Origin of the sequence: Acrocarpospora corrugata, assembly GCF_009687845.1 — a bacterium.
Taxonomy (GTDB): Bacteria; Actinomycetota; Actinomycetes; order Streptosporangiales; family Streptosporangiaceae; genus Acrocarpospora; species Acrocarpospora corrugata.
The window spans coordinates 1-83,792 of record NZ_BLAD01000073.1 but is presented as its reverse complement, the minus strand read 5'-3'; the positions used below and the strand labels follow the sequence as shown (position 1 = coordinate 83,792).

The window sequence follows — 83,792 nt, the reverse complement described above, 5'->3', positions numbered from 1 at the left end:
CACCCAGCCCACGCAAGATCCGGCCCGGAAACCAGCACCACATCCCGCCCCGCCCCCACCACCGGCCGCCCTGCCGCAGCCACGAACTGCCGACCCGACGCGGCATAGGAAACCATCGCCCGCTGACAGGCATAAACCCGCCCATCCCCACGCAACCCCGCACTGACCCGCGCAACGCGCCCCGGTGCTCCGGGAGCCCCTGGATCCAGCGACTCTTCTGCCGGAACCCGCGCCGCATGCCAGGGCACGATCCCAAGGGTTCCCCCCGGGACTAACACAATGGACGGCTCGTCAGCTTCGATCTCTTCGAGGATCGACGTCATCGCGACCTCCCCCGCCCAGTCGCAGACCTCGTCCAGCGCATGCCGCCACCTGAGCTTCGCCAACTCGGCCGCGCGGCCCAGCTCATTCCGCGCGAGGGCGCGACCCCGCTCATTCCGCGAGACAGCGCTGACCGGCCCACGCCGCTCCCGGTCGACCGTGCTGACCGGCTCATCCTGCGCCCGGCTGACCGTGCTGTCCGGCTCATCACGTTCCCTGCCGACCGCGCTGACCAGCTCATCTCGTTCCCGATCGACCGCGCTGACCAGCTCATTCTGGGCCCGCTGATACCGGTCGACCCGGCCGTTGCGAGCCGCGTCGAGCTGCGGCAGGACGGTCGTCGTCACCTTCCCGTCCGCGAGCACGCTCAGCGCCCGGCCTGGCCCGAACTCGCTGCGTGGGAGCAGGTAGACGAAAGCGTCCCGGCCGGCCTCACGGAGGGTCTGGGCGATCTCCGCGGGACCGGGTGGGGTGAGCAGTTCCGCCAGGGAGGTGTCCTCGATCGCGGCGAGTACCCGATGACGCAGGTCGCCGGGGATCATCAGGCCGGGCGTCCGGATCCGGCCTTCGGGTCCGACTTCGACCGCGGCCATCTCCCAGGGCGCGGCGACCTGCTCGGTGGCCAGGTGGTTCTGCCACTCGTCGGCCAGTTCGCCGTGCCCGTGGGCGCGAAGCACGCCGGGCAGCGCGTCGCCGGCGGTCGCGGCGCGCAGGATCATGGCCCGGCCGAGTTCGAGGGCTTCGACCGCCGCTTCCGGCCAGCCGTCGGCGAGGGCCCAGTGCACGGTTTCCAGTGCGTCGTCGCGGACGGCTTTGGCGGTGGCGAGGCCGCGTTCCGCGCCGGTCTGCAGGAGGACGTCGGCGAGGCGTTCGCGGAGCGCGCGCAGGCCGGTGTCGACGGCGCGGGGGTCGCCTTTGAGGCGATACGCCTGCGCGAGGTCGACCAGCAGGATCGGATAGACGCCTTCCAGCGGGCCGGTTCTGCGGTCTCGGATGACCGCTTCCAGGTGGGCGATGCCCTGATCCAGGTCCCCTCGCTGGCCTCCCACACGGGAGCGCTGGATGAGCGCGCTGCCCAGCACGTACCGATGCGTCCCGGTCTCGCCCAGGTAGGCGTCCGGAGCGGCGACGACTTCTGTGAGGGTTTGGATGCCCTGGTCGAGCAGGCCACGATCTCCTGCGGTCAGGCCTTTCAGGACGGCCGCGAGTCCGGCTTGGCCGCGCAGGGCTCTGCCGTGAAGCGGGTCGGATCCGGCTCCGGAGGCGGCGGCCATCAGCTGGTCGAGGGCGCCCGCCATGGCCCGGGGGTCGCCGCTGTTCAAGCTGAGGATGCCGTGGGCCCACGCGCGAAGTGTGCTGATCAGAGGCAGATCCGGATGGCCCGGCGGGGTGAGCGCGGCGACCCGCTCCAGGTCCGCGGTCATGCGGGCGGCGGTGGCGGGGTCCCGGCGGCCGAGGTACTGGTTGAAGGAGACCGTGACGCGCAGCAGCCAGGCCGCCCGCCGATCGAGCGTCCCGGGTGCGTATTCCGGCGTTCCGGACGCCTCCAGCGCGCGGTCCACCTCGTCGAGGTAGTGTCCGGCCGCGTCCAGGAGGGCGAGGTCGCGGGTGCCGCCGTATCTGTCCGCCATGGCCGTGGCGGCCATGAACAGAAGCGGGACCCGAAGGGGATCCTCAGGGCGATACGCGTCGATGGCCTTCCGCAGGTGAGTGATGCCCCGGTCATAATCTGCGGCGGAGCTGTCGCGAGCGGCCCGCGCCACATACGCACTGCCGAACACGACGTGCACGGAAGCGGCATCGATCCCAAGACCGAGATCGTCGACGTCGCTCGCAACCGGCATGCCGTGCACGGAAGCGGCGTCGACCCCGCGATCGTCAACGTCGCTCCCAACCGGCATGCCGTGCGTGGAGGCGGCGTCGATCGTGGCGAAACGGCCGTGCGCGGAGGTCGTGCCGATCCCGGAGCCGAGATCGTCGACGTCGATCACGGTGGAAAGACCGTGCGCGGAGGTCGTGTCGAGACCGAGACCGTCAGCTTCGATCGCGGTGAGCAGGCCGTCGAGGTCCGCGCCCATCGGATCTACCCGCAGGGCGGTCAGCACCGTCCCGGCCAGCAGAACGAAGGTGCGCGCCCGGAGCGGGTTTCCTGCGGGCATCTCGGCGATGGCCGTTGCCAGCAGGGCCATGGCCTCCTCGCAGTCGCGTTTCTCGGCGAAGGCCGCACCCCGCTGGCCGAGGGCCGCGCCGAGCCGGCTGAGCAGCCAGGGCCGCATCAGGTCCCCTTCGGGCAAGTCGGCGACGGCCTTCCTCAGGTCCTCGATCCTGGCGTCCAGTTCGGGGCCGGCTCCCAGGACGGGGTCGGCTTCCTCCTGGAGCGCGGCGGAGAGGCTGACCATCTGCGCCCGGCGCGGATCGCCGGCCGGCAGCCGGTCCGCCATGACTCGCACGGTCGCCGTGGCGTCGGCGGGGTCGCCGCCGAACCCGGCCTCGGCGATGGCGAGCATCGACAGCAGCGCCGCGACGTCCTGATCGCCGGGTTTCGCGGCGGCGGCCAGCGACAGATGCCGCCGCGCCTCCTGGATCCGGCCGAGGTTGGCGGGCAGATCCCGCGTCAGCCGTACGGCGGCGGCGAGATCGACCTCACCGGGCGGCGGCGCGAACGAGCGCACGAGCAGTTCGCCCAGATACCGATGCGCCCTGACCTCCAGCGGACTGCCCGCCACCGAAGGTTCCGTGAGCGTCCGCCGCACCCATTCGGCGGCGGCGTCCAGATCGCCACGGGTGTCGTGCATCCAGGCCAGGCTGCGGCTCAGATCAGCACGCAGCCCGCTGTCCCCCACCAGCTCATACGCCGGCTCCATCAACTCGACCGCCCGATCGACCTCCCCCGCGTGCGCGGGATCCGTCACCGACCGGAATCCGACCGCCAGCCCGAGCCTCCCCCTGACCTCGGGATCGTCCTGAAGCGCGAACAACTCCCCCAAGCACCCGATGATCCGCCCCAGCGGCCCCGGCGCGGGCTGATCCCCCTCCTGCGTCAGATATTCGATGGCCAGCTGATAAAGCAGCTCCGCCCGCCCCTCGTCCCCCACGGGAATTAGCGTCAGCGCCTCCTCCAGATACCCGGTCGCGTGCGCCCCATCCGCCGGATCCTGAGTCAGCGCGAACGACACCGACCGGGCCAGCCCCGCCAGCTGCAGCGCCCCCGCGTCCCGATCCCGGGCCAGCATCCAGTCGGCGTGCTCCAGCAGTTCCCGCACGTCCTCCGGTTCCAGGTCCTCGGTCTCGGCGAGCAGATCCACCAGCGCCCAGGCGAGCTCCCACCGCCACACGCTCTCGTCGGCCGCCCCACGACCCGCCCGCAGCCGCGCCACCCGCGCCGCGATTTCACTCACCGCTCCGCCCCTCCCAATATAGAGCGAACTATAGTCGTCCCTCCCACCAAAGGCATCGGTAACTAAAATTGACCTATCCGCTATATGCCACTAATCCGGATTTATATTGCGCCACGTTGGAAAATTGCTGACACTTGCGCCGTGGTGTCCCCAAGGATCAGGACCCGGCATGCTGCCTGAGCAGGACCAGGAAGTTGATCTAGAGAACGGCTTGAAACACCTCGCCGAGCAGGTCGCCCGCGAACACGAGCGGGCCGCGCACCGAGAGCAGATCATCGACCGTCTGCACGCCGAGAACCAGGACCTGCGCCGCGGCCTGCTCCAGGAGGCGCTCACCCCGGTCCGCTCCGGCCTCTACCGCCTGTACGACACGGTCACCCGCGAAGCCACCAGAAGAAGCGCCCACGACGGCGACCCCGTCGTCCCGCTGCTGGAGGCGATCGCCGAGGAGGTGGCCGAAGTGCTCGCCCGTACCGGCGCGGAACGCCTGGAGGTCGCCCCCGGCGACGAGTACGACCCGGCCCTGCACCGCCCGGTGGGCACCGGCCCCGGCGAGGACGGCCGGGTCGCCGCGGTGGTCTCGGACGGATTCCGGCTGGCCGACCAGGATCGGGTGCTCCGCAAGGCCGGTGTGGTCATCGGCAAGGCTCCAGACAGTGCTCAGGACGGCGCTCAGGACAGCGAGGGGAACATTTGATGGCTGTGCACGGGATCGACCTCGGCACCACCTACTCCTGCATCGCCAGCGTGGACGACGTGAGCCGCCCGACGGTGCACCGCAACCAGGAGGACACCGACACCACCCCCTCGGTCGTCTTCTTCGAGACCCCCGAGAACGTGGTGGTCGGCCAGACCGCCAAGGACAGCGCGGTCATCGAGCCCGATCTGGTGGTGAGCCGGATCAAGCGTGACATGGGCCACGAGGTCACCAGGACCATGCACGGCCGGCCGTACACGCCGGAGGAGATCTCCGCGTTCGTGCTGCGCAAGCTGGCCGCGGACGCGAAGACGGCGACCGGGGTCACGGTCGACGACGTGGTGATCACGGTCCCGGCGTACTTCGGGGCGGCGGAGCGGGACGCGACCCGCAAGGCGGGGCGGATCGCCGGTCTCAACGTGATCGACATCATCTCCGAGCCGATCGCCGCCGCGATCACCTACGGCGTGCTCAACCCGGGCCAGGACGCCCGCATCCTCGTGTACGACCTGGGCGGCGGCACCTTCGACACCACCGTGATCGCGCTCAGCGGCGGCGACATCGAGGTGGTCTGCACCGACGGCGACCACGAGCTGGGCGGCGCGGACTGGGACGACCGCCTGGTGGAGCACCTGGCCGAGCGGTTCCGCCAGGAGCATCCGGACGTGCCGGACCCGCTCGACGACAAGCAGACCGAGCAGCAGCTGCGCCGCGACGCCGAGGAGCTGAAGAAGACCCTCAGCACCCGGACCAGGCACGTGCTCCGGGTCATGCACGAGGGCCGGGTGGCCAAGGTGGAGATCGGCAGGGAGGAGTTCGAGGCGCTCACCCGGGACCTGCTGGACCGGACGATCGAGATCACCCGCAAGACGCTGAACACGGCCCGCGGCAAGGGCGTGGACGGTTTCGACCATCTGGTGCTGGTCGGCGGCTCGGCCAAGATGCCCGCGGTGACCGAGGCGCTCACCAAGGAGCTCGGCGTGACGCCGCGGCTGCAGGACCCCGACCTGGCGGTGGCGAAGGGCGCGGCCCTGTACGCGTTCGAGGAGACCTACCGGCGGCTGCTCAGCTCCGGCGACCGTACCGACCAGTCCAGGGCCGAGGAGATGGCGGCCCGCGCGGGCCTGTCCGACGGGCAGCGGCAGGAGATCGCCGGGCGGACCATCCGGACGGTCGCTTCCCGCGCGTTCGGCATCAAGGCGACCGCCAGCAACACCCGCCGCGAGTACGTGGCCCATCTGGTCAACGCCAACGACGCGCTGCCCGCCGACGTCACCGAGGGCTTCGCCACCCTGGACGACTTCCAGACCCGGGTCGCCATCGAGGTGATGGAGCAGGCGGGCGCGGTCGCCTCGGACGTCATCGAGGACAACAACAAGATCGCCGAAGGGGATCTGCGGATCCCGCCCGGCAAACCGGCCGGGTACCCGATCGAGGTCACCTTCTCGCTGGACGCCTCAGGTCTGCTGCATGTCACCGCCAAGGAGAACGAGACCGGGGAGCGGCTGGAGCTGAGCGTGCAGATCGGCGGCATGTCCGAGGAGGAAGTGGCGGAGTCGCGGGCGGCGCTGTCCCGCGTCCAGGTGAGCTGAGCGATGCCCTTCGACGAGCGGCGGTATCTGCGGGAGGTGCTCGACCCGGCGCGGCAGGCCGGCGCGCCTCCCGAGGACCTGCGATTGCGCTACCAGCTCCGGCAGGACATGACCCCGGCGGAGGTGGCCGAGACCGTCAGGCAGGTACGGCAGTGCTGGCGTCGCCAGCGGCAGTTGCTGAAGTTCCGCAAGCTCGTTGACCGGCTGGAGTCGGATCACGCCGGTTATGCCCCGATCTTCGAGGCGGCCGCGAACGGGGACACCGGGCCGCTGCTGGCGGCGTTGCGGCAGGCCGGGGAGCGGGATCGGCGGCGGGTCACCGAGTTGCGCCGGCGGCTGGACGACGCGGCGGGGCCGCTGCGGCTGCTGGCGCCGGGGCTGGCGGCGAGTATCGCCCGTTCTTCCGGGGTGGACCGGGCCGACGCGCTCGCGGCCGAACTCGGCATCGAACTCAGGAAACCGGATCAGCTTCCCGACATTGCGCCTTATCCGGGTTACGCCCGGGTCCGGGAGGCGTTGGACACGCTGCGGAAGCGGCATCTGGCGGAATTCGTCCTCGGCGAGGAACAGTTCCTGATATTTGCCCCGGCGGGGGATATCGTCGCGCGGATTCAGGAGGTGGAGGCCGACTGGCAGCGCCGTACCCGGGGGTCGTGGACGATCTCGGCGGACACGGTGCTGGCCGCGTTGCGCGGCGTGGCCGATCCGGGCGCGCTGCTCCGGTATGACCTGGTGGCGCGGGTGCGGGAGCGGGCGCGGGAGCATCCCGGTGACGAGACGCTGCTGCGGTACACGGTCGAGGAGCTCGGGCTCGACGCCGGGGACGCGCGGCGGCTGGTGTTCGCGGTCCGGCAGGAGAGCGGCGGGACGAGCGGGCCGCGGGCACGGCTGCGGGAGCTGGTGGACGCGGGCGAGATCCAGGCCGCCGCCGACCTGGCCGCGACCCTGCCGGAGAGCACCGAGCTGGGCGGCGAGATCGCGGCCCGGCTGGCGGCGGCCGTCCGCCTCCGCGACCAGGCGCTGACCTCCACCGATCCCGACGAGGCGTGGATCCTGCTGGCCGACGCGCTGCGCCGGGTGCCCGACCTGCCGGGGGCGGCCGACCTGCTGGCCCGCCTGGCCCCCCACCCCGCCCGCGACGTGCACGCCGAAGCCCGCGACGACACGGTCACGGTGACCTGGCAGCCGTCCCCGTCCCGGGCGGGCGAGATCGCCTACCGGATCCTGCGCGACGGCGTCCCGCTCAGGACCGATCCGGGCACCGGCCGGATCGTCGACGGCACGCCCCCCGTCAACGTGCCCCTCCGCTACGCGGTGGTCGCCCACCGCGGCGAGGCCACCACCGCCCCGGTCACGGCCCCGCCCGTCGTGGTACGGCCCGAGCCCCGCGACCTGGTCGTCACCGCCGGGGACGCCGTCGTGACCGGCCGCTGGCGCACCCCGCCCGAGGCGATCGGCGTCGTGGTGCTCCGCGACGGCCAGCCGGTGACGGTGGACGGCTCCGGCTTCCGCGACCGCGCGGTACGCAACGGCGTCGGCCACCACTACCTCGTCTACGCCGTCTACCCGACGCCCGACGGAGCCGGCGCGAGCACACCCGGCCTGCATCGCACGGCCACCCCGCACGCCCGCCCGGAACCGGTCGCCGAACTGACCATCGGCCCCGCGCCGCACGGCCGGCTCCTGGTCGCCTGCGCGGAACCCGCCGCGGGCATCGTGGAGCTGCGGCTGTTGAAGGGCGCTCCGCCGTGGCCGTACGGGACGACGCTCCCGCTGGCCGACCTGCACGGCACCGGCAGGGTGCTGGCCACGACCCCCGTCGCCGAAGGGCATCTGATCAGGCCGGAGACCGGCGTCGTGCTGGCGCTCACGATCGCCGGGGAGCTGGCCACCGTCGGCGCGTACCGGGAGCACGTCAACCTCACCGCCCCCACCTCGGTCACCGCCGAGCGGCGCGGCGGGACCGTGCTGGTCGGGCTGGACTGGCCGGTCGACGTGCCGGAGGTCGAGGTCGTGTGGGCGTCGGAGCGGCTGCTGGTGAGCGCCGCCGCCTATCGCGCGCAGGGCGGGATCCGGCTGGACGCGCCCGAGGACGAGCCGGTGTCCATCCAGGTCGTGCCCAGTGCGCTGCTGCGGGGCGAGCGGGCGCACGGCCCGGCCGTCCGCGTCGACCTGCCCGCCGCCGTACCGGTCCGGTATGACCTGGTCACCGAGGGGCCGCCGTGGAAGCGGGTCCTGGTCGTCGAGGTGACCGCCGACCGGCCGGTCACCGTGGCGCGGCTGGTGCTGGTGCTCAAACCGGGGCTCATCCAGCCGCTCACCGGCGTGGACGGGCGGGTGCTCGGGGAGTGGGCCGGGGTCAGCACGCCGGCCCGGCTGGTGTTGCCCGCGCCCCGGCAGGCGAAGCCGTACTGGCTGCGGTGTTTCGCCGAAGGGGACGTCGCGCTGCTCGATCCACCGGTCCGTCGCATGAAGATGGGGTGACCTTGATCACATGCCCGTACTGCTTCGCGCGCGTCGCGGAGAACCGCATCGCCTTCCGGTGTTCCGGTGGCAGGGGAGGGTGCGAGGCGCGGGCGGACGAGGTGCTGGGGCGGCATCGCGGCGGGACTCCCCCCTCGCTGCCGCCGGTGTTCGCGGTGCGGCGGCCGGGGCGGCGGGCCAGCTGCCCGGGGTGCGCGCGGGAGACCAGCCGCCGGGCCTGCCCGGAATGTCACAGCAGGCTGGCGGCCGAGTACTGCGCCAACCCCGGCAAGATCGTGGCGCTGGTGGGGGCGAAGGGGTCCGGCAAGAGCACCTACATCGCGGTCCTGCTGCACGAGCTGATGAACCGGGTCGGCGCCGAACTGGACGCCTCGCTGACCCCGTGCGACGACCGCACCATCGAACGCTACCGCCAGGAGTTCGCCCGCCCCCTGTACGGCGAGCACCGGCTGCTCCGCGCCACCCAGTCCGCGGTCACCGACCTCAACCGGGACCCGCTCGTCTACCTGCTCACCCGGACGATCCGGGGGCGGCTGCGGACCCGCGCCGAGTCGCTCACCCTGGTCCTGTTCGACACGGCCGGCGAGGACCTGCGCAGCCGCGACGTCAGCGAACTGCACCTGCGCTACCTGCGGGCGGCCGACGCGGTCATCTTCCTGGTGGATCCGCTGGAGCTGCCGGGCGCGCGGGCCGCGCTGAACGGGACCGCGCTGGCGCGCAGCGGCGGCCTGGACGACGACCCGGACAGCGACCCGCTGAACGTGATCACCCGGGTCACCGAGCTGATGCGGCAGTCCGGCGGGCCGCTGCCGGTGCCGGTGGCCGTCGCGCTGAGCAAGATCGACGCGTTGCAGCCGTCGCTGGCCAGGCAGTCCGCCCTGCACCGGGCCAGGACCCCGTCCGGGGCGCTCGATCTGGACGACAGGGAGGCCGTGCACGAGCAGGTGCTGGCCCTGCTGGAGCAGTGGCAGGCCGGGGTGGTCGGACGGTACCTGCGGCAGAACTACACCGACCACGCGCTGTTCGGCCTCTCCGCGCTGGGCGCGGTCCCGGAGGTCGAGTCGGTCGGCGCGGGCGGAATCCGGCCCTACCGGGTCGAGGATCCGCTGCTGTGGTTGCTCTACCGGTTCAAGATGCTCGACGGAGTCCGGGGGTAGTCGCATGGCCTGGCAGCTCCACTACACATCGGCCGAGGCCGGCCCGACCGGCAGGTCGGGATTCCAGTTCGTCGCGGAGACCCACGACCAGCCGGACCTTCACGACCGGCCGTCGCAGGATCGGTCGGATGACCCTGTCCTGCACGATCGCGCCCTGCCGCATGATCGTGCCGCCCCTGACCACGCCCTGCCCGACCGCGCCTGGCCGCATGATCGTGCCGCCCCTGACCATGCCCCGCCTGACCGCGCCTGGCTGCATGATCGTGCCGCTCCGCACATGACCTACCGCCCACCCCCCAGCGCCCCGCTGGCCCCCACCCCCACCCAGCTCGCGACATTTCCGGTTTCGCTGACGTATGACCCTGGGCTGCTGTCGCGGTGTGTCTACCTGGGGCGGGACTACTCCGGACGTTATGGGAACTTCCTCGGGCACGCGCTGGTCCTGCGGGACGGCGACCTGACCGGTTCCCGGCCGATCGAGTTCTGGAACGCGCCGTTCTGGTCCGACCGTCCCGCCACCGGGGAGCTCGACGAGCTGACCGAGCTCACGCCGGGCTCGGCCGTCGAACCGGAGGCGCTCAGCGGATGGCTGTCGGCCGGCGGTCCCGACTCCTACGAACGCCTCGCCGAACTGCTGGAGGCCGTACGGCGCGTTCTCACCCGGGGGCACGGGCGGCTGGTGCTGGTCGCCGAGGACGTCGAGGACGTGGTCCGGTGGATCGCGGTGATCTCGTTCTCGCTGCCGTGGGCGGCGGCGGCCAGGCTGTCGTTCGCGACCTACAGCGCCGACCCGGCCGCGGCCCGGCAGACGATCGTCGGGACCACGCCGGATGTGTGGATCCCCTCCGACATCGACGCCAGTGTGATCCGGCTGGACGAACCCCCTGCCCCGGTGCGTACTGGGCGGTTCGCCGCGACCGCCGTCGGGTTCTGGCGCCGTACCGACCTGGACGGGCTGGACGCGCTCGGCGAGCTGGGCGACGCGGAGCCGGAGACGGCGGCGGCGCTGATCGCGCTCTGCCGGGGGGACAGCACGGTGGGGTCGGAGGAGCAGGCCGCCATCATCACGCTGGTCGAGAACGGGCTGCCCGACTGGGCCTGGCGGCCGCTCGGGCGGCGGGCGGGCCTGCTCGACCGGCCGCTCGCCGCCGCCATCGCCGAACACGGCCCGCCCGAGGCCGCCGACCCGTGCGCGGCCCGCTGCGCGGCGCTGGCCATGCGCGACCCCGAATTGCCGATCCCCGCACGACTGATGCGGGCGCCGTACCTGACGGCACTGACGACGGCGGCCGACACCGCCCTCCGCGAGGCCCACACTCCGCTGCTGGTGGTCGCGGTGCTCCGGGTCGCCGACGTGTACGGCCTGCGCCTGGCCCCCGAAACCGTAGAACGCGCCGCCACCACCGTGATCCGCTCCGACGCCGCCGACCTGGCCCAGGCCATCGAACGAACCCCCTCCGACTGGCGCGAAACCCTCATAGCCGGATTTATCACCGGATTGGAGAACACCTCCCCCGAGTTACGCGACCGCCTCCTCACCCCCGAGGTCAGCGCCCAGCTCGCGGACCGCGACTGGACGCCCGCCCCCCAGACCGGCGCCCTCGTCCTGCGCCGCGAGGTCGCCGCCGGACGCCGCGACCGGGTGACCGCCACCATCGAACTCCTCGGCTTCACCGCCGACCGCGAGGACACCCTCAAAGCCCTCTGGCAGGCCCAGCCCACCGCGGCCGAATGCGCCACCCTGATCGAGGCGCTCGGCCCGGAGATGGACGCCTCCCCCCAGCTCAGCGAACTCCCGGCCCGCGCCTTCCTGACCGGCGGCCTGAAGGGCCCCGAGGTGATGAAACTCGCCGAGAAGGTCCGGGACGGCCTGTCCGGCTACCCCGCCGACGACGCCGAGGCCACCCTGATCGCCGCCCGCCTCGCCGAGGCGCCCACCCCGGTCGAGGCGGCCCGCGCGATCGACGCCCTGACCGAGCTCACCCGGGAGGGCCACCCCGACCTGATGCCGATGACCCGGACCACCGCCGCCAAAGCCCTCGCCGGAAAGGACCCCCGGTTCCGCACCACCGTGGTCAAATCCGTGACGGAACCGGCGCGCCGCTGGCTGGTCAACGCCTGGCTCACCGCCAACCGCAACCGCGACCAGCAGATCGCCCTGCTGGAGATCGCGATCCGGCTCCGGATGGCCGGGGTGATCGTCCCCCGGCTGGACGAGTGGGCCCGCTCCCAGGTCAGCAACTGGTCGATGTTCGGCTCGGTCGAAGCCCACTTCAAGCGGGACGCCGAACTCGCCGCCGGGCTGCGCGAGCTGACCGGCCAGAAACGCCGCCGCATCTTCGGCCGGGGCGACGGCTGATGCCCGCGGGCAGCCGCTGATGTGGTTCTTCGCGGTCGTGGTGTGGATCGTCGCGATGTGGCTCGGGTTCGTCTTCGCCTTCCCCGTCGTGTTCGCGCTCACCCTGGTCGCCACCATCCTGGCCGCGGTCGGCGTCTACTTCCGTCAGGCCGGCCGGGTGCTCCTGCCGGACCTGGCCGACGGCTGGTCCCCCGTCGAGCCGCCACGCCAGGACCGGGATCCCGCCTACCGCCACTACCTGGTCACCCAGGTCTGGCGGGACTGGTGGACGATCACCCGTACCGCGCTCCCCCAGATCGCCGCCACCGCCGCCGACGCGATCCGCGCCGCCACCCGCGCCCTCATCGGCGACGTGCAGGGCTTCTTCCTGTTCCCGATCTGGCTGGCCGTCTGCGCCGGCGTGCTGCTCGCCGCACCCCCGCTGGCCGCCCTCGGCCTGCTGATCATCGGCGTGTACGCGCTGACGGTCGTGGCCGGCATGCTGGCCTGGCTGGCCTGCGTCACCGTGCTGCGCGCCGTGGAGCAGGTGTTCACGCTGGTCCGGCGGATCCTGCAGGCGTGCCCGTACCCGGGCTGCTACGCGAAGATCACCCTGCCGGTGTACGCCTGCCCGGCCTGCGGCGAGCGGCATCGCGCGCTCACCCCGAACCTGAACGGCGCGGTCCGGCACGCCTGCCGGTGCGGCGCCAGGCTGCCTACGACGATCATGCTCGGCCGCCATCGCTTGCAGGCGCACTGCCCTGAATGCGACCGGCTGCTGCCGGGCCGGATCGGCCGGGTCCGGGTGGAGCCGGTGCCGTTCGTCGGCGGGCCCGACGCCGGGAAGACCACCTTCATGGCGCTGGCGGTGGACGCGCTGCTGACCAGCGGGCCCGGGGTCAGGACCGAGTTCGTCGACGAGGGCGACGAGCTCACCTTCCACCAGCTCAAACGGCAGCTCGCCACCGGGAACATGATCAAGACGGGGACGCAGCTGCCGAAGGCGGTCATGCTCGACGTGACGCTGCCGCGTGAGGGCAGCCGCATCCTGTATCTGTTCGATCCGTCCGGTGAGCATTACACGGGTGCGAGCGCGGTGGAGGCGATGAGTTACCTCGCACACGGCGAAGCGCTGCTCATCCTGGTTGATCCGTTCGCGTTGCCCGCCGTCCAGGACAGCCTGGTCAGCGCCGACCGGAACCTCCTGGCCGCCAACGGCCTGGCCCTGGCGCGGGAGGACCCGGCCGACACAGTCCACCGGGTCCGCAACGAACTGGCCGGACGCGCGGACGGCGGGCGGCAGCGCCGGATCGCGGTCGTGGTCAGCAAAGCCGACCTGCTCCGGCAGACCACCAACGGCGAGGGCGCGGCGGCCGACCCGGCGAGCTGGCTGGCCACCATGGGGATGGGCAACCTCACCCGCGCTCTGACCGCCTCCGGGGCGAAAGTCCGGTACTTCCTCTCCGGACTCCCGCCCGACCCCGCCGGCATCCTGGCCCTGCTCACCTGGCTGATCGGCCTGCGCCCGGCCACGGGCGCGCCCAAACCCATGCGCCCGCAGCACCCCTGGCGGCCCGGGACCCGCCCCTCTGACCGGCCCCCCATCAGCTACACGGTGGCCCGCCGCCTCATCTTCACCGTCACGATCATCCTGTCCTTGGGGGCAGGGACACTGCTCGGCTACCTCGGCTGGACCGCCTGGTCAGGGTGAGCCATCACTCGTCGGGCAGCAGGTATCGCCACGACACCACGAAAGTCGCCCCCGAGGCGGTCTTGAAGAGCGCCTGCCGGTTCTCGCCGCCGGCCGGGACCGCCTTCACGATCGCGGTCGTCGCGGCCTCGTCGAGGTCCTTCTTCCAGACCGGATCCACCGTCCCTGACGGCTCCGGCACCCCCGCCGGCCAGGCCGACACCGTGCCCTGCGGGTCCGGCGCGGTCTCGGCGACCATGCGCGCCCGGGTGGCGACGTAGTCCGTGCCCTCCGCGGTGGCCCGGGTGGCGAGCCCTTCCATCAGCTTCTTCGCCTCCGGCAGTTCCTTCGGGTAGTAGGCCGCGACCTGGTCCAGGGCCGGCACCCGGACCTCCAGCAGCCGCCCGTCCTTCGCCCGGACGGCCAGGACGGTCGTGGGCACGTCCGTCACCATCGGCGCGTCCGGCTTGGGCGTCGCGGTCGGCGGCTGCCCCGCCAGGAGTTTCTCCATCGCCGCGACCGTCTCGCCCACCTGCGCCTCGGTGAGCTTGAAGGTCTTGACCGCGTCCGCGATCACCTGCCCGTCGCCGTACACCACCACCCGCGGCGGCCGGAGCGTGTTCGTGGTCGGCGTCACGAACCCGCCCTCGGCCCCCCACAGCGCGACAACCTTCGCGGGCCCTTCCTCGGCCATGGCCGCAGTCGTATCCGAGTCCGCTCCCCCACAGGCCGTAGCCAGGGCAAACACCGCCAGAAGCAGCGTCAATCTGTATCTCATGCCCCAGAAACGTAAGCACCCCTCATGTGGTTCAGCTACGGTCCAGGTCGGCCTACAGACCCGCCTGCAGCTTCTTCCTGATGCCGGCCTGCTTGAAGTAGTCCTCGTAGAACGTGAACGATCCGGTGAGAGCCTGGCCGGTGAGGTTCATGACGACGCCGGACAGATTGAAATTGGGCTTGGCTCTGCCATTCGCGGCCCACGCCATGAGCGCGTCGAAGGACACCTTGTTCTTCTTTATGTAGGCGGCTCTGTAATTGGCCACCCAAATATTGATGTAATATTCGATGTGTTTTGCTTTCCACTGATCCTTGATCCGGTTCTGGAGGTCACCCGTCAACCCCGCTCCGCTGTATCCGGACCGGGGGGCTTTCAGTCTCTTCGGTCCGTCGGCCGTCAGGACGGTGCAACATTCTTCGTCGGCCATCACCTTTTGCCAGAGGCCGATGAACATGTCTTCAGAAGCGCACTCCACGATCTCGATGCTGAGGACGAAGTTGAGGCAGTCGAGGTCACCGGCGGTGGCCTGCTGGTAGATGTTCCGGAGCTTGCTGCCGGCTGTGGCGTTGCACAGTTCGAACAGGGCCCTCCTGAAGTACACGAAATAGTCGGCTGGTGGGGCCAGATATTCCGGATTTCCCTTTAGCACACCGGCGACGTTGATCGTGTGCAGAAACGCGTTGTAGTTCGTGGACACGGCGTCCATGCCCGTACAGTCGATCATCAAGATGTTCGAGCCGCCCTGGACCGCGGCCTTCATCTTCCCGTGCGCGCCCAGGGGTATGACGCAATCTTCCGCCTCCTGCCGCGCGTCCGCGTCGATGAGGGCCAGCCATTCGCCGGGCTGCGGAGAATTCTCGCTGACACTGCGGCGAAGGTCGTTGAATATGCTGCTCGTCCCCAGCTTGCGCAACGCCTGCGCGAGCGGAGCTCCGCTGTCGGCACTCACCCGCACCAGGTCCTTGATCAGGAAACAGCCCTGAACCTCGGTCCAGGCCGCCTCACTCAGTTCGACGTCGTCATCCGACTCCGAAGACGAAGACTGACCCGCGAGCGCCTGGCCGACCACGTTCGGCACACGCTTGACCTTCTTGAGCGGCGCCTCGACCGAACCTTCCGGCGGTCCGGTCGCCGGGCGCTTCGCACCCGTGTCCTGAGCCTGACCTGTCCCCGCGTCGTCGCCGTCCGATTCGCTGCTCGCGATTTGCCGCTTCTTTCGCCTAAGACTCATCAGACCGCCTTCTGTGCCAGGACCGTGCCCCGCGACGTTATGCGGGGGCACGTCGGACGGTCAACGACGTACACGGTTGCGGAAAGTATGGCCAGGTGACCTGGCAGGCTCATGTCGCAGCTTGAGAGGGTGATCTGGTCAGAGCGTTTCTCATACGTCCAAGGAGGGGTAACCCTCATGTCCGAGATGATCGCCGGCATCACCATCCCTGACACGGCGCTGGCCCGGGAGACCACCGAGTTCATCCGGGAAACCGCGCCTCCGCTGCTGTACCACCATTCGCGGCGGGTCTACCTCTTCGGCTCGTTGCAGGGCAGGCGGCTCGGCCTGAAGGCCGACGCCGAGTTGCTCTACGTGGGCGCGATGTTCCACGACCTGGGACTGATCGAGGGCCACCGAAGCACCGACCAGCGTTTCGAACTCGACGGAGCCGACGCGGCCCGCCGCTTCCTCACCTCCCACAACGTCCCCGAGACCGACGTACGCAAGGTCTGGGAGGCCATCGCCCTGCACACGACCCCGGAAGTCCCCTACCGGCTGGAGCCCGAGGTGGCACTCGTGACGGCCGGCGTGGAAACCGACGTACTGGGCCTGGACTACGCCGAACTGGCCGAGCACGACATCGCGGCCGTCGTCACCGCGCACCCGCGCCCCGACTTCAAACGCCAGATCCTCCGCGCCTTCACCGACGGCTTCAAGGACCGCCCCGACACCACGTTCGGCACCATGAACGCCGACGTCCTCGAACACTTCGTCCCCGGCTTCCGCCACACCGACTTCGTCGAAGTCATCCTGAACTCCGCCTGGCCCGAATAACGAACCGGGCCGGCGGTTCGCAACCGCCGGCCCAGCCTTTGACGTGCCGTTACAGGACCGGCAGGTAGCGGCCCAGTTCGAACTCGGTGACCTGGCGGCGGTACTCGCTCCACTCCGCCCGCTTGTTGCGGAGGAAGAAGTCGAAGACGTGTTCGCCCAGGGTCTCCGCGGCGAGTTCGCTGTGTTCCATCACGCTGATGGCCTCGTCGAGGGACTGCGGGAGTGGCTGGATACCGAGGGCTCGGCGTTCGCCGCTGGTGAGGGCCCAGACGTCGTCCTCGGCGCCGGGGGGCATCTCGTACCCCTGCTCGATGCCGCGCAGGCCGGCGGCGAGGATGAGGGCGTAGGCCAGGTACGGGTTGCAGGCCGAGTCGAGGGAGCGGAACTCGATCCGGGTCGAGCCGCCCTTGTGCGGTTTGTACATGGGAACCCGGACCAGCGCGGACCGGTTGTTGTGGCCCCAGCAGATGTAGGAGGGGGCTTCGCCGCCCGCGCCCGCGATCGCCTCCGCGCCGCCCCACAGTCGCTTGTAGGAGTTGACCCACTGGTTGCACACCGCGGTGATCTCGGCGGCGTGCTTGAGCAGGCCGCCGATGAAGGAGCGGCCGATCTTGGAGAGCTGGTAGTCGGAGCCGGGCTCGTAGAAGGCGTTGCGGTCGCCCTCGAACAGCGACATGTGGGTGTGCATGCCGGAGCCGGGGTACTCGGTGAACGGCTTGGGCATGAACGAGGCCCAGACGCCCTGCTCCAGCGCGACCTCCTTCATGACCAGCCGGAACGTCATGATGTTGTCGGCGGTGCTGAGCGCGTCGGCGTAGCGGAGGTCGATCTCCTGCTGGCCGGGGGCGCCCTCGTGGTGGCTGAACTCGACGGAGATGCCCATCGACTCCAGCATCATGATCGCGTTGCGGCGGAAGTCGTGGCCGGCGCTGTGCGGGGTGTGGTCGAAGTAGCCGCCCTCGTCGATCGGCTGGGGGCGGACGCCCTTCTCCGGCTTCTCCCTGAGCAGGAAGAACTCGATCTCCGGGTGGGTGTAGAAGGTGAACCCCATGTCCGCGCACTTGGCGAGGGCGCGTTTGAGCACCCAGCGCGGGTCGGCGTGGGACGGCGAGCCGTCCGGCATGAGGATGTCGCAGAACATCCGGGCCGCGCCGGGCGTCTCGCTGCGCCAGGGCAGGATCTGGAAGGTGGACGGGTCGGGCTTGGCGAGCATGTCCGACTCGTAGACACGGGAGAAGCCTTCGATGGCGGAGCCGTCGAAGCCGATCCCCTCGGCGAAGGCGCCTTCGAGCTCGGCGGGGGCGATCGCGACGGATTTGAGGAAGCCAAGGACGTCCGTAAACCACAGTCGGATGAACCGTATATCGCGCTCTTCTAGCGTGCGGAGGACGAATTCCTGCTGGCGGTCCAAGGCGCTACCTCACGGAATGGACATCTCTGGGCATCTACCAGTGTGCCCTTTCTGTGTTTCACATGCGTTACGGGGGCGTGGTGCGGACTCTCCGTCGCGCCTCGCGGACAACGCGTGAATATTGTCCTAGCGTGGGATCACATGAGCGCTGAGCTGCGCATACCGTCCACTGCGGCCATTCTTGTCCCGCTTGCCGAGCTGTTCCCGCCGTTGACGAGTTCGTCCCGGCCGGGTGACGGGAGCGCGCTCCGCGCCTGGGCCGCCCCGTACGGCCTGCCGACCGACGCCGGATTCCACCGCCTGGCGGCCCGCCTGCTGCCCGAGGGAAGTCTGCTGGCCCGCTGGCTGACCTGGGCTTTCGCGTTCGACGACTGGTGCGACGAGGGGACAGGGAGCCGGGACGGCCGGGTCCTGGACCGGATGCTGGCCCGGCTGCGGGAGACCATGCGCACGGGCCACGGCTCCGCCGAGCCGCTCATCGCCGCGTTCGCGGACCTGTGGCGGTCGACGGCCCCGGGGATGAGCCCGGCCTGGTCGCGCCGCTTCACCAACCGGCTGGAGCTCCAGGCGGACGCGTGCCGGGTGCAGGCCGTCAACCGGGCGTACGGGCGGGTGCCGACGGCGGGCGAGTATCCGGCGCTGCGCCGGCACGCCTTCTGCGGCTTCATCACCGACCTGCTGGAGGCGTGCCTGCGGATCGACGTGCCGGGCCGGCTGCACACCTCGCCGCCGTGGCGGACCCTGGTGGAGGCGTCGCTGGACATGATCGCCTGGTGCAACGACATCGCGTCGCTGGGCAAGGAGCAGGGCGACCCGCACAACTACGTACGGGTGGCGGCCGAGCGGATCGGCGTGCCCGACCCCGCCTGGTGGGTGGCCGACCGGATCGCGGAGCGCGCGGAGGACCTGCGGGACGCGGCGATCGCGCTGCCGGGGATGTGCGCCGAACTGCGGGTGTCGGCGGACGTGGCGCCGGTGGCCGCCTGCCTGCTGGCCGGTCCGCGGGCGCACGCCGAGTGGCTGCTGGAGTCGGCGCGCTATAGATCCACGTAACGTAATCACTTGATTTCGCTATGTACACGGTGTGGAGGGGATTCCGAGGCATGCGAAACGCCGGAGCCGGCGGCGAATCGGGTTGGCGGGCGCCGCGGTGCTGGCGGTGGCGGTCGCCGTACCGGTCACCTGGACGGCGGCGTGCGCGGACACGGAGAACGGGCGGGCCTACTTCTACGATCCGGTGACCGGGCCGGGCAACTGCTCGCTGCCGGCGTCCGGGCGGCTGTTCGTCTCGGTGGCGGCCGGTGAGTACGCGGGTTCCGCGGCCTGCGGCGGCTATCTGGACGTCACCGGGCCACGCGGCACGGTCCGGGTCCAGGTCGTCGACCAGTGCACGAAATGCCGGAAAGGTGATCTCGACCTGAGCCGCCCGGCGTTCTCGAAGATCGCCGAGCCGGAGCAGGGGGTGGCCCGGGTCGTCTACGACCGGGTGCGCAACCCGGAGGTCGCCAGGCCGCTGGCGTTCCGGGTCAAGGCGGGCTCCTCGATCTACTGGCTGGCCGTCCAGGTCCTCGACCACGGCAACCCGCTGCGCACGGTCAGGATCAGGGATGGCGCGCACTGGCGCGACCTGCGGCGCGGCGGCGACAACTACTGGGTCTTCGAGCACTCCCCCGGCGAGGGCCCGTTCACCATCAAGGTCACCGACGTCTTCGGCCAGCACGCCACCGCCTCCGGCGTCGACCTGGCCCCCGGGCGGGTCCAGCGCACCACCAAGCGCCTCTACGGCGAGAGCGCCGTCACCCCCGTCACCCAGCACGCGCTCCCGGCCCCGCCGACGCCCATCCCGCCGCCGCGGAGCCCCATGTTCTGCTGAACCACCTGCGCAAAGCCTGCGTCATACGGGGGAAAAGCGTGGCAATCGGTGATTGATCGGGCATCGACCCGAACGCGATACGGTCCGCGCGGACCGAATGACCGAGTGGGGGCGAACCGAGATGGCGGCGCGAGCCGGCACGATGACACGACCGACGCCGGACTCCGTCCCAGCGGTGAAACCGCACTGGCGCAAGGTGCCGGAGGGGTGGGCGCGGGCCGCCGCCGTGGCCATCGCCGGGGTCTCCGTCCTGCTCGAACTCGCCGACATCTGGATCACCGCCCAGCTCCCCCAGGCGACCTACACGCCGCTGCCGTTCGCCCCCGAGGACATGGCCGGGACCGCGTTCCCCGTCTTCGGCGCGCTGCTGGTGATCAGGGGCCCGCGCCTGGTGATCGGCTGGCTGCTCTGCCTGGGCGGCCTCGGCTCGGCCACCAACATCACGGTCTCCAACCTGGCCACGCTGATCGTCCAGGAGGGCGGGCACCCGGCGGTGTCCCTGCTCTGGCTGTTCGCCGCGGCGGTGTGGAGCCTGACCACGTACGCGCTGGGGATTCTGCTGCCGATGCTGTACCCGACCGGCCGGCTGATCTCCAACCGCTGGTGCTGGCCCGGGGGTTTCGCGGCTCTGGTTCTGATCGCTGACTGGTTCCGGGTGCTGATCGGGCCGTCCACTCCCAGGACCGGTCACAATCCGTTCGAGGTGGCCGCGTTCGCGCCGTATCACCAGGACGCCAGGATGCTGCTGTCGGTGCTGATCAAGGTGGCACTGGTCCTGGCCTTCTCCTCGCTGGTGGTCCGGTTCCGGCGGGCGGACGCGGTCGAGCGGCGGCAGATCCTGTGGCCGCTACTGGCCATCTCCGGCCTGGTGGTGCCGTGGGCGATCGGCGACCCGATCTGGTGGACGGCCTCACTGACCATCCCGCTGATCCCAGCCGCGATCACGGTGGCGGTGCTCCGCTACCGCCTGTTCGGCATCGACACCCTCGTCACCCGGACGCTGGTCGGCGCCGGCCTGGTCGGCGTGATCGCGGGCGTGTACGTGCTGGCGACCGCCGCCTCCAGCTTCCTGCTGTCCGGCGTGGACGAATTGTTCGGCCTGGCCGCCGCCCTCGTGGCGGGCGCGTTCTTCCACCCGATGCGGCGCGTTCTGCAACGCCTGGCAGACCGTGCCATGTACGGCACCCGCGGCGACCCCGTCGCCCTGGCCGACGGCCTCAAGGCCCGCCTCCAGCAGGCCGACCCGGTGCACGGCCTGCTGGCCGCCCTGGAGACCCTCAAGGACGGCCTCGCGGTGACCGGCGCGGCGGCCGAGATCGACGGCACGGCCACCACCACGGGGGAGCTCCGCCTGGTCGCCCGCGCCGTCCCGCTGGTCTGGCACGGCCAGCCGGTCGGCACCCTGCTGATCGGCCCGCCGGGCCGCCGCCGCTTCCCGGCCGCCCACGACGAGCGGGTGATCGCCGCGCTCACCCCGTACGTGGCGGACGCCGCCCACACCATGCGCCTCATCACCGCCCTGCAACGCTCCCGGGAGCGCATCCTGACCGCGCGCGAGGAGGAGCGCCGCCGTCTGCGCCGCGACCTGCACGACGGGCTCGGCCAGACCCTGACCGTGATGGCGATGACCCTCAACATGGCCAGGGTGAGCCTGCCCCGCTCCCCCGACCTGGCCGACAACCTGCTCCAGGAGCTGCGCACCGGCATGGACACGGTCTCCGGCGACATCCGCGAACTCGTGTACGGCCTGCGCCCGCCGGCCCTGGACGACCTCGGCCTGGCCGGAGCCGTCCGGAAGCTGGCCACAGAGGGCCCGCTCGTGGAGATCATCGGCGACCTGGACGGCCTGCCCGCCGCCGTCGAGGTGGCCGCTTACCGGATCGTCCAGGAAGCCCTCACCAACATCCGCAAACACGCCCAGGCGACCTGGGCGAAGGTCACCCTGCGCCTTGAGGACGCGCTGATCGTGGAGGTCAGCGACGACGGCGTCGGCCTGCCGCAGTCCCCGGACCCGGGCGTCGGCCTCGGCTCGATGCGCGAACGCGCCGCCGAACTCGGCGGCACCTGCACGATCAGCTCCTGCCAGTCGGGCACCACGGTGACCGCCCGGCTGCCCATCTGAACCCCGGACCCTCCAAAAGCACCCGGACGCTCTGAACGCCCGGACCCCCCAGCTCTGAACGCCGGACCCCGAAAGCGTCCGGACCCTCTAAACGCCGGACACCAGGGCGTCGCCGACCGACGTGCGCCGGTAGAGGACCTCCCGCCCGATCCGCTGGCGGCTCACCAATCCGCCGCCGGAGAGCACGGTCAGATGCTGGCTGACCGCGCCCGCCGTCAGCTCCATCCGCCGCGCCAGCACCGTGGTGGACGCCGGGTCGGCCAGCGCGGTCAGGATCTGCGCCCGGGTCTTCCCGATCAGCGCCGACAGCGCCCCCGGCGTGCACGGCACACCCGCCAGCCACAGATTCCCGGTCCCCCGCGCCGGATATATCAGCATCGGCTGATACGGCTCGCAGAGCACCGCCACATCCGGCCACCGGAACGCGCTCGGCACCAGCACCAGCCCGTCCCCCGCGATGTCGCTCTCGTGCTGCCACGGCCGCGAGGTCACCAGCCGGTCCCCGTGCCAGGACACCGCCGGATGCAGATCCGCGAACAGCTCCCGCACGCCCCCACTGGCCAGCCGCCGGGTCCGCCACACCACGTCGGCTTCGAGCAGCCCGTGCACCCGCGGCCAGAACTCGGCCAGCGCGACCGTCCAGTAGGCGTCCAGGGTGTCGGCCACCCGCCGCACGCCTGCGGCGGGGTCACGCAGGAACCGCTGGATCGCGGGGTCCAGCGGCTGCTGGAGCCAGCCGACCTCCTCGGCGGCCTGATCGGGCGGCGTGAGCCGGACCCGCTGGAGTTCGGCCGCGAAGTCGGGTAACGGGGTATCCGGGGGCGGAGTCAGGAAATCGGGGAAATATCCGTCGGGCGGCACCAGGGCCAGGAGTTCGGTGAGGTCCAGGGCGCGCAGGCGGGGCCGTACCATCCGCAGCCACGGCAGATGCAGCGAGTGCCGGGCGGGGCTGCGCAGCACGCGCAGGCTCGACACCAGTTCCCAGAGCGGCGAGAACGCGAACCGCAGCCGCGCCACGTCGTCGGCGCCGAAACGCCATTCGATGCCCATCTTTTAGCCTCCGCTAAAAGATTCGCACCCCACCGGGGCCGTTGTCCAAGGTGGGCGGGTGACCATCACCGCACCCCCCTCCTTCCTCCAGTCCAAGATCGGCGGCTTCCCCCGGCCGTTCTGGGTGCTGTTCGGCGGCACCATCGTGAACCGGCTGGGCACCATGGTCGAGCCGTTCTTCGGCATCTACCTGACCCAGTCGCGCGGCATGTCGCTGGCCGTGACCGGGCTGGTCCTGTCGGTCTTCGGCGCGGGGTCGCTGCTGTCCCAGCCGCTCGCGGGCTGGCTGGCCGACCGGGTGGGCCGCCGGGGCACGCTCACCGGCGGCATGTTCGCCTCCGCCGCGACCATGCTCGCGCTCGGCTACAGCACCAGCGTGCAGGGCATCGTGGCGGGCATGTTCGTGCTGGGCGTGGTGGTGGACGCGTACCGCCCGGCCTCCCAGGCGCTGGTCGCCGACCTGGTCTCGCCCGAGGACCGGCCGCGCGCGTTCGGCCTGCTGTTCTGGGGCCTCAACCTGGGCTTCTCGATCGCGATGATCACCGGCGGGCGGCTGGCCGAGGCGGGCTTCCTCTGGCTGTTCTGGATCAACGCGATCACCTGCGTCCTGTTCGGGATCCTGGTCTGGCGGGCGATCCCGGAGACCCGGCCGGCCGTCACGGCCAGCTCCGGCGGCTTCCGCGAGGTGTTCGCCGACCGGCTGATGCTCGCCTTCGTGGCCGTGAACCTGGCCTACACCTGCGTCTACCTGCAGGCGTTCTACACCCTCCCGCTGGCCATGGCCGGCCTCGGGACCAGCGCGTACGGCTGGGCGATGGCCGTCAACGGCCTGCTGATCGTCTTCGTGCAGCCGCTGACCAACAACTGGCTGGCGCGCCGGGACCACAGTGTCGTGCTGGCGGCCGGCTTCGTCATCGTCGGCGTGGGTTTCGCCCTGACCGTATTCGCCTCCACCGCCCTCGGCTTCTCGCTCACGATCGCCGTCTGGACGCTCGGCGAGATCCTCACCGCCGGGATGGGCGGCGCGATCGTCGCCGCCCTGTCACCCCCGCACCTGCGCGGCCGTTACTCCGGCCTGTACGGTTTCTCCTGGTCAGTGGGCGCGCTGATCACCCCGCTGCTGGGCACCCGGCTGCTCGCGATCAGCCCGGCGGTGCTCTGGCTGAGCGTGGGCGCCCTCGGCCTGGTCGCCGCGCTGGGGCAGCTGGCCCTGGCGCCCGCCATCCGCCGCAGGGCCCGGCTGGTCGTGGGACCATAATCCCGGCATAATCCCTCTCAATGTGAATGATCGGGGAGCACGGGGATGAAACGCGCGCGGCTGGCGGCCTGGGGGATCGCGGTCGCGGGACTGGTCCCGGTGCCCGCCGCGATCCTGATCCAGCTCCAGCTGCCGCCGGAGTGGTCGGCCAGCGTGCCCATGAGCCCCGACTACGCGGCCGGGATCGCCTTCCCCATCGTCGGCGCGTTCCTGATCGCGCAGCGACCGCGCCTGCTGGTCGGGTGGCTGGCCGGGGTGGGCGGGGTACTGTCCGGGGTGAGCGTGCTGCTGTCCTTCCTGATGTTCCTGGCGGCGGCCGGCGGCGACCTGGACACGGCCGGGCTGCTGCGCATCCTGTCCGTCGTGGCCTGGGCCCTCGGCGGGGGCATGCTGGCGGTCTTCGTCCCGCTCTACTCCCCCGACGGGCGGCTGCCCTCGCCCCGGTGGCGGCTGCTGCCCCCGATCAGTGTGGCCGTCTTCGCCACGCTCGCGTTCCTGGTCGTGGTCCGCCCGTACCCGCAGCCCGGCCTGATCCGGCGCCCCGCGGTGCTCCCCAACCCGCTCAAGATCGAGGCGCTCGCCCCGATCCACCTCCAGCTCTACTCGTCCTTCTACCTGCTGATGCAGCTGTGCGTGGTGGCCGCGCTGCTGGCGCTCGCCTCCCGGCTGCGCGGCGCCGACCCGGCCACCCGGCGGCAGATCGCCTGGCCGCTCAGCGCCTTCGCGATCTACGTGGTCTTCCTGCTGCTCGGCGACGACTACTGGCTGGCCGGAACCCTCTGGACCGGCCTGATCCCGGTCGCGATCATGATCTCGGTGCTCCGCTTCCGGCTGTACGGGATCGACACGGTGATCAGCAGGACCTTCGTGGCGGCCGGCCTGGTCGCGGTGGTCAGCGCCGTCTACTTCGGGGTCGGCGCCCTGTCCAGCCTGCTCGTCTCCGGCTACGACCAGGTCGCCGGCCTGGCCGCAGCCCTGTTCGCGGGCGCGTTCTTCCAGCCGCTCAGGAAACTCCTGCAACGCGCCTCCGACCGCATGCTCTACGGCAGGGTCGGCGACCCCCGCCTGCTGGCCGACCGCCTCACCCAGGAGGTACGGCAGGCCGACCCCACCCAGGCGCTCGGCGCGGTCGCCACGGTGGTCAGGGACGGCCTGGCCGTGGACGGCACCGCCGTCGAAGTGCGGGACGGCGTCCGGGTCGTCTGCGGCACGATCGGCGAGGACCCCCGCGAGATCGCCCTGGTCTGGCACGGGGAACCGGTCGGCCGGCTCCTCATCGGCAGCCCAGGCTCCCGGCGCTTCGCCGCCGCCCACGACGAACGGGTCATCACCACCCTGCTGCCGTACGTGGCCGACGTGGCGCACGCCGCCCGGATGGCCGCCGACCTGCAACGTTCCCGGGAACGCATCCTGGCGGCCCGGGAGGAGGAGCGCCGCCGCCTGCGCCGCGACCTGCACGACGGGCTCGGCCAGACACTCGGCGCGATGGCGATGACCCTCAACATGGCCAGGATCAGCATCAGCCGCTCCCCCGCCACCGCCGACGGCCTGCTCCAGGAACTGCGCACCGGCATGGACGCCGTCTCCGGCGACATCCGCGACCTCGTGTACGGCCTGCGCCCGCCCGCCCTCGACGACCTCGGCCTGACCGGCGCGGTGACCTCGCTGACCAAGGAGACGCTGCCGCCGGTGATCCAGGTCGAGGTGGTCGCCGACGAGCTGGGCGAGTTGCCCGCCGCCGTGGAGGTCGCCGCGTACCGGATCGTCCAGGAGGCGCTCACCAACGTGCGGCGGCACGCCCAGGCGGGCCGGGTGCTTCTCCTGCTGGCCAGGGAGGGCGAGCAGCTCATCGTGCGGGTCGAGGACGACGGCGTCGGCCTGTCCGAGCACCGCCGCGCCGGGGTCGGCACCGCGTCCATGCGCGAGCGGGCCGCCGAGCTGGGCGGCACCTGCGCGATCACCGCGCCCGCCACCGGCGGCACCCTGGTCGAAGCCCGCCTGCCGATCAGCGCCACCCCGGCGGAGCCCGCCGCCGGGCAGGCGGCACGCTCCGCCTGAACAGGTTCCAGGTCTTCGACCAGAAGGCTTTACGCTTACCCATGCGATGGTGATATTCCGTGCGCTGGGCCCGTTCCAAGCGGTCTCAGCCGAACAGGTGCTCGATCTCGGCGGCCAGCGGCAGCAGGCCGTGCTCGCCCGACTGCTCGTGGCGGGCGGCCGGGCCATTCCGGTGAGCACGCTCATCGACGAACTCTGGCCGGGCGAGCCCCCGGCCCAGGCGCTGTCCACGATCCAGGGCTACGTGTCCCGGCTGCGCCGGGCGCTGGAGCCGGACCGGGCGCCGCGCGAGGAGGCCGGGATCCTGGTCTCCGCGCCGCCCGGCTACGCGCTGCGCGCCGACCCAGGCCGGGTCGACGCGTGGCACTTCGAGAACCTGGTCAAGCAGGACGGCGACGACCTGGAGGAGACCTGCCGGCGGCTGGACACCGCGCTGGCGCTGTGGCGTGGCCCGGCGCTGGCCGAATTCGCCGACCTGCCGTGGGCGCAGGCCGAGTCGCTCCGCCTGGACGAGCTGCGGCTGATCGCGGTCGAACGCCGCGCCGACGCCGCCGTCCGGCTCGGCCGGGCCGGCGCCCTCATCCCCGACCTGGAGGCGCACGCCTCCGGCTACCCGCTCCGCGAGGAGGCCTGGCGGCTGCTCGCCGTGGCGCTCTACCGGGCCGGGCGGCAGGCCGACGCGCTGGGCGCGCTCCGCCGGGCCAGGCAGGTGCTCAGGGAGGAGCTGGGCCTGGATCTGGGGCCGACGCTGCAGCGGCTGGAGCAGGACATCCTCGCCCAGGCCGCGCACCTGGACGTCTCCCCCGCCGCCACGGTCACGTTCCGGGCCGCCCCGCCGGGGACCGGGTCGCAGGCGCTGCGCGTGGTGGTGGCCGACGACCAGGCCCTGGTCCGCACCGGCCTGCGGGTGGTGCTGGACAGCGAGCCCGGCCTGGAGCTGGTGGCCGAGGCGGAGAACGGCGAGCAGGCCATCGCCGCCGTCCGGCTGGCCCGGCCCGACGTGGTGCTGATGGACATCCAGATGCCCCGGCTGGACGGGCTGGCGGCGGCCCGCCGGATCCTGGCCGCGGAGGACCCGCCGAAGGTGATCATGATGACCACGTTCGGCACCGACGACAACCTGTACTCGGCGCTGCGCGCCGGGGTGAGCGGGTTCGTGCTCAAGACCTCGCCGCCGGAGCAGCTGATCGCGGCCATCCGGGCGGCCGTGGCGGGCGACGCGCTGATCGACCCGGCGGTGACCACGCACCTGATCGCGGCCTTCGCCGGCCGCCACGATCCGGCCGCGCCGGCCGGGCTCTCCGATCCGGAGATCGACCTGGTCCGGCTGGTGGCGCGCGGCTTCACCAACCGGCAGATCGCGGTCACCCTGGCGGCGCCGGAGCAGGCGGTCGCGGACGAGGTGAGCGGCCTGCTGAAGCGGCTGGAGCTGCTGGACCGGGCCCAGCTGGTGGTGCTCGCCTACGAATCGGGTCTGGTCAGCCCCGGATCGTGAGCTTATCGTCAAGTTGACGACAACAATCGGCGGGCCGTACCCTTGGTGACGTGGCCCAACTCCGCATCGCCCTCGCCCAGACCAACCCCGTCGTCGGCGACCTCGCCGGAAACGCCGACAAGCTGATCGCGTGGACCCGCCGCGCCGCCGACGGCGGCGCGCACCTGGTGGTGTTCACCGAGATGTTCCTCACCGGGTATCCGGTGGAGGACCTGGTGCTGCGCACCTCGTTCGTGGACGCCTCCATCGCCGGCCTGGACGCGGCCGCCGCCCGCCTCGCCGCCGAAGGCCTCGGCGACCTGCCGGTCGTGGTCGGATACGTCGACCGGGCCAACCGGACCCACCGGATCGGGCAGCCGAAGGGCGCGCCGCTGGACGCCGCCGCCGTGCTGTACCAGGGGCGGGTGGTGGCCAGGACGGCCAAGCATCATCTGCCCAACTACGGCGTCTTCGATGAGTACCGCTACTTCGTCCGCGGTGACCGGCTGCCCGTCTTCCGGCTGCACGGGGTGGACGTGGCCGTGGCCATCTGCGAGGACCTGTGGCAGGAGGGCGGGCCGGTCTCGGCGGCGCGGGCGGCGGGGGCGGGGCTGCTGGTGGTGCCGAACGCCTCGCCGTACGAGATGGACAAGGACGACGTGCGGTTCGCGCTGTGCGCGCGGCGGGCCGGGGAGGCCGGGTGCGCGCTCGCCTACGCCAACCAGGTCGGCGGGCAGGACGAGCTGATCTTCGACGGGGACTCGCTGGTGGTGTCGGTGGACGGGGAGCTGGTGGCCAGGGCCGGGCAGTTCACCGAGGAGCTGCTGATCACCAATCTGGAGCTGCCGCTGGGCTCCGGCGAGCCCGGCGAGTTCCCGGTGGACGCCCTGGACGGGACCACGATCACGGTCGAGCGGGTGGTGCTGTCGGCGGAGCCGCTGGCCGCCTACCCGGCCGAGCCGCCGGTGGTCGCCGAGCGGCTGGACGACACGGCCGAGGTGTACCAGGCGCTGGTGCTGGGCGTGCGCGACTACGTGGCCAAGAACGGGTTCCAGTCGGTCATCCTCGGCCTGTCCGGCGGGATCGACTCGGCGCTGACCGCCACCATCGCGGCGGACGCGATCGGCCCCGACCGGGTGCACGTGGTGCTGATGCCGTCGCGCTACTCCTCCGACCACTCCGTCGGGGACGCCGAGGAGCTGGTCCGCCGCCAGGGGCTGCGGTCCCGGGTGGCGCCGATCGCCGACATCGTCAACGCGTTCGAGAAGGAGATCGAGCTGACCGGTCTGGCGGCCGAGAACCTCCAGGCGCGGGTGCGCGGCATGCTGCTGATGTCGCTGTCCAACCAGCACGGCCACCTGGTGCTCACCACCGGCAACAAGAGCGAGCTGGCCACCGGCTACTCCACCCTGTACGGCGACTCCGCCGGCGGCTTCGCCCCGATCAAGGACGTGCCGAAGAGCCTGGTCTGGGAGCTGTCCCGGTGGCGCAACACGCAGTCCACGCCGCCGCCGATCCCGGAGAACTCGATCACCAAGGAGCCGAGCGCGGAACTGCGTCCCGGTCAGCGGGACACCGACTCGCTGCCGGAGTACGCGGTGCTCGACCGGCTCCTGGACGACTACGTGGAGCAGGATCGGGGCCGGGCCGAGCTGATCGCGGCCGGGCACGACCCCGAGCTGGTCACCCGGGTGATCCGGCTGGTGGACACGGCCGAGTACAAGCGCCGCCAGTACCCGCCCGGCCCGAAGATCAGCCCCAAGAACTTCGGGCGGGACCGGCGCCTGCCCATCACCAACCGGTGGCGGGAAGGCTGATCAGCTGGGCCGGAAGCCGCGCAGGGCCTCGTCCACGATCCGGGGCGCGAGGTCGGCCGGGACGACGCCGCCGGGGAGGAGGCCGTGCGCGGCCCCCTTCGTGTACCAGAGCATGGTGCCGGTCAGCATCCCGATGGCCATCTCGACGTCCAGGTCGGGGCGGAGTTCCCCGGTGGCGACGCCGCGTTCCAGCACGGCCCGCATCGCCGCCCTGCGCGGTTCGATGGCGGTCCGCTGGAAGCGCTCGTACAGGCGCGGGTGGCGTTCCGGTTCGCTCATCGCGATGTTCATGATGCAGCGGGTGCGCACGGTCAGCGAGTCCTGCCGCATCACGTCCAGGTAGGCGATCAGATCCTCGCGCACCGTCCGGCCCTCGATCTCCGGCAGCGGGGCCTTGAGGGTGGCCAGCGCGTCGCCGACCAGCTCCTCCTTGTTGGCCCAGCGCCGGTAGATCGTGGTCTTGCCGACTCCGGCGCGGGCCGCCACCGACTCGATCGACAGCTCGGACACCGAGGTGCCCTCGCCGATCAGATCCAGGGTGGCGTCCACGATCGCCTTCTCGGCCCGCTCACTCCGGGGACGCCCCGCGGGTCTGGCGGTGCCCATCACGGTCATCCGGAGCCTCCTCTCGTGTCAGGTTGAACGTCAAACTACCGCCGATTCCTTCTCTGCGCCTTCGTCGGCCACGGGGGTGGCGCGCACCGGCGCGCGCTCGGCGCCCTTGGCCGGCATCCAGCGCCCCACCACGAACGCGCCGAGCAGCGCGACGGCGGCCGAACCCACGGCGGCCCAGCGGATGCCGACCACGAACGCGTCGTTGGCCACGGACATCAGGGCGGCGCCCTGCGCGCCCATCCGCTCGGTGACCGCGGCGGCCCCCGCGATCGACTCGGTCACCGCGTGCGCGGCCTCCGGCGGCAGGCCGGCGACCTTGTCCTCCATCGCGCCCCGGTAGCTGGCCGAGAGCGCCGCGCCCAGCACGGCGATGCCCAGCGTGCCGCCGACCTGGCGGACCACGTTGCTCATCGAGGAGCCGACTCCGGCCTTCTCTCTGGGCAGCGCGTTCATGATCGAGGTGGTCGCGGTGGGCATGACGCTGGCCATCGCCGCGCCCTGCACGAACGCGAGCACCAGCAGGATCCACAGCGGGGTGTCCGCCGAGATGAACGCGTAGCAGGCCAGCGCGGCCGCGATCATCAGCATCGCGGCGGTGCTGACCGCCCTGGCCCCGAACCGCTGCACCGCGCGGGCGCTCTGCGGCGAGAACGCCAGCTGCGCCACCGCGAACGGCAGCACCAGCGCGCCGGACTGCAGCGGGGAGAAGCCGCGCACGATCTGCCAGTAGAACGCCATGAAGAACATCACGCCCATGGCCGAGAAGAACACCAGGCCGACGCTGGCGATCGCGGTGCTGAAGCCGGCGTTGCGGAACTCGCGCACGTCGAAGGCGGGGTGGTCGGTCCTGCTCTCGTACCAGACGAAGGCCGCCAGGATGGCCAGGCCGATCAGGGACGGCACGATGACGGTGGCGTCGGCGGCGGTGCCCAGTTCGGTGATCCTGACGATGCCGTAGACCAGGCTGACCAGGCCCGCGATGGACAGCAGTACGCCGATCGGGTCGAGCGCGGTCTTGTTCGGGTCCTTGGAGTCCGGCACCAGCGTGCCGATCAGGACGATCGCGAGCAGCACGATCGGGACGTTGATCAGGAAGACCGAGCCCCACCAGAAGTGCTCAAGGAGCAGGCCGCCGGTGATCGGGCCGATCGCGACGGCGATGCCGACGCCGGCCGCCCAGATGCCGATCGCCTTGCCGCGCTCGTTGATCGGGAAGACGTTGGAGATGATCGCCAGGGTGGCGGGCATGATCGCGGCGCCGCCGATGCCCATCAGCGATCTGGCGATGATGAGCTGCATCGGGTCTTGGGAGTACGCGCTGGCCAGCGAGGCGAGCCCGAACAGGACCATGCCGATGAGGAGCATGCGCTTGCGGCCGAACCGGTCGCCGAGCACGCCGAAGGTGAACAGCAGGCCGGCGAAGACGAGGGTGTAGGAGTTCATCGCCCACTCCAGCTCGCCCTGGGTGGCGCCCAGCCCGTGGACCGGATCGGCGATCGTCTTGATCGCCACGTTCAGGATGGTGTTGTCGAGCACCACCGCGAGCAGACTGAACACCATCACGCCGAGGATCTGCCACCGGCGTGGGTGACCTAGGTCAGGTTCCACGAGTTCCCCCAGTAATATCGATACGGTCGAGTTTCGCAACGCAACCGTATCGTATGATCTTTACGATACGCAACGGTCTCGTAAAGCAATCTCCATCGGCGGGTAATTCCCTCAGGCGAGCACCGGTTCCGGCGCCCGCCGCCAGAAGGGCGTCGCGGCGGCGACGGCGGCCAGACCGATCAGGCCCGCCCCGGCGAACGCCCAGCCGGGGCCGGCCCCGTCGATGATCCCGCCGGCGATCGGGCTCGCGCAGGCGACGCCCACGGTCAGGAAGGTGCCGTGCAGGCCCATCACCTCGCCGCGCGCCGCGGCGGGCGCCCACTTGCTGGCGATGTCCACGGTGGAGGAGAGGGAGGGCGCGCAGAGCAGGCCGCCGGGGATCAGCGCCAGGCTGAGCCACCACCAGCCGCCGCCGACCAGGCCGACCGGGACCGTCAGGGCGCTCAGTCCGGCGATCATCACCAGCGGGGAGAAGCCGCGCGACAGGCCACCGTAGACGAACCCGCCGATCAGCGACGCGAAGCACCACAGCGCGATGACCAGCCCGATCCAGCCGGTCTGGCCGCTCTCCTGCAGCGAGGCGACGATGGCCAGGTCGGTGGCGGTCAGCACGAAGCAGAGCGTGGAGCCCATCGCCAGCGCGGTGAGCAGCCGCGGCGTCAGCCACTGCCGCCGGGGGATGCGCTCGCCGGTCTCGGCCGCGCGTTCGGCCTCGGACCTGGTGGGCGGGTTCAGCAGGATCAGGGCGAGCCCCGAGCCGAGGAAGCCGACCGAGATCACCACCATGGCGGTCGCGCTGGACGAGGCGATCACGCCGGCCGCGGCCACCGCCGGGCCGATCATGAACGAGGCTTCGGTGGCCATCGAGTCGAGCGCGAAACCGGTCCGGTGGCTCTCCGGCGGCACCATCGCCGCCAGGCACTGCCGGATCACTCCGAAGATCGGCAGCATCAGCAGCCCGCTCACCGCGGCCAGCGCCAGCAGCGCCGGATACGACAGCAGCGGCGCCGACAGCCAGAACGCGAACTGCGCCAGCATGGTGACCAGGATCACCGGCCGCACACCGTAGCGGTCGATGAGCCAGCCGGAGACCGGCGAACCGACCGCCGTCCCGATCGTGGCCGAGGCCGCGACCAGGCCCGCCTGGGTCCAGGTGTGGCCCAGCGTGTTCACCGTGTGCAGCGTCAGCACCAGGCTGGTGGCCGTCACCGGGATCCGGGCGAACAGCCCGACCAGCAGCAACGTCCGCACACCCGGCTGGGCGAAGACCCGCCGGTAAGGTTCTATTTCCATTTTCGCGACTTACCTCCGCATGGCATTGTGCCGTGCGACCCCGACACTTCCGCCACCGGATTACCGTGGCCGTCTGGGGTGTTCTGAGCTGCTGACGGCATGCAATGATCTGACTGTCCGGGGACGCCACAGGGGCGCCACGAGACCATGGAGGTAGCCATGTCCTCTGTTAGTGCTGCAAGCGCGCTCTATGGCGGGAACGCCGGGCGCAGGGTCACCGTCCGCGACATAGCCGCAGCCAAGGCGCGGCACGAGCGCTGGCCGATGGTCACCGCGTACGACGCGATGACCGCGCGGGTCTTCGACCAGGCGGGCATCCCCGTCATGCTGGTCGGCGACTCGGCCGCGATGGTGGTCTTCGGGTACGACTCGACGCTCCCCGTGACCGTCGACAACCTCATCTCCCTCACCGCGGCGGTCGTCCGGGGCTCATCCCGGGCCATGGTCGTCGCGGACCTGCCGTTCGGCTCCTACCAGTCCTCACCCCAGCAGGCGCTGGAGTCGGCGGCCCGGTTCATGAAGGAGGCGGGGGCGCACGCGGTCAAGCTCGAAGGCGGCGCGCGGGTTCTCCCCCAGGTCGAGGTCCTCGTATCGGCGGGTATCCCCGTCATGGGGCATCTCGGTCTGACTCCGCAGTCGGTGAACGCCTTCGGGGGGTATCGGGTTCAGGGCCGGGGGCAGTCCGGCGACGAGTTGATGGCCGACGCGAAGGCGCTCGAACACGCGGGTGCCTTCTCCGTCGTCCTCGAATGTGTCCCCACCGATCTGGCCAACCGGGTCACCGCAGCGCTGTCCATCCCCACCATCGGTATCGGCGCGGGGCCGGGCACGGACGCCCAGGTGCTCGTCTGGCAGGACCTGATGGGCCTGACCGAGCACCCGGCCAAGTTCGTGAAGAAGTACTCGGACCTGGCCGGCGAGATGGACCGCGCGGTCCGCACTTTCGCCGACGAAGTCGTGAACGGCGCGTTCCCCGCCCCCGAGCACAGCTACAGCTGACTCACAGGGTGGCCGGGTCCGTGTTCGACCCGCACACGATCACGGCCACCCGCTCCCCTTCGTCCGGCGTGTAGACACCGGCGCGCAGCGCGGCCAGGGCCGCGGCCCCCGCGTGCTCGGCCGCGACATGGTGGTCGTGCCACAGCGCGTGGCGGGCCTCGATGATCGCCTCGTCGGACACCAGCACGCTGGTGACGTGCCCGGCCACCGTGTCGTACGCGAGCCGCCCGATCGTGCTCGCCCCCAGGGCGTCCGCGCCCACGCCGGAGACGCCGACCCGGACGGGCTCGCCCGCGTCGAGGGCGGCGCGCAGGGTGGGGATGCGTTCCGGTTCGACGGCGACCACCTTGGCGCGGCCGTCGAGTCCGGCCACGACCCCGGCCACCAGGCCGCCGCCGCCCACCGCCACCACGACCGTGTCCAGATCGGGGATCTGCTCCAGGAGTTCGGCCGCCAGCGTGCCCTGCCCGGCGGCGACGTCGAGCTGGTCGTAGGCGTGGATATCCACCGCCCCGGTCTCCGCGGCGCGTTTCCTGGAGGCGTCCAGGGCCTCCTGGTAGATCGCGCCGGTGACGACGACCCGCGCGCCGAGCGCGCGCAGGCCCGCGATCTTCACCGGCGCGCAGACCTCGGGCACGAAGATCTCGGCGCGCACGCCCAGGCGGCGGGCCGCGTACGCGACCGCGAGGCCGTGGTTGCCGCCGCTGGCGGCGATGATTCCGGCGGCGGGCGGGGTGGCGCCGAGCATGCGGTTGAAGGCGCCCCGGACCTTGAAGGAGCCCGAGTGCTGGAGGCATTCCAGCTTCAGCCATCGCCCGGGTTCGACCTCGATTACGGGGGTGCGCAGCGCGTACCCCGCGATCCGGCCGGAGGCCCGGTCCACGTCCGCCCGCGTGACAGTCATCCGCGCACTCTACTGGTCCGCGATTTCCAGAGCCTGGGTCAGGTCGTCCCAGAGGTCCTCGGCGTGCTCGATGCCGACCGCGACGCGGACCGTGCCCTGGCCGATCCCGGCCTGGGCGAGCTGGGCGTCGTCGAGCAGGCGGTGCGAGGTGCTGGCCGGGTGCAGGACCAGAGTCTCGACGCCGCCCAGGGAGGGGGCCAGCAGCGCCAGCCGTACCGCGCTCATGAAACGCTCGCCGGCCGGGCGGCCGCCGCGCAGGTCGAAGGAGAGCACGCCGTTGAAGTCGGAGAGCAGCTTGGCGGCCAGATCGTGGGAGGGGTGGGTGGTGAGGCCGGGCCAGTGCACGGCGGCGACCGCCGGGTGTTCGGCCAGGCGGGTGGCCAGGACGCGGGCGTTGGCGCAGTGGCGTTCCATCCGGACCGCGAGCGTCTGCATGCCGCGCAGGGTCAGCCAGGACGCGAACGGGTCGGGGGTGGCGCCCAGGGCGCAGGAGTAGGACCAGACCTTCCGGTACAGGGCGTCGTCGGCGAAGACGGCCATGCCGCCGAGCAGGTCGGCGTGGCCGCTCAGGTACTTGGTGGTGGAGTGCAGGACGATGTCGGCGCCGTGCTCGATCGGGCGGCACAGGATCGGCGAGGCGAAGGTGTTGTCCACCGCGGTCAGGATCCCGGCCTCGCGCGCGGCGGCGCACATCGCGGGCAGGTCGGCGACCTGGGTCATCGGGTTGGCGATGGTCTCCAGGTAGAGCAGCTTGGTCTGCGGCCGGACGGCCGCCAGGACCGCCGCCGGGTCGTCCTCGGCCACGTAGCTGACCTGGAGCCCGAACCGTTCGACCAGGTCGTCGAGCATGTGCGCGGTGCCGCCGTAGAGGGCGTGCTGGGCGATGACGTGGTCGCCGGGCTGGAGCAGCCCGAGCAGCACCATGTTGATCGCGCCCATGCCGGAGGCGGCGGCCACGGCAGCCACGCCCCCTTCGAGCCCGGCGACGGCCTCCTCCAGGGAGCGTACGGTCGGGTTGGAGTAGCGCCCGTAGACGAACGCGCCGTCCGGACGGGTCATCCCGTCCGCGAACACCGAGGGATCCTCGAACTGGAACCCCGACGTCTGGTAGATCGGCACCGAGATCGGGGTACTCCCGTTCAGCACCGGCTTCGGCAGGTGAACAAGCCGCGTTTCGGGTCGAAAAGCACTCATATCGCCAAGGATGGCTTGTCACCCGGCACTTTGTCAGATCCAATGGCACGGAATTGGTCCGCTTCTCGAACCAATGGAGGCATCGTGGACTGCGAGCGGATGGTCGGACTGCTGGGGCGCTGGGCGTCCGGGCGGGGGCCGCTGTACCTGCTGCTCGCCATCCGGCTGCGGGCCCTGATCGACGACGGGCTGCTGCCCCCGGGGTCGGCGCTGCCGCCGGATCGGGTGCTGGCGCGGCGGCTGGCGGTCGGGCGCGGCACGGTGGTCGCGGCCTACGACCTGCTGCAGCAGGAAGGGCGGCTGGTCCGGCGGCAGGGCAGCGGCACCCGGGTGGCCGAGGCGGAGCTGCCCGCCACCCGGGCGGCGGACGGCGTCACCAATCCGCTGCTGCTGCACGTGCTCGATCCCCCGGACGGGGTGACACTGCTGACCTGCGCCGCCCCGATCGAACCGCCGCCCGAACTGATCGAGGCGTACCAGACGGCGATCCTCCGGCTAAGCCGGATTCGTCACGACATCGGCTACCACCCGGCGGGATATCCGGATCTGCGGCGGGCGCTGGCCGAGTACTACCGCCGCCGCGGCCTGCCCACAGAGCCGGACCAGATCCTGGTCACCACCGGCGGGCAGCAGGCCATCTCGCTGATCACCGCGCTGCTGGTCGCGCCGGGCGACACGGTGCGGATCGAGACCCCGACCTATCCGAGCGCCATCGAGATCTTCCGCGACGCCGGGGCTCTGCTCTCGCCGTGCGACCTCGCCGAAGCCCACGAGCTGGGGCTGCTCGCGCCGCGTGAGCCCGAGGTGGGCAAGCCCGCCCTGGCGTACCTGATCCCGACCGCGCACAATCCGACCGGCCTGATCATGCCCCCACTGGCCCGGCGCCGCCTGGCCCGCTGGGCGGCCGAGGCCGACGTCCCGGTGATCGACGACGAGGTCCCCGCGGAGCTCTGCTTCGACGGCGAGGTCCCGCTCCCGCTGGCCGCGTACGCCGCAGGGGAGCAGCTCATCACCATCGCCTCGCTCAGCAAACTCATCTGGGGCGGCCTCCGGGTCGGCTGGACCCGCGCCGCCGCGCCGGTGATCTCCCGCCTGGCTCGCCTGCGCGCCATCCACGACCTGGGCGGCGACGTGCTCGCCCAGCTGGCCGCCGTCACCCTGCTCGACCGCCTCGACGAGGTACGCGACACCCGGATCGCCATCCTCCAGCGGCGCCACGACCACCTGCGCGCCCAGCTCAGCGCCCAGCTTCCGACCTGGTCCCACGACCCCGCCCTGGGCGGCCAGACCCTGTGGGTACGGCTGCCGCGCGGCGACGCGGGCGCCTTCGCCCAGCTGACCGCCCGGCACGGCGTGGCCGTCCCGCCGGGCCCGGCCTTCGACCCGGCAGGCGAGCACGTGGACCGCCTCCGGCTCCCGTTCGTGCACCCGGAGGCCGAACTGACCGAATCGGTCACCCGCCTGGCCGCCGCCTGGGCCGAATACGACGGCACCCGCCGCCGCGCCTCGCTGCACCCGCTGGTGGTGTGAGCCGTCAGCTGACCACGACGGTCTTGATCCGGACCGGGATCTTGGGCGCGCTGGAGCCGCCCTCGTCGCTGGTGATGTCGTCCACGAAGGCGTTGACGCCCCCCGCGGCGATCTTGTCGACGATCTCCATGCCCTTCACCACCACGCCGAACGGCGTGTACGCGGCGGGCAGCTGGGCGTTCTCGTTGCTGAAGGAGATCGCGAACTGGCTGCCGTTGGAGTTGGCCGCGTCCCCGCCCTGCGCCATGAAGACCACTCCGCGCACGTACTGCGGACCGAGGTTCTCATCCGGGAACAGGTAACCCGGGCCGCCGGTCCCGTCGGTCTTGTTCTTGCCGTCGCCCTTGGCCTGCGGATCGCCGCACTGCAGCAGGTCCACCCCGTTGGTCTTCACCGTCACGAGACGGTGGCAGACCGTGTTGTCGAAGTATTTCTTGCCCGCCAGGAACGCGAAGGAGTTCACCGTGCACGGCGTCTGCGGCGTGAGCTCGATCACGATGTCGCCGTGGTTGGTGCGCACGGTCATGGTCTTGGCGCGCAGCGCGGCCTTGGTCGGCTTCTTGGACGGCAGGCCGACGAACTTGGCCGGGCTGCCGCTGTCGTCCTTGCGGTACTCGCAGGTCACCTTGCGGGGGTCCACCGGCGCGGCGCTCGGGCTCGGGTCTGGCAGTTCCGTCTGAATCGCGGACGGGACCGCCGCCGGGGGCGAGGGGGTGCCCGACTCGGCCGCGATCGGGGTTCCGGAGCTACAGGCGGTCAGAGCCCCGAGCGCGATGACCAGCCCGGCGCCCAGGATGCCGGCCGGGCGCTTCTGTCTGATGGGGTTGCTCACCGCTGTGCCTTCCGTTTCCGGACAAAGGATCAATTCGCTGCGCAACGCTAGCCATGATCTTGTTCGCTCCACGTAAGCCGGATCTCTGTTCGCGCTAAGAGGATGTCCACGCCTCACCGCGATTCCCGGTGAATGCTGGACAAATGGACTCGACCTTCGTGCTGGTTCACAGTCCCTCCGTGGGCCCGTCGACCTGGACTCCGGTGGCCGCCGTGCTGCGGGCGCGGGGGCGGGCCGCGGTCGTGCCCTCGCTGGTGGACGTGGGGGCGGGGGCTCCGCCGTACTGGCCGAGGATCGTGGACGAAGTGCTTGCCTCGGCGCCGCAAGGGCCGCTCGTCATCGTCGCGCACAGCAACGCGGGCCTGTTCGTGCCGCTGATCGCGGAGGCGCTGCGCGGGCAGATCAGCAGCTGCCTGTTCGTGGACGCGGCGCTGCCGCCCCGGACCGGTTCCGCCCGCGCGGCCGAGCCCGAGCACCTGGCGTTCCTCGGCGCGATGGCCGACCCCGACGGGATACTCCCCCGCTGGACCGACTGGTGGCCCGACGAGGCGGTCGCCGAGCTGATCCCGGACGGGGCCGCCCGACGGGAGATCGTCGCCGAGCAGCCCCGGCTGCCGCTGGCCTACTACGACCAGGAGATCCCGGTGCCGGCGAAGTGGGATCACGTGCGCGGCGCGTACCTCTGGTTCGGCGAGCCCTACGCGCGGGCCGCCAAGGAGGCCGACGAGCGCGGCTGGCCGGTCACCCGGATCCCCGGCGACCACCTGCACCAGGTGGTCGCCCCCGCCGAGATCGCCGACTGGCTGGTCGCCGCGTCCCGGTGACGGTCAGACGTCGGTGACGCGGAAACCGGCGTGCGCCTTGTACCGGCGGTTGATCGAGATCAGGTTGGCGGTCAGCGCCTCGACCTGGTGGGCGTTGCGCAGCCGCCCGCCGTAGACGCCCCGGACGCCGGGGATGCGCGCGGCCAGGGCCTGGACCAGGTCGGTCGCCTCGCGGTCGTCGCCGAGCACGAGCACGTCCAGGTCGACGCTGGCCACGGTGGGGTCCAGCAGCAGGACGGCCGAGACGTGGTGGAAGGCGCCGACCACCCGGCTCCGCGGCAGCAGGGCCGCGGCCTGCTCGGCCGCGCTGCCCTCCGCGACCGTCAGCGGGTAGGCGCCCTGCTTGTCGAAGCCGAGCGGGTTGACGCAGTCCACCACGATCTTCCCGGCCAGCTCGCCCGCCAGCGCGGACAGGGTGGCGGCGTGGCCCTCCCAGGGCACCGCCACGATCACCACGTCGGCTTCGGCGGCCACGACCGCGTTCTCGCCGCCCTCCACGGTGCCCGCGATGGCCAGCTCGGCGGCGGCCGCGTACGCCCGGTCGGCGTTCCGCGAGCCGATCAGCACCCGGTGCCCGGCCAGCGCGAACCGATGGGCCAGGCCCTTGCCCTGGTCACCGGTGCCGCCCAGGATCGCGATCGTCAGTTGCGAGATGTCGCTCAGCTCAGCCATGAATCCGATCATGCCAGGCGTCCCGGCGACCCGCGCCGCCGGGACGCCCGCGCGTTCAGCAATTGCTGATCGCCGGCAGGCCGAGCACCCGGGAGGCCAGCCAGGCGATCGCCAGCGGCCCGCCCTCGACCGCGCCGAGCACGTGGCTGCCCGCCGGGACCGAGGTCCAGAGCAGGTTGGCGCCCTTGGCGCAGTACTCGCGCCGCAGCGTACGGCTGACCGCGATCGGGATGATCTCGTCGCCGGTGCCGTGGTAGACGAACATCGGCACGGACGGCTTGGCCCCGCCCAGCCGGTTCTCGGCCAGCCTGGCCCGCCAGTCGGGACGGTTCATCACGTCGGCGGTGGTCAGCTCGGCCAGCTGCCGCCCGGCCAGCTTGGACCTGATCTCGCCCACGCAGTCGTCCCGCGCGTCCGCGAACAGCGCGGAGCCCTCGTCGGTGAGGTAGTTCTCCAGCGCGAGCTCCGGGTAGGCCGCGTCCAGGCCGACGCCCGCCGCCGCGGCCAGGCCGAAGTCGGGGCCGCCGTCCAGGTTGTCGGCCACCGCCTTGAGGTCGGCGGGCACGCCGCCGGCCGCGACGCCCCTGAGCTTGAGCTCGGGCGCGTACGCGGAGTGCAGCTGGGCCGCCCACCCGGCGGACGAGCCGCCCTGCGAGTAACCCATGATCACGACCGGCCCGCCGGCCGCCACGTTCGCGCCCGGGGTCCTGGTGGCCGCCCTGATCGAGTCGAGCACGGCCTGCCCCTGCGACCGGCCCGCCATGTAGGTGTGCTGGCCCGGCGTGCCGAGCCCCTCGTAGTCGGTCACCGCGACCGCCCAGCCCTTGAGCAGCATCAGGCTCATGAACGCGAGCTCCAGCTCGGTCCCCTCGGCCATCGCCCGGGACGGGGCGCACTGGTCGCCGAGGCCGTGCGTGCCGACCGCGTACCCGACGACCGGGCGCTTGCCGAACGGATAGGACGCCTTCGGGACCAGCAGCGTGCCGGACACGATCGTGGCGGCGCCGGTCGCGGAGGTCGAGCGGTAGCGCAGGTGCCAGGCCCTGACCGGGACCTCCAGCAGTCGGCCCGGCGCCAGGTAGACGGTGGTCGGCGTGGCCTCGACCACGTCGCCGGGACCGGCCGCGGCGGCGGGTGCGAGGAACAGGCTGGTCGACAGGAGGGAGCCGATGGCGAGCACGGCGGTTCTGACTCGAACGTCCATGGGGAGAGGCCGCCCTTCGTGGCTTCACTGCTCGGTGGACGGCGCCGTGAGCTTGATGGTTACCCGTCGGTAGCCCATGGTCAAGAGCCGCGGTCAGAAAAATGTGACACGCCTCACCGGCAATGTCGCGTAACCATGCCGGACCGCTCTGACCTGGGGCACCATGGAACGCATGGACGCCACGGCGGTCAGATTCCTGCGCGAGGCCCTCGCCGCCACCGACTGGGTGGCCAGGACCGGCGAGTTCGGCCGCGCCCTGCGCGCCACCCGCTCCCCCGGCGGCCTGCTCCTGATCGGCACCCCGGCGGAGGAGCCCTGGCACCTGACCGCCCACCTCGGCGACGAGGCCAGGCTCTCCGGCCTGGACCAGCTCGCCCCCACCCTGCTCCGCTGGGCCCCGCCCGCGGACGCCCCCGCCCACCTGCGGATCGGCCTGGACCGGCTGGCCGCCGCCACCCGGGGCGAGACCCTCCTGATCGTCGCCGAGCGGCAGGCCCCCGTCCCCTTGCTGGAGCGCGTCCAGGACGCCCGCAGGACCGGCGCCACCATCCTGGCCCTGGACGGCGGCGACCCCGACCTGGAGTCGCTGGCCCACGACGCGCTCTGCGTCCCCGCGCTCGGCGGGCCGCTCTCCTTCGACGGCGCGCAGCACCTGATCAGCATGGCCGCCGCCGAACTCCCGCACCGCCCGTCCCTGCGCGAACGCCTGGCCCGCCTGGCGGACCGGGTGACCGGCCCCCGGACGATCGACTAACGCGCGCCGCTCAGCTCGGTGACCCGCTTGGTGAGCTCCTGCGCGACCTCCCTGAGCGCGTCGATCACGACGCCCTGCACCGGGTCGGGCTCCCCCGATCTGGTACGGCTCACGCGGGTGAGCGCCTCGATCCGCCGCGAACCCACCCCGTGGATGTCGGTGATCATGACGTGCCCCTCGGGGACGTCCAGCAGCGCCAGCGCCGGCACGATCGCGACGCCGTGGCCCGCCGCGACCAGGTCCAGGGCAGGCGGGAACTCCGAGATCACGTGCACCCGGCGCGGGGTGAAGCCGTGGAACTGGGCCAGCCGGTCCAGGGCCTGGCCGCAGGCCTGGTGCGGGACGCCGGCCACCCACGGCAGGTCGGCCAGGTCGGCCACCTCGGTGGGCGGGTCCAGGCCGGGCGGGGCGACGATGCGGTACTCGTCGTCGTAGAGGCGGTGCCGGGACATGGAGGGGAGGGCGGGGGCGGGCTGGTTCATGTCGCGTTCGGTGGCCAGCAGGTCGACGCCGCCCAGGCGGAGTTCCTGGAGGGCGGGCTGGCCGTACAGCTCGTGGATGACCGGCGTGATCAGCGGGTGGCTGCCGGCCAGCCGGGCCAGCGCGGGGACGAGCAGGTGACGGATGACCGTGGGGAAGGCGGCGATGGTGACCGGGCCCGCCGGGCGTTCGGTGAAACGGTTGAGCTCGTGCCGGGCTTCGGCGAGCTGTTCCTCGATGCGCTCGCCGTACGCGGACAGGACGCGGCCGGCCGGGGTGACCGTGATCCTGCGCTGGGAGCGGTCGATCAGCGCGATGCCGACCTCGCGTTCCAGCTGGGCCAGCTGCTGGGAGATCGCGGAGGGGGTCAGGTGCAGGGCTTCCGCTGCCTTCATGACGCCGCCCCTGCGGGCGACCTCATGCAGAATGCGCAACCGGCGGGGGTCGATCTCCATAAAGCAGAGCTTACGCTGGACTTAAGTATTCTTCACTTGCGCTACAGCACCAATCCCTCACATGATTGACGCAAATGTCTACATTTATCACCATTCTTGGCACCATCGGGGCGGTTGCCCTGCTGATCGCATACGGCCTGGTCTCGTCGGCACGCCTGTCCGGCAACGGCTTCGCCTACCAGGCGATCAACATGGTCGGCGCCCTCACCCTGGCCATCAACAGCGCCTACCACGGCGCCTGGCCGTCGGCGATCCTGAACATCGTCTGGACCGCCATCGGGGTGTTCGCCATCGGAAAATTCGTCGCGAAACGGGCGACAAGCCGCACCGCGGAGGGAACCTGACATGGCGTTGATCGAGCTGAGCCACCGCATCACCGCAGGCATGATCACCTATCCCGGCATCCCCGGTCCCGAACTGGGCGTGCACCTCAGCCGGGAGCAGTCCCGCGACCTGTACGCCCCCGGCACCGAGTTCTTCATCGGCACCATCACCCTGGCCGCGAACACCGGCACCTACCTGGACTCTCCGTACCATCGGTACGCCGAAGGCCCGGACCTGACCGGTGTGCCGCTGGAAAAGATCGCCGACCTGGGCGGCCTGGTCGTGGCCGCGCAGGGCCTCGACGCCGTGGACGTCAGCCACCTGAAGGACCTCGACGTGGCCGGCAAGGCCGTGCTGATCCACACGGGCTGGGACGTGCGTTTCGGCACGGACGCCTACTTCTCCGGGCATCCGTACCTGACCGGCGGGGCCGCCGCCTGGCTCGTCGGCGAAGGCGCGGCCCTGGTCGGGATCGACTCCCTCAACATCGACAGCACTCCCCCCGCCGGGAGCCGCCCCGCCCACTCGGCGTTGCTGGCCGCGGGCATCCCGATCGTCGAGCACCTGACCAACCTCGGCGCGCTTCCCGCGTCGGGTTTCCGGTTCCACGCCGCGCCGCCGATGATCGCCGGAATGGGCACCTTCCCCGTCCGCGCGTACGCGGTGATCTGACCGGTCAGACCTGGGGGGCGACCGCCATCGCGTTGATGTCGTAGCCGTCCCCGACCACCCGCCAGCCGCGCAGGCCACGGCTGTGCGGGACGGCTTGGAAGCGGCGGATTCCCTCCTGGGCGGCGGTGGCGGGCAGCCCCGAGCCGCGGGCGTCGATCACGGCCTGCTCGGCGTGGCGGGCGGCGCGGCTCAGCGCCATCGCGACGGCGGCGCCGGTGTCACCCGCGGTGAGGACGACGAAGTCGGTGGGGACGCCGTCCACCAGGGCGTCGGGGCGGTTGCCCAGGCGGCCGCGCGGCGCGGTCGGCTCGGCTCCGGCCGCGATCACGTCGTGGCCGCAGGAGGCCAGGAATTCGGCCACCCGGCGTTCGGCGTCGGAAAAAAGACGAGCCCGCTCGTCCACCCGGCTCAGACCGCTCTCCCCCACAGACCCAGCTTGGCAGCCGAAATAAGGAAATGTCCCCTATTTCCGGTCAAGGATCAGTCGTCGTCATTGTCCTGATCTTGGGCTTTCCAGGCCTTGTTCCGCTCGGCCGCCGTCTTCAGTGCGTCGGCGGCCTCGACCTCCGACGCGTACGGACCCATCCGGTCCTTGTTCGGGCAGCCCTGGTCGGGCTCGACGCGCATGTGCTTCAGGCAGAACCACCATTGCTCGTTCACGACCTCATCCTGCCCCGTCAGCGCCCAACTAGACTTGCCGCATGACGACGCTGCTCCGCCCCGGGCGGATCTCGCCCACCCGGAAGGTCCCCGCCCACATCGAACGTCCCGAGTATGTGGGAAAGCCGGAACCCAAGCGCGGCGACACCGACGTCCAGACGCCGGAGACCATCGAGCTGATGCGCGTCGCGGGCCGCCTGGCCGCCCAGGCCCTGGACGAGGTCGGCAAGCACGTCGCGCCCGGCGTCACCACCGACGAACTCGACCGCATCGGCCACGAGTTCCTGTGCGACCACGACGCCTACCCGTCGACGCTCGGCTACCGCGGCTACCCCAAGTCGCTGTGCACCTCGATCAACGAGGTCATCTGCCACGGCATCCCCGACGACACGGTGCTGCGGGACGGCGACATCGTCAACGTGGACATCACCGCCTACATCGGCGGCGTGCACGGCGACACCGACGCCACCTACCTGGTCGGCGAGGTCGACGAGGAGTCCCGCCTGCTGGTCGAACGCACCCGCGAGGCCACCAACCGCGCCATCAAGGCGGTCGCCCCCGGCCGCCAGCTCAACATCGTCGGCCGCGTCATCGAGGCCTACGCCAGACGTTTCGGCTACGGCGTGGTCCGCGACTTCACCGGCCACGGCATCGCCCGCTCCTTCCACTCCGGCCTGATCGTCCCGCACTACGACGATCCGTCCCTGGCCGTCACCCTGGTCCCCGGCATGACCTTCACGATCGAGCCCATGCTCACGCTCGGCACGATCGACTACGAGATCTGGCCCGACCGCTGGACGGCCGTCACCAAGGACGGCAAACGCACCGCCCAGTTCGAGCACACCATCCTCGTCACCGAGACCGGCCACGAGATCCTGACGCTGCCCTGACCGGTCACTTCGTCTTCGGGCGGTTGAGTTTGGCCAGGTAGGCGTTGTAGGAGTCGAGTTCGGGGTCGCCGGTTCCGCCGGAGACGGCCGCGCGGGCGTCGGCGCGGCGGTCGGCGCGGCGGGCCTGGCGGTCGTCGGCGCGCCACCACTGGATGGCCAGCGCGATGACGACGATCAGGGTGGGGATCTCGCCGAAGCCCCAGGCGATGCCACCGCCGAGTTTCTGGTCGGCGATGGCGGTGTCGCCCCAGGTGCGGCCGAGCTGGTCGTACCAGTCGGAGGCCAGGACCGTGCCCATGCTCATCAGGGCCAGGCCGAAGAAGGCGTGGAAGGGCATCGTCACGAAGAGCAGGATCAGGCGGCCCACGTGCGGCAGCGGCTGGGGGGCGGGGTCGACGCCGACGATCACCCAGAAGAACAGGCAGCCGGTGAGCAGGAAGTGGGTCGACATCGCCAGGTGGCCCAGGTGCTCCTCCATCGCCGAGGGGAACAGCGAGGTGAAGTAGAGGGCGTAGGTGGAGGCGATGAACAGGGCGGTGGCGATGCCGGGGTGGCCGATCACGCGCATCGCGCGGCTGTGCAGGATGACCGTGAGCCACTCCCGCGGGCCGCGGTCGCCGCGGCGGGCGGCCGGTTTGAGCGCGCGCAACGCCAGGGTGATGGGGGCGCCCAGGACCAGGAAGATCGGGACCAGCATGGACAGGATCATGTGCTCGGTCATGTGCACGCTGAACAGGACCGGGGCGTAGCGGGCGACGCCGCTCTGGGTGGCCAGCACCAGGATGGCGACGCCGATGAACCAGGCCACGGTGCGGCCGGCCGGCCAGCGGTCGCCCCGGCGCGACAGCCGTACCAGGGCGGCGGCGTAGAGCCCGCCGAGGGCGGCGGCGATGACGGCGAAGAACAGGTCGAACCACCACAGGGTGAGCAGGTTGCCCAGCGTGATGGGGGGCGGGACCAGGTAGCCGAGCAGATCGAAAGCCCGGTCGGTGGGGATCTCCACCGGCGGCGGGGCGGTCTGGGCGAGCGCGACCGCGACGCCAACGGTGGCCGCCATCAGCATGGTCTCGCCGAGCGCGAGCCGCAGGAAGGCGCCCGGTTTCCCGGCGGCCAGGTGCGGCATCGTCCGGCCCCGGTGCCACCAGCCGATGACGCCCAGCACGCCGAAGGCGGCGAGTTTGGCCAGCAGCAGCAGACCGTACGCGGAGGTGAAGAGGGCTTCGACGGTGGCCAGCCGGGCCAGCACACTGGCCAGGCCGGACAGGCCGACGCCGACGAAGCACCACAGCGCCATCCGGGAGAACCGCCCGGCGGCGACGGGCAGCTTGTCGGCCGACCTGATCGCGTGCACGCAGAGCAGGCCGAGACCGCCCACCCAGACGGCCAGGAACAGCAGGTGGAAGGCGACCGAGGTGGTGGCCAGGCCGTGGTTGGGCGAGGACGAGGAGTGCCCGGTCAGGGCCGGCGGCAGCAGCGTGGCCAGCGCGAAGACCAGCAGGCCGCCGGCCGCGCCGACAGTGATCGCCCCGCGCGCGAACAGCGCGATGGAGACCGCGAACAGCACCACCAGGGTGAGCGCGATGCCCTGCGGAGTCTGGCTGGCGTAGCTGGTGAGCTCGTTCCCGCCGAGGATCACCCCGATCGGCTGCCCCATCGACTGGGACAATCCGAACACCAGGGTGGACGACGCCGCGACCGCCCAGGCCAGCGCGGCCCAGGAGGCGGCCTTCACGTACTCCAGCGCCGACTTGCCCAGCAGTCCCTTGTCGCTGGGCAGCAGCGCGGCGGCCATCAGCAGCAGCCCGATGGTCAGCACGCCGGCCGCGTCCATGGACAGCTTGGAGACCGGCACCATCCAGCGGGTCAGCGCGCCCTCGTCGGGCAGCCCGGGAATGACCCGGGGCGTCGCCGCCCCGCCCGCCACCATCCCGATGACCAAGGCCCCGATCGCCGCGCACACACCCGCGACCGCGAACCGCACCGTTCTGCTCATGCCCGGCCTCCGGCCCGTACGGCTACCGCCCCAGCCATCACAGTCCGCCCCGCCATAACCGTCAACTCCCGCGCCGGTCCCGGAGTCACGGCTTTTTCCGCATGCTGAAAACCATCCCGATGCCGATGCCCGCCACGCCGAACACCACAATCCACACCCAGCCGGGCACCGACGGCGATTCCGTCGTCTCCGCCGGCGGGCTACTGGGCGCCGCCACGACCGGCGTGACCGACGGCGCGGTCAGGCTGGGGGAAGGCGGCGGGTCGAGCTTGAAGGGGATCTCGCCCTCGACGGGATGCCCGTCCCGGGACACCACCCGGTAGGCGATCGTGTAAGCCCCGCCGGGCAGCTGGGGGCCGACGTCCTGGAGGACCTTCGGGCCGTCGACTCGGGGCCTGCCGTCCTCGTAGCGCAGCCCGTCCGGGCCCGTGACGATCACGACGGGGAAGCGCACCGACTCGGTGAACTCCAGGGTCACCTTCTTCAGCGCCGCAAGCTGGGCGCCGCGCTGCGGATCGCTGATCCGCAACGAGGTGTGCGCGTACGCGGGAGCCGTGCCGGACAGGAGGATGGCGAGGAAGGCCAGCGCGGCGGCGAGTGGGGATGTCTTCATGGCGTCCCCAGGCTACCGACGCACGCGCCCGCTCCCTACCTCGCCGTCTCCCTTCCCGTCGTCACGCCGTCCGTCATCCCGTCGTCGCTCCTGTTGTCGCCCGCTCAGAGCCCGACGCAGGTGAGTGCCCGCTGGTAGGCGTCCACACTCGCGTCGTGGTCGCCCAGCTGGGCCATCGTGTCGGCCGCGTGCTGCCAGCTCTCGGCGACCTTGCGGGTGGCGGACAGGTGCTTGAGGGACTCCCCGGCCACCGACAGCTCGGTGGCGCAGGCCTCGTCCCTGCGCTGCATGAAGTAGATCTGCCCGAGCAGCAGGTGCACCTCGGAGTGCAGGGTGCGGTTGCCCTCGCCGACCAGGTCCATGGCCTGCTGCGCGTAGGTGAGCGCGGCGTCCAGGTCGCCCAGGGCGAGCTCGGCGCGGGCCAGGTACAGCGAGCAGTGGATGATGTCGGCGAGGCCCGAGGAGGATTCCTTGAGCTCCCGCATGGAGCGCAGCGCGAGATCGCGGGCGGCCTCGGCCTCGGCGGGGCGGACCTGGAGCAGCAGTTTGGCGTAGCCGCCGCGGAGCCTGGCCAGGTTGCGCGGGCCGCCGTTCTCGGACTGGATGGCCAGGGCGCGCTCGATCAGCGACATGGCCTCCTCGCCGAAGCCGATCTGCTCGGCGGCCATGGCCGCGTTCCAGCAGGCGGCGACGATCGACCGGGGGGTGCCGAGGGTCTCCGCCGCGGACAGCAGCTCGGTGGCGAACTGGCGGGCCCTGAGCAGGTCGCCGCGCTCGATGTAGACCGAGAGCAGGGTGGAGCCGAGTTCGACGAGATCGTCGCTCCAGTTCGGGCGGGCGGTCGCGCCGAGCATGCGCTCGCCGACGCTCACGCCTTCCTGGAAGTCGCCGCACTCGCGGTAGCAGCGGCACAGCGCGATGGCGATGGCCACCCGGCGGGACGGCGTCTGCGACTCCGTCTCGGTGTCCATCAGCGTGTTGAGGACCCGGATCGCCTCGCTGAGGTCGCCGCAGGCCTCGACGGCGAGGGCGTAGCCGAACTGCGCGTCCTGCCGGAGCGAGGACAGTCCGACGATGCTCTTGTCCTCCAGCAACTCCTGATACCGTCGCCGGGCCTCGGTAACCTCGCCGTTCTCCAGCGCCAGCCGGGCGAAACGCAGACCGAGATCGAGTTCTTCCATCTGTTCGGCGGTGACCCCATTGACAAGATAGGTCAACGAACAGTCCAGCTTCTGCGCAAGCAACTCCAGAACGGCAGGAGTTGGCGTACGCTTACCACTCTCGATGAGTGAGACGTATGAGTCTGACAATTCGGGGTGGGCAAGCTGGGCCTGAGAGAGACCGCGTTGGCGCCGGATTGTTTTAATCCGCTGGCCCACCAAATCTTGACTGGTCACATGCACCCCTTGAGAAGATGTAGGCCCCACAACCAAACACCGACGGGAGTACCCCCCATGAAACGCCGCCTCGCCGTCTCTGTCTTAGCTGTATTGATCACAGCCGGAGTGGCTGTTGCGTCAAATGCTACGACCGCAGGCGCCGCCCCGTCTTCACGACCGCAGCCGCAGTACATCTACTGCTGCTGATTCGTTACACGCTCAGCGTGTGAAGACGGCAAGACTTGGTGTGTTCAGAGGCAGCTCACAGGCACATCCAGGGGCAAGGCAAGATCACGGACCTCCGCGAGGAGGGAAGCGTGTTGTCCGGTTCCGGACACCGGCGCGGCACCTGCGCCGGACATGTGTAAACGTGAAGGGTTGTGGTTGACCGATGGCCGCCTAGAGCGCGGCGGCCGAAGGCCGACCTGAACCCGCGGGCCGAGCAGGGCCCGGCCGCATCTCTCGCCAAGAGGGTTCACTCCGCGGCCACCCCCTTTCGGACCAGCTTGACAAGGTAGTCGGCTCCATTGTGGCGGCGCTTTCTGGAATCTTCCAGAGAGCGCCGCCTGACTGTTGTCAGGAAGCCCCACCACATCTTGTCACCAACCGGGCACACCGCGTGACATGATCGAGAAAATCGAATTCAGGACGCCCGGAGCGCGAGATAAAGGTCTACTCGATCTGCCATCGCGGAGAGATCTTTTCCCGTCAATTCCTCGACCCGCCGAATGCGATATCGCACCGTGTTCACATGCACGTGCAGATGCTCGGCGCAAGTGTTCCAGGAACCTGCACAATCAAGAAAAGTCCCGAGGGTACGGACAAGATCCGCCTGATGTTTTCTGTCGTACGCGAAGAGCGGCGCCAGCAGCCGTTCGGAAAATGATCTGCGAACGTCACCGGGAACGGTCGCCAGCAACAGCGCGTGCGTATAGATCTCCGCGCTGGTGACCACTCCGCCACCCCGCGCCTCCGCCATCCGGCGCGCGTGCCCGGCCTCCTCGACACCCCCGCGCACGGCCGCCGACCCGGTCAGCGCGGCACTCACCCCGATCGCCACCGCCACCCCCGGCAGCGCGGCCACCCGGGCCTTCAGCATGGCCGCCACCTCGTCGGCGGTCCCCTCCCGGAGCGGCACCAGCGCGATCGCGCCATCGGCCGCCGCGGCGGCGACCACCCGGCGGTCCATCAGCTCCTCCACCACCTGCCCGCCCAGCACGGCCGGATCCACGCCCTGCTCGCGCACACTGGCCGACACCACCGCGTACGGCTCCCCCGCGTCGATGCCGCAGGTGCGCAGCCGGGCCGACAGCTCCGACCGGTCGGCGGTCCCGGCGGTGGCGAGCGCGATGAGTTGTTCTGCCAGCCGACGCTCGACCCGGCGGCCCCCCTCCATCCGGGTCCGCGCCAGCGCCACGCACGAGGCCAGCTCGTAGCCGATCTCCGGGTCGAGGTCGCCGCCGCAGACCAGCGCCCAGCCGGCGGCCCGGTGCGCCCGGTCCACCGCGAAGATCGTGTACGGCCCCGCGGTCACCAGCGGCAGCCGTACCGCACCGAGGAACTCCCGGGCCAGCCGCCCGGCGTCGGCGACCGGCAGGGACCCGGCGATGATCGTCCCCGCGGCCGAGATGACCGCGCCCGCGACGCCGAGTTCGGCCGACATCAGCTCGCACAGCTCGGTCAGCCCCGCGCCCTCGGCCACGGCCGCCACGATCCGCCGGTGCCGCCCGAGCGCGCGGCGCAGGTCGCCGGCCTGCGCGCCGGCCAGGCGGCGGGTGACGGCCTCGGTGACCGCGCCGAAGGACACCTCGATCGGCACCTCGATCAGCGGCAGGCCGCGCTCCCGGCAGGCGTCCAGCAGGTCGGCGGGGATGTGGCCGAGCCGGGCGTCCCCTGCGGCCAGCGCGGAGACACGGCCGCGGACCAGGATGTCGACGAACCGCCGCGAGTCGGCGGGGTCCTGCCGCCACATCATCCCGGTGAGCACGAGCTCGCCGCCGGCCAGGTATCGGGCGGGGTCGGGCAGGTCGGTGATGAGCGCGCCGGTGATCTCGGCCTGGGTCTCCCCGGTGAGCAGGATGAGCCGCAGTTCGTCGAGCGCGAGCAGATCGCGTATCAGCACGCGCCCAGACTATTTGGACGAATCTACAAGGCGCTCGCGCCGGGCCTCCCCGCGTTTCATGGCGACGCCACTAGGCCGTCCGTGAGCTGGGCTGATGTACTCGGCTCATGAGTATCGCCACCGGGCAAGTCCAGGGCGTCGGCCAGAGCCTGCTGCGTCCGGACGGGACGCTGAAGGTCACCGGTGAGTTCGCCTACTCCTCCGACCTGTGGCTGGACGGCATGCTCTGGGGCGCCACCCTGCGCAGCCCGCACCCGTCGGCCTGGATCAGGTCGATCGACGTCGGCCCTGCGCTGGCCATGCCCGGCGTCTTCGCCGTGCTCACCCACCAGGACGTCCCCGGCGTCAAGTTCTACGGCCTGGAGCACAAGGACCAGCCGGTGCTCGCCATCGACCAGGTGCGCTACCAGGGCGAGCCGGTGGCCCTGGTGGCCGCCGACCACCCGGAGACCGCCCGCAGGGCCGCCGACGCCATCGTGGTCGGCTACGAGCTGCGGGAGGCGGTCACCGACCCGCGCCAGGCCGCCTTCGACCCGGCCTGCCCGCAGGTGAACCCGCACGGCAACGTGGTCAGGCACCAGCCGGTCCGGGTCGGCGACCGGTTCACCGCCGACGTGGTGGTGACCGCCGAGTACGAGGTCGGCATGCAGGACCAGGCCTTCCTGGGCCCGGAGTCCGGCCTGGCCGTGCCCGCCGAGGACGGCGGCGTGGATCTCTACGTCGCCACCCAGTGGCTGCACGTCGACCAGGACCAGGTCGCGCCCTGCCTCGGCCTGCCGAAGGAGAAGGTCCGCCTCACCCTGGCCGGGGTCGGCGGCGCGTTCGGCGCCCGCGAGGACCTGTCCATGCAGATCCACGCCTCGATGCTGGCCCTGCGCACCGGCAAGCCCATCAAGATCGTGTACGGCCGGGAGGAGTCCTTCTTCGGCCACGTGCACCGGCACCCGGCCTGGATGCGCTACGAGCACGGTGCCACCGCCGACGGCATGCTGGTGTACGTCCGGGCCGAGATCGTCCTGGACGGCGGCGCCTACACCTCCTCCTCCCCCGCCGTGGTCGGCAACGCGGCTTCGCTGGGGGTCGGCCCGTACGAGGTGGACAACGTCTGGATCGACGCGTACGGGACCTACACCAACAATCCGCCCTGCGGGGCGATGCGCGGCTTCGGCGCGGTCCAGGCCTGCTTCGCGTACGAGTCGCAGATGGACCGGCTGGCCGAGGCGTGCGGGCTCTCCCCCGTCGAGATCCGGATCAGGAACGCGGTCTCCCAGGGCTCCAGGCTGGCCACCGGCCAGGTGGTGGACACGCCGGCGCCGCTGGCCGGGATGCTGCGCGAACTGGCCGCGATGCCGCTGCCGGGGCCCGGCTCGACCGATCTGCGCGCGCTGCCCGGCGGGGTGGCCCAGACCACGCACGGCGAGGGCGTGCGCCGGGGCATCGGCTACGGGGTCGGGATCAAGAACATCTGCTTCTCCGAGGGGTTCGACGACTACTCCACCGCCCGGGTCCGGGTCGAGCTGCTCGGCGGCGAGCCGCACGTGCTGGTGCACACGGCGGCGGCCGAGGTCGGCCAGGGGCTGATCATGGTCAAGAGTCAGATCGCCAGGACCGAGCTGGGCATCGACCGGGTGACGATCGTGCCGGCCGACACCACGGTGGGCTCGGCCGGCTCCTCGTCGGCGTCGCGGCAGTCGTACGTGACCGGGGGCGCGGTCAAGGCGGCCTGTGAAGCGGTCAGGGAGCGGCTGGACAAGCTGCGGGCGGGCGGCGCCTCGCTGGCGGAGGTGCTGGCGGCCGGGCCGGTCGAGGAGACCAGGGAGTACCGGCACCGGCCCACCTTCCCGATGGACCCGGTGACCGGGCAGGGCGACTCGCACACCCAGCTGGCGCTGTGCGTGCACCGCGCGGTGGTGGACGTGGACGTGGAGCTGGGCCTGGTCAAGGTGGTGGAGCTGGCGGCGGTGCAGGACGTGGGGCGGATCATGAATCCGCTGGCGCTGGAGGGGCAGATCCACGGGGGGACGGCGCAGGGGCTGGGGCTGGCGCTGATGGAGGAGATCCAGGTCCGGGACGGGAAGGTGCTGAACCCGTCGTTCACCGACTATTTGATTCCGACGATTCTGGATATGCCGCCGATGCGGCTGTCCATCCTGGAGAACCCGGATCCGCACGCGCCGTACGGGTTGCGGGGCGCCGGTGAGCCGCCGACGCTGTCGTCCACGCCGGCCATCGCCGCCGCGGTGCGGAACGCCACCGGGCTCGCCCTGGCGCGGGTGCCGATCCGGCCGGACGACATCGCCCTGGCCGGTTCCGCGCTCGCCGGTTAGAGGTCGTCCGGGTCGCAGGCGATGCCGTCGGCGTCCTTGTCGACGTACCACGCGTACTGCGGGTGGGTGCCCTTGTGGTACGGGCCGCCGCCCGCCGCGATGGCCTCCTGGCAGCTGGCGTACCTGGTCATCGCGCCCGTGCCGCCGTTTCCGCCGGTCGTCGCGGCCGGGGCGGTGCCGTTGGTCACGGGGCTGGACGGGAGCGGGTTGGGGGCCAGCGAGTCGATCGGGGCGGGATTGCTCGCGGCGGGGTCGGTGACGGGCGGGGGTGTCACCGCGCCGGGGGGCTGCGCCGGGGGCGGCGATGCGCCCGCGGGGCCGCTCAGGCGGGCCAGCACGGCCACGGCCTCCGGCTGGGTGAACCCGGCGATGCTCAGGCTGTCCCCGGTGATCTCCTGCGCCACCCGGGGGGCGGCCACCACCTTGTCGGACACCACGATGGCCAGCTGCTGCTCGACCGTCTCCCTGGTCAGGTCGGCGATCTGGTCGCGGCTGTCCGGCGCGAGCACCACCCGGACCGCGTAGGTGCCGTCGTCCTCGGCGACCGACTCGATCTTCTGCACCACCGCGACAGTTACCCCGGGCGCCAGCTGGTAGCACTGCGCCCCCGTGTCGTCGGGCACCGCCTCCGCGCCCGCGCACGGCCCCGGCATGACCCCGACCACCGGCGCGAAGTGCATCGGCGTGGCCAGGCGGCGCAGCGTGGTGCTGGACAGCGGCGGCGCGTCCGGATTGCGGGTCATCAGCACCGCGACCGTGGCCAGCACCCCGCTCATCACCACCACCAGGACCAGCGCGACGGTCAGCGCCACGGTGGTGCGTTTTGTCGCCTGCGGCGGCCCGGGAACGCCCGGTCCCGCGGGCCCGCCCGGACCCATCGGCCCGCCCGGCCCGCCCGGCCCGCCCGGTCCCCCCGCGCCGTCCTGAGGCGCCGGTTCGGCCGCGCCCGGCACCGGCGTGTCATACATTCCGACCTCGATCCCTACCATCGCCCGCAGAGCCTATCGAGGTCTGCCAACGCACGGTAATCAGATGACAGTCTGTCACCAAGCCATCCCAACTCCTGGCAGACTGCCCACGGCTGCCCACCGTATGGGGGGTAGAGCTCCGTTATGAAGGTCGGAGTTCCACGCGAGGTCAAGAACAACGAGTTCCGGGTCGCGCTCACCCCGGCCGGGGCGCACGAGCTGGTCCGCCACGGCCACCAGGTCCTGATCGAGAGGGACGCGGGCGCGGGCTCCGCCATCCCCGACGCGGACTTCGCCGCCGCCGGGGCCACCCTGCTGGACGGCGCGGACGAGGTGTGGGCCGAGGGCGACCTGATCCTCAAGGTGAAGGAGCCCGTGCCGGCCGAGTACCCGCGGATGCGGAAGGGGCAGGTGCTGTTCACCTACCTGCATCTGGCCGCCTCCGAGGGGCTCACCCGGGCGATGCTGGAGTCGGGCGTGACCGGGATCGCCTACGAGACGGTGCAGACCGCCTCCGGGGCGCTGCCGCTGCTTGCGCCGATGTCGGAGGTGGCCGGGCGGCTGGCGGCCCAGGTCGGGGCCTACCACCTGATGCGGCAGGGCGGCGGGCGCGGCGTGCTGATGGGCGGCGTGCCGGGCGTGTACGCGGCGAAGGTGGTGGTGATCGGGGCCGGGGTGTCCGGGATGAACGCGGCGGCGATCGCGCTCGGCATGCAGGCCGAGGTGCTGCTGCTGGACCGGGACGCGGAGAAGCTCCGGCAGGCCGACATGATCTACCGGGGGCACGGGAAGACGGTCGCGTCCAACGCGTACGAGGTGGAGCGGGCGGTGCTGGACGCGGATCTGGTGATCGGCGCGGTGCTGGTGGCGGGGGCGCGGGCCCCGAAGCTGGTCGGCAACGACCTGGTGAGCCGGATGAAGCGCGGCTCCGTGCTGGTGGACATCTCCATCGACCAGGGCGGCTGTTTCGAGGACTCCCGGCCGACCACCCACGACGACCCGGTCTACCGGGTGCACGACTCGGTGTTCTACTGCGTCGCCAACATGCCGGGCGCGGTCCCGCACACCTCCACGTACGCGCTGACCAACGTGACCGTGCCGTACGCGCTGGCGATCGCGAACCGGGGCTGGCGGGCCGCGCTGGCCGCGGACGAGGCGCTGGCGCGCGGCCTCAACACGCACCAGGGGCACCTCACCAACCTGCCCGTGGCCGAAGCGCACGGGCTGGCGTGGATGCCCCTGGGGGAACTGCCCGGCTGATCCGTCAGGACGCGCTCGGGGTGGCGACCGGCGCGTCGGTCCCGGTCGTCGCCGACGGAGCCGGCTGCTCGGACGGCGCGGTCTCCGGGATCACGGCCTCCGCGGCGGTCTGGTCGACGCCGCCGGTGCAGGGGGAGCCGCGCTCGGGCGTGTCCGGGCCCTGCTTGAACTTCCGGATGAACGCCGCGATGTCCGGCGAGTCCGCCGAGTCCACCAACAGCTGGTGGTTCCACGACGACAGCCCGACCTTCGACGTCAGGCCGGGGTACGGGCTGAGCAGCATGTAGTCCGAGGACGCCAGGGTGCGCAGCTTGGCGATGTCCGGCTCGGGCAGGTCGGGCTGGTAGGTGATCCAGACCGCGCCGTGCTCCATCGAGTGCACGGCCGTCTCATTGTTGATCGGCTCGCTGTAGATGCCGCAGTTCTGCCAGGCCGAATTGTGCTCACCGCCCACCGGGGGGCTCTCCGCGTACTTCACCTTGATGCCGGTGTGCTGGGAGCCGGTGTACTTGAAGTTCTTCACCTTGGGCGCCATCGCGGCCTCGGCCTGGGCCGCCGCCTTCTCCACCTCGGACTTGTTCATCTCCTCCCGGACGATGTAGAAGCCCACCGCGCCCACCACGATTGCGATGACGAGACCGCCGATGCCCCACATCAGGACCGCCATCCGGCGTTCCTTGCGCTTCTGCTCGGCGCGCATGCGGGCCAGGTGGTCACGCCGTGCCTGCGCCTTTTCCTTGGTCATCGACCCTCCATCACGCAATCACATTTGGGATGGAGAATAGTGGTTATAGCTAGGCGTTTGGTTCACTGATCCTCCCGCGCAAGTAACCTGAGAGTGATGAACAGCCCTCCTTTCCGTCTCTTCCCGATCCTCGGGGTGGTGGCCGTCCTCGTCGCGGCCACCCTGATCGTCGTGACCCTCTCCAGGTCGGGCACGCCCGGTGAGCTCTCCCCCGAGGCGGGTTTCTCCCGTGACATGGCCGTTCACCACGCCCAGGCGGTGGACATGTCGTTCGTGGCCAGGGACGCGAGCACGGACCAGGAGCTGCGCACCCTCGCGTACGACATCATCAACACGCAGAGCACCCAGCGTGGAATTTTCATGGGCTGGCTGGACCAGTGGGGGCTCCCGCAGAGCTCAACCCAGCCGCCGATGACCTGGATGGCGGGGCACGGGCACGACGGCCCGCCGGGCGTGATGCCCGGCATGGCCTCCCCCGAGGAGCTCGCCAAGCTGCGGGCCGCCACCGGCGACGCGTCGGCGGTGCTCTTCCTGCAGCTCATGATCCGCCACCACGAGGGCGGCGTGGACATGGCCAGGGGCCTGCTCAAGCTGAGCAGCCGAAGTGAGGTCAGGACCATGGCGCAGCACATCGTGGACGGCCAGTCGGCGGAGATCACCCTGATGAAGGGCATGCTTCAGGCGCGCGGCGGGCAGCCGTTGCCGTCGATACTCAAGTGAGCCCGTGTCACCCTGCGCGGGAAACCTCCGGTCAGGGCACCATGGAAGCGACCGGAGGGATGAGAATTGAATCAGGAGCCGGAGAGCCGCCTTGAGGTGAGCATCTCGGCCGAGGTCGAAGCCGGGCAGTACGCCAATTTCGCTTCGGTCTGGCACACCCAGGATGGGTTCGTTCTGGATTTCGCGGTGATCACCAGGCCGCCCGGGCTGGCCGACGATCCCTCGTCGGGCGCGCAGTATCTGAGCGTGCCCACCCGGATCGTCAGCCGGATCAGGATCCCTCCCGCGCAGGTCTTCGAGCTGATGAAGGCGCTGGAACAGCAGCTCAGCGCGTACGAGAGCGAGACCGGTCAGAAGGTGTGACGGTGGCGCCCTGCCGGGCGAACTCGGCGTCCGGCCACTCCTTGGCCATCGCGTCCAGCTGGTCGTCGGTGCGGCCGGGGGCGTGGTGGGTGAGCAGCAGGCGGCGGGCTCCGCAGCGTTCGGCGAAGGCCAGCGCGTCGGTGACGGTGGCGTGGCCGTAGGCGTCGGCCAGGGCCTGTTCCTCGGGGCGGAACTGGCCGTCGTGGATGAGCAGGTCGGCGCCGGCCGCCAGTTCCTCGGCGGCGGCGGAGCCCAGCTGGGGGGCGTGGTCGGGCAGGTAGACGACCGAGGCGCCGCCGTGTTCGAGCCGGGTGCCGACGGTGACGCCGCCTTTGTGGGTGATCTCGGCCTGCCGTACGGTCAGGCCGGCGAGTTCGCGGACCGGCCGGGAGCCGGTGAAGGTCCAGTCGCCGAGCAGGCCCTCCGGTTCGATCGGGAAGTGCGGCGGGGACATCGCCCTGGTCAGCGTGGCCAGCGGGTCAGGGCCGGGGATGACCAGCTCGACCCGGGCGTCCGGGTGGTCGACTGCGCGGCTGAACGGCAGGCCCTGGACGTGGTCCCAGTGCAGGTGGCTGAGCAGGATCGGGCCGCGGAAAGGGCCGGGGAGCTGCCGGATGCCGGTGCCGGCGTCCAGCACCAGCGCCGGCCCGTCCCCGGCGGGCAGCACCGCGACACAGCTGGTGTGCCCGCCGTAGCGGACGAACTCGGGCCCCGGAGCCGGGGTGGAGCCGCGTACGCCGAGCAGCAGGAGCCTCACACCTCCTCCTCGCGGCGGTGACCCGCCGCCAGGTGCTCCAGGGCGGCCCGGTCGATGAGGTCGGCGGTGGCCTCGGCGACCCGGATCCGGGTGACGGCGGTGAGGGTGGCCGTGCGGTGCCCGGTCTCCAGCACCGCCCGCTCGCCCAGCACCACGCCGGGGCCGAGCTCGCCGAGGGTGCGGCCGTCCACGTCCACCATGAGCACGCCGTCCAGCAGCAGGAACAGCGAGTCGCCGCGGTCGCCCTGGCGGACCAGGGTCTGGCCGCCGGCCAGCTCGCGGACCAGCGGGCGGCGCCCGCCGCGCATGATCAGCCGGGACAGCTCGCGCTCCAGCGCCGTCTCGGCGGCGGTGACCACCACCGGCGAGTCCTCCGCGCCCCACGGGGTCGCGGTCTGGGCCGCCCACGCCTTGAAGTCGGTGACCCCGGCCTTCAGGCTGAGCGCGCCGTCGGCGTCGTACACCCAGTGCCGTGGGAACGGGCTGGCCCCGGTCAGGCCGATCTCGCGGCGGCCGTCGGCGTGCAGGGTGACCGCGACCGTGGTCCACACCAGCGGGGACTGCCAGCGGGCGAACGGCGCGGTGGCGGCGGTGCGCGGGAACGGCAGCGCGGTCCGGCCGCCGGCCGACTGGGTGACCCGGATCCAGCCGTCCCCGATCTCGGCGCCGCCGCGCAGGTCGGGCAGGCCGACGGCGGCGAAGGTGGCGCCGAGCGGACCGACCCGGACGGTGGTGGAGCCCATCAGGCCGCCGCCGTCCACGCCGTGCCCGACCACCTGGCCGTCCTCGAAGTCGGCCCAGACGCGCAGCCGGTTGGCGAACCGGAACCTGTCGGCCTTCCGCAGGCCCTCCAGGTCCTCGATCCGGGCGGGCGGCGGGTCGTCGTAGTGGGAGATCCCGGCGGTGAACATGGTCCGGGTGTAGCCCTTCACCGCCTCGGACGGAATCCAGGACAGGGACGTCACCTCTGACTGCACACGCATGCTGGCCTCCTCAGGTCCGGATTCGACCCTAGAAAAGGCGGGGAAGCCGGGCAAGGGCGGTAACCACCGGTCAACAGGGGGCTAACCCTCTATCCCCGGTTCGCCTCGGTGGTGGACATTCAAGGCGTGGACCGCATCACAGTGCTACTCGCCGACGACAACCTGATCGTCCGGGAGGGTGTGCGCGCGCTGCTCCGCCGGGACCTCGCCCTGGAGGTGGTCGGCGTCGCCGCCGACTACGACGAGCTGGTCGGGCGGGCGCTGGAGTTGCGCCCTCAGGTGCTGGTGACCGATATCCGGATGCCGCCGACGTACCAGGACGAGGGCATCGACGCGGCCAGGGAGGTGCGCGGGCGGCTGCCCGGCACCGGCGTGGTGGTGCTCAGCCAGTACGACGACCCCGACTACGCGGTCAAACTCCTGGCCGAGGGCGCGGACGGGTACGCGTACCTGCTCAAGGACCGGGTCGCCGACGCCAGGCTGCTGGGCCGGGCGATCCGCGAGGTGGCGGCGGGCGGCTCCATGATCGACCCGCAGATCGTCCAGGACCTGCTCTCCCCCGCGCGCTCCTCCGAGCTCACCCCGGTCGAGGAGAAGCTGCTCAGGCAGGTCGCCGAGGGCCGCTCGGTGAAGGCCATCGCGGCCGCCGCCGAGGCCAGCCCCGAGTCCGTCAACGCGCTGGTCGAGCAGCTGTTCCTGAAGCTGGCCCGGGGCGCGTCGGCCGGGCGCAGGGGCGCGCTGAAGCGGCTGCGCATGCTGCACACCGCGATCCTGCGCCGGGACGAGCAGGGCGAGCGGCTGTCCCGGCTGCTGCCGCACGGCGTCGCCGACAAGCTGCTGGCCGACCGGATGGACCGGACCGAGCGGCTGACCGTCACCGTGCTCATGTCCGACGTGCGCGGCTACTCGGCGATCGCCGAGCACACCGACCCGGCCGTGCTGGCCGGGCAGCTGAACGGGCACCGCCGGGCCATGAACGCGGCCATCCTGAGCGAGGGCGGCACCGTCATGCAGTACGTCGGGGACGCGGTGATGGCCGTGTTCGGCGCGCCCGACCCGCGCCCGGGGCACGCCGGCTCCGCGGTGCTGGCCGCCCGCGCCATGCACCGCCGCCAGCACGCGCTCAACCAGGACTGGGCCGACGGCGGCCACACGCCGTTCCGGCTGGGCATCGGCCTGTGCACCGGCGAGGTGGCGGCGGCCCTGCTCGGCAGCGAGGAGCGGGTGGAGTACACGCTGGTCGGCGACACCGTGAACCTGGCCCAGCGGATGCAGGACATGGCCCGCCCGGCCGGCACCGTGGCGGCCGAGAACACCGTGCTGGCCGCGGCCGTCGCCTGGCCGTGGGCGCCGCTCGGGCCCCGGGCCGTCAAAGGCCGCTCCACCCCCGTGGTGGCATTCCATCTCCCGGAGGATTTCTGATGGCAACCGAACTGTCCGTGGACGCCCCCGCCCCCGACGGCGCCGAGGAGGCCCCGGCCGTCCGGATCCGCGGCGCCAGGCGGACCTTCGAGGCCGAGCTGGCCCCGGTCCGGGCGCTGCGCGGCGTCGACTTCGACGTGAGCCGGGGCGAGTTCGTCGCGGTGATGGGCCCGTCGGGCTGCGGCAAGTCCACCCTGCTCAACGTGATCGCCGGTCTGGACGGCGTGGACGACGGCACCATCGAGGTGGCGGGCGAGCGGGTGGACGGCCGGGACGAGGACTGGCTGGCCCGGTTCCGGCGGCACCACATCGGCTTCGTGTTCCAGTTCTTCAACCTGCTCGACGGGGTGTCCGCGCTGGACAACCTGGTGCTGCCGGGCGTGCTCGGCGGGATGAAGCGGCGCGCCGCCGAGGCCAGGGCCAGGGACCTGCTCGACCTGCTGGGCCTGGGCGACCGGCTGCAGCAGGTGCCCGCGGTGCTGTCCGGCGGGCAGCGGCAGCGGCTGGCCATCGCGCGGGCGCTGGTCAACCAGCCGAGCCTGCTGCTGGCCGACGAGCCCACCGGCGCTCTCGACTCCGAGGGCGGTCTGGAGGTGCTCGAACTGTTCCGGCGGCTGCACGAGGACGGGCAGACGATCATCATGGTCACCCACTCGCCCGAGGTGGCGGCCGGCGCGTCCCGCTCGATCCGGATGCGGGACGGCCGGGTGGAGAAGTGATCCGAGCGGTGACCCGACCAGGAACCCGGGCAGGGACCCGAGCGCTGACCCTGCATCGGGTCTGGCTCGGCCTGGAGGTGCGCCGCCGCTGGCGGTCGCTGGCGGTGCTGGCCCTGCTGATCGCCTTCGTCACCGGGACCGTGCTCGCGGCGGCGGCGGGGGCCCGCCGCGGCGCGTCCGCGTACCAGCGGCTGCTGGTCGGAACGCTCCCGGCCGACATCGTGGTGCTGCCCAACCAGCCGGACTTCGACTGGGACCGGATCAGGGCGCTGCCCGAGGTGGCGGCTGTGTCGACCTTCGTGGTGGGCGGCTTCGACGTCAAGACGGACAAGCCCGGCATCTACGCCAGCTTCCCGCCCGGCGACGCCGAGGTGTTCCGGACGGTCGAGCGCCCGGTGCTGCTCGCGGGCCGGCTGTTCGATCCGGCCCGCGAGGACGAGGTCGTCGTCTCGGCCGGATACCCGGCGCTGGCCGGCGAGGGCGTCGGGAGCCGCGTGACGCTCCAACTGCCCACGGTCGAGGAGACCTCGGGCGGCATCAACCCGATGGCGACGGGACTGCGCGGGCCGACGATCGAGGCGCGGGTCGTCGGGGTGGTCAGGTCGCCCTGGTTCACCGACCCGCTCGGCAGCGGCTTCGTCGTCGGCTCGCCCGCCCTCTTCGCGAAATATGCCGACAATTTCCTGGGGTCGCCGCACGTCGGCTACGTCAACGCCCTGGTCCGCCTGAACGGCGGCGACGCTACGATCCCCGCCTTCAAGGCGGCCCTCGCCCGGGTCACCGGCCAGCAGAACATCGACGTGTGGCGGCGCTCGGACACGACCGCGCACTACGACCAGGTCCTCGGCTTCGAGGCCGCCGCCCTGCTCGCCTTCGCCGTGGCCGCGCTGGCCGCCGCGACCGTGCTGGTCGGCCAGTCCGTCGCCAGGTACGCCACCGCCACCGTGGCCGAACTCGACAGCCTGCGCTCGATGGGCCTGACCCGGCGGCGCGCGGCGGCCATCGCGGCCATGGGCCCGGCCCTGGCCGCGGTCGCCGGGGCGGTCGCCGGGTGCTTCGCGGCCTACCTGTCCTCGGCCTGGCTGCCGATCGGCACCGCCGCCCAGTTCGAGCCCGCGCCCGGCCTCCGCCTGGACCCGCCGGTCCTGCTCGGCGGCGGGCTGGCCGCGATCGCGCTGGTCACGGTGGCCGCCTGGACGACCGCCTGGCTCGCCCTGCACCTGAACCCGGCCAGGCGGCCGGTCCGGTCCGCCATCGTTACCGCCGCCAAACGGCTCGGGCTGCCGGTGCCGGTCATCGTCGGGGCCAGGTTCGCGCTGGAGCGCGGACGCGGCCCGGCGGCCTTGCCGGTCCGGCCGGCTCTGCTCGGCTCGGTGACCGGCGTGCTCGGCGTGCTGGCCGCCTTCACCTTCGCCGGCGGCGTCGCCGACGCCGCCGTCAACCCCGCCAGGTACGGCCAGACCTACCACGCCTTCGCCTTCTTCGGCCTGGGCGGCCAGAGCACCCCCGCCACCGGCGCGGTCGTCGCCGCGGTCGCCGCCGACCCGGACGTGCGCTCGATCACCGAGGCCAAGGTCGGCGTCGCCCAGGCCGGCGACGACATCTCCGTCACCCTGTACGGCTACCGCTCCCCCGGCGCCCCCATCGACCAGGTCGTGGTGTCCGGCCGGATCCCGCGCACGCCCGACGAGGCCCTGCTCGGCGTGTCCACCGCCCGGCGGCTGAACGTGGAGGTGGGGGAGACCGTGACGCTCACCGGGCCGAGGGGGCGGCAGCCGTACCGGGTGACCGGAATCGGCTTCGTGCCGACCGGGTCGCACAACGAGTACGACGACGGCGGCGTGATCTCCTTCGACGGCTTCGACCGGCTCTTCGACTCCTACAAGTTCCACCTCGCCCTGATCGCCTTCGGCGCGGACGCCGACCCGGAGATCGTCCTCACCCGGCTGAAGGCGACCGCGTCCGCCATCCCCGGCGGCGGCGACGTGGACCTGGAGGCCCCGGAACCGCCCGCCAAGCTGATGGAGATCCAGAACGTCCAGCCGCTCCCCATGGTCCTGGCCGGATTCCTGGCCCTGCTCGCCGTCGGCGCGGTCGGCCACGCGCTGGCCACCGCGGTCCGGCGCAGGCGGCACGAGGTGGCGGTGCTGCGCGCGCTGGGCATGACCCGGCCGCAGACCCGGGTCATCGTGCTCGCCCAGGCCACCCTGCTCGCCCTGGTCGGCCTGGCCTTCGGCATCCCGCTGGGCTTCGCGTTCGGCCGGGTGCTGTGGCGGGTGGTGGCCGACTCGACGCCGCTGTTCTACCAGCCGCCGCTGGCCCTGTGGGCGCTGCTGCTGGTCGGCCCCGCCGCGTTGCTCGTCGCCAATCTGCTGGCCGCCTGGCCGGCCCACCTGCACACCCGGCCGCGCGTGGCCCACGTCCTGCGGGCGGAGTGAGACCGGTGACCGCGCTGTGGCTGCGCCTGGAAGCCCGCCGGGCCACGCGACTTCCGGTCGGCATGATTCTGAGAGTGGAGTAGGGCATGTCCGGGATTTGGCTCAGGCTTGAGGTGCGGCGGCGGTGGCGGTCGCTGGTGGTGCTGGCGTTGCTGATCGCGTTCGCGGCCGGGACGGTGCTGGCGGCGGTGGCGGGGGCGCGGCGCGGCGCGTCGGCGATCGATCGCCTGACGGTGGTGACGCTGCCGTTCGACGCGGTGGTGCTGCCGCAGGTGCCGGGGTTCGACTGGGACCGGGTCCGCGGGCTGCCGTCGGTGGCGGCGGTGATGACCTTCCCGCTCTCGCCCGGGTACGAGTTCGAGGATCCGAAGGGGGTGCGCCCTGAGCTGCCGATCCCCGGGGACGGGAACGTCTGGACGACGATCGAGAAGCCGGTCGTGCTGGCGGGGCGGCTGCCCGACCCCGGCCGGGCGGACGAAGCGGTGATCCTGCCGAAGTTCGAGGAGACGTGGGGCCGGGGGGTCGGCGACACCGTCACCGTCCGGCTGACGGCGCCGGAGGCGGTCGACGCGGTGATGGACGCGGGGCCGGGCGGCGACGTGCCCTTCACCGGGCCGAGGGTGATCGCGCGGATCGTGGGGGTGATCCGCTCTCCGTGGTTCTCCGACCACATCACGGGCAGCGGCGACGTCATCTTCGGCCCCGGCCTTATCACGAAATATCGGGCGAACATGGTCGGGCACAAGGAGCTGGTGCCGTTCAACGCCCTGGTCCGCCTGCACGACGGCGCGGCGGGGCTGGCCGCCTTCAAGGGTGAACTGGCGGCGGCCGAGGGCCGGTCCAGCATCGACGTGTGGCCGGCCGAGGACATGAAGACCCGCGAGCAGGACTTCGTGGCCTTCCAGTCGCTGACGCTGCTCGCCTTCGGCCTGGCCGCGCTGGCGGCGGCGCTGATCCTGATCGGCCAGTCGGTCTCCCGGTACACCGCCGCCACCGCCGCCGACCTGATCCGGCTGCGCGCGGTCGGGATGACCACCCGGCAGGGCGTCGGCAACGCCTCGCTGGCCCCGGTGCTGGCCGCCGCCGCGGGCGCGGTGCTCGGCGTCGGGGTGGCGTACGCGGCCTCGTACTGGATGCCGCTCGGCGGGGCGGCCCTGCTGGAACCCGACCCGGGCCTCGACTTCGACGCGCTGGTCCTGATCCCGGGGGCGCTGGCCGTCCCGGTGCTGGTCGCGCTGGCGGCGGCGGTGTCCGCGACGTCGGCGCTGGGCGGCTTCGGCGTGCGCCCGGCCCGCCGGTCGGCCGTGGCCGCGCTGGCCGCGCGGGCGAACCTGCCGGTGCCCGCCGTGGTCGGCACCCGCTTCGCGCTGGAGCCAGGCCGGGGCCGCGGCTCCGTCCCGGTCCGGCCGGCCCTGCTCGGCACGGTCACCGGCGTGTTCGGCGTGCTGGCGGCCTTCACCTTCGCGGCCGGCGTCACCGACGCGGGCGAGCGCCCGGAGCGTTTCGGCCAGACCTCCCAGGCCGGGGTCTACCTGGCCGCCAACGGCAAGGTCCCCGCCGACGACGCGGTCCGCCGGGCGCTCGCCGCCAGCCCCGACGTGACCGGGGTCACCGACGACGTGATCGGCGTGGCCCAGTCCGGCCGGACCGCCGTCGCCCTGCACACCTTCGACCAGGGCGAGAAGGCGCTGCCCGTCGTCCTCAGCGAGGGCCGCCTCCCCCGCGGCGACCGCGAGGTCATGCTGGCCGTGGGCACGGCCCGGCTGCTCGGCGCGGACGTCGGCGACCGGCTCCCGCTCACCGGCGACCCCGGCCGGGACACCTTCCGGGTGACCGGCCTCGGCTTCGTGCCGGAGGGCGCGCACAACGACTACTTCGAGGGCGGCCTGGTCACCAAGGCCGGATTCGACGTGCTCTTCGACACCTTCAAGTTCCACTCGGTCCTGTACGCCGTACGCCCCGGCGTCGACCCGGCATCCCTGATGCCGACCGTCACCCAGGTCCGCGGCGGCGAGTTCGCCGGCTACGAGCCCGCCGCGCCGCTGATCCAGCTGGCCCAGATCCAGGACATGTCCGTCCTGCCGGTCGTCCTGGCCGGTTTCCTGGCGCTGCTGGCGATCGGCGCGGTCGGGCACGTGCTGGCCACCGCCGTCCGCCGCCGAAGCCACGAGGTGGCCGTGATGCGCGCGCTCGGCCTGACCCGCCGCCAGGCCCGCTGGATCGTCGCCGTCCAGGCGTCGGTGCTGGCCGCGATCGGGCTACTGTTCGGGATACCGCTGGGGGTGGCGTCCGGCCGCACGCTGTGGCGGCTGGTCGCGGACACCTGGCCGTTCGCCTACCACCCGCCGGTGGCGTTCTGGGCGCTGCTGGTGATCGCCCCGGTGTCGCTGCTCACCGCCAACCTGCTGGCCGCGTGGCCCGGACGGTTCGCCGCCCGGCTCAGGGTCGGCCACGTCCTGCGAGCGGAGTGATCCAGATGACCCGTGCTCTCGCGCTCTGGCTGGGCGGCACGGCGGCCGTCGCCGCGCTCGGCGTCGGCCTCTGGGACGGCACCAACGTGGCCGGAGCCGTCGTCGCGGCCGGCTGGGCGGTCACCGCCGCCGGCTGCCTGGTGGTCGGCCGCCCGGCGGTGGCCCGGTGGGCGGTCCTGGTGGCGGTGCTCCAGACCGCCGCCGCCGTCTGGACCACCGCCGTGCCGGTGGCCATGGCGGGCTGGCTGGCCTTCGCGCTCGCCCTGCCCGACGGGGAGCTGCGCAGCATCCCCCGCCGCTCGGTGGCCGCGCTGGCCGCCGTGCTCGGCGTCGGGCTCGCCGTGCTGACCGGACCGCCGAGCCTGTCCGGGCTGGCTGCCGTGCTGGCCGCCGCGACCGGGGCCACCGGCATCATCCTGCGCTGCGGCCAGGCCTCGCCCCGGCAGCGGGCGGCCCTGCAGTGGACCGGCGCGGCCCTGCTGCTCGCCGGTTCGGCCGGGGCCACCCTGATCGGCCTCTACCTGCTGCTCGGGGTGCCGGCCAACCCGCTCACCTGGCTGGTCGCCGCGCTGGTGGTGGTCCCGGTGGGCGCCCTGCTCGGCCACCTGCCGTCCACCGCCCACGTCGGCGACAAGGCGCTGCTGGAAGCCGTGGTCACGGCCGGGTTCACCGTCATGATCGCCAGCGTGTACCTGGTGGTGGTGCTCGGCCTGGGCCGCATCCCGGACGCCACCGAACGCGATCTGCTGGTCTCCAGCATGGCCGCCGCCCTGGTGGTGGCGGTGCTCGCCTTCCCGCTCCGGGTCCGGCTGCTGGCCACCGCCCGCGCCATCACCGGCCGGGGCGGGGTGCCGCCGGAGGAGGTGCTGGCCACCTTCGGCGCCCGGATGAGCCGCGCCGTCCCGTTCGACGAGCTGCTGCTCCAGCTGGCCGAGTCGCTCAAGGCGGCGATGGCCCCCGCCGGGGCGGAGATCTGGGTCGGCTCCGGCGGCGTGCTGCACCGCACGCTCAGCGTGCCCGACCTGCCCACCGCCCGGCTGGAGCTGAATGAGCGGGAACGCGTCGTGGTCGGCAGGACCCGGGTCGGCGGCGCGTCCTGGCTGGCCGTCTGGATGCCGGGCCTGCTGGCCGACGGCGGCGGCGGCCCGATCCGGGTGGCCCCGGCCGCGCACCTGGGCGAATTGCTCGGCCTGATCGTGGTCCGCCGCCCGGTGGACGCGCCGCCGTTCTCCGAGGCCGACGACCAGGTGCTGGTCCAGCTCGGCCGCCAGGTCGGCCTGGCCCTGCACAACATGCGCCTGGACTCCGCGCTGCAGGCCTCGCTGGACGAGCTGCGCCGCCGCAACGAGGAGCTGCAGGCGTCCCGGCTGCGCATCGTCACCGCCGCCGACGCCGCCCGCCGCGCCATCGAGCGGGACCTGCACGACGGCGCGCAGCAGCACCTGGTCGCGCTGTCGGTCAAGCTCAGCCTGGCCGGGGAGATCATCGCCGAGGAACCCGGCTCCACCGACAACCTGTTCGACGAGCTCCGCGCCGACGTGCAGGGCACCATCGCGGCCCTGCGCGAGCTGGCCCACGGCGTCTACCCGCCGCTGCTCCGCAACCACGGCCTCGACCACGCCCTCCGGTCGGCGGCCCGCCGCTCCTCGCTGCCCTGCTCGGTCAGCGTCGAGCTGCCCCGCCGCTACTCGGAGGAGATCGAGGCCGCGGTCTACTTCTGCTGCCTGGAGGCCATCCAGAACGCCGGGAAGCACGCGGGCGCGGACGCGGCGATCACCGTCCACCTGGAGGCCACCGGGACGGTCCTGCGCTTCGAGGTCGCCGACGACGGCACCGGCTTCGCCGCCGGGGACGCCGGCCACGGCTTCGTCAACATGCGGGACCGGCTCGGCGCCATCGGCGGCAGCCTCACCGTGGAGTCGGAACTGGGCGCGGGCACCCGGATCCGCGGCGAGATCCCGTGCGAATGACGTTTCACCAGATCAGCCGCGTGAATGGAAGAGACCATGAGTGAGTACGACGCGATCGTCGTCGGATCGGGGCCGAACGGCCTGGTGGCGGCGCTGACGATGGCCGAGGCGGGCCGCCGGGTGCTGCTGCTTGAGGGCGCGGAGACCTTCGGCGGGGGGCTGCGCAGCGCGGAGCTGACGCTGCCCGGGTTCACGCACGACGTGTGCGCGACCGTGCTCCCGCTGTCGCTGGCCTCACCGGCGCTGCGCGACCGGCTGCCCGACCTGGCGGTGGAGTTCGCGTACCCGGAGGTGTCGGCGGCGCATCCGCTCGACGACGGGCCCGCCGTGCTGATCCACCGCGACCCGGCCGAGACCGCGGCCGCGCTCGGCCAGGACGGGCGGGCCTGGCAGGCCACCGTGGGCGCGACCGCGCGGGCCGGCTTCCCGCTGATCGACACGCTGCTGTCGCCGCTGGGCCCGCCCAAGGCCCCCGTCGCCGCTTTGCGCTACGGCGCGCTCGCCGCGCTGCCGGCCACCGTCCTGGCCAGGTCCCTGTTCCGTACGGCTCCCGCCCGCGCCGCCTTCGCCGGAATGGCCGCGCACGCGATGCTGGACCTGCGCCACCCCATCACCGGCGGGTACGGCCTGCTGCTGGCCGCGATGGCGCACTCGGTGGGCTGGCCGGTGGTCAGGGGCGGCTCCCAGGTGATGGCCGACCTGATGGTCGAGCGTCTCCGCAAACTGGGCGCGGAGACCGTCTCCGGCCACCGGGTCACCTCGCTCCGCGAGCTCCCCCCGGCCGGGACCGTCCTGCTGGACCTGACCCCCCGCCAGTTCCTCGCCGTCGCCGACCTGCCGCCCGGCTACGCCCGCCGCCTGTCCCGCTTCCGCCAGGGCCCCGGCGTCTTCAAGGTCGACTGGGCGCTGGACGGCCCGGTCCCGTGGCGCGATCCCCGGATCTCGGCCGCCGCCACCGTGCACCTGGGCGGCACCCTGGCGGAGATCGCCGCCAGCGAGACCGCCACCGCGAACGGCAGGATCGCCGCAAACCCGTACGTGCTGGTGGTCCAGCCGTGCGTCGCCGATCCCACCCGGGCCCCCGAGGGCCGGCAGACGCTGTGGGCGTACTGCCATGTCCCGAACGGCTCCGACCACGACATGACCTCGCACATCGAAGCCCAGATCGAACGGTTCGCCCCCGGCTTCCGGGATCGGGTCCTGGCCCGCCACGTCATGTCCCCCGCCGCGATGGAGTCGCACAACCCCAACTACGTCGGCGGTGACATCGGCGGCGGCTCCGCCGAAATCACCCAGTTCTTCGGCCGCCCCGTGCACGCGCTCAAGCCCTGGCGGACCCCGCTCGACGGCGTCTACCTCTGCTCGTCGAGCACGCCGCCGGGCGCGGGCGTGCACGGCATGGGCGGCCACCACGCGGCCACGCTAGCCCTCAGGGACCGCCGTCACCGGCGCTGACAGATGCCGGCAGCGCTTGTTGCCCAGGTCGGCGCAGGCCAGGTAGGTGCTCACCCGTACGGTCCCCGCGGCGCAGGCTCCCTCGCTGTCGCAGACCTTGACGGGGACGTCGTAGACGCCTTCGGGCATGGCGGCCGCGGACAGCTGCCCGGTGCCGCCCAGGGTGAGGCCGGGCGGCAGCTTGGCCGGGTCGGTCACCGTGTAGGTGAGCGGCCCGCCGTCCACGTCGGCGGCCGGGATCGACGCGCCCAGCGGCTCGCCCTCGGGAGCGAAGATCGCGATGTTCTCGACGGCCGGCCGATATCAAGATCGTCAGATTTCAGTCAACCCGTGGAACCATCGGACACGGCCCAATGGCAGATGTTTGCCGGGTTCATGACATTCACAAACGTCGCGATCAGATCGGCACGAGCGCGCGCAGCCGGGCCGGCGTCAGGTTCTCCTTGCGGATGTAGCCGGTGGCCCCGCAGGTGTGCGCGTCCGGCGGCAGGTCCTCCGCCGCGTACGTGGAGACCAGCACCACGGTGGTGTCCGGATGGTCGGCGAGGATGCGCCGGGTCGCCTCGATCCCGTTGATACCCGGCAGGTTGATGTCCATCAGAATCACGGTGGGGCGGGTGCGGGCCACCTCGGCGAGGGCGTCCTCACCGGAGACGGCCTCGGCGACCACCCGCCACCCGGCGACGAGGGCGACGAGTCGGCGTGCGGCTGCTCGAAACGGTCCCTGGTCGTCGACGATCAGTACGTTCACGCGTACTTCGACAGGCCCCATGCTGTCCAGCCTGCCCCATCGGGCACACCCTGGTCAGGGTGTTATCCCCCCTGTTCGGCGAGGTAGACCAGCACGGCCAGGACCCGCCGGTTGACCTCGGGGGTGGCTTCCAGGCCGAGTTTCGCGAACAGCACGCTGATGTGCTTCTCCACCGACTTCTCGCTCAGGTAGAGGGTCTCCCCCACCGCCGCGTTGCTCTTGCCCTGCGCGATCTGCCCGAGCACGTCGCGTTCGCGCGGGGTCAGCGCGCCCAGCGGGGACGCCCGCCGCTTCATCGAGTCGGCGAGGATGCCCTCGACCACGATCGGGTCGATGATCGACCCGCCCTTGGCGACCGCGCGGACGGCCTCCACCAGCTGGCCGGGCTCGCCGACGCGCTCCTTCAGCAGGTAGGCGCGGCCCGAGCTGCCGGCCGCCAGCAGCATGGTCGCGTACGACGGCTCGGCGTACTGGGATAGCACCACGACGCCGACGGCCGGGCGGCCGGCGCGCAGCATGGTCGCGGCCTGGATGCCCTCGTCGGTGGAGGTCGGCGGCATCCGGACGTCGGTGACGACCACGTCGGGCTCGTGGAGTTCGACGGCCGCGAGCAGTTCGGGCAGGTCGGCGCAGGCGGCCACCACCTCGAGCTCCGGATCGCGGGAGAGCACGCGTTCGACGCCCTCCCGGATCAGCAGCGAGTCCTCCGCGATCACTACCCGCAACGTCACGCGCCGCAGCTTACACCGGCTATCCCGTCCCGAGTTCGGCGGCGATGGCCGCCGCGAAAGCGTCCACGTCCGCCTCGGTGGTGTCGAACCCGCACATCCAGCGAACCTCGCCGGTGTCGGCGTTCCAGGTGTAGAACCGGTAGTGCTCACGCAGCCGGTCCGCCGCCGCGGCGGGCAGCCGGGCGAAGACCGCGTTGGCCTGGACGACCTGGCTGACCTCGACCCCGTCGATGCCGTGCACGGCCGCCGCCAGCCGCCGCGCCATCGAGTTGGCCTGCCGGGCGTTGCGCAGCCACAGATCCCCGGCCAGCAGCGCCTCGAACTGCACCGACACGAACCGCATCTTGGAGGCCAGCTGCATGCTGGTCTTCCGCAGGTAGGCCAGCCCGTGCGCGGCCGCCGGGTTGAGCACCACCACGGCCTCGCCGAACAGCAGGCCGATCTTGGTGCCGCCGAAGGAGAGCAGGTCCACGCCAGCGTCGGTGGTGAGCGCCCGGAGCGGCACGTCCAGGGCGGCGGCCGCGTTGGTGATCCGGGAGCCGTCCAGGTGCACGAGCAGGCCGAGCTGGTGCGCGTGCTCGCAGACGGCCTTGATCTCGTCGGGGGTGTAGAGGGTGCCCAGCTCGGTGGCGTTGGAGATGGAGACCACCTTGGGCTGGGCCCGGTGCACGTCGCCGAAGCCCCACGCCTGCCGGTCGACCAGGGCGGGCGTGAGCTTGCCGTCGGGGGTGGCCACGGGCAGCAGCTTCAGCCCGGCCACCACCTCGGGCGCGCCGCCCTCGTCGACGTTGATGTGCGCGGTCTCGGCGCAGACGACCGCCTCCCAGGGCGCGCACATGGCGCGCAGCGAGACCACGTTGGCGGCGGTGCCGTTGAAGACCGGCCAGACCTGGGCCTGCTCGCCGAAGTGCGCCTGGAAGATCCGCTGGACCGCCTCGGTGTAGACGTCGTCGCCGTAGGCGACCTGGTGGCCGCCGTTGGCGAGCGCGATGGCGGCCAGGACCTCCGGGTGCACCCCGGCGTAGTTGTCGCTGGCGAAGCTCGTCACGGCCGGGTCGTGACGCCGGATCGCGTCGGTGCGCACGTGAATCATCCCGTCAGATCGATGCGGCGGCCGTTGACCTCGGCGGCCGGCCGGCTCCACAGGTCGGTGAGGGCGGTGGCGAGGTCGGCTACGTCGGTGAAGCCCTTGAACGCCCGGCCGGGGTCGGCGGCGCGCATCGCGTCGTGCACGAGCGCCGTCACCACCAGCACGGCGGCGGCCGAAGAGCCGCCCTTGAGCGCGTCGGCGAAGGCCAGCGTCCACGCCTCGGCGGCGGCCTTGGCGCTGGCGTAGGCCGCGTTGCCCTGGGTGGGGTGCTGCGCGGCCTTGGCGGAGACGATCGCGAACCGGCCGTCCTCGGAGGCCCGCAGCAGCGGCTCGAAGGCCAGCGTCACGTGCTGGAGCGTGCGGATCAGCAGGTCGTGCAGGAACGCCCAGTCCGCCAGTGAGGTCTCGGCGAAGGTCTTCGACCCGCGCCAGCCGCCGACCAGGTGGATGAGGCCGTCCACCCGCCCGTGCTCGGTCTTGATCCGCTCGGCCAGCTGCTGGACGGCCGCCTGGTCGAGCAGGTCCACCGGCAGCGATCCGTCCGCGCCCGACCGGTCCACGCCGATCACGGTGTCGCCCTGCGCGGCGAACCGCCGTACCACGGCCTGACCGGCCGGACCGCCCGCACCGGCGATGAGAATGACCCGCGGCATCAGCGCACACCCTTCGTGGATTCGACGACATCGGTGAGCTTACGGCGCAGCGCCTCGTAGAACATGCTCAGCGGGAACTCGTCGGAGAGCACCGCGTCCACCATGGCCTTCTGCTCCGCCGGCAGATCCCGCGCGGCCCACTTGGAGGCCGGGTGCGGCGCCACGTAGGCGGCGACCAGGTCGTGGGCGGCCAGCCAGTGAGCCAGCTTGGACCGGTCGATCCCGTCCCGGTACAGCTTCTCCACCTCGCCGCGCAGGTCGGCGACGCCGCCGGCGACCCTGGGCCAGTCGACGCTGAGCCGGTTGTCGGTCCACCGCACGATGTCGTTGCGATGCAGGTACGCGAAGAGCAGCTGCCCGCCGAGCCCGTCGTAGTTGCGCACCCGGTCGCCGGTGATCGGGAACCGGAACAGCCGGTCGAACAGGATCGCGTACTGCACATACCCGGCCTGCGGCACGCCCTCGGCCTCCAGCCGCACGGCCTCGCCGAACGCGGTCAGGTCGCAGCGCAGCTCCTCCAGCGAGTACAGCCAGTACGGCATCCGCTGCTTGATCATGAACGGATCGAACGGCAGATCACCATGGGAGTGGGTCCGATCATGGATCAGATCCCACAGCGTGAACGCGTCCTGAGCCAGCTCACGCGAGGCCACCAGCCGGGCCGCGTCCGGCGGCAGCGCCAGCTTCAGCGTCTCGGCGGCGGCCGAGGTGACGGCCCGGAACCGGGCGGCCTCCCGGTCGCAGAAGATGGCGCCCCAGGTGAACCTGGCCGGCGTCGCCCGGACGGCGACCGTCTCCGGGAACAGCACGGCCGAGTTGGTGTCGTAGCCGGCGGTGAAGTCCACGAACGTGATCGGCACGAACATCGGGTTGTCGTACCGCCCGGCCTCGACCCCGGCCAGCCAGTCCGGCCAGACCGTCCTGATCCAGACGGCCTCCAGGTTGCGGTTCGGGTTGCCGTTCTGGGTGTACATGGGGAACACCACCAGGTGCTCCAGGCCGTCCACGCGCTGCTCGTCGGGGTGGAAGGCGTCCAGCGAGTCCAGGAAGTCCGGCACGCCGAGCCCGTCGTCGGCCCACTTCCCGAGGTCGGCCACGACGGCGTTCAGGTAGGCGGCGTCGTGCGGGAACCTCGGCGCCAGCGCCACAACATGACCGGAAATCTCCGACACGAGCCGCGCGGCCTGGGCCTGGTCGCCCGCGATCGAGCCGTCCTTGGCCTGGAGCGGCCGCAGCTCCTCGACGGCCTCCTTGAGCGCGGCGAACTCGGCGGGCACGGGATCGGCCGCACGGGCCGACGCGGGCGCCCGGGCCGCCCAGGTGACCAGGTTCACCCACAGCCGGGCATGGTCGAACTCCCCGATCGAGTCGTCGCCGAACAGGTCGGAATCGGCCAGCACGACGACCCGCCCGGCCCCGTGCCGCACGGCCACCGCCAGCGGCTCCCCCGCCGGATCCGCGTCCGCCGAGGTCCGGAACAGCACGTCCCCGGCCCCGGTCAGCACCCCGGCCCGGTAGAAGCACGCCTGCCCGGCCCCCGCGAGCAGATCGGCCCCGGCCACCTCCCGGGCGGCCGCAACCCCGCGCACCCAGGACGCCACCTGGTTGTGGCTGTGCCGTGGATCCTGGACGGTCAGGTGGGCGACCCCCACGCCGAACCTGGCCAGCAGGTCGCCGAGGTTGCTGCCGTACTTCTCCTGCTCGTGCTCGGCCAGCACCACCAGGCCGCCGCCGGCCCGCACGTACTCCTCGATCGCGTCCAGTTCCTCGACCGGGAAGACCGGGCTGCCGAGGCCCGTGGTGCGCTCCCAGCGCTCCTGGGACGGGTGCGCGATCACGAACACGTCCTGCCCGGCCAGCGCGGAGGCCGTCAGCGGGCCCCCGGTGTGCGCGGCCACCCGGTGACCCAGCCGCCGCAGGTGCTCCGCCGCCCTGGTGTAGCCGTTGTCGTCCGGATGACCGGGGTTCATGGCCTCCGCCCGTTCCCTGCGGATCGTCCAGGCCTCGCTGTGCGCCTCGTCGAACAACACCCGGGGGAAACCAGTCATGAAATATCTCCCGTCAGATACGCGATATCACGAAAAATATACACAACAACCCCCTTGTAGCCACAAGTCGCCCTCGCGGGGGACGGCCAGTCACCCGTATGGCGGACGTACCCACCGAGGCCCCGCGCGTAGCGTCCGCCGCGACAAACCACACCCGAGGGGGAAATGATGTTCAAACTCAGCGATTCCGTCAGATTCCGCAGGTCCGCGACCGGTCTCCTGCTGATCGTGGCCCCGCTGCTCCAGTTGATCGCCATGCTCGTGGACCCCGGCACCTGGGGCGACGACCGGGAGAGCGTCAGCTACGGCGACAACCCGGCGCTGGCGCAGCTCCAGTCCGTGCTCTACCACTGGTCCTGGATCCTGCTGCCGGTGGCGATCATCGGCGTGCTGCACGTGGCCCGCAGGCGCGGCGCCGTGCTCGGCCACATCGGCGGCGCGTTCTCCGTGCTGGGCTTCCTGGCACTGTCCGGGATGCTCATGATCGATCCGGTGGAGTGGTACCTGGGCCAGCGCAACACCCCGGACCAGGCCGCGAAGATCTTCGACGAGATCTTCAACCTGCCGGGCATCGTCTTCGGCTTCCAGATGCCGTGGATCTTCCTCGGCCCGATCGGCGCCGGCCTGGTGGTCTTCGCCCTGCGCCGCGCCGGATTCGCCCCCTGGTGGGTGGTCGGCACCATCCTGCTCGGCTGGTGGATCGGCTTCCTCATCCCGTACGGCCCGGTGCTGATCCCCTTCTGGGCCGCCCCCGTGGCCGGCTTCGGCTACCTGGGCGTCAAGGTCCTGAAGATGACCGACGCCGAGTGGATCTCCTACTACCCGAGCGCCGCCCCCGGCGTCACCACGCCCGACTCGTACGCGAAGACCACCGCCTGAGCCCGGTCCCGCAGGCTCAGCTTCATCAGCACCCGCGCCACATGGGTCTTGACCGTGGCCTCCCCGACGAAGAGCTCCCCCGCGATCTCGGCGTTGGTGAGGCCACGCGCCAGCATCCGCAGCACCTCCAGCTCGCGCGGGGTCAGCTCGGACAGCTGCGGCGGCCGGACCGGGTCGTGCCGCCCGGCGAAGGAGGCGATCACCCGGGTGGTCACGGCGGGGTCGAGCAGGCCGTCCCCGGCGGCCACCACCCGGATCGCCTCCAGCAGCTGCTCCGGCGGCGACACCTTGAGCAGGAACCCGCTGGTCCCGGCGCGGAGCGCGGCGTACAGGTTCTCGTCGGTGTCAAACGTGGTGAGCATGATGATCTTCGGAGGGTGCGGCGTGTCCAGCAGCTGCTTGGCGGCCGACAGGCCGTCCAGCCGGGGCATCGAGATGTCCATCAGCACGACGTCGGGCCGGACCCGGCGGGCCAGCGCGACCGCCTCGACGCCGTCGCCGGCCTCGCCCACCACTTCCATGCCGGGCTCGGTCTCCACCACCATGCGCAGCCCGGCCCTGATCATCGCCTGGTCGTCGGCGAGCACGATCCTGATGCTCATACCAGCACCACTCCCTGCGAGGTGGGCAGCACCGCGCGGACCCGGAAGCCGCCGCCGGGCAGCGGGCCCGCGTCCAGGGTGCCGCCGAACAGTTCGGCCCGCTCCCGCATGCCGATCAGGCCGTTGCCGGTGGACAGCTGGGACTCGGCGCCGTGGCCGTTGTCGGTCACCTCGATGGTGATCGAGAGCGGGTGGTAGGCGATCCGGATCCGGACGTCGGCCTCGCCCGCGTACTTGACCGCGTTGGTGAGCGCCTCCTGGACGATCCGGTAGGCGGACAGGTCGAGGCCGGGCGCGAGCCGTACCTGCTCGCCCTCGATGGCGAGGGTGACCCGCAGGCCCGAGTTGCGCACGGTGGCGATCAGGTTCTCGACCAGGTCGAGGCCTGGCTGCGGGAGGGCCTCGTCCTGGGGCATGCGGAGCGCGCCGAGCATGATCCGCAGCTCGTTGACGGCCTCCCGGCCGGCCTGCTCGATGCCGAGCAGGATCGGGTTCTCGCCGCCCTGGGTCCGGCGCAGCGCGCCCGCCTGCATGACCATCATGCTGACGCTGTGCGCGACCACGTCGTGCAGCTCCCTGGCGATCCGGTTGCGCTCGGCGGCCACCGCCTCGGCGGCCTTGCGCTCGCGTTCGACCTCCAGCCGGGCCGACTCCTCGGCCATCCGCTGCATCCGGACCAGGTAGCCGCGCAGGCCGAGCCCGGTCAGATACGCGAAGGAGAAAATGACTGTAAGGAAAATTACCTCGTCGATGGGCAGGATCCGGTGGTCGACGGCCCCGGAATCGAAGACGAGGATGCCCGCGAAGGCCCACAAACCGCCTGGTCGGAACGGCAGGTTCGCACCCAGGGTGTGGAAGACGATCAGCAGCGAGATGAGCTGGTGGTCCTGACAGGTCTCGTGACCTTGCCGGTGCCACACATACTGCATGAGTACGATGGCAATGAACACCACAACTGGCGACTTACTGCGGAATACCAGCAGAATCCCGGCGAGCAGCGCTTGAGGGATCCACCACAGCTGGGGGTTCTGGGCAGCGCCGTGGGCAGTCGCTGTGGTGAACGCCTCTACGACGCCGATCGCCGCCACGGCGGCGCCGATGAGGAGATCGACCTTGGAGATGCGGAGGGCCATGCAGGCAGATTAATCTGTCGGCGTCGTCAGGCGCAGCCGTCAATTGACCGGTTCAATCCGTTTACAAGTGTTTTGCAAGTACATGCTTGATCCTTGGCGGGTATCAACTGAATGTCGTCAGGGTGCGAGGCCTTGTCGGGCCCTCAGCGCACTGGGAGTCTGAAGACTGTTCCGATCCGAATAGGAGGCGGAGATGCCCCGCCTAGCGGTCATAGCGGGGCTCGGCGCCCTTGGCATGTTAAGCATGCCCATGCTGCACCCCCACCCCAGCGGCTCGACGGACCGGATCACACCGGGGGCCGTGCGGGTGGAGTCCGAGTCCCATGTCTCGATCACGCTGTTCGACGACCGCAGCCAACTGCAACAAGTCGTCCGAGAGTACGACACTCCACTCGCCGACGGGAGCGGTTTCACCGTTACGCCGGACGGAGTGATCGTGACCGCCACCTCCATCGTCCAGTCGGAGCGGGACGCCCGGGTCTACGCCGCCAACCGCGTCTTCGCCGAATACTTCAAGGTCAAGATCCCGGCCGACTTCGAGCGGCACACGATCTCCGACCCTGACCTCAACATCCGGCTCCAGGCCTGCTACCCGCCCAGGACTCAGAACTCCACCTGCAACGCGACCGTGAGCACGACGGTGACCGCGTACCCGTACCTGCAGCCGCCGCTGCCGGAGGGGCTAAAGGCCGAGATCCTGTACGCCGGCGACTCCCCGGTGGCCCCGGCCATCCTCAAGGTCGCCCCTGGCGGCAAGGGCGGGCTGCCGACCGTGCCGCTCGGCACCGTCCTGGGCACCGCCGTGGAGTCGATCGACGTCATGACGCTGGCAGGTCCGCCGTCCGCGAAGGCGCCGCCGAAGCTGGACACCGCGCACTTCGAGCCACCGGGCAGCCGCTCCTTCAAGAAGGAGGACCAGCCCAAGGTCGACAAGCTGGTGGCCGGTGGCGACTCGATCGGCGGGGCCGTCATCGACGACGGCAAGAGCGAGGTCGTCGGCCTGCTGGCCGGCGGCGGCAGCTTCCCCGCCACCGTGACCCCCGTGGAGGACATCAAGTCCGCCCTGGTCGCCGCCGGGGTGAGCGCGCGCCGCGGCCCGGTGGACGTGGTGTACGAGAGCGCCCTGGCCTCCTACCACAACAAGCTGTACGCGGCCTCGATCCCGGTGCTGCAGCGGGTGCTGACCCAGCGGCAGGACCACCCGGTCGCCATCGAATACCTGCGGATCGCGCAGAGCAAGGCGAACACGGGCGAGGACGCCGGCACCAAGAAGCCGAGTTCCGCGCCGGTGGCCAAGCAGAGCACGGGGCTGTCGCCCTGGGTCTGGGTGGCCGGCGGCGTGGTGCTGGTGGCGGCGCTGGTGGCGATCGCCGTACCGATGCTGCTGAAGCGGCGGCGCGGCGGGAACGGGTCCGGCGGTGAGCCGTCGCTGGACAACGCGGCGATGGTCACCTCGTGGCCGGCGCAGACCGAGATGTTCCACGGCGGAATCGGCACCCACCCGCCGATCCCGCACCAGCCACCGGGGTCCGACATGTCACCACCGCTCGGGCAGGCCCAGCTCGGGCAGCAGCCGATGCAGGTCCAGGTCGGCCAGATGGGCACGCAGAAGTTCTGCACCCAGTGCGGCATGCGGCTCGGGCACGCGCACCGGTTCTGCGGCTTCTGCGGCCACGCATCGGACATGCCATGAGCGACGGATCCCCGATTCCGGCCCTGGTCGGCCAGCAGCTGGGCGACTACACGATCGAGGCGGTCGTCGGCCGGGGCGGCATGGCCACCGTCTACCGGGCCCGCGACCAGCGGCTCGGGCGGGCGGTGGCGCTGAAGATCCTGGCGCCGCAGCTGGCCCACGACGCCCGGTTCCGGGACCGGTTCGTCCGCGAGTCCCGGCTGGTCGCCAGCATCGACCATCCGCACATCATCCCGATCTACGAGGCCAGCGAGAGCGAGGACCTGCTCTTCATCGCGATGCGCTACGTGGAGGGCAGCGACATGCGGCGGCTGGTGCAGTCCAACGGGCCGCTGCCGGTGGCCCGCGCCAACCGGCTGTTCGCCCAGATCGCCTCGGCGCTGGACGCGGCGCACGCCAACGGCCTGGTGCACCGGGACGTGAAGCCGGCCAACATCCTGGTGACCGAGTCCGACCACGTCTATCTGACCGACTTCGGGCTGACCAAGAGCGCCTCCGCGGAGGCGGGGCTGACCAGCCACGGCCACTTCATGGGGACGCCGCGATACGTCGCGCCCGAGCAGATCCGCGGGCTTCCGGTGGACGGGCGCAGCGACGGGTACGCCTTCGCGTGCGTCGTCTACGAGGCGCTCACGGGGCAGCCGCCGTTCCAGCGGGACACTGAGCTGGCGCTGCTTTATGCGCATGTGTCGCATGATCCGCCGCCGCTGACGCCGTACCGGCCGGATCTGCCGCATGGCGTGAACCAGGTGATGATGCGGGCGCTGGCCAAGTCGCCGGTGGACCGCTACCCGACCTGCACCGCGTTCGTGTCGGCGCTGCGAGACGCGATCAGCGGGACAGAGGGAGATCAGCCGAGTCAGGGGTCCGGGCGGGCCAGCTGGCCGCCGGCGGCGGGGACCCAGTCGTCGCCGTACTACCCGCAGCCGTCCTACCCGGGGCAGACATCGAATCCCCCTATGTCGTACCCGTCGGTGTCCTCTCATCCTTCGCATCCATCACAGATGTCATACCCGCAGACCCAGCACCCGTCGTATCCCACCTACGCGCCGCAGACCGTCGCGACCGTGAAGAAGAAGTTCCCGCTGGGCGCGGTGATCGGCGGGGTGACGGCGCTGAGCGTGGTCGCGGCGGCCATCGTGTACGTGGTGTCGCAGAGCGGGGGCGACTCGAACGCGCCCTGGAACACCTATCCGGGCAACGTGGCCGCGCCGTTCAAGTTCAGCTACCCGGGCACCTGGACGCTCAAGGAGTACACCGACCAGCACGTGACGGCCGCCGGCGCGGTGGAGGAGTTCGACGGGCTGTTCGCGGTGCCCGGGAACACGGACTGGAAAGCCGTGAACCCGATCATCCAGACGTCGCCGAACCGGGCCAGCGGGATGGTCGCGCAGACCACCGAGACGATCAGCACGGCCAACTCGACCGAGGACCTCCAGGCGGGGCTGCAGGCGACGCTGCCCGGCTCGGTGGCGATCCCGGGAGCGCCGGAGGCGACGTCTGTGGGCGGGCAGCCGGCGTTCAAGCTGACCGGGGTGCTTAGCGACGGGGTCGGGACCGGGCGGCTGGACTTCCGCACGTTCCTGGTGGCGCGGACGGGCCAGCCGTCGGCGCTGATCACGTTCTTCTGCCCGACGGCCCAGTGCGACGACAACCTGATCAACACGATCGTGAACAGCGTGGAGTTCACTGGCTAGACAAGCGCTTGCTTGGTACGCTGCGGGGGTGGCGTACGCGATCGGGATCGACGTCGGTGGCACGTTCACCGACGTCGTGCTCAACGGCGGCGCGATCACCGTCGCCAAGGTGCTGAGCACGCACGACGACCCCATCACCGGCATCGCGCGCGGCATCGCCGCCGTCCTGGACCGGGCCGGGGCCGCCCCCCGCGACATCACCAGGGTGGTGCACGCGACCACGCTCGCCACCAACGTGATCCTCGAACACCGCGGCCCCCGCGTCGGCTTCGTCACCACCCGCGGCTTCCGCGGCCTCATCCCCCTCGGCCGCTACGCCCGAGTCGAAGAGGACCGCTACGACCTGCGCTTCACCCCGCCCGCTCCCCCCGTCGCCCCCGAGGACTGCTTCGAAGTCCCCGAACGGGTGGGCCCCGCCGGCGAGATCCTCCAAGCCCTGGACGAGGCCGCGACCCGCGCGGTCGCCGCCGAGATCGCCCGCCGCGGCCTCACCTCCGTCGCCGTCTGCCTCCTGCACTCCTACGCCAACCCCGCCCACGAACACCGCGTCGCCGAGCTCCTCCGCGCCGCCGGCGTCCCCGCCGTCGTCACCTCCGCCGACACCTGGCCGGAACTCCGCGAGTACGAACGCGCCACCACCACGATCATGTCCGCCGTCGTCGGCCCCCTCATGGCCTCCTACCTGGTACGGCTCCGCGCCCGCCTGCACGACCTCGGCATCGACGCCCCCATCCACGTGATGGACTCCGGCGGCGGCGTCATGTCCGCCGAACTCGCCGCACGCAGAGCCGTCGCCACCATCGAGTCAGGCCCCGCGGCCGGCGCCCTCGCCGCCGCCCAGACCGGCCACCCCGAGATCATCTCCTTCGACATGGGCGGCACCACCGCCAAATCCTGCGTGATCAGAGACGGCCGCCCCGAGATCACCCGCGAATTCCACGTCGGCGGCAAAGGCAGCTTCGGCGGCCGCCGCGCCGGCACCGGCGTCCCCGTCCGCACCCCCGCCATCGACCTGGCCGAAGTCGGCGCCGGCGGCGGCAGCCTCGCCTGGCTCGACCCCGGCGGCACCCTCCGCGTCGGCCCCCGCTCCGCCGGCTCCGACCCCGGCCCCGCCTGCTACGCCCGCGGCGGCGACTCCCCCACCGTCACCGACGCCAACCTGGCCCTCGGCTACCTCGCCCGCGCCACCATCCCCCTGGACCACACCCTCGCCTGCAAAGCCCTCGACCGCCTGGCCATCCCCCTGGGCGTCTCCCGAACCGAACTCGCCCACGCCATCCACGACATCACCAACGCCGCCATGAGCTCCGCCGTCCACGTGGTAACCGTCCAACGCGGCCTCAACCCCCGCAACTTCACCCTCGTCGCCTTCGGCGGCGCCGGCCCCCTACACGCCGCCCGCGTCGCCGAACACTTCGGCATCACCACCGTCGTCATCCCCCCAAACTCCGGCGTAGCCTCCGCCGCCGGCCTCCTCACCGCCCCCCTCTCCACCACCCACGTCCTCACCCGCCTCAACGCCCCCGACCCCGAATCCCTCTTCACCACCCTCGAATCCGCCGCCACCGCTGACCTGGCCCATCCGAGCCCCACCCTGGAACGCTCGGTCTCGGTCAGATTCACCGGGCAGGCCCACGATCTCCTCATCCCCTGGGGCGCCGACCTCGCCAACCGCTTCGCCACGAAGTACCGCCAGGTGTACGGAATCGACCAGCACGGTCCGGTAGAAATCGTCAGCTATCACGTCCGCGCCACGGCTGCTCGCGAGGTGGCGGGTGGGGAATCGGTTGCGGTCGAATCAGCTGGGAGTGGCGTCGCCGGATATATCCCCACCGCGTATGACGTGGCCGGACCCGACGCGGCCGAAGCTAGCGCAGGCCAGGCTGATGCGGGAGCAGACCAGGCTGACGCAGCCGAACCCAACACGGGCGAAGCTGGTGCGTCCGAAGCCCACGCAGCCCACGCAGCCCACGCAGCCCACGCAGCCCACGCAGCCGAAGCTAGCGCAGCCGAACCCAACGCGGGCGAAGCTGGTGCGTCCGAGGCTGGCGCTGCCCACACTGGCGCAGCCGAACCCGACGCGGGCGAGCCTGGTGTGGGTCAGGCTGACGCAGCCGAATCCGGTGCGGCCAAGGTTGGCGTGGCCGAAGCAGGCGCAGCTCACCTCGGCGTAGCGAAAGTCGCTGCTGCCGAGGGTGGCTTGGTTTTGTCAGGCGAGCGCGAGCGTCAGCAAGGGCAGGTAGGCGAGACGGCCACGGCAAGGCCGGGAGGCTCGGTGGGTGGCCGCCGGGATGGCGGGGGCGGGCGGAGCCCGGAGGAGAACGAAGGGTGGGTG

At 71.8% G+C, this 83,792-nt stretch carries 67 protein-coding genes; 35 read left to right on the top strand and 32 right to left on the bottom strand.

From position 1 onward, the window contains the following. On the bottom strand, nt 1-3,719 hold a 3,719-nt coding region (locus tag Acor_RS29340; protein ID WP_218034547.1), incomplete at its 3' end, for a hypothetical protein. A 169-nt stretch (nt 3,720-3,888) separates the two neighbouring features. Between Acor_RS29340 and grpE the strand changes: the two genes are divergently transcribed. From grpE to Acor_RS29310, 6 genes are read left to right on the top strand one after another with little or no spacing between them, the layout of a single operon-like run. Next, nucleotides 3,889-4,416, top strand: a complete 528-nt coding sequence (gene grpE, locus Acor_RS29335) for a nucleotide exchange factor GrpE (protein ID WP_155340001.1) — start codon at nt 3,889-3,891, stop codon at nt 4,414-4,416. Continuing rightward, entirely contained in the window at nt 4,416-6,008 is a 1,593-nt protein-coding gene (locus Acor_RS29330; RefSeq protein WP_155340000.1) for an Hsp70 family protein, read from the top strand. Before grpE ends, Acor_RS29330 begins: the two co-directional genes overlap by 1 nt. Before the next feature lie 3 nt (nt 6,009-6,011). Then, entirely contained in the window at nt 6,012-8,492 is a 2,481-nt protein-coding gene (locus tag Acor_RS29325; protein WP_155339999.1) for a SaeA-related protein, read from the top strand. After that, entirely contained in the window at nt 8,489-9,649 is a 1,161-nt protein-coding gene (locus tag Acor_RS29320) for a TRAFAC clade GTPase domain-containing protein (protein ID WP_155339998.1), read from the top strand. Before Acor_RS29325 ends, Acor_RS29320 begins: the two co-directional genes overlap by 4 nt. A 4-nt stretch (nt 9,650-9,653) precedes the next feature. Beyond that, nucleotides 9,654-12,008 carry a GAP1-N2 domain-containing protein gene (locus tag Acor_RS29315; RefSeq protein WP_155339997.1) on the top strand — a complete coding sequence of 785 codons (2,355 nt, stop codon included), beginning with the start codon at nt 9,654-9,656 and terminating at the stop codon, nt 12,006-12,008. A gap of 19 nt (nt 12,009-12,027) precedes the next feature. Next, on the top strand, nt 12,028-13,698 hold the full coding sequence (locus Acor_RS29310; protein WP_155339996.1) for a TRAFAC clade GTPase domain-containing protein: 1,671 nt from the start codon (nt 12,028-12,030) through the stop codon (nt 13,696-13,698). 4 nt (nt 13,699-13,702) lie between these two features. Here Acor_RS29310 and Acor_RS29305 read toward each other — a convergent pair whose 3' ends face one another. Beyond that, nucleotides 13,703-14,371, bottom strand: coding sequence for a hypothetical protein (locus Acor_RS29305; protein WP_155339995.1), 669 nt, complete (start codon nt 14,369-14,371; stop codon nt 13,703-13,705). A 136-nt stretch (nt 14,372-14,507) separates the two neighbouring features. After that, nucleotides 14,508-15,686, bottom strand: coding sequence for a hypothetical protein (locus Acor_RS29300; protein ID WP_155339994.1), 1,179 nt, complete (start codon nt 15,684-15,686; stop codon nt 14,508-14,510). Between the two features lie 177 nt (nt 15,687-15,863). Between Acor_RS29300 and Acor_RS29295 the strand changes: the two genes are divergently transcribed. After that, a complete protein-coding gene (locus Acor_RS29295; protein WP_155339993.1) occupies nt 15,864-16,502 on the top strand; it encodes an HD domain-containing protein in 639 nt (212 codons plus the stop codon). A 49-nt stretch (nt 16,503-16,551) separates the two neighbouring features. On the opposite strand, the gene glnA is transcribed toward Acor_RS29295, so the two are convergent. Next, nucleotides 16,552-17,913, bottom strand: coding sequence for a type I glutamate--ammonia ligase (gene glnA, locus Acor_RS29290; protein WP_155339992.1), 1,362 nt, complete (start codon nt 17,911-17,913; stop codon nt 16,552-16,554). Between the two features lie 141 nt (nt 17,914-18,054). Between glnA and Acor_RS29285 the strand changes: the two genes are divergently transcribed. The 3 genes from Acor_RS29285 (at nt 18,055) to Acor_RS29275 (ending at nt 21,908) form a co-directional block, all read left to right on the top strand. Then, nucleotides 18,055-18,966, top strand: a complete 912-nt coding sequence (locus tag Acor_RS29285) for a terpene synthase family protein (RefSeq protein ID WP_155339991.1) — start codon at nt 18,055-18,057, stop codon at nt 18,964-18,966. 82 nt (nt 18,967-19,048) lie between these two features. Then, nucleotides 19,049-19,786, top strand: a complete 738-nt coding sequence (locus tag Acor_RS29280; RefSeq protein WP_170317126.1) for an expansin EXLX1 family cellulose-binding protein — start codon at nt 19,049-19,051, stop codon at nt 19,784-19,786. A gap of 175 nt (nt 19,787-19,961) precedes the next feature. Continuing rightward, on the top strand, nt 19,962-21,908 hold the full coding sequence (locus Acor_RS29275) for a sensor histidine kinase (protein WP_155339989.1): 1,947 nt from the start codon (nt 19,962-19,964) through the stop codon (nt 21,906-21,908). An 87-nt stretch (nt 21,909-21,995) separates the two neighbouring features. Here the strand turns inward: Acor_RS29275 and Acor_RS29270 are convergent, their stop codons facing one another. Continuing rightward, nucleotides 21,996-22,958: an ArsR/SmtB family transcription factor gene (locus Acor_RS29270; protein WP_155339988.1), complete on the bottom strand. Its 963-nt coding sequence runs from the start codon at nt 22,956-22,958 to the stop codon at nt 21,996-21,998. 58 nt (nt 22,959-23,016) lie between these two features. Between Acor_RS29270 and Acor_RS29265 the strand changes: the two genes are divergently transcribed. The 4 genes from Acor_RS29265 to Acor_RS29250 are packed head-to-tail and all read left to right on the top strand — an operon-like array spanning nt 23,017 to nt 29,565. After that, nucleotides 23,017-24,216 (top strand): MDR family MFS transporter, encoded by a 1,200-nt coding sequence (locus Acor_RS29265; RefSeq protein ID WP_246239266.1) that lies wholly within the window; start codon nt 23,017-23,019, stop codon nt 24,214-24,216. A 45-nt stretch (nt 24,217-24,261) separates the two neighbouring features. After that, the gene (locus Acor_RS29260) at nt 24,262-26,274 is read left to right on the top strand and encodes a sensor histidine kinase (RefSeq protein ID WP_155339987.1); all 2,013 of its coding nucleotides are present in this window, start codon (nt 24,262-24,264) and stop codon (nt 26,272-26,274) included. Between the two features lie 46 nt (nt 26,275-26,320). Further along, the gene (locus Acor_RS45940) at nt 26,321-27,769 is read left to right on the top strand and encodes a BTAD domain-containing putative transcriptional regulator (protein ID WP_155339986.1); all 1,449 of its coding nucleotides are present in this window, start codon (nt 26,321-26,323) and stop codon (nt 27,767-27,769) included. Nucleotides 27,770-27,819: 50 nt separating this feature from the next. Further along, nucleotides 27,820-29,565, top strand: a complete 1,746-nt coding sequence (locus Acor_RS29250) for an NAD+ synthase (protein WP_155339985.1) — start codon at nt 27,820-27,822, stop codon at nt 29,563-29,565. Here the strand turns inward: Acor_RS29250 and Acor_RS29245 are convergent, their stop codons facing one another. The 3 genes from Acor_RS29245 to Acor_RS29235 all read right to left on the bottom strand — a co-directional run bounded on the left by Acor_RS29245 (nt 29,566) and on the right by Acor_RS29235 (nt 33,081). Then, nucleotides 29,566-30,180, bottom strand: a complete 615-nt coding sequence (locus Acor_RS29245; RefSeq protein ID WP_155339984.1) for a TetR/AcrR family transcriptional regulator — start codon at nt 30,178-30,180, stop codon at nt 29,566-29,568. 30 nt (nt 30,181-30,210) lie between these two features. Further along, nucleotides 30,211-31,740, bottom strand: coding sequence for an MFS transporter (locus Acor_RS29240; protein ID WP_174876213.1), 1,530 nt, complete (start codon nt 31,738-31,740; stop codon nt 30,211-30,213). Nucleotides 31,741-31,899: 159 nt separating this feature from the next. Continuing rightward, entirely contained in the window at nt 31,900-33,081 is a 1,182-nt protein-coding gene (locus Acor_RS29235) for an MFS transporter (RefSeq protein ID WP_155339982.1), read from the bottom strand. A gap of 159 nt (nt 33,082-33,240) precedes the next feature. Between Acor_RS29235 and panB the strand changes: the two genes are divergently transcribed. After that, a complete protein-coding gene (panB, locus tag Acor_RS29230) occupies nt 33,241-34,080 on the top strand; it encodes a 3-methyl-2-oxobutanoate hydroxymethyltransferase (RefSeq protein WP_155339981.1) in 840 nt (279 codons plus the stop codon). A gap of 1 nt (nt 34,081) precedes the next feature. Here the strand turns inward: panB and Acor_RS29225 are convergent, their stop codons facing one another. Then, nucleotides 34,082-34,984: a threonine/serine dehydratase gene (locus tag Acor_RS29225; protein ID WP_155339980.1), complete on the bottom strand. Its 903-nt coding sequence runs from the start codon at nt 34,982-34,984 to the stop codon at nt 34,082-34,084. 9 nt (nt 34,985-34,993) lie between these two features. Further along, complete coding sequence (locus tag Acor_RS29220; RefSeq protein ID WP_155339979.1) at nt 34,994-36,178, bottom strand: trans-sulfuration enzyme family protein; 1,185 nt, start codon at nt 36,176-36,178, stop codon at nt 34,994-34,996. Nucleotides 36,179-36,262: 84 nt separating this feature from the next. On the opposite strand from Acor_RS29220, the gene Acor_RS29215 reads away from it, so the two are divergent. Next, nucleotides 36,263-37,708, top strand: coding sequence for an aminotransferase-like domain-containing protein (locus Acor_RS29215; protein WP_246239265.1), 1,446 nt, complete (start codon nt 36,263-36,265; stop codon nt 37,706-37,708). 4 nt (nt 37,709-37,712) lie between these two features. On the opposite strand, the gene Acor_RS29210 is transcribed toward Acor_RS29215, so the two are convergent. Next, nucleotides 37,713-38,540, bottom strand: a complete 828-nt coding sequence (locus tag Acor_RS29210) for a peptidylprolyl isomerase (protein WP_246239264.1) — start codon at nt 38,538-38,540, stop codon at nt 37,713-37,715. A 179-nt stretch (nt 38,541-38,719) separates the two neighbouring features. On the opposite strand from Acor_RS29210, the gene Acor_RS29205 reads away from it, so the two are divergent. Continuing rightward, complete coding sequence (locus tag Acor_RS29205) at nt 38,720-39,364, top strand: alpha/beta hydrolase (RefSeq protein WP_246239262.1); 645 nt, start codon at nt 38,720-38,722, stop codon at nt 39,362-39,364. 3 nt (nt 39,365-39,367) lie between these two features. Here the strand turns inward: Acor_RS29205 and npdG are convergent, their stop codons facing one another. Together npdG and Acor_RS29195 are read right to left on the bottom strand one after the other, a co-directional pair. Further along, nucleotides 39,368-40,036 (bottom strand): NADPH-dependent F420 reductase, encoded by a 669-nt coding sequence (gene npdG, locus Acor_RS29200; RefSeq protein WP_155339976.1) that lies wholly within the window; start codon nt 40,034-40,036, stop codon nt 39,368-39,370. Between the two features lie 55 nt (nt 40,037-40,091). After that, nucleotides 40,092-41,240, bottom strand: coding sequence for a lipase family protein (locus Acor_RS29195; RefSeq protein WP_155339975.1), 1,149 nt, complete (start codon nt 41,238-41,240; stop codon nt 40,092-40,094). 172 nt (nt 41,241-41,412) lie between these two features. Between Acor_RS29195 and Acor_RS29190 the strand changes: the two genes are divergently transcribed. After that, nucleotides 41,413-41,994 (top strand): hypothetical protein, encoded by a 582-nt coding sequence (locus Acor_RS29190; protein ID WP_174876212.1) that lies wholly within the window; start codon nt 41,413-41,415, stop codon nt 41,992-41,994. On the opposite strand, the gene Acor_RS29185 is transcribed toward Acor_RS29190, so the two are convergent. Further along, on the bottom strand, nt 41,991-42,929 hold the full coding sequence (locus Acor_RS29185; protein ID WP_155339973.1) for a LysR family transcriptional regulator: 939 nt from the start codon (nt 42,927-42,929) through the stop codon (nt 41,991-41,993). The genes Acor_RS29190 and Acor_RS29185 overlap by 4 nt on opposite strands. A 74-nt stretch (nt 42,930-43,003) precedes the next feature. Between Acor_RS29185 and Acor_RS29180 the strand changes: the two genes are divergently transcribed. Both Acor_RS29180 and Acor_RS29175 read left to right on the top strand, forming a co-directional pair. Continuing rightward, on the top strand, nt 43,004-43,273 hold the full coding sequence (locus Acor_RS29180) for a CBU_0592 family membrane protein (RefSeq protein WP_155339972.1): 270 nt from the start codon (nt 43,004-43,006) through the stop codon (nt 43,271-43,273). A 1-nt stretch (nt 43,274) separates the two neighbouring features. Further along, entirely contained in the window at nt 43,275-43,925 is a 651-nt protein-coding gene (locus Acor_RS29175) for a cyclase family protein (RefSeq protein WP_155339971.1), read from the top strand. Between the two features lie 4 nt (nt 43,926-43,929). Here the strand turns inward: Acor_RS29175 and Acor_RS29170 are convergent, their stop codons facing one another. Then, a complete protein-coding gene (locus tag Acor_RS29170; RefSeq protein WP_155339970.1) occupies nt 43,930-44,352 on the bottom strand; it encodes a CdiA C-terminal domain-containing protein in 423 nt (140 codons plus the stop codon). Between the two features lie 53 nt (nt 44,353-44,405). Next, a complete protein-coding gene (locus Acor_RS29165; RefSeq protein WP_155339969.1) occupies nt 44,406-44,585 on the bottom strand; it encodes a hypothetical protein in 180 nt (59 codons plus the stop codon). 41 nt (nt 44,586-44,626) lie between these two features. Between Acor_RS29165 and map the strand changes: the two genes are divergently transcribed. Continuing rightward, a complete protein-coding gene (map, locus tag Acor_RS29160; RefSeq protein WP_155339968.1) occupies nt 44,627-45,475 on the top strand; it encodes a type I methionyl aminopeptidase in 849 nt (282 codons plus the stop codon). A 4-nt stretch (nt 45,476-45,479) separates the two neighbouring features. On the opposite strand, the gene Acor_RS29155 is transcribed toward map, so the two are convergent. The 4 genes from Acor_RS29155 to Acor_RS29140 all read right to left on the bottom strand — a co-directional run bounded on the left by Acor_RS29155 (nt 45,480) and on the right by Acor_RS29140 (nt 51,582). Next, nucleotides 45,480-47,468: a bifunctional copper resistance protein CopD/cytochrome c oxidase assembly protein gene (locus Acor_RS29155; protein WP_155339967.1), complete on the bottom strand. Its 1,989-nt coding sequence runs from the start codon at nt 47,466-47,468 to the stop codon at nt 45,480-45,482. Between the two features lie 85 nt (nt 47,469-47,553). Further along, on the bottom strand, nt 47,554-48,081 hold the full coding sequence (locus tag Acor_RS29150) for a copper resistance CopC family protein (protein WP_155339966.1): 528 nt from the start codon (nt 48,079-48,081) through the stop codon (nt 47,554-47,556). 104 nt (nt 48,082-48,185) lie between these two features. Continuing rightward, entirely contained in the window at nt 48,186-49,460 is a 1,275-nt protein-coding gene (locus tag Acor_RS29145) for a helix-turn-helix domain-containing protein (protein WP_246239268.1), read from the bottom strand. A 643-nt stretch (nt 49,461-50,103) separates the two neighbouring features. Beyond that, complete coding sequence (locus Acor_RS29140; RefSeq protein WP_155339964.1) at nt 50,104-51,582, bottom strand: PucR family transcriptional regulator; 1,479 nt, start codon at nt 51,580-51,582, stop codon at nt 50,104-50,106. Nucleotides 51,583-51,689: 107 nt separating this feature from the next. Here Acor_RS29140 and Acor_RS29135 point away from each other — a divergent pair, with 107 nt between their 5' ends. Further along, the gene (locus tag Acor_RS29135; RefSeq protein WP_174876211.1) at nt 51,690-53,909 is read left to right on the top strand and encodes a xanthine dehydrogenase family protein molybdopterin-binding subunit; all 2,220 of its coding nucleotides are present in this window, start codon (nt 51,690-51,692) and stop codon (nt 53,907-53,909) included. Here the strand turns inward: Acor_RS29135 and Acor_RS29130 are convergent. Then, nucleotides 53,906-54,877, bottom strand: coding sequence for an excalibur calcium-binding domain-containing protein (locus Acor_RS29130; protein ID WP_155339963.1), 972 nt, complete (start codon nt 54,875-54,877; stop codon nt 53,906-53,908). The genes Acor_RS29135 and Acor_RS29130 overlap by 4 nt on opposite strands. Nucleotides 54,878-55,021: 144 nt before the next feature. Here Acor_RS29130 and ald point away from each other — a divergent pair, with 144 nt between their 5' ends. Beyond that, a complete protein-coding gene (gene ald / locus Acor_RS29125) occupies nt 55,022-56,137 on the top strand; it encodes an alanine dehydrogenase (RefSeq protein ID WP_155339962.1) in 1,116 nt (371 codons plus the stop codon). A 4-nt stretch (nt 56,138-56,141) separates the two neighbouring features. Here the strand turns inward: ald and Acor_RS29120 are convergent, their stop codons facing one another. Continuing rightward, the gene (locus Acor_RS29120) at nt 56,142-56,882 is read right to left on the bottom strand and encodes a DUF3105 domain-containing protein (protein ID WP_155339961.1); all 741 of its coding nucleotides are present in this window, start codon (nt 56,880-56,882) and stop codon (nt 56,142-56,144) included. Between the two features lie 96 nt (nt 56,883-56,978). On the opposite strand from Acor_RS29120, the gene Acor_RS29115 reads away from it, so the two are divergent. Both Acor_RS29115 and Acor_RS29110 read left to right on the top strand, forming a co-directional pair. After that, nucleotides 56,979-57,602 carry a DUF305 domain-containing protein gene (locus Acor_RS29115; protein ID WP_155339960.1) on the top strand — a complete coding sequence of 208 codons (624 nt, stop codon included), beginning with the start codon at nt 56,979-56,981 and terminating at the stop codon, nt 57,600-57,602. Between the two features lie 66 nt (nt 57,603-57,668). Further along, the gene (locus tag Acor_RS29110; RefSeq protein ID WP_155339959.1) at nt 57,669-57,965 is read left to right on the top strand and encodes a DUF3467 domain-containing protein; all 297 of its coding nucleotides are present in this window, start codon (nt 57,669-57,671) and stop codon (nt 57,963-57,965) included. Here Acor_RS29110 and Acor_RS29105 read toward each other — a convergent pair. Together Acor_RS29105 and Acor_RS29100 are read right to left on the bottom strand one after the other, a co-directional pair. After that, nucleotides 57,928-58,722, bottom strand: coding sequence for an MBL fold metallo-hydrolase (locus Acor_RS29105; RefSeq protein ID WP_155339958.1), 795 nt, complete (start codon nt 58,720-58,722; stop codon nt 57,928-57,930). The two genes, Acor_RS29110 and Acor_RS29105, sit on opposite strands and share 38 nt — an antisense overlap. Further along, a complete protein-coding gene (locus tag Acor_RS29100) occupies nt 58,719-59,705 on the bottom strand; it encodes a cyclic nucleotide-binding domain-containing protein (RefSeq protein WP_155339957.1) in 987 nt (328 codons plus the stop codon). Before Acor_RS29100 ends, Acor_RS29105 begins: the two co-directional genes overlap by 4 nt. A 126-nt stretch (nt 59,706-59,831) precedes the next feature. Here Acor_RS29100 and Acor_RS29095 point away from each other — a divergent pair, with 126 nt between their 5' ends. From Acor_RS29095 to Acor_RS29070, 6 genes are all read left to right on the top strand, one after another. Next, a complete protein-coding gene (locus Acor_RS29095; protein ID WP_218034546.1) occupies nt 59,832-61,127 on the top strand; it encodes an adenylate/guanylate cyclase domain-containing protein in 1,296 nt (431 codons plus the stop codon). Beyond that, complete coding sequence (locus Acor_RS29090) at nt 61,127-61,846, top strand: ABC transporter ATP-binding protein (RefSeq protein WP_155339956.1); 720 nt, start codon at nt 61,127-61,129, stop codon at nt 61,844-61,846. Before Acor_RS29095 ends, Acor_RS29090 begins: the two co-directional genes overlap by 1 nt. An 8-nt stretch (nt 61,847-61,854) precedes the next feature. After that, on the top strand, nt 61,855-64,284 hold the full coding sequence (locus tag Acor_RS29085; RefSeq protein WP_155339955.1) for an ABC transporter permease: 2,430 nt from the start codon (nt 61,855-61,857) through the stop codon (nt 64,282-64,284). Nucleotides 64,285-64,370: 86 nt separating this feature from the next. Continuing rightward, a complete protein-coding gene (locus tag Acor_RS29080; protein ID WP_155339954.1) occupies nt 64,371-66,755 on the top strand; it encodes an ABC transporter permease in 2,385 nt (794 codons plus the stop codon). Nucleotides 66,756-66,760: 5 nt separating this feature from the next. After that, nucleotides 66,761-68,725, top strand: a complete 1,965-nt coding sequence (locus Acor_RS29075; protein ID WP_155339953.1) for a sensor histidine kinase — start codon at nt 66,761-66,763, stop codon at nt 68,723-68,725. 36 nt (nt 68,726-68,761) lie between these two features. Next, nucleotides 68,762-70,180, top strand: coding sequence for a phytoene desaturase family protein (locus Acor_RS29070; protein ID WP_218034545.1), 1,419 nt, complete (start codon nt 68,762-68,764; stop codon nt 70,178-70,180). Here Acor_RS29070 and Acor_RS29065 read toward each other — a convergent pair. The 6 genes from Acor_RS29065 to Acor_RS29040 form a co-directional block, all read right to left on the bottom strand. After that, nucleotides 70,148-70,456 (bottom strand): putative Ig domain-containing protein, encoded by a 309-nt coding sequence (locus Acor_RS29065; protein WP_281353274.1) that lies wholly within the window; start codon nt 70,454-70,456, stop codon nt 70,148-70,150. The two genes, Acor_RS29070 and Acor_RS29065, sit on opposite strands and share 33 nt — an antisense overlap. Before the next feature lie 121 nt (nt 70,457-70,577). After that, nucleotides 70,578-70,952 carry a response regulator gene (locus Acor_RS29060; RefSeq protein WP_155339950.1) on the bottom strand — a complete coding sequence of 125 codons (375 nt, stop codon included), beginning with the start codon at nt 70,950-70,952 and terminating at the stop codon, nt 70,578-70,580. 41 nt (nt 70,953-70,993) lie between these two features. Continuing rightward, nucleotides 70,994-71,662, bottom strand: a complete 669-nt coding sequence (locus Acor_RS29055) for a response regulator transcription factor (RefSeq protein WP_155339949.1) — start codon at nt 71,660-71,662, stop codon at nt 70,994-70,996. 19 nt (nt 71,663-71,681) lie between these two features. Next, a complete protein-coding gene (locus Acor_RS29050; protein ID WP_155339948.1) occupies nt 71,682-72,755 on the bottom strand; it encodes a threonine aldolase family protein in 1,074 nt (357 codons plus the stop codon). Beyond that, on the bottom strand, nt 72,752-73,405 hold the full coding sequence (locus Acor_RS29045) for an SDR family NAD(P)-dependent oxidoreductase (protein WP_155339947.1): 654 nt from the start codon (nt 73,403-73,405) through the stop codon (nt 72,752-72,754). Before Acor_RS29045 ends, Acor_RS29050 begins: the two co-directional genes overlap by 4 nt. Next, nucleotides 73,405-75,453 (bottom strand): DUF6421 family protein, encoded by a 2,049-nt coding sequence (locus Acor_RS29040; protein WP_155339946.1) that lies wholly within the window; start codon nt 75,451-75,453, stop codon nt 73,405-73,407. Before Acor_RS29040 ends, Acor_RS29045 begins: the two co-directional genes overlap by 1 nt. Before the next feature lie 165 nt (nt 75,454-75,618). On the opposite strand from Acor_RS29040, the gene Acor_RS29035 reads away from it, so the two are divergent. Continuing rightward, nucleotides 75,619-76,332, top strand: coding sequence for a hypothetical protein (locus Acor_RS29035; protein ID WP_246239260.1), 714 nt, complete (start codon nt 75,619-75,621; stop codon nt 76,330-76,332). Here Acor_RS29035 and Acor_RS29030 read toward each other — a convergent pair. Together Acor_RS29030 and Acor_RS29025 are read right to left on the bottom strand one after the other, a co-directional pair. Next, a complete protein-coding gene (locus Acor_RS29030; protein WP_155339945.1) occupies nt 76,272-76,934 on the bottom strand; it encodes a response regulator in 663 nt (220 codons plus the stop codon). The genes Acor_RS29035 and Acor_RS29030 overlap by 61 nt on opposite strands. Beyond that, nucleotides 76,931-78,067 (bottom strand): sensor histidine kinase, encoded by a 1,137-nt coding sequence (locus Acor_RS29025; protein ID WP_155339944.1) that lies wholly within the window; start codon nt 78,065-78,067, stop codon nt 76,931-76,933. The genes Acor_RS29030 and Acor_RS29025 overlap by 4 nt, the downstream gene beginning before the upstream one ends. Nucleotides 78,068-78,311: 244 nt before the next feature. Between Acor_RS29025 and Acor_RS29020 the strand changes: the two genes are divergently transcribed. The 3 genes from Acor_RS29020 to Acor_RS45610 form a co-directional block, all read left to right on the top strand. Beyond that, nucleotides 78,312-79,760: a hypothetical protein gene (locus Acor_RS29020; RefSeq protein WP_155339943.1), complete on the top strand. Its 1,449-nt coding sequence runs from the start codon at nt 78,312-78,314 to the stop codon at nt 79,758-79,760. Further along, nucleotides 79,757-81,457 carry a serine/threonine-protein kinase gene (locus tag Acor_RS29015; RefSeq protein ID WP_155339942.1) on the top strand — a complete coding sequence of 567 codons (1,701 nt, stop codon included), beginning with the start codon at nt 79,757-79,759 and terminating at the stop codon, nt 81,455-81,457. The genes Acor_RS29020 and Acor_RS29015 overlap by 4 nt, the downstream gene beginning before the upstream one ends. A 28-nt stretch (nt 81,458-81,485) precedes the next feature. Beyond that, on the top strand, nt 81,486-83,792 hold a 2,307-nt coding region (locus Acor_RS45610; RefSeq protein WP_155339941.1), incomplete at its 3' end, for a hydantoinase/oxoprolinase family protein.

Excerpts from the sequence above, each read along its gene's own strand:
- Acor_RS29260 (WP_155339987.1), top strand. The coding sequence starts at position 24,262 with ATGAAACGCGCGCGGCTGGCGGCCTGGGGGATCGCGGTCGCGGGACTG.
- Acor_RS29015 (WP_155339942.1), top strand. The coding sequence starts at position 79,757 with ATGAGCGACGGATCCCCGATTCCGGCCCTGGTCGGCCAGCAGCTGGGC.
- Acor_RS29325 (WP_155339999.1), top strand. The coding sequence starts at position 6,012 with ATGCCCTTCGACGAGCGGCGGTATCTGCGGGAGGTGCTCGACCCGGCG.
- Acor_RS29020 (WP_155339943.1), top strand. The coding sequence starts at position 78,312 with ATGCCCATGCTGCACCCCCACCCCAGCGGCTCGACGGACCGGATCACA.
- Acor_RS29120 (WP_155339961.1), bottom strand. The coding sequence starts at position 56,882 with ATGACCAAGGAAAAGGCGCAGGCACGGCGTGACCACCTGGCCCGCATG.
- Acor_RS29305 (WP_155339995.1), bottom strand. The coding sequence starts at position 14,371 with ATGGCCGAGGAAGGGCCCGCGAAGGTTGTCGCGCTGTGGGGGGCCGAG.
- Acor_RS29025 (WP_155339944.1), bottom strand. The coding sequence starts at position 78,067 with ATGGCCCTCCGCATCTCCAAGGTCGATCTCCTCATCGGCGCCGCCGTG.
- Acor_RS29175 (WP_155339971.1), top strand. The coding sequence starts at position 43,275 with ATGGCGTTGATCGAGCTGAGCCACCGCATCACCGCAGGCATGATCACC.
- Acor_RS29155 (WP_155339967.1), bottom strand. The coding sequence starts at position 47,468 with ATGAGCAGAACGGTGCGGTTCGCGGTCGCGGGTGTGTGCGCGGCGATC.
- Acor_RS29240 (WP_174876213.1), bottom strand. The coding sequence starts at position 31,740 with ATGGTGTTCAGTCTGCTCGCGGTGGTGCTCGACAACACCATCCTGAAC.
- Acor_RS29180 (WP_155339972.1), top strand. The coding sequence starts at position 43,004 with ATGTCTACATTTATCACCATTCTTGGCACCATCGGGGCGGTTGCCCTG.
- Acor_RS29235 (WP_155339982.1), bottom strand. The coding sequence starts at position 33,081 with ATGGAAATAGAACCTTACCGGCGGGTCTTCGCCCAGCCGGGTGTGCGG.
- Acor_RS29285 (WP_155339991.1), top strand. The coding sequence starts at position 18,055 with ATGAGCGCTGAGCTGCGCATACCGTCCACTGCGGCCATTCTTGTCCCG.
- ald (WP_155339962.1), top strand. The coding sequence starts at position 55,022 with ATGAAGGTCGGAGTTCCACGCGAGGTCAAGAACAACGAGTTCCGGGTC.
- Acor_RS29130 (WP_155339963.1), bottom strand. The coding sequence starts at position 54,877 with ATGTATGACACGCCGGTGCCGGGCGCGGCCGAACCGGCGCCTCAGGAC.
- Acor_RS29310 (WP_155339996.1), top strand. The coding sequence starts at position 12,028 with ATGTGGTTCTTCGCGGTCGTGGTGTGGATCGTCGCGATGTGGCTCGGG.
- map (WP_155339968.1), top strand. The coding sequence starts at position 44,627 with ATGACGACGCTGCTCCGCCCCGGGCGGATCTCGCCCACCCGGAAGGTC.
- Acor_RS29080 (WP_155339954.1), top strand. The coding sequence starts at position 64,371 with ATGTCCGGGATTTGGCTCAGGCTTGAGGTGCGGCGGCGGTGGCGGTCG.
- Acor_RS29135 (WP_174876211.1), top strand. The coding sequence starts at position 51,690 with ATGAGTATCGCCACCGGGCAAGTCCAGGGCGTCGGCCAGAGCCTGCTG.
- Acor_RS29330 (WP_155340000.1), top strand. The coding sequence starts at position 4,416 with ATGGCTGTGCACGGGATCGACCTCGGCACCACCTACTCCTGCATCGCC.
- npdG (WP_155339976.1), bottom strand. The coding sequence starts at position 40,036 with ATGGCTGAGCTGAGCGACATCTCGCAACTGACGATCGCGATCCTGGGC.
- Acor_RS29295 (WP_155339993.1), top strand. The coding sequence starts at position 15,864 with ATGTCCGAGATGATCGCCGGCATCACCATCCCTGACACGGCGCTGGCC.
- Acor_RS29045 (WP_155339947.1), bottom strand. The coding sequence starts at position 73,405 with ATGCCGCGGGTCATTCTCATCGCCGGTGCGGGCGGTCCGGCCGGTCAG.
- Acor_RS29225 (WP_155339980.1), bottom strand. The coding sequence starts at position 34,984 with ATGACTGTCACGCGGGCGGACGTGGACCGGGCCTCCGGCCGGATCGCG.
- Acor_RS29040 (WP_155339946.1), bottom strand. The coding sequence starts at position 75,453 with ATGACTGGTTTCCCCCGGGTGTTGTTCGACGAGGCGCACAGCGAGGCC.
- Acor_RS29115 (WP_155339960.1), top strand. The coding sequence starts at position 56,979 with ATGAACAGCCCTCCTTTCCGTCTCTTCCCGATCCTCGGGGTGGTGGCC.
- grpE (WP_155340001.1), top strand. The coding sequence starts at position 3,889 with ATGCTGCCTGAGCAGGACCAGGAAGTTGATCTAGAGAACGGCTTGAAA.
- Acor_RS29245 (WP_155339984.1), bottom strand. The coding sequence starts at position 30,180 with ATGACCGTGATGGGCACCGCCAGACCCGCGGGGCGTCCCCGGAGTGAG.
- Acor_RS29070 (WP_218034545.1), top strand. The coding sequence starts at position 68,762 with ATGAGTGAGTACGACGCGATCGTCGTCGGATCGGGGCCGAACGGCCTG.
- Acor_RS29150 (WP_155339966.1), bottom strand. The coding sequence starts at position 48,081 with ATGAAGACATCCCCACTCGCCGCCGCGCTGGCCTTCCTCGCCATCCTC.
- Acor_RS29185 (WP_155339973.1), bottom strand. The coding sequence starts at position 42,929 with ATGGAGATCGACCCCCGCCGGTTGCGCATTCTGCATGAGGTCGCCCGC.
- Acor_RS45940 (WP_155339986.1), top strand. The coding sequence starts at position 26,321 with ATGGTGATATTCCGTGCGCTGGGCCCGTTCCAAGCGGTCTCAGCCGAA.
- Acor_RS29195 (WP_155339975.1), bottom strand. The coding sequence starts at position 41,240 with ATGGACGTTCGAGTCAGAACCGCCGTGCTCGCCATCGGCTCCCTCCTG.
- Acor_RS29060 (WP_155339950.1), bottom strand. The coding sequence starts at position 70,952 with ATGGGGCCTGTCGAAGTACGCGTGAACGTACTGATCGTCGACGACCAG.
- Acor_RS29050 (WP_155339948.1), bottom strand. The coding sequence starts at position 72,755 with ATGATTCACGTGCGCACCGACGCGATCCGGCGTCACGACCCGGCCGTG.
- Acor_RS29190 (WP_174876212.1), top strand. The coding sequence starts at position 41,413 with ATGGACGCCACGGCGGTCAGATTCCTGCGCGAGGCCCTCGCCGCCACC.
- Acor_RS29090 (WP_155339956.1), top strand. The coding sequence starts at position 61,127 with ATGGCAACCGAACTGTCCGTGGACGCCCCCGCCCCCGACGGCGCCGAG.
- Acor_RS29035 (WP_246239260.1), top strand. The coding sequence starts at position 75,619 with ATGATGTTCAAACTCAGCGATTCCGTCAGATTCCGCAGGTCCGCGACC.
- Acor_RS29220 (WP_155339979.1), bottom strand. The coding sequence starts at position 36,178 with ATGAGTGCTTTTCGACCCGAAACGCGGCTTGTTCACCTGCCGAAGCCG.
- Acor_RS29100 (WP_155339957.1), bottom strand. The coding sequence starts at position 59,705 with ATGCGTGTGCAGTCAGAGGTGACGTCCCTGTCCTGGATTCCGTCCGAG.
- Acor_RS29315 (WP_155339997.1), top strand. The coding sequence starts at position 9,654 with ATGGCCTGGCAGCTCCACTACACATCGGCCGAGGCCGGCCCGACCGGC.
- Acor_RS29270 (WP_155339988.1), bottom strand. The coding sequence starts at position 22,958 with ATGGGCATCGAATGGCGTTTCGGCGCCGACGACGTGGCGCGGCTGCGG.
- Acor_RS29075 (WP_155339953.1), top strand. The coding sequence starts at position 66,761 with ATGACCCGTGCTCTCGCGCTCTGGCTGGGCGGCACGGCGGCCGTCGCC.
- Acor_RS29300 (WP_155339994.1), bottom strand. The coding sequence starts at position 15,686 with ATGAGTCTTAGGCGAAAGAAGCGGCAAATCGCGAGCAGCGAATCGGAC.
- panB (WP_155339981.1), top strand. The coding sequence starts at position 33,241 with ATGTCCTCTGTTAGTGCTGCAAGCGCGCTCTATGGCGGGAACGCCGGG.
- Acor_RS29030 (WP_155339945.1), bottom strand. The coding sequence starts at position 76,934 with ATGAGCATCAGGATCGTGCTCGCCGACGACCAGGCGATGATCAGGGCC.